The 115,343-nt window shown below is 61.7% G+C and carries 86 protein-coding genes, 1 tRNA gene and 4 pseudogenes (2 of these 91 only partly in view); 33 read left to right on the top strand and 58 right to left on the bottom strand.

The window, feature by feature from the left end; all coding sequences use genetic code 11:
- The 3 genes in view from tssM to tssK are tightly spaced (at most 25 nt apart) and all read right to left on the bottom strand, a layout consistent with a single transcriptional unit that may run on beyond the window.
- Positions 1 to 2,947 carry the 5' portion of a type VI secretion system membrane subunit TssM gene (gene tssM, locus ACRANW_RS04675; protein ID WP_479433373.1) on the bottom strand. The gene continues 551 nt to the left of window position 1, outside the view, so 2,947 of the gene's 3,498 nt are visible here — the first part of the coding sequence; its start codon is at positions 2,945 to 2,947; its stop codon lies beyond the left edge, outside the window.
- Positions 2,948 to 2,972: 25 nt separating this feature from the next.
- Positions 2,973 to 4,442: a type IVB secretion system protein IcmH/DotU gene (gene icmH / locus ACRANW_RS04670; protein WP_479433372.1), complete on the bottom strand. Its 1,470-nt coding sequence runs from the start codon at positions 4,440 to 4,442 to the stop codon at positions 2,973 to 2,975.
- Positions 4,439 to 5,776: a type VI secretion system baseplate subunit TssK gene (gene tssK / locus ACRANW_RS04665; protein WP_479433371.1), complete on the bottom strand. Its 1,338-nt coding sequence runs from the start codon at positions 5,774 to 5,776 to the stop codon at positions 4,439 to 4,441. Before tssK ends, icmH begins: the two co-directional genes overlap by 4 nt.
- Before the next feature lie 135 nt (positions 5,777 to 5,911).
- Between tssK and ACRANW_RS04660 the strand changes: the two genes are divergently transcribed.
- Positions 5,912 to 7,300, top strand: a complete 1,389-nt coding sequence (locus ACRANW_RS04660) for a peptidoglycan DD-metalloendopeptidase family protein (protein WP_479433370.1) — start codon at positions 5,912 to 5,914, stop codon at positions 7,298 to 7,300.
- Here the strand turns inward: ACRANW_RS04660 and ACRANW_RS04655 are convergent.
- From ACRANW_RS04655 to ACRANW_RS04635, 5 genes are read right to left on the bottom strand one after another with little or no spacing between them, the layout of a single operon-like run.
- Entirely contained in the window at positions 7,297 to 7,788 is a 492-nt protein-coding gene (locus ACRANW_RS04655; protein ID WP_479433369.1) for a DUF4123 domain-containing protein, read from the bottom strand. The two genes, ACRANW_RS04660 and ACRANW_RS04655, sit on opposite strands and share 4 nt — an antisense overlap.
- Positions 7,781 to 8,233 carry a PAAR domain-containing protein gene (locus tag ACRANW_RS04650; protein WP_479433368.1) on the bottom strand — a complete coding sequence of 151 codons (453 nt, stop codon included), beginning with the start codon at positions 8,231 to 8,233 and terminating at the stop codon, positions 7,781 to 7,783. The genes ACRANW_RS04655 and ACRANW_RS04650 overlap by 8 nt, the downstream gene beginning before the upstream one ends.
- 5 nt (positions 8,234 to 8,238) lie before the next feature.
- Positions 8,239 to 11,379 (bottom strand): CHAT domain-containing protein, encoded by a 3,141-nt coding sequence (locus tag ACRANW_RS04645; RefSeq protein WP_479433367.1) that lies wholly within the window; start codon positions 11,377 to 11,379, stop codon positions 8,239 to 8,241.
- A 12-nt stretch (positions 11,380 to 11,391) separates the two neighbouring features.
- Positions 11,392 to 20,025: a two-partner secretion domain-containing protein gene (locus tag ACRANW_RS04640; RefSeq protein WP_479433366.1), complete on the bottom strand. Its 8,634-nt coding sequence runs from the start codon at positions 20,023 to 20,025 to the stop codon at positions 11,392 to 11,394.
- 27 nt (positions 20,026 to 20,052) lie between these two features.
- Positions 20,053 to 21,780, bottom strand: coding sequence for a ShlB/FhaC/HecB family hemolysin secretion/activation protein (locus ACRANW_RS04635; RefSeq protein ID WP_479433365.1), 1,728 nt, complete (start codon positions 21,778 to 21,780; stop codon positions 20,053 to 20,055).
- Positions 21,781 to 21,996: 216 nt separating this feature from the next.
- On the opposite strand from ACRANW_RS04635, the pseudogene ACRANW_RS04630 reads away from it, so the two are divergent.
- Positions 21,997 to 22,137: pseudogene (locus ACRANW_RS04630) on the top strand (toxin-antitoxin system HicB family antitoxin); the annotation flags it as partial.
- Between the two features lie 204 nt (positions 22,138 to 22,341).
- Here the strand turns inward: ACRANW_RS04630 and ACRANW_RS04625 are convergent.
- The 5 genes from ACRANW_RS04625 to ACRANW_RS04605 form a co-directional block, all read right to left on the bottom strand.
- Positions 22,342 to 22,818 carry an EF-hand domain-containing protein gene (locus tag ACRANW_RS04625; protein ID WP_479433364.1) on the bottom strand — a complete coding sequence of 159 codons (477 nt, stop codon included), beginning with the start codon at positions 22,816 to 22,818 and terminating at the stop codon, positions 22,342 to 22,344.
- Positions 22,819 to 23,044: 226 nt separating this feature from the next.
- Complete coding sequence (locus ACRANW_RS04620) at positions 23,045 to 23,611, bottom strand: VOC family protein (protein WP_479433363.1); 567 nt, start codon at positions 23,609 to 23,611, stop codon at positions 23,045 to 23,047.
- Positions 23,608 to 24,729, bottom strand: coding sequence for a 4-hydroxyphenylpyruvate dioxygenase (gene hppD / locus ACRANW_RS04615; protein WP_479433362.1), 1,122 nt, complete (start codon positions 24,727 to 24,729; stop codon positions 23,608 to 23,610). Before hppD ends, ACRANW_RS04620 begins: the two co-directional genes overlap by 4 nt.
- 103 nt (positions 24,730 to 24,832) lie before the next feature.
- Entirely contained in the window at positions 24,833 to 26,380 is a 1,548-nt protein-coding gene (locus ACRANW_RS04610; protein ID WP_479433361.1) for an acetyl-CoA acetyltransferase, read from the bottom strand.
- On the bottom strand, positions 26,370 to 27,638 hold the full coding sequence (locus ACRANW_RS04605; RefSeq protein WP_479433866.1) for an acetyl-CoA C-acetyltransferase: 1,269 nt from the start codon (positions 27,636 to 27,638) through the stop codon (positions 26,370 to 26,372). Before ACRANW_RS04605 ends, ACRANW_RS04610 begins: the two co-directional genes overlap by 11 nt.
- Before the next feature lie 118 nt (positions 27,639 to 27,756).
- Here ACRANW_RS04605 and ACRANW_RS04600 point away from each other — a divergent pair, with 118 nt between their 5' ends.
- Entirely contained in the window at positions 27,757 to 28,530 is a 774-nt protein-coding gene (locus tag ACRANW_RS04600) for a crotonase/enoyl-CoA hydratase family protein (protein WP_479433360.1), read from the top strand.
- Between the two features lie 153 nt (positions 28,531 to 28,683).
- Positions 28,684 to 29,847 (top strand): acyl-CoA dehydrogenase family protein, encoded by a 1,164-nt coding sequence (locus ACRANW_RS04595; protein WP_479433359.1) that lies wholly within the window; start codon positions 28,684 to 28,686, stop codon positions 29,845 to 29,847.
- Between the two features lie 104 nt (positions 29,848 to 29,951).
- On the opposite strand, the gene ACRANW_RS04590 is transcribed toward ACRANW_RS04595, so the two are convergent.
- Positions 29,952 to 32,468 carry a TonB-dependent receptor gene (locus tag ACRANW_RS04590; RefSeq protein WP_479433358.1) on the bottom strand — a complete coding sequence of 839 codons (2,517 nt, stop codon included), beginning with the start codon at positions 32,466 to 32,468 and terminating at the stop codon, positions 29,952 to 29,954.
- A gap of 257 nt (positions 32,469 to 32,725) precedes the next feature.
- Positions 32,726 to 34,771 carry a TonB-dependent receptor gene (locus ACRANW_RS04585; RefSeq protein ID WP_479433357.1) on the bottom strand — a complete coding sequence of 682 codons (2,046 nt, stop codon included), beginning with the start codon at positions 34,769 to 34,771 and terminating at the stop codon, positions 32,726 to 32,728.
- Positions 34,772 to 34,941: 170 nt separating this feature from the next.
- Between ACRANW_RS04585 and ACRANW_RS04580 the strand changes: the two genes are divergently transcribed.
- From ACRANW_RS04580 to ACRANW_RS04565, 4 genes are read left to right on the top strand one after another with little or no spacing between them, the layout of a single operon-like run.
- Entirely contained in the window at positions 34,942 to 36,450 is a 1,509-nt protein-coding gene (locus tag ACRANW_RS04580) for a flavin-containing monooxygenase (protein ID WP_479433356.1), read from the top strand.
- 60 nt (positions 36,451 to 36,510) lie between these two features.
- Positions 36,511 to 37,272 carry a competence/damage-inducible protein A gene (locus ACRANW_RS04575; protein ID WP_479433355.1) on the top strand — a complete coding sequence of 254 codons (762 nt, stop codon included), beginning with the start codon at positions 36,511 to 36,513 and terminating at the stop codon, positions 37,270 to 37,272.
- Positions 37,273 to 37,329: 57 nt separating this feature from the next.
- Positions 37,330 to 38,310 (top strand): polysaccharide deacetylase family protein, encoded by a 981-nt coding sequence (locus tag ACRANW_RS04570; protein WP_479433354.1) that lies wholly within the window; start codon positions 37,330 to 37,332, stop codon positions 38,308 to 38,310.
- Positions 38,311 to 38,329: 19 nt separating this feature from the next.
- Positions 38,330 to 39,217 carry a GNAT family N-acetyltransferase gene (locus tag ACRANW_RS04565; RefSeq protein WP_479433353.1) on the top strand — a complete coding sequence of 296 codons (888 nt, stop codon included), beginning with the start codon at positions 38,330 to 38,332 and terminating at the stop codon, positions 39,215 to 39,217.
- On the opposite strand, the gene ACRANW_RS04560 is transcribed toward ACRANW_RS04565, so the two are convergent.
- From ACRANW_RS04560 to ACRANW_RS04525, 8 genes are all read right to left on the bottom strand, one after another.
- Positions 39,176 to 39,511, bottom strand: coding sequence for a hypothetical protein (locus tag ACRANW_RS04560; protein WP_479433352.1), 336 nt, complete (start codon positions 39,509 to 39,511; stop codon positions 39,176 to 39,178). The two genes, ACRANW_RS04565 and ACRANW_RS04560, sit on opposite strands and share 42 nt — an antisense overlap.
- A 211-nt stretch (positions 39,512 to 39,722) precedes the next feature.
- Positions 39,723 to 40,415, bottom strand: a complete 693-nt coding sequence (gene rplA / locus ACRANW_RS04555) for a 50S ribosomal protein L1 (protein ID WP_479433351.1) — start codon at positions 40,413 to 40,415, stop codon at positions 39,723 to 39,725.
- A gap of 4 nt (positions 40,416 to 40,419) precedes the next feature.
- On the bottom strand, positions 40,420 to 40,851 hold the full coding sequence (gene rplK, locus ACRANW_RS04550) for a 50S ribosomal protein L11 (protein ID WP_479433350.1): 432 nt from the start codon (positions 40,849 to 40,851) through the stop codon (positions 40,420 to 40,422).
- 496 nt (positions 40,852 to 41,347) lie between these two features.
- Positions 41,348 to 41,869, bottom strand: a complete 522-nt coding sequence (locus tag ACRANW_RS04545; protein ID WP_479433349.1) for a hypothetical protein — start codon at positions 41,867 to 41,869, stop codon at positions 41,348 to 41,350.
- Between the two features lie 387 nt (positions 41,870 to 42,256).
- Positions 42,257 to 42,457 carry a hypothetical protein gene (locus tag ACRANW_RS04540; protein WP_479433348.1) on the bottom strand — a complete coding sequence of 67 codons (201 nt, stop codon included), beginning with the start codon at positions 42,455 to 42,457 and terminating at the stop codon, positions 42,257 to 42,259.
- Between the two features lie 137 nt (positions 42,458 to 42,594).
- Positions 42,595 to 43,131 carry a transcription termination/antitermination protein NusG gene (nusG, locus tag ACRANW_RS04535; protein ID WP_479433347.1) on the bottom strand — a complete coding sequence of 179 codons (537 nt, stop codon included), beginning with the start codon at positions 43,129 to 43,131 and terminating at the stop codon, positions 42,595 to 42,597.
- Positions 43,132 to 43,189: 58 nt separating this feature from the next.
- On the bottom strand, positions 43,190 to 43,432 hold the full coding sequence (secE, locus tag ACRANW_RS04530) for a preprotein translocase subunit SecE (RefSeq protein ID WP_479433346.1): 243 nt from the start codon (positions 43,430 to 43,432) through the stop codon (positions 43,190 to 43,192).
- Positions 43,433 to 43,690: 258 nt separating this feature from the next.
- A tRNA-Trp gene (locus tag ACRANW_RS04525) sits at positions 43,691 to 43,766 on the bottom strand.
- Here ACRANW_RS04525 and aat point away from each other — a divergent pair.
- Positions 43,740 to 44,435: pseudogene (gene aat, locus ACRANW_RS04520) on the top strand (leucyl/phenylalanyl-tRNA--protein transferase); the annotation flags it as partial. The gene ACRANW_RS04525 and the pseudogene aat sit on opposite strands and share 27 nt — an antisense overlap.
- Before the next feature lie 65 nt (positions 44,436 to 44,500).
- Here the strand turns inward: aat and ACRANW_RS04515 are convergent.
- The 4 genes from ACRANW_RS04515 to ACRANW_RS04500 all read right to left on the bottom strand — a co-directional run bounded on the left by ACRANW_RS04515 (position 44,501) and on the right by ACRANW_RS04500 (position 46,810).
- A complete protein-coding gene (locus ACRANW_RS04515; protein WP_479433345.1) occupies positions 44,501 to 45,109 on the bottom strand; it encodes a DUF2155 domain-containing protein in 609 nt (202 codons plus the stop codon).
- A gap of 8 nt (positions 45,110 to 45,117) precedes the next feature.
- A complete protein-coding gene (locus tag ACRANW_RS04510) occupies positions 45,118 to 45,549 on the bottom strand; it encodes an NADH:ubiquinone oxidoreductase subunit NDUFA12 (protein ID WP_479433344.1) in 432 nt (143 codons plus the stop codon).
- An 83-nt stretch (positions 45,550 to 45,632) separates the two neighbouring features.
- Positions 45,633 to 46,139: a DUF192 domain-containing protein gene (locus tag ACRANW_RS04505; RefSeq protein ID WP_479433343.1), complete on the bottom strand. Its 507-nt coding sequence runs from the start codon at positions 46,137 to 46,139 to the stop codon at positions 45,633 to 45,635.
- A complete protein-coding gene (locus ACRANW_RS04500) occupies positions 46,133 to 46,810 on the bottom strand; it encodes a regulatory protein RecX (protein ID WP_479433342.1) in 678 nt (225 codons plus the stop codon). Before ACRANW_RS04500 ends, ACRANW_RS04505 begins: the two co-directional genes overlap by 7 nt.
- A gap of 144 nt (positions 46,811 to 46,954) precedes the next feature.
- Here ACRANW_RS04500 and ACRANW_RS04495 point away from each other — a divergent pair, with 144 nt between their 5' ends.
- Positions 46,955 to 48,688, top strand: coding sequence for a fatty acyl-AMP ligase (locus ACRANW_RS04495; RefSeq protein ID WP_479433341.1), 1,734 nt, complete (start codon positions 46,955 to 46,957; stop codon positions 48,686 to 48,688).
- Between the two features lie 14 nt (positions 48,689 to 48,702).
- Here the strand turns inward: ACRANW_RS04495 and ACRANW_RS04490 are convergent, their stop codons facing one another.
- Positions 48,703 to 50,280 carry a TIGR00341 family protein gene (locus ACRANW_RS04490; protein ID WP_479433340.1) on the bottom strand — a complete coding sequence of 526 codons (1,578 nt, stop codon included), beginning with the start codon at positions 50,278 to 50,280 and terminating at the stop codon, positions 48,703 to 48,705.
- Positions 50,281 to 50,517: 237 nt separating this feature from the next.
- Here ACRANW_RS04490 and ACRANW_RS04485 point away from each other — a divergent pair, with 237 nt between their 5' ends.
- The 3 genes from ACRANW_RS04485 to ACRANW_RS04475 are packed head-to-tail and all read left to right on the top strand — an operon-like array spanning position 50,518 to position 52,859.
- Complete coding sequence (locus tag ACRANW_RS04485) at positions 50,518 to 51,729, top strand: toxic anion resistance protein (protein ID WP_479433339.1); 1,212 nt, start codon at positions 50,518 to 50,520, stop codon at positions 51,727 to 51,729.
- Positions 51,726 to 52,556 (top strand): hypothetical protein, encoded by an 831-nt coding sequence (locus ACRANW_RS04480; protein WP_479433338.1) that lies wholly within the window; start codon positions 51,726 to 51,728, stop codon positions 52,554 to 52,556. The genes ACRANW_RS04485 and ACRANW_RS04480 overlap by 4 nt, the downstream gene beginning before the upstream one ends.
- Positions 52,557 to 52,559: 3 nt before the next feature.
- Positions 52,560 to 52,859, top strand: a complete 300-nt coding sequence (locus ACRANW_RS04475) for a polyhydroxyalkanoic acid system family protein (RefSeq protein ID WP_479433337.1) — start codon at positions 52,560 to 52,562, stop codon at positions 52,857 to 52,859.
- Positions 52,860 to 52,880: 21 nt separating this feature from the next.
- On the opposite strand, the gene ACRANW_RS04470 is transcribed toward ACRANW_RS04475, so the two are convergent.
- Positions 52,881 to 53,609 (bottom strand): energy transducer TonB, encoded by a 729-nt coding sequence (locus ACRANW_RS04470; RefSeq protein ID WP_479433336.1) that lies wholly within the window; start codon positions 53,607 to 53,609, stop codon positions 52,881 to 52,883.
- Positions 53,610 to 53,803: 194 nt separating this feature from the next.
- Between ACRANW_RS04470 and ACRANW_RS04465 the strand changes: the two genes are divergently transcribed.
- Positions 53,804 to 56,905: a hybrid sensor histidine kinase/response regulator gene (locus tag ACRANW_RS04465; protein ID WP_479433335.1), complete on the top strand. Its 3,102-nt coding sequence runs from the start codon at positions 53,804 to 53,806 to the stop codon at positions 56,903 to 56,905.
- A 78-nt stretch (positions 56,906 to 56,983) separates the two neighbouring features.
- On the opposite strand, the gene ACRANW_RS04460 is transcribed toward ACRANW_RS04465, so the two are convergent.
- The 3 genes from ACRANW_RS04460 to ACRANW_RS04450 all read right to left on the bottom strand — a co-directional run bounded on the left by ACRANW_RS04460 (position 56,984) and on the right by ACRANW_RS04450 (position 63,017).
- Positions 56,984 to 60,277: a TonB-dependent receptor gene (locus tag ACRANW_RS04460; RefSeq protein ID WP_479433334.1), complete on the bottom strand. Its 3,294-nt coding sequence runs from the start codon at positions 60,275 to 60,277 to the stop codon at positions 56,984 to 56,986.
- A 260-nt stretch (positions 60,278 to 60,537) separates the two neighbouring features.
- Complete coding sequence (locus tag ACRANW_RS04455) at positions 60,538 to 61,467, bottom strand: isopenicillin N synthase family dioxygenase (RefSeq protein WP_479433333.1); 930 nt, start codon at positions 61,465 to 61,467, stop codon at positions 60,538 to 60,540.
- 68 nt (positions 61,468 to 61,535) lie between these two features.
- On the bottom strand, positions 61,536 to 63,017 hold the full coding sequence (locus ACRANW_RS04450; protein WP_479433332.1) for a NupC/NupG family nucleoside CNT transporter: 1,482 nt from the start codon (positions 63,015 to 63,017) through the stop codon (positions 61,536 to 61,538).
- Between the two features lie 214 nt (positions 63,018 to 63,231).
- On the opposite strand from ACRANW_RS04450, the gene ACRANW_RS04445 reads away from it, so the two are divergent.
- Positions 63,232 to 63,906 carry a queuosine precursor transporter gene (locus tag ACRANW_RS04445; RefSeq protein WP_479433331.1) on the top strand — a complete coding sequence of 225 codons (675 nt, stop codon included), beginning with the start codon at positions 63,232 to 63,234 and terminating at the stop codon, positions 63,904 to 63,906.
- A 219-nt stretch (positions 63,907 to 64,125) separates the two neighbouring features.
- Here the strand turns inward: ACRANW_RS04445 and ACRANW_RS04440 are convergent, their stop codons facing one another.
- On the bottom strand, positions 64,126 to 64,428 hold the full coding sequence (locus ACRANW_RS04440; RefSeq protein WP_479433330.1) for a hypothetical protein: 303 nt from the start codon (positions 64,426 to 64,428) through the stop codon (positions 64,126 to 64,128).
- Between ACRANW_RS04440 and ACRANW_RS04435 the strand changes: the two are divergent.
- A pseudogene (locus ACRANW_RS04435) lies at positions 64,427 to 64,912 on the top strand (transposase). The gene ACRANW_RS04440 and the pseudogene ACRANW_RS04435 sit on opposite strands and share 2 nt — an antisense overlap.
- A 79-nt stretch (positions 64,913 to 64,991) precedes the next feature.
- Here ACRANW_RS04435 and ACRANW_RS04430 read toward each other — a convergent pair.
- Positions 64,992 to 66,197, bottom strand: coding sequence for an O-antigen ligase family protein (locus ACRANW_RS04430; protein ID WP_479433329.1), 1,206 nt, complete (start codon positions 66,195 to 66,197; stop codon positions 64,992 to 64,994).
- A gap of 382 nt (positions 66,198 to 66,579) precedes the next feature.
- Between ACRANW_RS04430 and ACRANW_RS04425 the strand changes: the two genes are divergently transcribed.
- Both ACRANW_RS04425 and ACRANW_RS04420 read left to right on the top strand, forming a co-directional pair.
- Positions 66,580 to 66,846 carry a spike base protein, RCAP_Rcc01079 family gene (locus ACRANW_RS04425; RefSeq protein ID WP_479433328.1) on the top strand — a complete coding sequence of 89 codons (267 nt, stop codon included), beginning with the start codon at positions 66,580 to 66,582 and terminating at the stop codon, positions 66,844 to 66,846.
- Complete coding sequence (locus tag ACRANW_RS04420; protein ID WP_479433327.1) at positions 66,846 to 69,350, top strand: hypothetical protein; 2,505 nt, start codon at positions 66,846 to 66,848, stop codon at positions 69,348 to 69,350. Before ACRANW_RS04425 ends, ACRANW_RS04420 begins: the two co-directional genes overlap by 1 nt.
- A 93-nt stretch (positions 69,351 to 69,443) precedes the next feature.
- Here ACRANW_RS04420 and ACRANW_RS04415 read toward each other — a convergent pair whose 3' ends face one another.
- Positions 69,444 to 70,898: an oligosaccharide flippase family protein gene (locus tag ACRANW_RS04415; RefSeq protein ID WP_479433326.1), complete on the bottom strand. Its 1,455-nt coding sequence runs from the start codon at positions 70,896 to 70,898 to the stop codon at positions 69,444 to 69,446.
- Between the two features lie 306 nt (positions 70,899 to 71,204).
- Here ACRANW_RS04415 and ACRANW_RS04410 point away from each other — a divergent pair, with 306 nt between their 5' ends.
- Both ACRANW_RS04410 and ACRANW_RS04405 read left to right on the top strand, forming a co-directional pair.
- Positions 71,205 to 72,002, top strand: coding sequence for a class I SAM-dependent methyltransferase (locus ACRANW_RS04410; protein WP_479433325.1), 798 nt, complete (start codon positions 71,205 to 71,207; stop codon positions 72,000 to 72,002).
- Positions 72,003 to 72,180: 178 nt separating this feature from the next.
- Entirely contained in the window at positions 72,181 to 73,392 is a 1,212-nt protein-coding gene (locus ACRANW_RS04405; RefSeq protein ID WP_479433324.1) for a rhamnosyltransferase WsaF family glycosyltransferase, read from the top strand.
- 18 nt (positions 73,393 to 73,410) lie between these two features.
- Here the strand turns inward: ACRANW_RS04405 and ACRANW_RS04400 are convergent, their stop codons facing one another.
- From ACRANW_RS04400 to ACRANW_RS04390, 3 genes and pseudogenes are all read right to left on the bottom strand, one after another.
- The gene (locus ACRANW_RS04400; RefSeq protein ID WP_479433323.1) at positions 73,411 to 74,640 is read right to left on the bottom strand and encodes a Coenzyme F420 hydrogenase/dehydrogenase, beta subunit C-terminal domain; all 1,230 of its coding nucleotides are present in this window, start codon (positions 74,638 to 74,640) and stop codon (positions 73,411 to 73,413) included.
- Complete coding sequence (locus tag ACRANW_RS04395) at positions 74,633 to 75,865, bottom strand: polysaccharide pyruvyl transferase family protein (RefSeq protein WP_479433322.1); 1,233 nt, start codon at positions 75,863 to 75,865, stop codon at positions 74,633 to 74,635. The genes ACRANW_RS04400 and ACRANW_RS04395 overlap by 8 nt, the downstream gene beginning before the upstream one ends.
- A 49-nt stretch (positions 75,866 to 75,914) precedes the next feature.
- Positions 75,915 to 76,178: pseudogene (locus ACRANW_RS04390) on the bottom strand (DapH/DapD/GlmU-related protein); the annotation flags it as partial.
- A gap of 308 nt (positions 76,179 to 76,486) precedes the next feature.
- Between ACRANW_RS04390 and ACRANW_RS04385 the strand changes: the two are divergent.
- On the top strand, positions 76,487 to 77,242 hold the full coding sequence (locus ACRANW_RS04385; RefSeq protein ID WP_479433321.1) for an SGNH/GDSL hydrolase family protein: 756 nt from the start codon (positions 76,487 to 76,489) through the stop codon (positions 77,240 to 77,242).
- A 3-nt stretch (positions 77,243 to 77,245) separates the two neighbouring features.
- Here the strand turns inward: ACRANW_RS04385 and rfbB are convergent, their stop codons facing one another.
- Genes rfbB through rfbA form a run of 4 tightly spaced genes read right to left on the bottom strand, consistent with a single transcriptional unit; the run spans position 77,246 to position 80,583 of the window.
- Entirely contained in the window at positions 77,246 to 78,298 is a 1,053-nt protein-coding gene (gene rfbB / locus ACRANW_RS04380) for a dTDP-glucose 4,6-dehydratase (protein WP_479433320.1), read from the bottom strand.
- Entirely contained in the window at positions 78,291 to 79,148 is an 858-nt protein-coding gene (rfbD, locus tag ACRANW_RS04375; protein ID WP_479433319.1) for a dTDP-4-dehydrorhamnose reductase, read from the bottom strand. Before rfbD ends, rfbB begins: the two co-directional genes overlap by 8 nt.
- Positions 79,145 to 79,690 (bottom strand): dTDP-4-dehydrorhamnose 3,5-epimerase, encoded by a 546-nt coding sequence (gene rfbC / locus ACRANW_RS04370; protein ID WP_479433318.1) that lies wholly within the window; start codon positions 79,688 to 79,690, stop codon positions 79,145 to 79,147. The genes rfbD and rfbC overlap by 4 nt, the downstream gene beginning before the upstream one ends.
- The gene (gene rfbA / locus ACRANW_RS04365; protein ID WP_479433317.1) at positions 79,687 to 80,583 is read right to left on the bottom strand and encodes a glucose-1-phosphate thymidylyltransferase RfbA; all 897 of its coding nucleotides are present in this window, start codon (positions 80,581 to 80,583) and stop codon (positions 79,687 to 79,689) included. The genes rfbC and rfbA overlap by 4 nt, the downstream gene beginning before the upstream one ends.
- A gap of 221 nt (positions 80,584 to 80,804) precedes the next feature.
- Between rfbA and ACRANW_RS04360 the strand changes: the two genes are divergently transcribed.
- From ACRANW_RS04360 to ACRANW_RS04305, 12 genes are all read left to right on the top strand, one after another.
- Positions 80,805 to 81,950 carry a nucleotidyltransferase family protein gene (locus ACRANW_RS04360; protein WP_479433316.1) on the top strand — a complete coding sequence of 382 codons (1,146 nt, stop codon included), beginning with the start codon at positions 80,805 to 80,807 and terminating at the stop codon, positions 81,948 to 81,950.
- A gap of 1 nt (position 81,951) precedes the next feature.
- Positions 81,952 to 83,622, top strand: a complete 1,671-nt coding sequence (locus tag ACRANW_RS04355) for an ABC transporter ATP-binding protein (RefSeq protein WP_479433315.1) — start codon at positions 81,952 to 81,954, stop codon at positions 83,620 to 83,622.
- Complete coding sequence (locus tag ACRANW_RS04350; protein WP_479433314.1) at positions 83,619 to 85,520, top strand: asparagine synthase-related protein; 1,902 nt, start codon at positions 83,619 to 83,621, stop codon at positions 85,518 to 85,520. The genes ACRANW_RS04355 and ACRANW_RS04350 overlap by 4 nt, the downstream gene beginning before the upstream one ends.
- Position 85,521: 1 nt before the next feature.
- Positions 85,522 to 85,674 (top strand): lasso RiPP family leader peptide-containing protein, encoded by a 153-nt coding sequence (locus ACRANW_RS04345; RefSeq protein ID WP_479433313.1) that lies wholly within the window; start codon positions 85,522 to 85,524, stop codon positions 85,672 to 85,674.
- A 139-nt stretch (positions 85,675 to 85,813) separates the two neighbouring features.
- Positions 85,814 to 86,680: a hypothetical protein gene (locus ACRANW_RS04340; protein ID WP_479433312.1), complete on the top strand. Its 867-nt coding sequence runs from the start codon at positions 85,814 to 85,816 to the stop codon at positions 86,678 to 86,680.
- Positions 86,677 to 87,840: a 50S ribosomal protein L11 methyltransferase gene (locus ACRANW_RS04335; protein WP_479433311.1), complete on the top strand. Its 1,164-nt coding sequence runs from the start codon at positions 86,677 to 86,679 to the stop codon at positions 87,838 to 87,840. Before ACRANW_RS04340 ends, ACRANW_RS04335 begins: the two co-directional genes overlap by 4 nt.
- A gap of 71 nt (positions 87,841 to 87,911) precedes the next feature.
- Positions 87,912 to 88,196 (top strand): PqqD family protein, encoded by a 285-nt coding sequence (locus ACRANW_RS04330; RefSeq protein ID WP_479433310.1) that lies wholly within the window; start codon positions 87,912 to 87,914, stop codon positions 88,194 to 88,196.
- Positions 88,197 to 88,226: 30 nt separating this feature from the next.
- Positions 88,227 to 89,287 (top strand): IS630 family transposase gene (locus ACRANW_RS04325; RefSeq protein WP_479431320.1). Its coding sequence is split into 2 segments (ribosomal slippage): positions 88,227 to 88,719 and positions 88,719 to 89,287, totalling 1,062 coding nucleotides; the frame shifts between segments, so codons are not numbered across the junction.
- 138 nt (positions 89,288 to 89,425) lie between these two features.
- Positions 89,426 to 89,812 carry a lasso peptide biosynthesis B2 protein gene (locus tag ACRANW_RS04320; RefSeq protein WP_479433309.1) on the top strand — a complete coding sequence of 129 codons (387 nt, stop codon included), beginning with the start codon at positions 89,426 to 89,428 and terminating at the stop codon, positions 89,810 to 89,812.
- A 137-nt stretch (positions 89,813 to 89,949) separates the two neighbouring features.
- A complete protein-coding gene (locus ACRANW_RS04315; RefSeq protein ID WP_479433308.1) occupies positions 89,950 to 90,246 on the top strand; it encodes a hypothetical protein in 297 nt (98 codons plus the stop codon).
- Positions 90,247 to 90,428: 182 nt separating this feature from the next.
- Complete coding sequence (locus tag ACRANW_RS04310; protein ID WP_479433307.1) at positions 90,429 to 91,718, top strand: O-antigen ligase family protein; 1,290 nt, start codon at positions 90,429 to 90,431, stop codon at positions 91,716 to 91,718.
- Complete coding sequence (locus tag ACRANW_RS04305; protein ID WP_479433306.1) at positions 91,715 to 92,449, top strand: hypothetical protein; 735 nt, start codon at positions 91,715 to 91,717, stop codon at positions 92,447 to 92,449. Before ACRANW_RS04310 ends, ACRANW_RS04305 begins: the two co-directional genes overlap by 4 nt.
- Positions 92,450 to 93,328: 879 nt before the next feature.
- On the opposite strand, the gene ACRANW_RS04300 is transcribed toward ACRANW_RS04305, so the two are convergent.
- The 16 genes from ACRANW_RS04300 to ACRANW_RS04225 form a co-directional block, all read right to left on the bottom strand.
- Positions 93,329 to 94,531, bottom strand: coding sequence for a polysaccharide biosynthesis/export family protein (locus ACRANW_RS04300; protein WP_479433305.1), 1,203 nt, complete (start codon positions 94,529 to 94,531; stop codon positions 93,329 to 93,331).
- On the bottom strand, positions 94,528 to 95,901 hold the full coding sequence (locus ACRANW_RS04295) for a glycosyltransferase family 4 protein (RefSeq protein WP_479433304.1): 1,374 nt from the start codon (positions 95,899 to 95,901) through the stop codon (positions 94,528 to 94,530). Before ACRANW_RS04295 ends, ACRANW_RS04300 begins: the two co-directional genes overlap by 4 nt.
- Before the next feature lie 42 nt (positions 95,902 to 95,943).
- Entirely contained in the window at positions 95,944 to 96,660 is a 717-nt protein-coding gene (locus ACRANW_RS04290; RefSeq protein ID WP_479433303.1) for a Stf0 family sulfotransferase, read from the bottom strand.
- Between the two features lie 140 nt (positions 96,661 to 96,800).
- On the bottom strand, positions 96,801 to 98,033 hold the full coding sequence (locus tag ACRANW_RS04285; RefSeq protein WP_479433302.1) for an FkbM family methyltransferase: 1,233 nt from the start codon (positions 98,031 to 98,033) through the stop codon (positions 96,801 to 96,803).
- Between the two features lie 23 nt (positions 98,034 to 98,056).
- Positions 98,057 to 98,443: a hypothetical protein gene (locus tag ACRANW_RS04280; protein WP_479433301.1), complete on the bottom strand. Its 387-nt coding sequence runs from the start codon at positions 98,441 to 98,443 to the stop codon at positions 98,057 to 98,059.
- Complete coding sequence (locus tag ACRANW_RS04275; RefSeq protein ID WP_479433300.1) at positions 98,440 to 100,701, bottom strand: glycosyltransferase; 2,262 nt, start codon at positions 100,699 to 100,701, stop codon at positions 98,440 to 98,442. Before ACRANW_RS04275 ends, ACRANW_RS04280 begins: the two co-directional genes overlap by 4 nt.
- Positions 100,698 to 101,345: a hypothetical protein gene (locus ACRANW_RS04270; protein WP_479433299.1), complete on the bottom strand. Its 648-nt coding sequence runs from the start codon at positions 101,343 to 101,345 to the stop codon at positions 100,698 to 100,700. Before ACRANW_RS04270 ends, ACRANW_RS04275 begins: the two co-directional genes overlap by 4 nt.
- Positions 101,342 to 102,136, bottom strand: coding sequence for an FkbM family methyltransferase (locus ACRANW_RS04265; RefSeq protein ID WP_479433298.1), 795 nt, complete (start codon positions 102,134 to 102,136; stop codon positions 101,342 to 101,344). The genes ACRANW_RS04270 and ACRANW_RS04265 overlap by 4 nt, the downstream gene beginning before the upstream one ends.
- 30 nt (positions 102,137 to 102,166) lie before the next feature.
- Positions 102,167 to 102,667 carry a hypothetical protein gene (locus tag ACRANW_RS04260; RefSeq protein ID WP_479433297.1) on the bottom strand — a complete coding sequence of 167 codons (501 nt, stop codon included), beginning with the start codon at positions 102,665 to 102,667 and terminating at the stop codon, positions 102,167 to 102,169.
- Positions 102,668 to 103,166: 499 nt separating this feature from the next.
- Positions 103,167 to 106,097, bottom strand: a complete 2,931-nt coding sequence (locus tag ACRANW_RS04255) for a CHAT domain-containing tetratricopeptide repeat protein (protein WP_479433296.1) — start codon at positions 106,095 to 106,097, stop codon at positions 103,167 to 103,169.
- Between the two features lie 36 nt (positions 106,098 to 106,133).
- A complete protein-coding gene (locus ACRANW_RS04250) occupies positions 106,134 to 106,739 on the bottom strand; it encodes a hypothetical protein (protein ID WP_479433295.1) in 606 nt (201 codons plus the stop codon).
- Entirely contained in the window at positions 106,736 to 108,088 is a 1,353-nt protein-coding gene (locus ACRANW_RS04245; RefSeq protein ID WP_479433294.1) for a sensor histidine kinase, read from the bottom strand. Before ACRANW_RS04245 ends, ACRANW_RS04250 begins: the two co-directional genes overlap by 4 nt.
- Complete coding sequence (locus ACRANW_RS04240; protein ID WP_479433293.1) at positions 108,085 to 108,765, bottom strand: response regulator transcription factor; 681 nt, start codon at positions 108,763 to 108,765, stop codon at positions 108,085 to 108,087. The genes ACRANW_RS04245 and ACRANW_RS04240 overlap by 4 nt, the downstream gene beginning before the upstream one ends.
- Before the next feature lie 121 nt (positions 108,766 to 108,886).
- Positions 108,887 to 109,768 carry an SH3 domain-containing protein gene (locus ACRANW_RS04235; protein WP_479433292.1) on the bottom strand — a complete coding sequence of 294 codons (882 nt, stop codon included), beginning with the start codon at positions 109,766 to 109,768 and terminating at the stop codon, positions 108,887 to 108,889.
- 104 nt (positions 109,769 to 109,872) lie between these two features.
- Positions 109,873 to 115,080, bottom strand: a complete 5,208-nt coding sequence (locus ACRANW_RS04230) for a hypothetical protein (RefSeq protein ID WP_479433291.1) — start codon at positions 115,078 to 115,080, stop codon at positions 109,873 to 109,875.
- A 23-nt stretch (positions 115,081 to 115,103) separates the two neighbouring features.
- Positions 115,104 to 115,343, bottom strand: the end of a protein-coding gene (locus ACRANW_RS04225) for a tetratricopeptide repeat protein (protein ID WP_479433290.1). The gene runs 1,092 nt beyond the window's last position; 240 of the gene's 1,332 nt are visible here — the last part of the coding sequence; its start codon lies beyond the right edge, outside the window — the gene reads right to left on this strand; its stop codon occupies positions 115,104 to 115,106.

Genomic DNA, 115,343 nt, shown 5'->3' with positions numbered 1-115,343 from the left:
TCTGAACGAACAGCGGTACCAGCCCGCCAGGTCCAAAAGCGGTGCGCAGTTCAGTCACCCCGGCATCGGTGGCCGCCCCCTTTTCGAAGGGAAACTTGCCGGTCACCGCCGTCTCGCAGGCGGGCAGCACTTGCTGGCTATAGGCGAGCGTGGTTTCGCCCTGCAGCACGCCGACCTGCGCCGAGCCGCCTCCGCTGACGACGTCGCCTGCAAACTTCTGGATCATCTCCGGCGCCTGCGTGGCAACGGTGTCCAGCTCGCCCTTGATCTGCGCCAGCCGATCCGCGCTGCTGGAGACAGAGCCGGGCGCGTTGGAGGCGCGCACCTGCGAGAAGGTCTGGCGCACAGCATCGATGAAAGCGGAAACACCGCCGGGGGCTTCGGGCGTGCCGGTCCAGGCGTTCAGATCGGCAAAGGCCATGCTGATTTCTGCATCAGCAGACATCGCCCCGCCCCCGCCTGTCCCGATGATCTTGCTGGCCGTGTTCACCAACCGGTTCTGCTTAGCCCGCTGGCCCGCAAGATCGGCGGCGCGGTCCAATGTGCTCGCCTGCGAGAAATCCGTGTTGGCACGCACTTCCAGCAACACCGTGCGCAAGGGCGACGGATCTTTCGTCAGCGCGCGAAAGGCCTGCGGATCGTTGAAGTAGTCCGCTGCCTCCAGTGCATCGATCACGCCCTTCCAATAGGCGATATACTCCTGCGCATAAATGGTCGAAATGCCCTGCCGCAGCGAGCCCATTTCGCTTTGTATACTGACAGTGTTCTTGCCGAGCACCCATTGTTCGCGCTTGAGATCGGCCTGCACGGTTTCCCGCGCAACAGCATAGGCCTTTTCAAAGCCTTCGCGCTTGAACAGATAGGGCACGCGCAGCGCCAACACCTTTTCGGGATTAGCGAAGGCCGCGGTGTCGCCAGCCTGGATTACTTCGGCCATCACCCAATCTTTCGATGGGTCGGACGCCTTTTCGCGCATGATCGCAAAGGCGCGCTGCGAAAGAGACATACTGGATACCGCCTGCCGCGCCGAAGCGACCAACTGTGCGTCCAGCGGTGCCCGCCCGCCCGCCCATGCAGCGGCCAGGTTGGGGTCGGTCGTCAGCGCATCAAGATGCAGCATCAGCCGCTCGCGCACCTGTGCCATTTCTGTGCCGGGATAGAGCTCGTTGGTCCAATCCTTCGCCACCTGCCGGCGAACCGCGTCAGCATTGATTACGCCTTCGGGCGCGCCGCTGCCGAGCATCAGATAAACCTTGAGCGGTTCATACAATGCCAGCGGATCGGCCAGTTCGCCGCGCATCTTGTCTTCCAGCCGCAGCATGATGCGCGGCAACAGAATACGCCGCAAACCCATCCGGTAGGCTTCGGCGTTGCGCTGGGCGAGGCCGCTTTGGAACAGGCCGAACCGCATCAGTAGCGAAGGCCCGCCTGCGGCCTGAGCCCGGTATCCTTCGGGCATGTCGCGCAAGGCGTCCAGCAACGGCAGCACCTGTTCAAGCGTGGCATCGCTGCTGCCCACCCGCACCAGATCGACCCGGCTGGCGTCGATCTCCTGCTCCAATGCAGCAGCGGCGATCACAGAATCGCTCTGAAAGGAACGGTTGCCGATGAAGCTGACCGTCCACAACACCACAGCCAGCACCACGGCGGCGGCAAGGCCGATGCTGGCCGCCATGATCTGCGACTTGCGCTTGCGGACCAGCGCGGCATCGGAAACGGGGAGCCCCGCCTCCTTGAACACCACGTCCTGCAACAGGCGATTGAGGAAAAACGCCTTTCCGTCACGCGGCGCGCCGCTGGCCGCCGCTGCGCTGTCGCCGTAGGTCTTGCTTACGCCTTGCAGGATGCGGTCAATCGCGCTGCCATCTTGCGTGCCGGAGGTGAGATAGAACCCGCGGAGCTTTCCACTGGGGCGATCCTCGTTGAGAAAAGCACCTTCGATCAGCCGGAACAGCGCCGGGCGCAGCGCATGAAGCTGCCCCGGAAAGCCGAGGATCAGGCCCCGGCGGCGAATATCCTTTTCTTCCTCCAGCCGCTTGGGCTGGCGGGCGGCGACATCATTGGTCACATCGTCGAAAGCGCCGGTCACGTCTTCGGCTGTCAAACGCTGACCATGCCAGTCGAAGGTGTGGCCGATGACAGCTCGGCGCCCGTCCACGTCGAGATCACCGAAATATTCGCTCATCCCGGCCAGAAGATCAGCTTTAGTGATCAGCAGGTAAACCGGCAGTTCGACCTGCAAGGCCTCACGGATTTCGCGCAGGCGGCGGCGGATGATCCCAGCGTGGTTGTCGATCACGCGCACATCGCCGGTTTGCAGATCGTCTGCCGGGACCGCGACCAAAATGCCATTGACAGGCTCAAACGGGCGATGCTTGCGCAGCAGTTCAAGCAGGCGTTTCCACGCGGCATTGTCGACCGCGCTGTCTGAATCCTGCGTGGTGTATCGCCCGGCGGTGTCGACCAGCACGGCTTCCTCGGCGAACAGGAAATCGAGATTGCGCGTGCCACCGCTGCCCGCCAGCGTCTGATCGGCGAGCGGGAAACGCAGACCAGAATTAAGCAGTGCGGTGGTCTTGCCTGCGCCCGGCGGGCCAATGATCACGTACCACGGCTGCGCGTTGAGATAGCCGCGCTTGTTCCCGCTGGCTTCGCGCAGCTGCGTGAGCGCGGCAGCCATGCGGCCCTGCACTGCGCCCGCTTCCTCTGCGCTGGCATCAGGGCCGGCAAGCTCTGCTGCCAGCGCCGCTTCGGCCTTCTTGGCGGCACGGCGGCGCAGCGCGAACCACGTGACCCACAACGCCAAGAGCACGCCGGCGATGGTCAGACGAACCCACAAGGGCTTCATCGCATCCACAAACAGCGGCAGGCCCAGACACAGCAGCAGCGCAAGCAGGACGATGGTGCCGATCGAGATCGTCCACCAGTTCGTCAGGAACTTCTTCATCAGTCTTCGCCCCCGCGTGTGCTGTTTACTGGCCGATTTCGAGCACGAACTCGACCCGCCGGTTCTGCGCCTTGCCTTCCGCTGTCGCATTCGAGGCGAGCGGAACAGTGTCCCCCAGCCCTTCCACACTGATCCGGCCCGCATCGGTCAGTTGTGCGCGCACGATTCCCGCCACGGTTTCGGCCCTGGCCTTGGACAAGGCGAGGTTGTCAGCGAATTCGATCGTCGGGCTGATCCGGTCGGAATCGGCGTGCCCTTCGATCGTCACCGAGCCCTTTTCCAGCTGGATCGCCTTGCCGATTTTTTCAAAGATCGCAGAGCGGCCTGGCACCAGATCGGCAGCGGCCGGTTCGAACAATGTCCCCACAGTGGTGCGCACACGGTTGCCCTGCACCACCACCAGCCCTTGCGCGATCTCTTCGGCGAGGAAGGTACGCAGCCGTTCTTCAGTCCCGGTGGGTGGTAGCTGGAGCACCTGCGCATCGCGCGCCAGCGCCACCGGTTCCCCCGGAAACAGCGTCGCCACGCGGTCATGCGCGTCCTGCCCGGTCAGCATCAGCGTGAGGATGAACATGAGGTAAATCAGGAAGCACAGCCCCGCCGCCGCCGCTGCTGCCAGACCGATGATGCTCCAGAAATTGTGCGGCTTGCGCGGTGCGGCCTCACCGCGCCAGTGGGTCACGATCTCGCTTTGCGACAGGCTGCGCACGTGTTCCAGCGCGCCGATCAGGCTGGCCATCACCTGGCCCTTTTTGCTGTGGCCATCGGGCATGGCGCGGGTGCGCCCTTCGAACCCGGCGGCCAGACAGGCGTGGAACAGCTCGATCAGATCGCGGTTGCGCGCCGGATCGCGCAGCACTTCATTGACGAAATCCCAGAAGCGGTCGCCCGCGATATTCTCGCGGAAGAAGGTGACTACCATATTGCGCTGCGCCCATTGCGCCCCGCCGCCGCCCACGCCCGGCAGGTTCTGGGCGATATCATCAATCGTGGCGCACAAGGCATATTTGGCACGCTGCTTCACGCCATCGGGATAGGCGGGTTGGATCGCGGCATCGAAGGCGCTGATCGCATCCTTGGCGCGGGCATGAAATTCGCCCATCGAAATCTGCCAGCGTCCCGATTGCAGCGCGGCCGCCATGGCCAGAACCGGCGCGGCGTGGGCCATGATGATGTTGCGATCATGGCGCGGCTGCGGCGGCTGCGGCACGGAATCGCTGAAATTCTGCTGCGCCAGCACCGGCCCGCCGGGCGCTGCCGCGCCGCCTGCCGGCGCGGTCGCGGCAAAGGGATCACCCCCTAGTGGGCTGAAGCCGCCCCCTCCTGCACCTGCGGGCGGGGCTGCGGGCGCGCTCTGGTTCCAGTCGTCCATCCCGCCGGTAAACCCGCCCGCGGCTGGCGGCGGCGTGCCCAGATTTGCAGGATTGCCATCGCCCCCGCCGCGCTTCAGCGGCGAAGGCCTGAACACGGTCTTGTTGCGATCGTCGCTGGTCATTTTTTCTGCTTAACCGCCCACAGCTCGAGTTTGAGTTCGGGCCAGTCGTCGGAAACAAACAGGCCCAGCGCTGCTGCGTCGTAAACCTCCGGCCAGTCCGGAGATCCGCGATCGAGTTCGAAATAGACAAAGCCCGGCAGCACATGCAGCTGGCTTGGCGGAGTGGTGGTGTGCCGCAGCGCAATGCCCGGTAGCGCCGATGCCACGAGCGTTGGCATCTTGGTATTGGGGCCAATCTTGCACACAGCCGGGAAACGCTTGCGGATATCCTCCATCGCCTTGGTCTTGTCCGACACGGCGAGGTAGATGTAGCTTTGGCGCAGCAGCGTGCGGTTTTTAATGACATGCATGAACTGCCCCGGCCCGCGCGCCACCAGCGCCAGCGGCTCCACCGAGCGTTCGATCACGCCCGACAGCAGCAATTGCAGCAAATCAATCAGCGGATCGAAGCAACCTTGCAGGTTTTCATGATCATACAGCGGCAATTCAGGCGGGCGGCGTTCCTTGCGGGTCAAGGTCGACACCTCGCCCGCCATCGCGCGCAGGTTTTCGAACACGCGTTCGGGATGCATCGCAGGCATGTGCGCCAGATGGCCGAGGATCGCGACCCAGCGATTGAGCGCCTGCAACAGCAGAAACGCCTTGTAAGTATCCTGCCCCCCTTCGGTCGTTTCCGCCGCCCGCAAAGCCAGTTCTGCGATCATCTGGTCCGCCCGTCCGATCAGGTCGGACAGGCTGGCCCGCAGACGACAGGCCTTAAGATCGAGGGTCGGCGCGATGTAGCGATCATCAAAGACCAGCTTCTTACCCGCAACCTCACGGATGCGCGCAAGGCCCAGCAGCAGGCGGCCCTCGGTCTCGTCAGGCGTGATGCCGTATCGCAGGTTGGCGCTGGCCAGTTCAATATCTTCGCTGGTGCGCTCGGTGGCGAAATTGTCGCCGATGGTTTGTTCCGCCACCAGAAAGCGGGCATCAAGCGATCCGCTTTCCTTGTCCATGAACTCCACCGCGCCGGAAATCCGTGGCGGCAGCGTCAGATAGATCACCGCGTCGCGGGTCTGCGGGCTGATCGCGATCGGCATGGGCGCGGGCATATCGGCGGGAATGGCAAATGGCGTCCCGTCCGGCATAATCCCGCGCGCCTTGCGGATCGCAAACTGGCCCAGCTCTGCCAGCGCGTGATCGATTTCCAGTTCGACCACACCCCACGAAAACGGCAGCGCCCAATCATGACGTGCAGAAACAAAGCTTTCGACAAAGCGATCCTGTGCCTGAAAGTGTTGCGGACGCAGGAACATGCCCTCACGCCATGCAACACGATTTCTATCGCTCATGCCTTGCCCCCCCAATTGACAACAGTTAAGCATAGGTTGCAGGGCAGATAAAGCATAGCGTTGTATTGCGCTGGCGATTTCGTGACTTTTACTGGGGCGGGTCCTACGATTGCCCTGTTTTTGGACACAGCGGTGATGGAACCAGAATCCACCAGTTTCAATCCGCGCACCTGGGTTGGTCCGACTGTGCCAGCCGATTCCCCGCCCGAACACGCGATGCCCGGCACTCTCGCTCCGGCAAAGCGGCCGCAACCGGGCCTTTGGATCGGTGGCGGCGTGGCAGCCATCGCGGTCACCGCCGGGCTTGGCCTGCTGGTGCCGTGGAGCGCGTTTTTCGGCAAGCCCGCCGCTGAAGCCCGGCCAGTGGCGACTACGACCGCAGCGGCCGCTCCGATTGCCGCGCCGCGCTACGACACCCGAATTTTCCCGGCTGCCGACATGAACGAGCTCGGCCTTGGCCTCGAAGAAATGGGCATTGAAACAGGCGACGCCTTTTTTGCCGCCGAAGAAGTCATCGCCGCGCTGGGCACAGTCGAAATGATGACGATTACACTGGAGCTTGACCGCAAGGGGACAAAGCCCGCGATCCATACCATCGCCGCAGAGCTTGAAAACGGCGCTGCTATCCGGCTGGTGCGTAATGGCAAAGGCGGCTTCAAACGGGAAAGCGTGGTCGAAACCGCGCAGGTGCAAGTCCGGCAGATCGAGGGCACAATCGCGCACAACGTCTTCTATCTCTCCGCGGTCGAAGCGGGGATACCCAACAGCCTCGTTAGTGACTTCACCAAGGCCTTCGCCTTCGATGTTGACTGGGCGCAGATCAGGCCGGGCGATCGCTTCAGCGCGACATGGGAGGAAACCGTCACCCGTGCAGGCCGCGAGGTCGAGCCGCCGCGCCTGATCGCCGTAGAATTCACTACCGAAGGCGTCACTCGCAGCTTTTACGCTTTCACCCCGCCCGAGGAGACCGAACCGCGCTGGTTTGACGAACGCGGACAGGGCAACGCCCGTTCGCTGATGCGCACGCCAATTGATGGCGCACGCATCACCTCGCGCTTCGGGGTGCGCGAGCATCCGATCTATAACACCAAGAAAAAGCACAACGGCGTTGATTTCGCGGCCCCCATCGGCACGCCGATCTACGCAGCGGGCAAAGGCACGGTTATTTTTCAGGCGATGGCGGGCGGGGCCGGCAACTTCATCAAGATCGATCATGGGGACGGTCTGGAAACGCGCTATATGCACCTCAACGCCTTTGCCGAAGGGCAAGGCGTGGGCGCTGCCGTGATGCAGGGACAGGTGATCGGCTATGTCGGCACCACCGGCGGATCGACCGGACCGCACCTCCATTTCGAAATCCGAACCGAAGGCGATTATGTCGACCCGCTGAGCTTCGAAAACACCGTAACCGAAGCCTTGGGCGGCGAAGCCTTGCGCATGTATCTGGCGCAGCGCAAGGCGATCACTGCAGAAATCGCGCAGAAGAACCGTCCGAAAAAGACTACGCCTAACGCGGTACGTTAAGCGGGAATTACAGGGGTGGAAACTGGCGCGGCCTGCGATACCCTCAACCCGCCATCCCACCAATACCGGCGACGACCATCCGGGCCGAGATCGATGATGACCATTTCGATCCCCGTAAAAAAGGGACCGATTTCCTCTGCGGTCGCGCTTTGCGCGAAGGTCGCAAAGACGCGCGGGTCCCAGAACCGAAACAGCACCACATCGCCCAAGGGAAGGCGCGCGGTGGTAAATTTGCGCAAATGCCGACGCAACGCCCGCAGACTGAGCGCAGATTGGCAGGCCATCCCCCAGAACCGCCCTGACTCATGCCGTCGCCACAATTCGGGCAAGTGTTCGCCGGGTGCCATGCGCACCAGATGCGGCAGCGCCGCGAGCGTTTCTTCGGGATAATCGGATTCGTAAAGGCACACGTGCTGGCTCGCCGTGCAAATCACCGGGTACAGCCGCGGATCGGCGGCACCATCGACGACGGCGAACCAGTCAGCCACCGCGTGCCGTGCGCATGGCTTCGCAGATGCGGCAGAACGGTTTTGCGGCTTTGTGCGCGCCGATCATGGCTTCCGCCTGAAGGCTTGGCGCCGCCAGCGGCACAGGCACAGCCATGCCCGTTCCGCCGCCACCACCACCGCCCCCGCTATTGGCTGCATCGCCAATCAGCACGGTCGGCGCGCCGCTGACGATAACGCCGCCGTGTGCGGTATTGTCACCGATCCGCGCAGCGGGAAGATTGCCGACCAGCACCGTGGCAGAACCCTTCACGATGACATCGGGCGGCCCGGCGCACACGCATTGGTCCGATACCCGCGCCTTAGGCATCATGCAGGTCAAGACGTTGAGCTGCCCCTTCACCACCGGCCCACCCACATGTGGCACCGGCCCGGGATTGACCATCGGGCAGGTATGCATGTCGGTGATGCGGGCGGCAGGCGGCACAGCGCTTACCGCGCTGCTACTGTCATCTTGGCGCCGCCAAGAATGGTGTTGGCAGTATCCCCCACCACGAAGAAACTCCCCCAGAAGAAAGGATGCGAGGTTTCGGGGATGTCAATCAGCGTGGTCTGCGCTGTATTCAGCGATTGCGAAATCGTCTTGTCGCGTCCGGCGGCGTAGAATTCCGCCATGAGCAGCGTGGTCGCATCATTGTTGGCCGCTTCCCAATAGGTCGCCATGACCGATCGGCTGCCGGCGGCAAAGAAGGCGCGCACCAGCCCATCGAGCGTGCTTCCCGGCCGGGCCTCACCTGCGCGGATCTGTGTGTTTTCACCCGTCCGCGACGCAGTGTCGCACGCCGACAATACCACCAGGTTGGCATCAAGCTTCAGGCTGGCAATCTCGTCGAAGCTGAGCAGTAGATCCGAAGCGCTTGTCCCACCGAACGAGGTCAGCAGTGCGGCCGGTGCACCATCGCAATCGAACTGCCCTTCCGTCAGCCCGTGGGTGGCAAAGTGCAGCACCTTGTAATCGGCAAAGCCGTTAGTCGTTGCGCCCCTGCGGACGACCTCGGTGTCAGAAAACTGCGCACCGCTAATCAAAGTCGGCTGCCCGTTCAGGCCCAGAGCTTGAGCTGCGATGAAAATCTCGTCAGCCGCAATCGGCGAGAATAGATTGCTGTAAGCGGCCACGGCCGTCGCATCGATGAGGCACGGACCGATCCGGAACTTGCCACCGGTCCCGATCGGCTGCTGCCCGATGCTTTGCGGCGCGGCAAAGCCGATCAGCGCCTGCTTGGCCCGCGACGGCGCAAATTCTCGTGAAGCGATGAAGCTGCGCGGCGACATCGCCACCGATGTCGGCATCTGCTTGGCGAGGAATGCGACCTCGCTATAGTCATGCCGCGCTCTGGCTTTGGTCTTGCCCCTGGCCGCCGGCGCCGGCCGGTCAATGACCAGCAGGCCGGCCGGCATCCCGGCAAGCACGGCCCCGCCATCGAACACCAATTCCGTGCGGGCACGCAGGTTTCCGTCGATATCGGCGAACAAAGCCTGATAGAGCGCGGTCGAGGTTCCAACCGAGAAGTCCGGCAACACCCGGTCATCGCCCACTTCGGCTGAACGCCGCACTGCATTGGCAAGGCCGATGATGTCATTGGCCGCAAGCTTGGGGCGGACCGGATAGGCATTGTCGCGGTCCACCATGATGCCGAAGACCCGATCATTCATCACGGTCAGGCGGACATAGCCCTCGCCAGGCTTCAGCTTGGCCTGAAGCGCGGCCAGATCAGCCGGGCGGTCAGACACCTGTGCAAGGCGGGAGTTGGCCGCCAGATCGGCTTCCACTTCAGAGAAGGCCGCCTGGACACGTGCGCGTTCTGCCTCCAGCGCGTCTACCGGCTGGCCCAGATTACGGCCATCGACAATCCTGGCAGCCAGCGCGTTCAGCTGGCGGCGCAGGTCAAGCCGTTCACGTTGCTGGATGGCAATTGCCGGATCGTCGCCGACAACCTCCTGCAATTGGCTGAGCTGCCGCGCGGCGCTGCTTTCGCCTGCGACCTGCAAGGCATCGAAATACCGGCGTGCGGCCACCTTGTCCCCGTCGGCCATACGCCCAGCCAGCCGATCGAGATAGGGATGCAGCAGGCCGGTCGAAAAACCGGAGCTGGCTTCACGGGCGGACAGCATGGCATCGAGCGCAGCGACATAGGCCGCGTCAATTTCAGCCGCCGGGCGGCGCGCACGGTCAATGATCGAGGCCCGCTCCAGTCGCAACTCCGCCACCGCCGGATCGTCAGGCGCGAACGCGCCGCTGCCCGTGGTGGCGGTCAACTTGGCGATAGCATCGTCGAAGGACGCGACAGCCCCGGCATAATCGCCGCTTTCGGCCTGAATGCGGCCACGCTGGCGCACCAGTCGGGCGTTCAACCAGAACAACCCGTCCTGATTGATCCGCTGCCCTTCAAGCGAGCGGGTGAGCCGTTCCAGCTCGTTCTGACCCAGATCAATCGCCCGCAGCGCCGCCTGACGATTGCCGAGCGACAATTCCGCGACGCTCAAGGCCCAGTTGCCCTGCACGCCGATCACGGTTTCACGCGCGAGTTCGAGATTGGGAAGGGCAATCGCCGAACGAATGTCGCCGCCGTTGTTGACCACCGTGTTGAGCTGCACCAGCGTGGCGGGATCATTCAGGCCCAGAACCTGTGCATTGGTCCGGCTGGCGAGCGGGGCAAGGATTGTGCGCGCCGCGGCAAAGTCACGCTGATTGAGCGCGTGCAGGCCGCGGTAGGTTGCAAGCTTGGGCTGCAAGGCGCGCTGATCTGCAATGCCGAATGTGCGAATGACGGCTTCGGCTTCGGCCAAATTGGTATCGGCGCTGCGGAAGAACCGGATGTTGGAATCCGCAAGCCCTGCTTCAAGCAGCAACTGCGCGCGCACGGCGGGCGCTGTCGCTTCAGGCAGGCGGTTGAGTTCGTTGCGCAAGAAGCGCGAGGCATCGGCGCTTAAACCGCGAAAGTTCAGCTCCGTCGCACGGGCGAGCAGCGTATCGGCGGTTTCGCGCGGGCCATCGCCTTGTGGCACCATGGCCAGATTGGCAGGTAGAGGGCCGAGGCTGGCCAGATCGACCGGCGTTCGGGCCGAGGACACTGCGCCATCGCCCGGCTGACCGGTCAGCAGCAAGGCCGCCTGATAGCCCGCGCCCACCGCGTTACTTGCTGCGGAAATCTGCACCGCGCTGCTACTGATATCAGCATCGATCACAATCGTGGCAAAACCGAGCGCTGGGTCGAAACAGCGCCGCGCGCTGGCGCGGTCAAATCCAGCCAAAGTGATATCGCTCGCCTCACCGCATTGCAGATCGCCGCTGGCCTCGGCGCGCGCCGCTGTCGAAGAGAAAACACGCACGCGCGCCAGCGCATCGGTCACCGCGCCGGTGCAATTGACCGAATAGACGTCCTGATTCTTCACAAAATCGCGCAAGGCCGGATCGGTCCAGTTTGGCGCGGCAGTGCAGCGTTCACCGCTGGCATTATCGCCCAGCGCCAAAATCCCCGCTGGCCCTGAAGCCGGCACCGTGGCGCAGGCCGGCAGAACAAGGGTCAGCGCGGCGCCGCCGAGGATATTCAGGGTCAGCCGTAGTCCCGACATTTACAAAGCTCCCTAGTTGCTGACGCAGACGCCATTGGCGTCCCGCTGCTCGCAGTCCTCATTGGTCCCTGATGCGCGCGCCGCATCGGAGAACAGGCTTTCATTGTTAGTGCCCACCAGCGGATCGAAAGGCACCAGCAGCCGGTCTTCCGCGACCAGCAGCGAAACCACTTCGCGCGGCACACTCAAGACGACATTGCCCACGATGGTTGTTACACAGTCCGCACCGCTCCCAATGACGCAGCCATTGATGCGCGAAGCATCGAGCAGAATGCTGTCGTTGAAGCCGATGACCGATCCCCCCGCGATCGAAGCCGCAGGGCCTTCGAACCCGTTGATCGTGCCAAACAGAGCGAAGGCATTGGTGCCCGCGCTGCTAGGGGATGGCGAGGCCGTGGGATTGAGCGTCAACGCCGGAGCCGCGCTATTGCCGCCGGACAGCACGACCCCCTGGAAGGCGTTGCCGGAGGCGCGTGCTGCCGTGTTCTGGAACAACGCCGACCCGCCATAAGTGACCGTGACATTGCCCGCTGTCAGATAGACCGGGTTGGTAATCGGCCCCAACGGATTGTAAAGCTGCTCCTGCGGCGCCGCGATAAACTGCCGCACCAGTTCGGCAATCGACAAAGGCTCGACCCGGTCAATCAGGCTCTGTTCGCCGAACACGATCGCGGAACCGCGCAGTTCGAGCGTGTTGGTGCCTAAATTGATGGCGGCCGCGTTGACATCGGCGGTGATACGCGAGGCGAGGCCAGTGCCATCTGCCGCACCGCCCAGCCGTACGGAACGCGTGCCCGCCGTGGCCGTGAGATTGCCGCTGATCGTCATCCGCCCCGTGGTGGCAACGGCCACCGCTGTGCGGCCCGCATCCGCGCCGAACGTCACGCCCGCGATGCCGACGGAACCGGTTCCGGCGTCAATCAGCAGGCTATTGGCGCGGATCAGCGCCAGTTCGGCGTCGGTCAAGCGGACATCGCCGGTGGCGCTGCCTAGACCGACGCTGCGGTTGTTAAATGATTTCAAGATCACGTTACCCGGGTCGACCGGCCCTGCGGCAAAGGCGATATCGCCCGCTTCGATGTCGATCGTGCCGGTGCCTGCGCGCAACGCCTGGGTGGTCGCCGTGCCGCTGGCATCAACCGTGATATTGGCCGCTTGCGCCGCGCCGTCGAAAGTCACGGTGGCCGTGCGCACCATGGTGCCAACGGTCAGATTGCCGCCCGCCGTGATCGCGTTGGTGCGCACCGCGCCGCTGGTGTCGATGGCGATGGCCTGGGTTGCATTGAGCGCACCCAGCGTCACCGCGCCGCCCGCCGTGCTGTCCACATCGATCGCGCCGCCGGCACCGCCTGCGCGGGTCGCCGCGATGGTTGTCGCGGTAATCGCACCGCTAGTGCGCAGGGCCACGTCGCCGCCCGTCGCGGCGATGGCGCCGGAGGTGAGTGTGCGGGCATTGGCCGCGATCCCGCCGCCGCGGGCGGTCATGGTGCTGGCCGCAATCGCACCTTGGGTATCCAGTGTGATGCCCAGATCGGCAAGCAACGCGCTCAGGTTCAGGGTGCCTGCAGCATCGCCCGTTCCGGTGCTGTCGATATCAATGCTGCCGCCAGCGCCGCCCATACGGAGCGCCGTGATCGTGCCCGTGGTGATATTGCCGGTCGAGAGCAACCGCACGTTGCCACCGCTCGCTGCGAGCATGCCCGCCGCGATCGAACGCGCGTCAATATCGATACCGCCGGCGGTCGCGGTCAGGTTTGGCCCCCCAAACGCCCCCGTCACGTCCAGCGTGATGCTGCGCGCCGAGGCATTGCCGGTGAGAGTCATCGCTGCCGGCTTGCGCAGCGCGCCGACCACCAGATCGCCCGTCGCCGCAATCGCGGCGGCGGTGATGGTGCCGGTGGTATCGAGCGTGATGTCCGCGCCCGAGGTCAACGCCCCGAGATTGAACGCGCCGCCCGCCGTGCTGTCGACATCGATCGCGCCGGTGGTGTTGATCGCGGCGGTGGTGACGTTGCCGGTCGTCAGCAAGGTCGCACCGCCGCCCGTCGCTGCCAAGGCGGCGGCAGTGATCGTTGCCGCATCAACATCAATTCCGCCCCCGGTCGCGCTCAGGTTCTGGCCGACAAAGGCCCCCGTTACGTCAACCGTGATGCTGCGCGCCGAGGCATTGCCAGCGAAGGTCACCGCCGCCGGTTCGCGCACACCGCCAACTGCCAGAGCGCCGCCCGCGGCAAGCGCGGCAACAGTAATGCCGCCCGTGGTGTCGAGCGTTATGCCCTGACCTGCGTTCAGTGTTCCCAGAGCCACCGCACCACCGCGGGTGCTGTCGACATCGATCAGCCCGCTCGCCGTGATCGCTGTGGAGTCGATCCGTCCGTCGGCTTCGATCACGACATTGCCGCCGGTCGACGTCAGGTCCAGCGTGTTGATGGCACCGCCCGAAAGCAGACGAATGCTCTGCGCACTGGCAGCGCCGGTCAGGGTGACAAGGCTGGGCGCATTGGCTGCACCCACCACCAGCGCCCCGCCTGCGGTGATCGCGCCTGCAGTGGCGGTGCCGCGCGTGTCGAGCGCAATGCCCGCACCCGCGCTCAAAGTCCCGAGATCCAGCGCACCCCCACCGGTGCTGTCAATGTCGATTGCGCCCGTAGCCACGATCTGAACGACGTCGACAATTTCCGTCGCTTGCAGGATCGCATCGCCGCCATTGGCCGACAGGATCGCTGCTTCAATCGACAGCGCCCCGATATCGATCACCCCGGCGGTCGAGGTCAGATTGCCCGCTTCCAGCGCGCCGGTGGTATCGATCGTGATGCTGCGTGCCGTGACCGCGTCCTGGAAGGTTACCGCGCCCGGCATCCGGGTTGCCCCCACCACCAGATCGCCCGCTGCGCCGATCGCAGCGGTCGTCAGACTGCCGGTCGTATCGAGCGTGATCCCTGCCGCGCCGACCAGCTCGCCCAGATTCAAGGCGCCGCCACTGGCGCTGTCGATGTCGATCGCACCGGCTGAACGGATCAGCGTGGTGGTGACACCACCACGCGCCAACAGAGTCACTCCGCCGCCGGTCGTCTGCAGCACGGCCGCGTCGATTACGCCCGCGTCGATAGTGATCGCCCCACCGGTCGCGGTGAGGTTGACCGCATCGAAGACGCCGCCTGAATCCACTGTAATGCCTTGCGCGCGGGCATTGCCGGTGAAGGTCACCGCATTAGAAAGGCGTGTGCCACCAACCACCAGCGCGTCATCCGCCGTGATGCCCGCTGCAAGGATGCTGCCCGTGGTGTCGAGCGCGATCCCACCGCCAGCGTCTAGCGTGCCGAGCGCAAGCGCTCCACCAGCGGTGCTGTCCACGTCAATCGCACCAGTGGTGGTAATCGAAGCAGTCGTCACGAAATCACGCGACAGCAACGTGGCACCGCCGCCATTGGCAAGAAGATTGACGGCCGTGATCGTATCCGCGCCGAGATCGATGACCCCGCCGGTCGATTCAAGCCCGAGGGCGGTGAGCGCGCCTGCGGTATCGAGCGTGATGCTCTGCGCGGCGACATCGCCGGTGAAGCTCACGGCGCCCGGCGTCGTGAGCTGGCCCACCTGCAAGGCGCCGCCAGCCGTGACTTCGCCCGCCGTAATGACGCCCGCCGTGTCGAGCGTGATGCCCAGGCCTGCGTTGACAACGCCCAGATCGAGCGTGCCGCCAGCGCTGCTTTCCACCGCAATAGCCGCGTCGCTGTTGATCACGGCGGTGGTCACATCGCCCGCAGTCAGAAGGTCAACGCCATCGGTGGCTGAAATGGTCGCCGCACTGACCGATCCGGCATTGACGCCGACGATTCCGTTGGTCGCGGTCAGATCGAGCGCGGTCAGCGCGCCGGTGGTGGCAAGCAGCATTTCAGCTGCACGAACATCGCCCGTGAAGGTCACGGCGTTTGGCTCAAGCGCGGCGCCCACTGTCAGCGTGCCGCCTGCGGTGATGGCTGCGGTCGTAAGGCTGCCGGTGGTATCCAGCGCAATGGCCCCGCCCGCGTTCAGCGTACCCAGATCAAGCGCGCCGCCGCCGGTGCTTTGCGCCGCAATGGCGTCGCCCGCCGAGATCGCGGAGGTGGTAAGGGCGCCGGTTGCCGTAAGCCCGACATCACCATTGACCGCTGTAACGGTCGAGGCAGACAGATTTGCCGCGCCGAGCGTAACGTTGTCCTGCGCCGTGACATTGCCGGTGGCAAGTACTCCACCGATCGACACATCGACATTACTACCGATCAGCGTCTCGGCGGCGAAGGTGAGTGCGGAGGCTCCCGGAGCGCCGGTGAAGGCAGGACGGCTGGCATCACTGCCCATTCCGGTGGTAAGGATTGCGCCTGTGTTGACGGTGCCAGGGGCGCTGATGATCACATCGTCGCCCGCCGTGATCGCGCCTGCAACAATATCTGCCGCGCCGATCACCAGCACGTCGTCGCCTGCCGTCAGCGCGCCAACAGCGATTGCCTGACCGCTCTGAAGTCCGATGCTTCCTGCGGTCGCGTTGCCAGCCAGCGACGTTGCCGCCGATCCGGCCGTGATCGTATCGGTCGCGGTGATCAGAAGATTGCCGTCATTGGTGCGCAGGTTGCCTGCCAGCACACCGTTTCCGGCGCCGCTGGCTGAGAGCGTCAGGCCAGCCCCGGCGTTGCGGACCGAGACATTGCCGACCGAGAGATCTCCGCCGGTCGTGCCCAAGGCCAATGACTGGTTGGAGGCAACATCGCCGGTGGTGATGGCACTGGCACCGCGCAAGGTAATCAGATCAGCATCGAGATCGCCTGTGGTAACCGTGCCGCCCACATCGGCATCAATTGCGTTCGTAGCGATGATGTTCTGGGCCTGCAGCGCCCCAAGCGCATCAATGGTGACATCGGCCGCCGACACGTTGCCGGTGAAGGTGACCGCACCCGGAACAGCCGTACTGCCCACCACCAACGCTGCACCGGAAGTGACTGCACCCGTGGTGATGCTGCCCACCGTGTCGGCTGTGATCCCAAGGCCTGCGTTCAGCGCACCAAGATTCAGATCCCCGCCGCTCGCGCTGTCCGCATCGATCGCGCCGCTCGCATTGATGGAGCTTGTGGTGATGCCATCGAACGCAAGCAGGGAGACGTTGCCGCCACTCGCTGAAACGACGCCTGCGTTGATCGACAAGGCATCAACATCAACCCCGCCAGATGTTGCTGCAAGTCCGCCCGCCAGAACGCGCAGGTCGCCTGCGGTATCAATCGCGACGCTGCCTGCATTAACGCCCACGAAGAAGGTTGCCGCACTCGGCTCCGCAACCCCGCCGACGGTCAGAGTACCGCCAGCGGTGACGGCGCCCCTGACCGAAAGGTCGCCAATCGTATCGAGCGTGATGCCCTGATCCGCTGTCAGCGCATCGATCGTCAGCGCACCGCCGACAATGCTGGCGATATCGATTGCGCCGCCTAACCCTGCTGCCGCGTTGCCAGTCACATTGGCGGTGGCGATCGCGCCCACGGCACGCAAAAGAACATCGCCGCCGGTCGCCTCCACTGCATTTGCAGTGATCGTGCCAGCCGACACATCCACCGAGCCCGCAATCGCGCCCAGATTACCGGTGCTGACCTCCCCAGCGGCGTCGATCAGGATACTTGCAGCGCTGACATTGCCGCCGCTGAAGCCGACAACAACGCCCGACTGACCGACAGACAGGGCATCACCCGCAGTGATTGCACCAAAATTGACTGTGCCGAGGGTTGATAGAGTGATCGCACCGCTCGATTCCAGCACGCCGAAATCGAGCGTCTGCCCGCCTGAACTGCCCACATCGATGGCGCCGCCCGTGCCATTCATCACCAGCGACGTGATCGACAGCGCGCTGACCGTGCCCAACGCTGCCAGATCGACGTTGCCGCCGTTCGCCGCGACATTGCCCAGCGCAAGGCCGCTGGCCGTGCTTTCCACATCGATGCTGCCGCCAGCGCCGCCTGCACGCGTCGCGGTGATCGAATTGGTCAGGATCGTGCCTGAAGCGAGCAGCCGCGCATCGCCGCCGGTTGCCGATAGATTGCCGCCGGGGTTGGCCGTGATCGAGGCTGCTTCGATGTTGATACCGCCATTGGTCGCAGTCAGATCGAAGACGGTGAAGGCTCCGCCCGTATCGGCGGTGACGCTCGCAGCCGAAACATTGCCGCTGAAGTTCACTGTTGCAGGCGCCAGCGTGCCGCCAACAACCAGCGCCCCGCCCGCAGTGGTCGCCCCGGCTGCAATAGTGCCTGTCGTGTCGAGCGTGATCGCACCGCCGGCAGTGAGGCTGCCAAGGTCAAGCGCGCCACCCGCCGTGCTGTCCACATCGATCAGATCGCTGCTGTCGATCGACGCCGTCGTGATCGTGCCGGTCGCCCTCAAGGTCGCTCCGCCGCCCACCGTGGACAGGGCAGCGGCGGTGATTGAGGCCGCATCAATATTGATAGCGCCTGCAGTGGTGCTAAGGTTCTGACCGCCAAAGGCTCCGGTGACATCAACCGTGATGCTGCGCGCCGATGCGTTCCCGGTGAACGTGACTGCCGCCGGTTCGCGCACCGCGCCGACGACCAGATCGCCCGCCGCGGTTAGGGCCGCAGCGGTGATGATGCCCGTGGTATCGAGCGTGATGCCGGCGCCGGCATTCAGCACGCCGAGATTGATAGTACCACCGCCAGTGCTGTCGACATCGATTGCACCACCGAGCCCTGCCGCGGTATTGGCAGTAATGTTGCCGGTGGTGACACCGAGCGCAGCCGTGAGAACGACATCGCCGCCGGTGGCCTGCAAAGCGCCTGTGTTGATGACGTTGGCACCAATGCCGATCCCGCCTCCGGTCACGTTCAGGTCCTGCGCGGCGAAAGACCCGGTCGTATCAACAGTGATGGTACCGGTCGCAACATCGCCGGTGAAGCTAATCATGTTGGGCACGGCAATGCCGCCGACTGTCAGAATACCGGGAGCGCTAATCGAACCGGTCGTAAGGCTGCCGGTGGTGTCGAGCGCAACGTTGAAGTCACCATCGAGCGCGCCGAGATTGAGATTCCCACCCGATTGACTGCGCACGATGATGGCCCCAGCGCCGATCAGATTGCCCGTCGCCGCGCTGATCGATGTCGTAGTGATGCTGCCTATCGCATTAAGCGCTGCATTCCCTGCTTGCGAAGACACCGCGCCTGCAGTGATTGAGGCAGAGTCAATGTCCACGCCGCCTGCGGTCGCGGTCAGGCCCTGTGCTGCGAAGGCTGCGGAAGTGTCGACGGTGATGCTCGCTGCGCTGGCATTGCCGGTAAGGTTCACCGAACTCGGATCGGACGTCCCGCCAACTGTCAGCGCGCCGCCTGCTGTAATCGCGCCAGTGGTGAGGCTGCCGGTCGTGTCGAGCGCAATGCCCGCACCAGATGTCAGTGCACCGAGGTTCAGCACGCCGCCCGCCGTGCTATCGACGTCAATCGCGCCGGTCGCGTTGATCGATGCGGTTTGCACGCCATTGCCGGCCAGCAAGATCGCCCCGCCGCCTGTCGCCGAAAGCGCTATTGCGCTGATCGCGTTTGCATCGATGTTGATACCGCCAGCGGTCGCAGTCAGATCATTGAGCGTCGCTGTACCGCCGGCACTTAGGCCGATGCTGCTGCCAGTGATCGGCGCGGCTGCGGTGAAATTGCCATCGGTGTCGAAATCAACCGCACCTGCACTGGTAATTGCGCCGCCGAAATCTACTGTCACCGTGCCGCCGCCGGTCTGTTCGGCGAACAGGCGCACGCCGTTATTGGTCGCCTCCACGGCATTGGCCGTGACTGTCGCGTTGACCTGCAGGACCGCATCGATCACGCCATTGGCGGTGACCATCGCAAAATCGATCCCGGCGCCTTCCACCGCACCGGCAACGGTCTGGCCCTGCGCCACGGTGGTTCCGGCGTTGACGACATAGGTCAGCGGGCTGTTCGGTGTGAAAGATACATCGACATCGGCGGCAGTAACGAAGCTGACCCGGCCCGAATTGGCATCGAAGCTGGCATCGAGATTGAGCCGTTCCGACACGAATGCCAGCGATCCGTTGGTTACGAAGGTGACATTGGGCGAAGTCGTTCTAAGCGGATTGCCGAGGCTGCTACCGAAGTTCAACGTGCCCGTACCGTTCAGCGCAGGGTCTGCATTGTCGTAGAAATCGAACAGTTCCTGATCGTCGACATCCAGCGTCGACGCGAAGAAGCTGGCGCTGTTCACACTGGCACCATTGCCGAACAGGATGCCGTTCTGGTTGATCAGCCACAGATTGACGTTGGGCGCGTTGATGGTGCCACTGATGTCGGACGGGCTGGCGCCGATCACGCGGTTGACCAGCGTTGCCGTGGGATCGACGGTGCCATTGATAACACTGACCGTGGTGCCGGTGGTCACGTTGAAGCGGTTCCAGTTGGCCACTACCACGCGCGACAGCACTGTCATGTCGGTCTGCGTCGGGGTGGTATCGACAACCACCAGGCGCCCGCCATTGCCACCGCTATCGACCGCGTCGACAAGATCGCCCGATCTTACCAATTGGGCTTGGGCCACCCCCGGCACAGCAAAGGCTGCGGCCATGGCGGTGGAGAGCAACATGCTCGAGCGGAACGTCCGGTTCGCAATTGCCATCTCGAATTCTCCTGTCGCCTGAGGGGCTTAACGGAACAGTGCCGGGAAGCGGGTGGTGAGCGTGAACAGCACGCGCTCAGGCGGTTTTTCCGCATCGAACGCCAGCGCCTTATCGAGCGGCTTGGCGTAGGCGATCTCCAGATTGAGGCCCTGCCTCATAGAATAGCGCAAGCCCCCGCCGACCGATTCCAGCGTCCGTTCGGGCGAAGGGGTGTTGGGATCGAGGTTTTCCAGCTTCACGATGTCGTAAAAGCCGAAGGCCTGGAACCGGTGCTGGAGGTTATCGAACAGCGTGACCCCAGCCTCTCCGGAGAAGCCGATCGCCCGGTCGCCGCTATTGGCGCCCGGATCGTAACCCCGCCCGATGCTGAGGTTGCCGATCGAATATTCGTCAAAGTTCAACAGCGGATCATCGGTCCACTGGCCTTCGACGCGGGTGCGCAGATCAAAGGTCTGGTTGAGATACCACGTGGCATCCATCCCGCCGCGCACGACCAGCGCTTTGGCATCGCCAAACGGACGCGATGCCGATACGCCATCGGTCTGTGCGAAGTCGAACGGCCCGCCAAATTCGGTCGCACCGAAGATGCCAATACCTTGTCGCACCTCGGCAAAGCCAGCGTAAGTCAGCCATGTCGACCGGTCGAGCCGGGTTTTGCGCCCCTGCGTGTCAGCGCGCAGATACAGCGTGCGCAGCGCGTCTTTGCTGAGATCGACCACACCGACCGAATTGTCCTGATCGACATAATCGAATCCGAACGAGATGTTTGAGGGATTCAGCGGTGTCCGCACCAGCGGGTAGGTGAGCGCCAGATTGGCCAGCAAGGTATTGGTTTCAAGATCAAGCGCCTGGATCGCCGGGCGCGCCCAAGCATAGGTCACCTGACCGCCCAGTCGCAGACCGCTGGAGCCCAGACCAAATTCGTGGCCGCCTTGCACAATCACCTGCTCTTCGAAATCGAAGGTGGTCTGCCCGCCGACGAAGGTGACATCGGACAACCCGGTGAGACCATTGATATCGACCCGCGCAAACGCGGTTTCGCGCCCGATGCTGCGGGCGTTGTAATTGCGCACATTGAAGAAGGCAGCGTAGCGTTCGAAATCGACTGACAGGTTGCCGATCACCACGCCGGGCGCCTCGCCCGAAGGCGCCAGCGCCAATCGCACACTCAGGCCGGGAATATCATTGGCGTTGAGCAAGATGCGTTCGGCATCGCGTTCATTCAGCGGATCCAGCGCCCGCAGCGGTTCAAGCACATTGGCAAGCGCGTTGCGATAGGGTCCGGCATCGCCGTTGACGCGGATTTCTGCTATGCGCGCCGAGACGACGTCGAGACGCAGTGTATTGGCCAGTTCCTGCTGCGGCACCTGCACGCTGGCAATCCAGCCATCCTCACGCAGTGCCTGATTGGCGGCGTCGCGCACATCGCATACCACGCTGATGGATTGCAGGCCCTGCGGCGCGGAAACCCGCGCGAGCGACCGCGCCAACTGATCGTTCAGCACGCCGCCGGCGGCGTTGCCGAACACCAGCGTGTCAATCGTGACCTTGAGTTCGCTGCCTTCAAACGGGCAAGGCGCTTTCATTCCGCCATCGCGATCAAAGCGCACCCCTTGCGCTTGTTCGTCCCGTTCGGTTTCCGGAAGCCGCAAATCGTTAGCTGATTGCCCGTTCGATTGCGCCAGCGCGGGCGCCGCCGTAGCGATCGCGCACAGCGAGACAAACGCACCCATGTGGGCTGTAGCAAACTTCATTCAGCTTCCCCCCGGAACTGCTAATGGATTGCCTAGCCGGTTTCGCGGACCGGCCAGTCGTATGCCAACGCGATATTAAGCCCTCTTGGCCAAGTCAATTGATAAGGTAAAAATAAACTGCTGGACTCGATAGTACTTCTCTGAGGGTGGCGATCTATACTTGAACAGTCCACAGACAGAAGCCTTGGTCCAGCCGAGGACGTTCCCCTACGTCACCTGGATGCGATCCAGTGCGCGGCTGACACTGACCTGCGCAGCGTCAATGCCGAGATCGAAGTTCACCTGCGCGAAGCACTGGCGCGGCGTGGGGTGAAGGTAGCGCGCAGCGAATCGCCGCGCCGCGGGCGACCCATGCGTTCAGACAACCGACAGTTGGATAGCGACTTACCGCGCACTCGGCCTCGCTTGGGTCCCACATTGCACCGCAATCCCAGCGCAAATGCCCGCGCATGCATCTCCGTCTTGGCGGCAAAAAGCTTACGTAACGTTCGCTGCGTTGGCGCACAAAGCCCGGCAGGCCAGTCCATAAAAGGCTCGCCTGCCGGGTGATGTCAGCGCCTGTCAGCCCTTTGCGGTGTTGCCCGCAGCCTTGCGTTCTTCAGGGGTGACGATGCCGTCACCATTGGCATCAAGACGATCAAACCGCGCCACAGCACGCGCCGCAAACTCCTCGCTGGAGATCAGCCCGTCGCCGTTGGCATCCATCCGCGCCAGCCAGCCGCCCTTGCCCTTGGCCCGCTCACCGCGCGCTTCGGTGCCGCTGGCGGCGCGCTTGGCCCAGCGTTCTTTCATCGCCGCACCGCGCTCTTCCATCTTGGCCTGTCGCTTGGCCTTGTCTTCTTCGCTCATCGAAGCCATCCGCTCGGCCCGTGCAGCCTTCATGGCTTCACGGTGAGCGGTCATTTCAGCGGCATCGATCGTGCCATCGCCATTGGTATCCAGCTTGGCGAAACGCTGATCGACCTTGGCCATCATCTCGGCACGGGCCATCGGCTCGCTGCGGTCATAACCGCCGCGCTTGCCATCAGGAGCGGCCATGGCGGGTAAAGCCAAGGCCATTGCAAACGCGCCAGTTGTCAGGATCGGAAGGGGTCGCATAATTCATTCCTTTCATTGCCAGTGGCAATCAGGGCGCCATCAATGTTTGGCCTCAGCCGATTGAATAGTGCCCACGGGCCTGCGGGGTCAGAACCGTCCGGGTTCATCAATACGGATAGTTTACTGAACGAAAGGTGAGCGGGCGTCGCCCTTCAGGAAAGGAAAGTCATGCCTTGGATGCATGCTCCGCACGGGCGAGTTCATGCAGCCAATCGGCGTGGCGGGGTGCTTTCTTGGTCTGCGACCATTCCTCCAGCATCACCGGGGCGACACGGGCGAGTTCGGCATATTGTTCGTCGGTGCCGATATCGGCTGCCAGTTCGACGCGGTGGCCGTTGGGATCGAAGAAGTAGATCGACTTGAAAATCCCGTGATGCGTCGGGCCTAGCACCTCGATGCCTTGCGCCTCAATATGCGCCTTGGCGCTCAGCAGCGCCTCTTCCGAAGGCACTTTCAACGCTAGATGCTGCACCCATTGCGGGGTGTTGGCATCGCGGCCCATTTCAGGCTGGTTCGGCAATTCGAAGAAAGCGAGGATGTTGCCGTTCCCCGCATCAAGGAAGATGTGCATGTAGGGGTCATACTCGCCGGTGGACGGCACATGATCCTCGGCAAAAGCGGTGGTGTAGGTCATGCCCAGCACGCGAGCATACCACTCCACCGTTTCGGCAGCGTCCTTGCAGCGATAGGCGGCGTGGTGGATGCCCCCCAGCTTTACCGGGTGGCCGGTCATTGTGCCGGTTCCTGCACCGCAAGCACGCCGCGCTCGATCTGGTCCCGCTCCATGCTTTCGAACAGCGCCTTGAAGTTGCCTTCGCCAAAGCCGTCATCGCCCTTGCGCTGGATGAATTCAAAGAACACCGGGCCAACCTGCGCCTGCGCAAAGATCTGGAGCAGCAGGCGTGGGTGTCCGCCTTCTGTTGTGCCATCCAGCAGGATGCCGCGCATCTGCAGCGCGTCCACATCCTCGCCGTGGCCCGGCAGGCGACCATCCAGCATCGCATAATAGGTCGCCGGCGGCGCGGTCATGAAGGGTACGCCCAGGCCCTTGAGTCGGTCCCGGCAAGCCACCAGATCGTCGCAGATCAGCGCGATATGCTGGATGCCCTCGCCGTTGAACGCCTTGAGAAACTCGTCAATCTGACCCTTGCCGCCTTCGCCTTCCTCGTTGAGCGGAATACGGATCTTGCCATCGGGCGCGGTCAGCGCCTTCGAGGTGAGGCCGGTATATTCGCCCTTGATGTCGAAAAAGCGGATTTCACGGAAGTTGAACAGGGTCTCGTAGTAGTCGGCCCAATACGTCATCCGGCCGGTATAGACGTTGTGGGTGAGGTGATCGATGGTGTGGAAGCCTGCGCCGACGGGATGCTTGTCAACGCCGGGCAGGTATTCGAAATCGATGTCATAGATGGTGAGATCGTTGCCCCCATTAGCTCCGGCGCCTTCGTAACGATCGACCAGATAGAGAATCGCGCCGCCGATGCCGCGGATTGCGGGGATGCGCAATTCCATCGCGCCGGGTTCGTTGACGACGGGTTCTGCACCTTTCGCGATAAGATGCGCATAGGCTTTGGCTGCATCACGCACCCGAAACGCCATGCCGCAGGCCGATGCACCATGTTCGCGCGCGAAATACCAGGCGGCGCTGCGCGGTTCATAATTGGCGATCAGGTTGATACCGCCCTGCCGCCACAGATCGACGTCCTTCGACCGGTGGTGCGCAACGTGGGTGAACCCCATCGCTTGGAACACAGGCTCCAACACGCCCTTTTCAGGCGCGCAGAACTCAACAAATTCGAATCCATCGAGCCCGACGGGGTTTTCGAACAGGTCTTTTGTGGGTGCGTTCACGGCGGGGATCCCCTCTCACAGGTATTTAGTTTCAATTGAAACCAATTACCCGATCAGGACGATTCGCGCAAGGTCAGGCACGGTCAGGCGCAGTTAGCCACCGTCAGGCGCAGCGCCCTACTATCCGCCCACGCTCGTCCTGCGCCAGGGTAAGCCGCTTGCCAAAGGGCTCACCGCTTTCGAACGCGGCCGCCGTGGCCGGGTCGGTGAGGTCGGCATTGCCCACCACCCGCTCGCCCGCGTCGCTTCGGCCGAGGAATATCGCCAGGTCACCCTTGGGGCTGCGGTTGATGGTGTAGGTTTCCACGACCACCGCGGCGACTGGCCCCGTGGCGAGCGGAACCGCGTCGGTGGCCTTGGGCAGGACAGTGAAACGGTCGTTCGCGCTCCAGTCGGCTGGCACCGTCGAATAGATGCCGGTGGCATATTTGCTCATCCACCCGCCATTCGCGCCCACCAGCGCGAAGCTGCCGCGATCGCCGCGCACGCGCTGCACCGCTTCGGCGATGGCGTGGGCAGAGTAGTTGTTCCCGGCCCCGCCGAAGAACGGCAATCCGCCGGTCAACGTCAGCCCGCGCGGGTCGTCCGCCGAAAGCCCGAAGTGATCGCACTGGTTGAACACAGGGATCGCGAAACAGGAGTAGAAGTCGAGATAGGCCATGTCTGCCATACCCTTCCCCGCCCGTGCCAGCGCGGTTTCGACGCTGGCGATGGAGGCAGGGTTGGCCGACAGATCGGGCCGCTGCGACAGCTTCAGCTCGGTTGCGGCGGTGACGGCGTGGATATGCACCCACTTGTCCTCGGGCACCTCCAGAGCGCGGGCCAGGCGAGCGGACGCGATGATGATCGCCGCTGCCTGATTTACCTGATCGCGGGCGACCGTCATGCGTGGATAAGGTTCCGCCACGATCCGGTTGCGCATCGTGATGGTGGCGAGTTCCTCTGCCGTGCGCTCCACCGGAGCCGCCGAATGCGGGTTCGCCGCCGCGACCCTGGTGAAGGGCGCAAACAGGTTTCCGATAGCGAGCCGGTAGGCGTCCAGCCCCATGCCCAGCCGGTGCCGCCGTGCATTTTCGGCCAGCGCATAAAGCGGGATCGCTCCGGTCGCGCCGTGCATCATCAGCGTGGGTTCCAGCAGTTCCTCAACCCCGAAACCCTGATCCTCGAAGGTGCCGCCAATCGATTCCGACCAATCGGGCGCCTCGCCCTTGGCTGACAGCGCCAGCACCGTCGAGATCGCTTCTGCTCCGACAATCACCGCGCACTGGCTGTCGCCCGCCGTGATGGCGGAAGCAAACTCGCCCACCAATTGCTGATTGGTCTGTCCGCCAGTCGTGGTCAGGATCGCCCGTGCCGGGTTCGCGCCGACGCGGCTCGCAATCGCGCGCGGCACATTGTCCGGCGCACCAAACGGCGGCTTGCGATCCGAGCGCGACATTTCAAAGGCGCGGATCGCGGCGAGGGTGTCGATAGCGCCCGCTACATCTCCGCCCGCGCCCGTGTCAGTCATCGCTGCTGCCAGCGCCCGCCCGGCAAGGTCCATATAAGAGAGGGCGGCGTAGCCCGGCTCGCCCACCCTCTCCGAATATTGGCCCACCCCGATGATGACCGGGGTGTTATCAGGGACGTAAGCCCCCGGTTCAGTCGGCAAAACCATCCACCCGCTCGACGATGATCGCCGGCGCCATGCCGCCCGCCGCGCACATTGTCACCAGGCCGTAACGCCCACCACGCCGCTCCAGCTCGTCCACAACCGTTCCGATCAGCATCGCACCGGTCGCACCGATCGGGTGGCCCATCGCGATCGAGCCGCCATTGACGTTGACCTTGTCCCAATCCAGCTCCAGATCCCGCACGAATTTGGCGGCGACCACGGCGAAGGCCTCGTTGATTTCGAACAGGTCGATATCGTCGGTGGTCAAGCCCGCCTTGGCAAGCACCTTACGGGCCGCAGGCACCGGCGCGTTGAGCATCAACGTGGGATCATCGCCCATGTTGGCGGTGGCAACGATGCGGGCACGCGGCTTCAGCCCATGCGTTTCGGCATAGGCTCTGCTGGTGATCAGCACCGCCGCCGCGCCATCCACGACGCCGGATGAATTGCCCGCATGGTGGAAATGCTGGATCTCCAGATCGGGATATTTCTGGTTGATCAGCTTGCGAAAGGTCGTGCCCTTTTCGTCCAGCGGCACATCGGCAATTTTGGGAAACGCCGGTTCCAGCTTGGCGAGATCTTCCCGCGTGGTCTGTGGCCGCGCATATTCATCATGGTCGAGCAACACCGTGCCATCGTCACCCACCACCGGCACAACCGATTTGGCGAAATGCCCTGCTGCCATCGCGGCGGCGGCGCGCTGTTGCGAACGGTAGCCAACCTCGTCCAGCTCTTCGCGGGTGAAGCCTTCCATTGATGCAATCGCATCGCCGCAGATGCCCTGATGTGACTGCGGATACACCGCTTGCAGCCGCGCGTTGTAGCTCCCCATCATCGGTGGCTTCAGCCCGGCGCGCATCTTTTCCTGCGCCATCGCCGACGTGAGGCTCATCATCTCGGTCCCGCCGGCGACCACGCAGTCTTCCATACCGCTCATCACCTGCGCCGATGCCAGCGCGACGCTGGTAATGCCGCCGCCGCAGAAGCGATCAAGCGTGGTGCCGGACGACGTGATGTCGAAGCCTGCGTCCAGCGCCGCCATCCGGCCAAGGTCACCCGCCTGCATCCCGTCCTGCGTCGACACCGACCAGATCACATCATCGACCGTGCCGGTGTCGAGATTATTGCGGTCCTTGATCGCCTTCAGCACCGTCGCGGCCAGATGCTGGGGATGTTCGGCGGCCAGTGCGCCCTTGCCCTGTTTGCCAATCCCGCGCGGGGTGCGCACTGCGTCGATGATGTATGCCTCGGCCATAATGATCCTCTCGTCCGTCATTTTGAAATTGCGGTTGACGCATCCGTAAACCCACTGCACCACTCACACAAGAATTGCGTTTCAAAATGCAATCACTTTTTGAAGAGGGAGAGAACCTGTGAGCGAGACCACCGCACCCGATGTGCTGACCGAAGTCGAAGATGGCATCTTGATCGTCACCATCAACCGCCCGGAAGCCAAGAACGCGATGACCAAGGCCGCGGCCGAGGGGATCGCCGCAGCGATGGAGCGGCTCGACAGCGACGACGATCTTCGCGTCGGGATCATTACCGGCGCGGGCGGGACATTTTGTTCGGGCATGGACCTCAAAGGCTTCCTGCGCGGCGAATCGCCCAGCGTCGAAGGCAAGGGCTTTGGCGGCGTGGTGCAATCGCCGCCGGCCAAGCCGTTGATTGCGGCGGTCGAAGGCTATGCACTGGCAGGCGGGCTCGAACTGATGATCGCGTGCGACCTCGTCGTGGCCCATAAGGACGCCAAGTTCGGCATTCCCGAAGTGAAGCGCGGCCTTGTCGCGGCGGCGGGCGGCGTGATGATGCTGCCCGATCAGATCCCCGAACGTATCGCGCTGGAACTGGCGCTCACCGGCGAATTCATCGGCGCAGAGCGCGCCTATAGCCTCGGCCTCATCAACGACGTCACTGAAGGTTCGGCGCTGGATGGTGCCAAGGCGCTGGCGGCGAAGATCGCGGCCAATGGCCCGCTGGCGGTCAAGGTGTCCAAGCAGGTGATGAAGCAATCGCGCGGCTGGGCGATGGAAGATCGCTACGCCAAGCAGGGCGCGCTGATCGGCCCGGTGTTCGTCAGCTATGATGCCCGCGAAGGCGCGGCCGCTTTTGCCGAAAAGCGCAAGCCCAACTGGACGGGCAAATAGGGCCGGTTCGCGGCGATGCCTGATCCGGTCCAGATCACGCTAGACCACGGTTAGGCCCCTGTTTGGCTTTGCCTGAGCGGTGTTCCACGTGAAACATCCGAAGGGAAAATCAGCATCGTCGAAAATGATTCTGGGAACACAAGGAGAGAGAAAATGCCTGTCATCGATGTGCCGCAACCGGCCTTCATGGAAGAAGAAGAAATCGCCATCTTTGCCGATGCGGTCGGCAAGTTTTATGCGAAAGCCGCCCCGCAAAAGCGCGTCGAGAAATGGCGTGAAGACGGCATGGTCGAACGCGAGTTCTGGCGCGAGGCGGGCGCTGCCGGCCTTCTGGGCGTGTCGGTCCCTGCCGAATATGGCGGCCATGGCGGCGATTTCCGGCATGACATGGTGGTGATCGACCAGCAGGGCAAGCACGGCGTCGACGGCTTCGGCGCCTCGCTCCACAACACCATTATCCTGCCCTATCTGGTGCGCCACGGGACCGAAGAGCAAAAACAGAAATACCTGCCGCGCCTCGTCGCCGGCGACCTGGTCAGCGCGATTGCGATGAGCGAGCCGGATGCCGGATCTGACTTGCAGAGCATCAAGACCACCGCGCTGAAAGACGGCAACGGGTATCGGCTCAATGGCTCAAAGACCTGGATTTCCAACGGTCAATTGGCTGATTTTATTATCGTTGTTGCCAAGACTGATCCAGCCGAAGGGGCCAAGGGCATCTCGCTGCTGCTGCTGGAAACCGACGGCGCCGAAGGCTTCGCGCGCGGCAAAAAGCTCGACAAGATCGGGCTTGATGCACAGGACACCTCCGAGCTGTTCTTCGACAATGTGTTCATTCCGGCGGACAATCTGCTCGGCGGGGTCGAAGGGCGCGGGTTCTATCAACTGATGGGGGAACTGCCGCAGGAACGCCTGGTCATTGCGATGAACGCCATCAGCGGCATCGAAAAGGCGCTCGATGTGACGGTCGATTACGTCAAGAACCGCAAGGCGTTCGGCAAGACGATCTGGGATTTCCAGAACACCCAGTTCGTGCTGGCCGACCTCAAGGCGCGCGGCACCGCCGCGCGCGTGTTCGTGAACGATTGCATCGCCAAGCTGCTCGAAGGCAAGCTTGACGTCGCCACCGCCAGCATGGCGAAATACTGGGTCACCGAACTGCAATCGGAAGTGGTCGACAAGTGCCTGCAATTCCACGGCGGAGCAGGCTACATCAATGATTATGCCATCGCCCGGTTATACCGCGACACGCGTATCGCGCGGATTTACGGCGGATCGAACGAGATCATGAAAATGCTGATCGCGCGTTCTATGTGATGTGGTGAGCACCCCTGTTTTTGCGGGGGGCGCCGACATCATAAAAAAAGGGGCGGCTCGAACCATCGAGCCGCCCCTTTTGTTTGGGCCCAAGCCCTTGCAGCTTAGAACTTGGCGCGCAGCGTCACACCATACTGGCGCGGCGGCAGGGTAAAGGCCGAGCGCGAGTTGGCCGCGCCGCTCCCGCGCAGCGTGGTGTTGAAAGTCACCCCGCGCACCACTTCATCGGTCAGGTTGTTGACCCAGCCTTCGACTGCGAAGTTCTGTTCCGGCCCGAAGCGAAGCCCTGCCCGCAGGTTGACGAAGGCCTTGCCGTCCTGAATGTCGGCAATGATCGGCGGTGCTGCGTCAATGGCCTGCTGCAAGCCGCCATTGGCTGCGATTTCGGCAGCGCCCGGCAGGATGATGGCCTGTGTCGAGGTGCGCTGATCGCTTTCCACCCGCACCTGCCCGGCGAGGAACAATTCCACGTTGTCACTGAGCGGCTTTTCCCAGGTTGCGCCCGCCAATGCGATCACGTTTGGCGCGTTGGTCAATTCGTAACCGCACAGCGAAAGCACCTGCACCGAAGTCTGCGTCCCGGCGCAATCATCCGGATAGCTAGCTTTGAGGAAGGTGGCACCAAGATTGAACGTCAGCTCGTTGTTGGGCCGGATCACACTTTCAATCTCGATCCCCTTCGTTTCTGCCAGCGGCACATTGAAGGTTGCAAAGGCCGTGCCGGTGAATTCGAGCACCTGGAAATTGCTGAACTCTTCGTAGAACGCCGCGACATTGACCGTCACCGCGCCATCGGCTGTGCGGGCCTTCACGCCCACTTCATAAGCATCAACCTCTTCCGACAAGAAGGTCGGGTCCGCGCCGGCGACCGCAGCCGTGGTATCGAGGTTGATCCCGCCTGCCTTGTAGCCGTGCGTGAAGCTGGCGTAGCTGTTCACGAAAGGGCTGAACGCGTAGGCGAGCTTGACGGTGTAGATCAGTTCTTCATCGTCAAAGTCAGACTGGAAGGTCCGCACCAGAGGCAAGACGGCGGCCTGTGGCAAGTCTGCAGGCGCGGTAAAGCCAAAGCAGCCCAACCCGATGAACGAGGGCACAAGCGCGCCCGGAATGGCGCCTGCCCCAATCGCGCCAAGCGTAGCAGGGCAAATCTGATTGTTGGTTGCGAGCTGTTCAAACCCACCCGACTTTTCTTCCCAGGAATAGCGCGCGCCCAAGGTCAGTTCGAGCCCTTCGGCGATTTCCAGTGAGTTGTGCGTAAAGATCGCGTAGCTCTTGGCATCTTGCTGGAAGCGGTTGGTGGTTCGCGTGCCAGCCGGGTCAAGGCCGGTGAACACCGTCAACGGGTTAGGGCCAAGTGCGCCGTTGGTGGGCACGAACAGCAACGCGCCTACGTTTTCACCATAATCAGCGCCGAGCGAGAAGGTCTGCACTTGATCAATAGTCTCATCCGAGAAGAACCCACCAACCATGTAATTGAGCTTGCCGCCCATGCCTTCGCCCTGGAGCCGCAATTCAGCCGTCCAGTTTTCAATCTCGAGGTTCAAAGCATCGACGTTGAAGATGTCCAGACCTGAAAAATCGGTGTCGTACTTCTCGAAGCTTTCATATTTCCGATACGAGCCAATGAAGATGAGATCGGCATTGTCGGAAAGCGGGAATTCCAGTTCACCGGTGATGCCGTAGTTGTCGATATCCGCTGTCGGCACTTCGTTGGCAGAGACGGTGCGGTTATCCATGGCCCGCTCGAACGCGCCCTGATCGTCCCGTGTGGTCGAGACCGAAGGCTGACCATTGCCGCCATTCGCGCCAAGGCCGACCGCCGCATAGGCCCCGCCGGTCACAAGCGGCGATTGATACAGCTCGATCGCGCCGCAGCAGCTTGATGTGCTCTTAGAGTAATCCGCAATGATGCGGCCGCGCAGGCCGCTTTCGGTGTCCCAGCCAATCTGGCCGCGCACCAGCCACTGATCGACGTCATTCGTCTCGCCCAGTTTGGTGCCGTTGCGGTCGACAACATCGAGGAAACCGTCACGCTCGCGATAGGCGCCGGTCAGTCGAACTGCGACGGTATCCTGGACGATCGGCACGTTGATCGCGCCCTGCAGGCTCTTTTCGTCGAAATTGCCGTATTCCGCGTTCACAAAGCCGCTGAATTCGGTGACGTCAGGCCGCTTGTTCGTGACGTTAAGGGCGCCGGCAGACGTGTTACGGCCGAACAAGGTACCTTGCGGGCCACGCAGCACTTCGACACGTTCCACATCGACAAATTCGCTAAGCGCCACACCGGGGCGGGCCTGGTAGGCGCCGTCGATGAAGATTCCGACAGCGCTTTCAAAGCCGATATTGTTCGACGTGGTGCCGATCCCGCGAACCCGCAGCACCACCGAACCCGAAGCAAGCTGCGCCTGACTGGCCGTGAAGCTTGGGGCGAGCGCCGAAATCTGCTGGATGTTCACCACACGCTGCGCTTCCAGCTGCTGCGGGGAAATCGCGGTCACGGCCAGAGGAATGTCCTGCACATCCTGGGCGCGCCGAGTGGCCGTCACGATGATGACGTTGTCGTCCCGGACTGTCGGCTGGGTGTCGGCTTCACTGTCCTGCGCAAAGGCAGGGGTGGTCAAAGCGCTGCAGGCCAAAAGGCCGCAGGCGAAGTGTGCAAACTTGCGCGTCATGACTATCCTCTCTCCACATCACCATCCGGTCTTGATGCCGGTATTGGGTTTGTGCAGCAGAACCTATCAGCGTCGCGGGCCCTAACAAGAGACGCATTTAACTTATGCTAGACAGTAGCAAAAATACCACACACTGTGTTGCGACGCAGCATGACTTCACAATGACGGCCATCTTCGCAAGAATATTTCACTATATTCTCTTTGGCTCAGAAGCCGTAGCGTAAACCCAGCCATAGCGTGCGCGGAATTCCGAGGTCGATCGACCCACCCTGATTTCGGGTGATGACCTCCGCGTCTGTCAGGTTCTCGGCGCGTGCCACCAGCGACACCCCTCTGCCGAGCGGCGCGGCGATAAAGGCATCGATTGTGGTCGCCGGCGCGAGACGATCCGCTTCGCGGTCATCCTCAAACTGCGCCGAAACATGGCGCAGCGTGCCGGCCACGCGCCAACCGGCGGCAGGTTCCCAGCCGATCGTCAAGGTTGCCGCAAAGTCCGGCGTTTGTGCCGGACGGTTGCCGTCCAGATCCGGCGAAGCGCCCTCGCCTCGCACTCGTGCATCGGTCCAGGCCAGTCCCCCGTCGATGCTAACGGCACCGAACTTGGCGGCCATATTGGCCTCAATCCCACGCGCTTCGATCGCCGGAAGATTTTCGCGGCGACGCAGGTTGGGGGCCTGCGTCACATTGGCGATGGCGTTTTCGACCTGGTTGTCGAAGGCCGTAACCGACAGCACCAGCGCGTTGACCGGCTGCCAGTCAAACCCGATCTCGAAGCCCTCCAGCCGCTCGTTTTCCAGCGCGGCATTGGCTTCGGTCACGACCGGAAATACCACAAAGGGGCGGTAAAGCTCATTCAGCGTGGGCAGGCGCAGCCCGGTATAGGCCGCCGCACGCAGATCAAGGCGCCGGGTGGCATTGAATGACGCGCCCGCGCGCCAGTTCACGGCCCAGTCGCTGCGGTCGGGAGCGACCAGCGTGCTGACCGGCACGCCATTCGCGCTTACTGCGCGGTAAAAGCCGCCAGTGATGGTGCTGCGGTCGGCACGCAAGCCGCCGTTGATAAGCAGCGGGCCGATCTGCCAATCATCTTCGATGAAGATGCCAAGGTTGCTGGTCGCCCCGCCCGCCCGGCGGCGTTCGGTGACCGCGCCGGTGCCGGTGTTCAGCGCCTCCTCCTGCAATTCCCCATCAGCGCGGCGATAATCAACACCGATGCGGATATCGTGCGCTTCAAGCAGCGGCGGGCGCAGTTCGAACTTGCCGCCGGTCCCAGTCGATGGCGTGCGGCGCTGATCGAGGGTCGGGGTGAAACGGGTCGAGGAGATGACGATATTGGAGAAGTCGCGCGTCTGGATATAGGCCAGCGCATCGAAGGCCCAGTCCCCCCGGCCAACGAAACGGATCGAGGCTTCCTCGCCCTCGCTGGTCGAATCTGCCCCTTCGAAACGCAGCGTACGGGCATCGCGGAACGCCGCGATACGAGCCTGAACCTCGATTGTCTCGGTCAGGGGGGCCGCGGCGCGCAAGGCGGCATTCCAGCTATCGAAGGCGGCGCGTGCGGTGGCGGGCACGCGCTGGTCCTCGGGCGTGGTGAAGAACCCCTGGCCGCGATCCCAGCGCCCGCTCGCCGTGGCAAACCCGCGCCCGAGGCTTTGAGTCAACACGCCTGAAAGCTCGGTCTCGCCGCGGTTATTGATCGCGGCGCTGCCGAGCACTGGCCCGGTCGTGTCCGGCCCCGCGCTTTCAAGCTCGATCGTCCCTGCCAGCGCGCCCGCCCCGAATGGCCCCGACCCGCCGCCGCGCGTCACCCGAACTTCGCCCAGAGACTCAGGCGCAATGGCCGAGAGCGGAATGTAGCCGAAGAAGGGATCGGCCAGCGGTACCCCATCAAGCAGCACCAGCGCGCGGCTGGTCGCATTGCCGCCTAGCGCGCGCAGAGTCACACCTTGCGCGCTCGGATTGGACGAACGGCTGTCGGACCGGCGGAACTGCTGGAAGCCTGCCACGCCGCGCAGCACGTCTTCGATACGGCCTGAAGGGCTGGAGACAATCGCATCGCGTTCGATGGTGGTGGTGGCGTAGATCCCGGTCGACAATGCGGCATCGAGCCCACGGCCTGTAACGATGATCTCCTGCGTTGGCTCCGGTGCAGAAGGAGCCTCCGCGTCAGGCTGGCCCTCATCCTGAGCGGCGAGAGGCGCAGCAGCGGGGAGGAGCAGGGCGCAGGCGAGCAAGCGGGCACGAAAGGTCATGGCCGCGCCCCTAACCGCTTGCGCGGTGCGCGTCACCCCTCGCCCCGCTGGCACGCCCCACTGGCACGCCCTGCTGTCCCTGAACTCAGTTGCAGATTGCCATTCAAGACTCGCTTTTGCGCAAGCGCTGTGGTTACATCTACATGAAATAGGGAGAGAGAGGCTCGGTTATGCTCGCAACACCGCCAGATTTCGACGTGCTGATCGTCGGTGCCGGGATTTCCGGGATCGGCATGGCTGCGCATATGGGGATGAAGGCCCCGCACCATTCCTATTGCATCGTTGAACGGCGCGACAACCTTGGCGGGACGTGGGATCTGTTCCGCTACCCCGGCATCCGTTCAGACAGTGACATGCACACGCTGGGTTTCGATTTCGAACCGTGGCGGCATGAGAAAAGCATCGCCGATGCCCCCGCGATCCTCGATTATCTCGACCAGATCGTCGATGAACGCGGCATCCGCCAGCACATCCGCTTTGGCCACAAGGTCATCAGCGCCGATTTTCGCCATGACGAAGCGCGCTGGCACGTCGAGATGGAGAAAGCCGATGGCACGCGCACACGGATGACTGCGAATTTCGTCTATCTGGGCTCAGGCTATTACGATTACGACGAAGCCTATGATCCCGGCTTTGATTTTGGCGCGTTTGAAGGCAGGGTGCTCCACCCGCAGTTCTGGCCTGACGATCTTGACTACAAGGACAAGAATGTCGTGGTCATCGGATCGGGCGCGACAGCCGTGACGATTGTTCCTGCCATGGCGCGCGAAGCGGCCCATGTGACCATGCTTCAGCGCACACCCACATGGATGTTTTCGCGTCCAGCCAAGGATGCGTTTGCGAACGCTCTGCGCAAGTTCCTGCCCGAAAAGCTCGCCTACCGGCTGACGCGGTTCAAGAACATCAAGATGCAGGACTTCTCGTTCAAACTGGCGCGCGACAATCCGCAGAAGGTGAAGGACGCGCTCTACAAGAAGATCGAAGAAGCGCTTGGCCCGGATTACGACAAGGCCAGTTTTACGCCGCCCTACAATCCCTGGGAACAGCGGCTGTGCCTGGTGCCGGATCAGGATCTTTTCACGGCCATGAAGGCAGGCCGCGCCAGCGTCGTCACCGGCCACATCGCCAAGTTCGAGAAAGGCGGCGTGATGCTGGCCGATGGGCAGTCCATACCTGCCGATATCGTCGTGACGGCAACGGGGCTGAAAATGGCGGTCGCTGGCAAGATCGCGATTTCGGTCGATGGAGAGCCGGTCGCCTTCAATGAACGGTTCTATTACAAGGGCTGCATGTTCTCGAACCTGCCCAATCTTGCGGTGGTGTTCGGATACTTGAACGCCAGCTGGACTTTGCGCGCCGACATCAACTCCGATTACGTGTGCCGTGTGCTCGAACAGATGCGCAAGACCGGCAGCACCATCGTCACGCCGGTGCTGACACCCGAAGGCGAGGCCGCGATCACCGAGGATGACGTATTCGATTTCTCGTCCGGCTATATCCAGCGCGGCAAGCATATCATGCCGCGCAACTCGGTCAGCTATCCGTGGCGGTTAAACCAGGAATATGTCGTTGATCGCAAGCGGATGAAGGATGATCCGCTGAATGATGGGATCCTGACGTTTGCGCGGGCACGCGCAAACACGAACGCACCGGGCGAACAGCTCGAAGCCGCAGAATAAGGCCCTCAGGCGGGCGGTAATCTCTTCCGATTGCGCCCGCCTTCGCCTAACCTTTATCCTATGACCTCTCACGAAAAGATCTGGACCGCCGGGCTCATTGTCATCGGCGACGAAATCCTCTCCGGCCGCACGCAGGACAAGAACATCGCGCAGGTCGCCACGTGGTTGCAGGTGCAGGGCATACGTCTGGCCGAAGTGCGGGTGGTGCCCGATGTCGAAGCGCGCATCGTCGAAGCCGTCAACGCGCTTGCCGCCGCCTATGATTACCTGTTCACCACAGGCGGCATCGGGCCGACGCACGACGACATCACTGTCGATGCAATCGCAGCCGCGCTGGGCGTGCCGGTGGTGATCCACCCTGAAGCGCGCGCGCTGCTGGAACGCTATTACGAATCGCGTGGAGGCTTGAACGAAGGGCGCTTGCGGATGGCGCGGGTGCCCGAAGGATCGGAGCTGATCCCCAACCGGATGTCGGGCGCGCCCGGTATCCGGCGCGGCAATCTGTTCCTGATGGCGGGCGTGCCGCATATCACCGCAGGGATGCTCGACGCGCTCACCGGCCAGCTTGAAGGCGGCGCGCCGCTTCTGACCGAGACGCTCGGCTGCTGGGTCGCGGAAAGCGAAGTCGCCGAACTGCTACGCCTGACCGAAGCTGCGCACCCGACCTGCCAGATCGGCTCCTACCCTTTCTTCCGTGAAGGCCGGGTTGGCGCCAATTTCGTGGTGCGATCGGTCAGCGGGGATGATCTCAAACGCTGCTGTGACAGCCTGACCGAAAACCTTAGCGCCAATGGTCAAATCGTGATCGCGGGCGGTATCTGAGACTTTAAGGGCATGATCACGGGGTCTTAACCCTTTGGCAGTATAGCTGCTTGCGCCATGACGCACGTGTTCATCACGATCGACACCGAGTATTCCTCGGGTCTTTACACTGGGCCGGGGGCGGCCGACCGGGCCGATAACTTCGCCCGTTCGATCGCTTGCCTTACGCCTCAGGGGTCAGCAGGCGTCTCGCACAAAATCGACTTGCTGAACCAATATGGGCAAAAAGCGGTGTTCTTTGTGGACCCGATGCCGGCGCTCATCTGGGGCGTTGCAGCGATTGAGGACATCGTCGGCCCCATTATTGCCGCCGGGCAGGATGTGCAGTTGCATTGCCATACCGAATGGTTGGCATTGGCAGGATCTGCCAATCCGCTTGCGTCCAAGGCCACAGGGAAAAATATCGCTGATTTTTCGTTTGAGGATCAGTGCGCGATCCTCGAATTTGCGCGGACCACACTGATGGCAGCAGGCGCGCCGGAGCCCGTTGCCTTTCGCGCTGGCAATTACGGCGCCAATGACGACACGCTGCGCGCGCTGGCAACGATGGGTATTGCCTACGATTCCAGCCACTGCCCTGCGCTTGTCGGGCGAAGCGCGTGCCGCATCGGGCTGGATCACGAGGCTCGCGACCCGGTGGGCCACATGGGCGTGCTTGAGGTTCCCGTTGGCGCAATCGGCACGATTGGCGGCGGACTGCGTCATGCGCAGATCACCGCCCTCACACTCAGCGAGATGCTCGGCGCAATCCGCCATGCGCGCGATGGCGGGCGCGGCAGTTTTACGCTGGTGAGCCATTCCTTCGAACTCATCAATCGCCGCACAATGACAGTAAACCACATCGTACGCAGGCGCTTTGCTGGTCTGGTCCGGAAACTTGCGACAATGCGCGGTGTTACGACCGGCTGCTACATCAAGACGCCGCCTGCCGTGCGTCTGACCGGAACGGGCTTGGAGCCGCTGCCCGCAACCGCGATGCGCACAGGTATGCGTATGGCCGAACAATTGGCTTCCAACGCGCTGTACGGCGCGATCTAGAGCCAGGATGGCGAGCGCCGTGATCGACTTCACCCTCGGCTCGCGCCGCCTGCTGCGCGTACCACGGGCGCTCGCCACGTGGAGTTTCGGCCTGGAAGATGTGTTGGCCGGCGCGCTGCCCCCGGCCCCGCCAAGTGGACGTGACGGGGTGCGCATCCTTTCGGCTCCAACCAGACGAGTGGCCGAATTGGCCGCGCACTACCCGGGCTTCATCGCGGGTGGGCGGCAGGATTACAGCCGTCACTATATCGACATGAGCCTCAGCTTTGACGGGTACATGGCGCAATTTTCGGGCAAGACCCGCTCGACCTTGCGGCGCAAGGCACGAAAGTTGGCAGACGGGGCTGGCGGATACACGGTTACCGAACATCGCACGCCAGCCGAGGTCGAGGACTTCCTTGCGGTAGCGCTGCCGCTGTCGGCGCGTACCTATCAGGCGCGATTGCTGGATGCCGGCCTTCCCGAAGACGCCGCCGCACGCCGCACGATGCTGGAAGCTGCCGAGGCTGACCGGATGCGTGCCTTCCTGCTCCACGCCGGCGGCCATCCGGTGGCTTACCTTTCGCTGCCGGTCAGGGGGCAAACACTGGTCTATGCCCACCTCGGTTATGATCCTGATTGGGCGCGACTCTCGGTCGGCACGGTGCTGCAGATGGACGCATTGGAACGGCTGTTTGCGCAAAGGCGCTACCGCTGGTTCGACTTCACTGAAGGAGATGGCGCGCACAAGGCGATGTTCGGTACGCACGCGGCGGCGTGTACAAGCCTGGTGCTGCTGGAACCGACGCTCGCCAATCGTACCTTGCTGGCCGCGCGTGCCGGGTTTGATGCGGGCGTCACCAGCGCAAGGGGGCTGGCGCAGCGATCAGGGGCGCTGGGCCGGATCCGCACGCTGCTGCGCGCCTGACGCGCCAAGCGTTCGCGCTGCGGCACTGCGGCGGTTGGTTTCCCGCTCACGGATCTGCGCAACCAGTGCAGTCCGGCGTGTCGGCGTGCCGCTGAGTGAGCCGTAACGAACGGCGAGATACAGCCACATGGCGACAGTGACACCCAGCAATCCGCCTGCGGCGAGGCCCAGCCGCAAATCGTAACCCGTCAGCATTGCGAGAGCCGCAAGCGCAACCCCGGCCACAAGCCACTTGGGCGATAGCCACCCGGCTAAGCGTTCGGAAGGAACGGGCATTGCGAAAGCCTTTTTCATGAAATGCGGAGGGCGATGGATGACCGGCGCCGCATTACTGTGAAAGATGGGCGGACGTGGCGAAAACACAAGTGGGCCGAATGACTTATCCCGGGCAAGCAAAAGGGCCGGAAGCGAAACGCTCCCGGCCCTTTCAGAGATTCCGTGCTAGCGCCCCGAGACCCCAAAAGGATCGCAAGGCCAGCTGCCACTGCACCTACTGGCGCAATGATTACGCCCCTTCGACTTCCGAAAGGTCAACCTTGAGGCCCGGGCCCATGCTCGAGGTCATGGTGACCTTGCGCACATACTTGCCCTTGGCGCCCGAAGGCTTGGACTTGACGACCGCTTCGGTCAGCGCCTTGAAGTTTGCCTTCAACGCGTCATCCGAAAAGCTCAGCTTGCCGATGCCCGAATGGATGATGCCCTGCTTTTCCACACGGTATTCCACCTGGCCGCCCTTGGCATCCTTCACCGCCTGCGCGACGTTGGGGGTCACGGTGCCCAGCTTTGGGTTCGGCATCAGACCCTTGGGGCCGAGTGTCTTACCGAGGCGACCGACCACGGCCATCATGTCAGGCGATGCGATCACGCGGTCGTAATCGAGGTTCCCGGCCAGCATGTCTTCCATCAGGTCTTCAGCGCCAACCTTGTCAGCGCCAGCCGCCAACGCCTTTTCAGCGTTGTCACCGCGCGCGAACACGGCAACCTTGACGTCCTTGCCGGTGCCCGAAGGCAGCGACACCATGCCGCGCACCATCTGATCGGCGTGACGCGGATCGACGCCGAGGTTCATGGCCACTTCGACGGTTTCGTCGAACTTGGTCTTGAACTGACGCAGCACGGTGAGCGCTTCGTCCATGGTGTAGAGCTTTTCGCGGTCGAGTTCGGCCAGCGCCTTGGCCTTCTTGGTGATCTTGGTCATGTGCTTAGCCCTCCACCACTTCAAGGCCCATCGAGCGGGCGCTACCTGCGATGATCTTCATCGCCTGATCAATGTCGTTTGCGTTAAGATCGGCCATCTTGGCTTCCGCGATTTCCTTGATCTGCGACTGCTTGATGGTTCCAGCCGAAATCTTGCTGGGCTCCTTGGAACCCGACTTCAGGCCAGCCGCCTTCTTGAGGAAGTAGGACGCGGGCGGGGTCTTGGTGATGAAAGTGAACGAGCGATCGCCATAAACCGTGATCACGGTCGGGATCGGCATGCCCTTTTCCATTTCCTGCGTCGAGGCGTTGAACGCCTTGCAGAATTCCATGATGTTCACGCCGCGCTGACCCAGCGCAGGGCCGATCGGCGGAGATGGGGTGGCAGAGCCCGCGGGCACCTGCAATTTGATGTAGCCTTCAATCTTCTTGGCCATGGGGCCGTACTCCTGTCGCACTGTTGCCCGGCTGTTTCCAGCCAAGGCTCATGTTGAGCGGTCAAACGCCTCTGCTTCGTGCCTGTGCAGAGGCTCCCGCACGGAATCGCACGGCTCGTAAGCCAGCGAGGTGGTGCACATAGCGGTTTTGCGCCGCATTGCAACCCTGCGCGGCCCGCCGCACCCCTGTTTCAACGCCCCCCGTGTTCAGGCACGCGGCTGTTGGAGACACATGAGACACTGTCCAGAAGCAGAAAAACTCTTGCCCGATCAAGCGGCTCCATCGGCACGGATGATGCGCGGCAAAACGGGCGATTGCGACAGGCCACGCGCCGCGCTCTGGCCGCTGCGCCTCGCGTAGGAAAGCCCGGTTTCGATCAGGCAATGTCCGCGCAAGGCATGGCAACGGGCCACCCATCAGCAGCCATCCGCCTTTGGCACTTAAAGATAAACCGGCCAGCCTTTGTGCATCGTCGCTGACTGGCCGGTTTACTCATCACATCGTGACGCTGCGCTCACGAGAAGAGTTGTGGCCGCCATTACGGTAGAGAACTTCCCGGACACTTTCCTGATCCGTGCCTGTATCTTCTATCGTCACGATGACGCCGCCGTGCTTGATCCGGTCATTGTAATAGCCTGCATCTTCCTCGGATACGCCGTGTTTGGTCAAAGTTTCGTTCAGCGTGCCGCCGATCGCGCCGACCACCGCTCCAATTCCGACTGCCTCAGGAATAACACCAGCTGCGATCACGCCCGCCGCTGCAAGTGGACCTACGCCGGGAATAGCAAGCGCTGCCACGCCAAGTCCGGCTCCCAGCGCGCCGCCACCAAGGATGCCGCGAAGAACGTTTGTATGGTCTTCGTCGGTCACGTCCCCGTCTCCCGACCGCGCCGTGGTTGTGCCTTTGTGATGGGCAATGACCGACATATCGGTGTCGGCAAGGCCAAGTGTCCGAAGATCGTTGACGGCCCGTTCTGCTTCTGCATGATTATCAAATATCGCTGAAACCTTAGTCATTTTATGTCTCCGTCCGGGTCATGGCCCTGGTACAAATCAACCTGACTTGCGCCTTACGTATTCGCGACCCTTGTGGTGACACGCACTGACATGGATGACCGGCGAAGTTGCCTGACTGATATTTCACTCCCTCTGCCTCTTTTGGCGAGTTGCACACCCAATAGCGGCGCACATCGGCGACGCGATCTGCCCTCACTACCGAAGGCATGCCGGGCCTGGTCCATGCCCTCCAAAATCAGCACCACCACTCCGCCGCGGTACGTTTGCAAAAGGAATGCGTGAGGTTTGCAGGTAGGCGAACGTGCTCTTTGCCCCCGTTCAAGTCGCATGGAGCCCCGAGGCGAACTCTTAAAAAAAGACACACGATCCCGCTGACGCAGCACAGACTTATGGCATGCGACTGATGGCGCCATCTTGCAAAGCACACGGGGGCCTGAGTCCCTTGGTCCGGCTGGTGAGGTGGAACGCGCCGCACAATGCGCATTTGTAGGCGCGCAAAGTCACAGTTGCGCGCAGGGCCACTGCGTCTGCCTCCTCGCGGGTGGCATAGCGGCGCTTGCGCTGGCAGATGCCGGGGCGGGTTTTCATAAGCCGCCTTCACAGCCTCGATATGCGCGCTGAAACGGCCTCGTCAGAGGCCGCAAGCGCGACCGCGCGCGCGCAGGTGCCCGCGCAAAGTGCGGAACAGCGCCGAGGACGCAGCCCCAGAAGGGGCTGCGCAACCATTACTTCGCCAGTTCGACGTGCTCGAAATCGAGCTCCACCGGCGTGGCGCGGCCGAAGATGGACACGCTGACCTTGACCTTCGACTTGTCGAAATCGAGCTCTTCCACGATCCCGTTGAAGCTGGCGAACGGCCCGTCCAGCACCTTGACCGAATCGCCGATTTCGTAATCGACGGTGATCTCGCGCTTGGGCGCAGCCTGCGCATCGGCCACCCCGCCGAAATAGCGCGAGGCTTCGCGTTCGGAGATTGGCTGCGGCTTGTTCATGGAGCCAAGGAAGCCTGTCACCTTCGGCGTGTTCTTCACGAGGTGATAGACATCATCGGTCAGGTTGAGCTTCGCCAGCACGTAGCCGGGCATGAACTTGCGTTCGACCTGGACCTTCTTGCCACGCTTCACTTCAGTGATGGTCTCGGTTGGCACCTGCACCTCTTCCACGCCTTCCGACAGGCCGAGACGTTCGGCTTCGGAAATGATCGCGTCGCGCACCTTGTTCTCGAAACCGGAGTAAGCGTGGATGATGTACCAGCGAGCCATGAAGAGTCCTTGGAAAATGAATGATCTGACGGGCAGAAAAAGGGGAGCGCCGCGCGCCTTATTGCAGCAGGCCGATCAGCCCGCGCACCACGGCGCCAAAGGCGCTGTCGATGGCCAGGAAGAACAGCGAAAGGATGATCATGAAGATGAACACGAAAATCGCCGTACGCACGGTTTCATCACGTGTCGGCCAGACGATCTTGTTCGTCTCGGCCTTCACCTGATTGAAGAACTCGGCGGGCGAGGTCTTGCGCTTCTTTTCTTCAACCTTGCCGAGTTCGGCGTTCTTCTGATCAGCCATGATAGCTGCGTCCCTTCGCGTAATACCTGCACGTCCTATCCGATGTGGTTTTCAGGTAGGGGGCCGCGCCGCCCGGGACAAGGTCGCCGGAGGGGCTGGATGATCCACCGATGTCGGATAAGACGCCACGGCTCTTACGCCCGCGCCAGCCCAAATGCAACAATGCATAGGCGCAGATGTGATGGGCGCTGAAGACCCCGGCACGAAGCGAATGGAACGGTGGACCGACGGAGCGAAACAGCTACCGCGTCGCAAGAATGGCAGGGGTGTGCGGACTCGAACCGCAGGCCCTCGGTTTTGGAGACCGATGCTCTACCAACTGAGCTACACCCCTGCAGCGCGTCGGAGGCGTGCCTTTATCGAAGGCGGGGGGGATAGGCAATCCTCTTTGCGGTCTGTATTGTGCAGCGCACCTATGCACGCGCCTCAACGCCCTCCCATCCCCGTCGAGACCCTCCTGCTGGCCTATCGCAGCGGGATCTTTCCGATGGCGGACAAGCGCGAAGATACCGAAGTGTTCTGGGTTGAGCCGCGCGACCGGGCGATCATCCCGCTGGGCGGTCTGCGCATCTCCAAGAGCCTGCGCAAGACCTTGCGGGCTGATCGGTTCGCCGTGACGGTCGATCGTGCCTTTGAACAGGTGATTCGCGCCTGTGCGCAGCCGCGTGCCGATCATCCCGAAACCTGGATCAGCGATCGAATCGTGCAATCCTATGTCGGCCTGCACCGCGCAGGCCACGCCCACTCGGTCGAATGCTGGCTGCCAGGAGACGATGGCGCGCCGCGGCTGGTGGGCGGGCTTTATGGGGTTTCCTTCGACCGGGTGTTCTGCGGGGAAAGCATGTTCAGCCGGGAAACCGATGCCAGCAAGGTCGCGCTGACCTGGCTGGTGGCGCTGATGCGGCGCGCCGGTTTTATGCTGCTCGATTGTCAGTTCATGACTGAACATCTGCGCAGCATGGGGGCGACCGAATTGGCGCAGGCCGATTACCGCCGGCTGGTGGAACGCGCGCATGGCCTGCCGCGTGACAGCCTTGGCACTGCCTGGCGCCAGTTTGAATCGGGAACCTATGCGCCGGGCGCAGGATCGGCCGCGCCGGCCGGTTCAGGCACCGCCGTCGGCGTTGCCGCAGGTCGCGCTGCAGGCTTGTCCGGAGCAGCAGGCGCCGCCGCTGCCGAGCCTTCTTCGCCCGGAAAGCGCATTGTGCAGTCCTTGACCCAGACATCGTAAATCGGATGCTCGACCACGTTGAGGCTGGGTGATTCGACGAACATCCAGCCTGAGAAAACGCGCCTGTGCTGCGCGTCGCCCCGGCCTTGAATATCAACCTGCACAAAGGCACCGGTTTGCTGTGGCATCTCCCACGGCGCCGTGCGCTCGCACGCGGAAACGCGGACGATCACCGGCCCGATCTCGCGGCTTTCCCCCGGTTTGAGTTCAATCTCTTCAGCCACATTGTTGCGCTTGTTGAGCAGCCCCAGCACCGCAACCCGCTCGTCCATGGGGGTCGCGCCGTAATCATTGACCGGCGGAGCGTTGGCGGCCGTCGTGGCGGTGGCCACAGGAGTCGCGTCCGTAATCGGAACTTCGACGGCTTCGCCGCGGGGCGCGGAAGCATCGCACGCGGCAAGCAGCAACGCGCCCACCATCAAAAAAGCCGGGATGAAAGGCCGCACTGCGCGCCTCAGCTGTCTTCGCTGCCGGGCGTCCAGGCTTCGTAATCGCCCACCGCGCGGGCGCGCTGGCCACCGCGCTCCAAGGCACCTTGCGGACGGTAGGCCTGCACGGTGCCCGTGGCGTTGGGCACGTAGTCCGTCTCCCAGATCCGCGGCGGCGGCAGATGACTTTCGGGCACTTCGTCATAGGTTCCGTGGAGCCAGCCGTGCCATTCGCTAGGCACGCGGCTCGCATCATTGGCGCCGTTATACATGACCCAGCGCTTTTCGCGGCTGGTGTATGATCCGGTGTTGAGCGCGGCAGCCTTGGGCTTGGCCCGGTAATAGGCGTTGCCGGCACCGTCTGTGCCGACATGTTCGCCGCCCGCACGGCGGGCCCAGAGCTGCGTGCCAAGTGTGGCACCGTCCCACCATGTGAAGATTTTTGCGAGGATACCCATGATCTGCGCGCCTAGCGGAATTGGCACAGAGCGCCAAGGGGGCAGAATCTGCGCCCGCGTTTCTGCCCCAGCGGACGCCTCAACTACCAGCTGACCTTGTCCCCCGGCACAATCCCCAACTCGGCAGCTCGGCCTGCGCGCAGCTCCAGCACGGCGCTGGCAGGCCCTTTCGATGACACCGAATCGAGCGAATAAGGCACAGTGTTCGCCGCGATATTGGCAATCCGCCCGTCCGGGCCAACAAAGATGATGTCGAGCGACAGCGGCGTATTCTTCATCCAGAAGCTGCGCACCTCTGGCACCGGCGAGGGAAAGATCATGCCCTCGTTATCGCCAAGCTGTGTGCGGAACATCAGGCCCCTGGCCTGCGCTTCGGGGCTGGCAGCGAGTTCGACTTTGAACGGGATGCGCTTGGCTCCGCTTTCGACCACCAGATCGATCACGTCGAGGCCCGAGACCGGATGGCGCGCAGCCGTGTTCGCTTGCGCCACGGCAGGAACCTGCGCCCGCGCGGTTGCGCCCTCACCCGGCGAACAGGCGGCCAGGGGCCCCAGCATCAGCGCCGCGCTTGCCAGCATATGCCTTACCATTGGTCCTCGATCCCTTCCTCGTCGCCGGAGGCTTCAAACGCTTCGTCGACCCATTCGTCCACATCCTCCGGCCGCTGCGCCGCGAGGATGAACCGTGCATGGTCGTACTGGTGGCCTGCGCGCAGCATTGCTGCAACGGCTTTTTCGCGCGCTTTGCGCGTCGCGATCGGATCACCAGCGTTTAAACCCTCCCCGCCATAAGGGCCGAGCCTGCGTTTCCGCGCCATCAAGGCCGCGGCTTGCCGGCTTGCCGCTTCGCCGGGCGAATGGGCCTGGCGCAGACCTTCGGCCACGCCTGCATGGCGCAGGGTCTCCTCGACCCGCCTTGCTCCATAGCCACGTGCGCCAAGATCGCGCGCGCGCGCCCGGGCATAGGCATCATCATCGACATAGCCGAGCTCCACCAGCCGGGCGACCAGCGCGGGAAGATCAATCTGCACGGTGCGCCCGTCGGCGTCTTGCGCCAACCCGCGTTCGCGGATCTTGCGAACCAAGTAAGCTTCGAGCCGCGCCCCTGTCGTAGCAAAACGGGCGGCATAATGCAGCGCCAGATCACGCAAACTGGCCTCACCCAGCGGGGGTTTCACCCGCTTCGCACCCCGGCGCTTGCGCTCCGAATCCTCCCCGATCTCACGACCGGACGATGACGAATTCGCTTTACGTGAAACCATTTCGCCTTATTCGTGCCACTTTCCTTACCATATGCAAACTATTGGACGCCGCCGGGTTATGCCTGGCGACACGGGGTTATGCCAGAGCGCGAACGGGACCAACACCATCAATCGCGCCGCAACTTACGGGTATCGCTGAAAATTATGACCGACGCCGCTTTGAAGCCGACGCCGAATGATTGTGACCTGCCACGAATCCGTGCGCAGTTTGCGACCTTCAATGACGCTATCGACTATGCTGCGCAGAGCCTGAAAGGCCTTAACTTCCACGATATGCGTGGGGAACTCGCGCGGGTCTATCCCTTTTCGCAGCTGCGCGATGATGCGCAGGTCATGGCACGGCGCCTGATCGCGGCCGGCATCGGCCGGGAAGATCGCGTCGCCTTGATCGCAGAAACCGGCGCCGATTTCGCCGCCCTGTTTTGCGCCTGCGTTTATGCCGGGGCCTGGCCGGTGCCACTACCGCTGCCGACCACCTTTGGCGGCAAGGACAATTTTATCGACCAATTGGCGGTGCAGCTGCAAAGCGCGGACCCCAAGCTGCTACTGTTTCCCGAGGAAATCGCCGATATGGCCAGCGCAGCCGCCGCGCGGCAGGGGTGCGAAGCACAAAGCTGGCAGGATTTCGGCCAGCGCCCCGCGCCTGAATGCGATCTTCCCGCCGCCAGCCCGGATGATATCTGTTATCTGCAATATTCCTCCGGCTCGACACGCTTTCCCACCGGGGTCGCCGTCACCCACAAAGCGCTGCTGCACAATCTGTACGGCCATTCCACCACGATGGAGCTGGGCGAAAATGATCGCTGCGTCAGCTGGCTGCCGTGGTATCATGACATGGGCTTGGTTGGCTGCTTGCTGTCGTTGATCGCCAATCAGGTGTCGGGCGATTATCTGAAGCCCGATGCCTTTGCGCGCCGCCCGCTCGCATGGCTTGACATGATCAGCCGCAATCCGGGCAATACCCTCTCTTATTCGCCCACCTTCGGTTACGACATCTGTGCACGCCGCATTTCCAGCCAGAGCAGCGTTGCAGACCGGTTTGACCTGTCGCGCTGGCGGATCGCGGGCAATGGCGCGGATATGATCCGGCCCGATGTGATGCAGAACTTCGTCAACGCCTTTGCGCCCGCCGGGTTCAAGGCGGCGTCCTTTACCCCATCCTATGGCCTGGCCGAGGCCGTGCTGGCGGTGACGGTGATGCCGCCGGGCGAAGGGATCCGCGTGGAACTGGTCGAGGAGGAGCGCCTGTCAGGCGCCCCGCGCGATCTGTCACGCCCCGCGCGCTATCGCGCCATCGTGAATTGCGGCAAGGCCCTTCCCGACATGGAAGTGGCGATCAAGGGCGAGGATGGCGCGCACAAGGCCGACCATCAGATCGGCAAGGTATGGTGCCGCGGGCCGAGCGTCATGCACTCCTATTTCCGCAACGCGGATGCCACTGCCGATAGCTTGGTCGACGGCTGGCTCGACACAGGCGACATGGGCTACACCGCCAAAGGCTATCTATTCATCGTTGGCCGGGCGAAGGACATGATCATCATCAACGGCAAAAACCACTGGCCGCAGGATATTGAATGGGCGGTGGAACAGCTGCCTGGCTTCAACCACGGCGATATTGCGGCCTTTGCGATCGAAAAGGAAAATGGCGAAGAAGCGCCCGCCGTGCTGGTGCATTGCAAGGTCAGTGATCCGGAAGAACGCGTGCGGCTGCGCGATCAAATCGCCGACAAGGTGCGATCCGTCACCGGCATGAGCTGCATCGTCGAACTGGTGCCGCCGCGCACGCTGCCGCGCACGTCCTCGGGCAAGCTCAGCCGCGCCAAGGCCAAGACGCTGTATCTGGCGGGTGAGATCGTGCCGATCGATCTGGCGGCCTGAACGACTGGCCTAAGCTACTGGCGTTCCGCCGCCCATTCCGGGCGCAGCAGACCCGGCGCGCTGCGTACCCCAACGCTAAGCCCCTGACCACGCAGCGCTTCTGCCGCGACGGCGGCCTGGGCTGCAGGGCCGACCAGCACGACGCTGCGATCAAGCCGCTTCGCCGCCCATTCTGTCACACTGAGCGCCGCTTCTCCGGCATCGGTTATCTGATCCCCTTCGAAGGGGATTGCCGATGGCAGAGCCGCGGTTGGCGGAATGAGTTCAACCGTCCAATCCGGTTCGCCCACCGCAATCCGCGCTTCAAGCGCACGGTAAGTGGCCAGACTGGCGCCGTCCAATCGCTTGGCCCGCACCAGCGCGCGGCGGCGGCTGGTATCGAGCAGCACTTCACTGGTCGGCACGCCCGCTGCCAGCGCCAATCGCACGGCCAGGGATTCCGCCCGCGCCGATGACTCCCGCTCATCGCGCGCCCGCGCCGACGACAGCTGCGCCCGTTCCGCCGCTGATTCATTGGTGCCGACTTCGTATTGAACCAGATCGAGTTTGATCGGCTCGCCCAAGCGCTCGGTCAAACTGCGTTCAATCGCGCTCTCGATGCCGGGTTGCAGGCGGGGCGTCAGGACCACGGCATGAATGATGACGGGTGATGCATCGAATTCCATTTCGAGGGTATCCACCTGCGTGCGTCCCTCGAATTGCTCGCTAATTTCGCTGCGGACGATACGCTGTGAATTGGTTTCCCACGCGATCCGGTTCAGGGAAAAGCCCAAGGGCACAGCCAGCGCACCAAACACCACCAACAAAGCAATATTCTGAAACATGGTGTTGCGGGCGCTGAGCGAATTGCGAAAGCCATAGAGTTTAGCCATCCCGAAGGCGGTCAGCGCGATGGTGATGAAGTTGGTGACGAACAACAGCAGCGCGCCCGAAAACACCGTCCAGTTCCACGTTGCAAAGCCAAAGCCCACCACCGCCAGTGGTGGCATCAAGGCGGTGGCAATCGCCACGCCGACAATCGCGCCTTCGCGCCCGCGGATCATGGCATAAGCGCCTGCCAGTGCGGAAAACAGCGCCACAAACAGGTCAAACAGATTGGGCCGGGTGCGCCCGGCAATTTCCTCTGTGATGGTCTGGATCGGCGAAAGGAAGACCAGCAACGCGCATAGCAGGACCGCCAGGACGCTTCCGATCGCCAGAGTCAGCACGGAACGCTTGAGCCAATCCCAATCGCCAATGGCCAGCGCAAATCCGAGCCCCATGATCGGCCCCATCAGCGGCGACAAAAGCATCGCCCCGATCACCACCGCAGGCGATGATAGCAGCAGGCCCAGGATTGCGATCCCGCCGCTCATCGCCGTCATAAACAGGTAATGTTCCGACATTTTGCCATCATCGCGTCGGCGCTCAATCACTTCAGACTGATCGACTTGCCCGATGACATGAACAGTCCACCATTCGCGAACATTGCCGAATATCGTGCCCAAGGTGGCGGCAGCCGGTATGGGCGTGGGCGCAGGCGTCCTTTCAATGCCCGCTTCGGCCGCAATGGCGGCCTCGGGCGATGCGCTCGGTCCAGCGGTTTCGTTCATCAGTAAGCCCTTGGCCAAGTGTCGAGCCTTGGGCGATAGCGTGCCGCAGGCCCAATTGCCAAGCCATCACGAACGCGCCGTGACCGTCGAGGGCGATGGACGCGGGCCGCCAATCTGGCTTACCATGGGACACTGGTATGCAAGGGCGCGCTTGAAAGGCGTGTTTTAGATCACTAATACAGTAGGCAGTGTCGCCGTCCGAGGGCGCGGCTGGTTTGAGGGAGCACGAGACAAGGCATGAGCACCGAAACGCAAACGGCGACCGCAACCCCGTTCTCGCTTACACCGCCCGATCCGGTGCCGCAGGTCATGCCCGAACAGGCAGCAGGTCTGGTGCCTGTCACCACGGAACAAAAGTCAAAGCTCGACACCAAGGTCGACGCCTTCGTCAATGATCTGGTGACGATTGATGCCAATTCGCCCGCCTTCGGTGAAAAGGTCGACCAGATCACCCGCATGGGGCAGGAACAGGTGCGCGCGGCCGCCGCAATGTCGAACCGCTTCCTCGATCGCCCGGTGCGCTCGATGGATGGCGATGGCAGCGTCGGCAAGGATCTGGCCGAACTGCGCCGCACGGTCGAGGATCTCGATCCGGGTCGTCAGGGCAAATTGTCGGGCCCGCGCAAGATTCTCGGGATCATTCCGTTCGGCAACAAGATCAAGAATTACTTCGACAGCTACACGTCCGCGCAAGGGCACATCGCTTCGATCCTCACCAGGCTGGAAAGCGGCAAGAAGGAGCTGCATCTCGATAATGCCGCGATCGATACCGAACGGCAGAAGCTGTGGGCCGCGATGGGCGAATTGGAACAGATGATCCATATCGCCAAGACGCTGGATGCGCGGCTGGAAGCCAAGGCGCTGGAACTCGACAGCTCGGACCCCGCCAAGGCCAAGGCGCTGCGGGAAAGCGCGCTGTTCTATGTCCGCCAGCGCACGCAGGACTTGCTGACGCAGATGGCGGTGAGCGTGCAGGGCTACCTCGCGCTCGATCTGGTCAAGAAAAACAATGTCGAACTGGTCAAGGGCGTTGATCGCGCTTCGACCACCACCGTGGGCGCGCTGCGCACCGCGGTGACGGTGGCGCAGGCGATGACCAACCAGCGCCTGGTGCTGGGCCAGATCACCGCGCTCAACAAGACCACCAGCGACATCATTGATTCGACCAGCACGCTGCTGCGCGAACAGACCGCACAGATTCACGAACAGGCCGCCTCCGCCACGATCCCGCTGGAAACGCTGCAGCGCGCTTTTCAGAACATCTATGACACGATGGACGAGGTCGACAGTTTCAAGATCCGCGCGCTGGATTCGATGAAGCAGACTGTGACGACGCTGTCCGCCGAGGTCGAAAAGTCCAAGGGCTACATCGCGCGCGCCGAAGGACAGGCGCAGGCGCAGGCCAAGGTTGCCTCGCAAACACCGTCGCTGCTCGCACTGGATAAATGATGCCTGACAGCACCCGCGATTCCGACCGCATAATGCGCGAGGCGAAAACCAGCCTCGTCGTACAGCGCGATGGCGGGACGCACCGCCCTGCGCCGCGCGGCCAGAGCATCGGCAAGGGTTCGGCCGAAGTAAAGATGAAGAGCCTTCTCAAGCGGGTTCGCAACATCGCCATTGCCGTCGTCACGATCTGGCTGGGTGCGGGGATTGCCGGAGCTTTCGTCAACGGGATTGGCTTTTGGGGTGTGATGGCCGTGGTCATTGCCACGGCCGTGGCTATCGCGGTGTTTTCAAGCTTCCCCAAAGTAAAGGTGCCAAAGCGCGCCGAGTTGAAGCTTGGCAACCCCCAGCAGATGGTCGCGCGCACCGAATTGTGGCTGGAAGCGCAGCGCCCCGCCCTGCCGCCGCCGGCGCAGGCCATTGTCGACCAGTTAGGCGTGCAGCTCGATGCGCTGGGCCTGCAGCTCAAAGGCCTGGGCGACAACGAGCCAGCGATGGCCGAAGTGCGCGAGCTCGTGGGCGAGTATATCCCCGAAACGATCGATAATTACCGCAAGATCCCCGCCCATCTGCGCAGCGAACAGCACGCGGGCAAGACCGCCGATGACCGCCTGACGGAAAGCCTGACCAAGCTGTCGGGCGAGGTTGACCGCGTCACCCGGCGGCTGGCCGAAGGCGCACTCGATGATCTCGCAATCAAGAGCCGCTATCTCGAATACCGCTATGGCGGGGCAGCGGCGCTGGAAGATCTTACCGGCGGCACCGGGATGCCGGATACCGGCGTGCCGCTGCCCGATTTCTCCACTGTCCCCACAAAGCAGGAACGCTAAGCCATGCGTGTGACCCTTCCCCACGACCTCACCAAGGACGAGGTGCGTCGCCGGATGCGCGCTCATGCGGACGAAATCGCAGATTTCTTCCCCGCAGGCCTCGCCAGTGTGACAACCGGATGGCCGGATGAAGACCACATGACCATCACTGCGGCGGTTCTGGGTACGAACATTCCGGGCGGCGTCGAAATTCGCGACAATGATGTCGTGATTGAGATGGACCTGCCGCTGCTGTTGGGTGTGATGAGAGGCCCGTTGGAAGCAGCGGTCAAGAAAGAAGGCGGGCGGCTGCTCGCGCCCTGACCGCGCACATCCGCTTCCGCATCAGAACCACTGTTGGCGCCAGTAGAACGGCGCAGGTACAGGATTGCCGTTCGGATCGACCGCCGGCCGGAAACCAAGGCGGGATTCGACCAGCTGGCACGTGATCCGATCGGCCTCGGGGTCGGGACTCGGGCGAAAGACCACGCAATCACGCGCGCGCCCATCGGTGCCGACCGTGACCTTCACAATGACCTGCGTACCGCGCCGCGCCGCACGCCCGCCTTCAGGGACCGGATAGTCGCGGGCGTTATCGATACCGCCGCTGATGTGGATCGGCCTGGACACGGCCACGCCGCCCTGCCCCACGCCGCGATTTCCGCTGCCTGTGCCCTGCCCGCTTCCAGCCGCCCCGGTCCCATCGCCGGTGGCAGATGCACCCGATTCGCTGGCTATTCCCGTGGACGCGGCACGGGGGAGCGGCCTGTCCTGCTTCAACGGCACCCGCGGGGGAGGGCTTGTAACGGGCTGTGCCACAGCGACTCGCCCGGGATCGCCTTGCGCGCCTTCATCGGGTTCGGACTGATTTTCCGGCGGCGGAGGGGGAGCGGGAGGCTGCGCTATGGTGACAGTAAAGGCCGCCATCACCTCGCGCTCCACCGAGGCCGTTAGTGCCGGCGCAAGCGCCAAGGCGAGCCCGTAAAGCGCAGCCAGATGGAACAGCACGATCCCAGTGATCAGCGGCCATTTGAACTTCCGCGGTCGCGTTTGGAAGCTGCGGTTGATCGACATGGGCTCAGGCCTGCTGTTACTTTGGGTCCATTGCGGATGCGGTTGTCTCCGCAGGTCGCGTTGGCCTCTTATACCAGCCATGTAGCTATTGGCGATGGACCGCACTGATCGACCGCGCATTGGATCATGACCCGCACGGAGGCAACCGGCCACCGGACGCAGATACCGACTTCGCCTGTGAAAGCGCGGTCCCTTTGGGCGCGCCTGACGTTTCACGTCCTCTGACCGGCGCAGGCGCGGATGGCACGGACGGGCGTCTTGGCGCTGCCAACCGCCTTGCCACTGCTCCAGCTGACAGCGCTGGCAAGCCTCCCGACCGGACGTTACCGCTGCGCTGGCTCGGCCTGGACCGGATCGCCGCCGGACAGGTCGACGGAAAAAGCCTGCTTGTCGCACTGTGTGGCGGCGCGATTTATTTTGCGGTCGCGCTTCTCAGCCTTGGGTTGGCGAATGCTGGAGAAAGCGTCAGTCAGATTTGGCTGGCGAACGCCTGCGCGGCCGCTTTTCTGCTCCGGATCAGACTGCGCAGCGAACTGCCTGTCCTGTTTGCTTGCTTTGCCGGCAGCCTTGCCAGCAACATCGTGCAGCAGATGCCCGGATCCATCGCAGTGCTTTTCTCGCTGGCCAACGTCGCAGAAATCGCCGCCGTGCTGGTGATCGCGCGCGGCGCGGCGCAGGTGCAGCCGGACATCACCCGGCTTGCGGATCTGGCGCGTTTCGTCTGGGCGGGCGGTCTTGTCGGCCCGCTCATCTCGGCCGTCATTGTCGCCCCGGCAATGGGAGACACTCTTGAACAGGGGCGCGCCGGGGCCGTCACCTGGTTTCTGACCGATAGCATGGCGATGGTGCTGGTCGTGCCGACCATCCTGCTGCTGGCAGACCGGATGCGCAGCCCCTCCGCGCAGACTTTGGCCCGGCCCCTTGAAAAGGCAGCCCTGCTGAGCGGCGGGATGGCCTGCGCGTTCCTGGTGTTCAACCAAACGCATTATCCGCTGATGTTCCTGATCCAGCCGATCACCTTGCTGCATGCCTTCCGGCTCGGCAGTCTTGGAACGGCGCTCAATGTCGGCGGCGTAGCGGTGGTCGCCGCTGTGATGACTTGGGCTGGCATCGGGCCGATCGCAGGGACGAGCGGCGCAGGGATCGCCCAGCTCCATCTTTTGCAAGCTTTCATCGCCGCCAATTTTCTCACCGGACTTCCCGTAGCCGCGATGCTCGCCGGTCGGGATCGCATGATGACGCGTCTCGAAATCGGGAAGCGCGAGGTTGATCTGCTGGCCGATAACATCAGCGATGCGATCCTGCGCTTCGACCTCGCCGGAGTGTGCACCTATGCCTCACCATCGGTGCGCGATGTCATGGCGGTGTCCCCCGACATCATGCTGGGCCAGCACATTACGACGCGGCTCCATCCCGATGCGCATGACCGGGCGCTGGAAGCGCTGCATCGGCTGCTGAGCGGCGCCAGCGAGCACGAACGGGTAACCTATCGCCGCTTTGCCGACCATGTTGATGGCTCGCCCGTCTTTCTCGAGGCCGATTGCGCACTCGTCCGCAACCCCGAAACCAGCGTGCCCGAAGGCGTGGTGGTGGCCGCGCGCGACGTGACCGAACGGGTCGAACTTGAGCTGCTGTTGACCCGCGCCCGCCGCCATGCCGAAAATGCCGCGCGCGCCAAATCGGACTTTCTCGCCAATATGAGCCACGAGATCCGCACCCCGATGAACGGCGTGTTGGGCTTTGCCGAATTGATGCTGCAGGGTGATCTGACCGATGATCAGCGCCGCTTTGCCGAATTGATCGTCCAATCGGGCCGTTCGATGATGATGCTGCTGAACGACGTGCTTGATCTTTCCAAGATCGAAAGCGGGCAGTTCACGATCGACCGTGCACCGGTCGACCTTCATGCCAGCCTTGCCGAATGTGCCGCGCTGCATCGCCCCGCGGCCGAGCGCAAGGGCTTGCAACTGGAACTGGCCTGTGCGGAGGTTGGACCTGATGGCCGCAAGGACGAGCCCCTATCGTCATGGCTTATGACAGACGGGCTGCGGCTGCGGCAGATCCTGCTCAATCTCATCGGCAATGCGGTCAAATTCACGGAAGTTGGCAGCGTTCGCGTAAGTTACCGCGTCAGCAACCAGGATGTTCGGATCACCATTGCCGACAGCGGGATCGGAATTAGCCCACGCCAGCTCGAAACGATCTTCAACGCCTTCACTCAAGGTGACGCGGAAACGGCGCGGCGGTTCGGCGGAACAGGACTCGGCCTGTCGATCAGCCGCCAACTCGCCGCACTTCTTGGCGGACATATCGAGGTGGAAAGCACGCCGGGCGAGGGATCGCGCTTTACCCTGGTGCTTCCTGCGGTGCTCGCCGCGCCGATACAGGATCCGCCAGTGCAAGATACGCCAGTGCAAGATACGCCAGTGCCTGATGCCATGCTATCGGGCGCGCCGATACGATCCGCGCCATTGCCTGCATCTCTGGCACCCTCACGGATCCTGCTGGTTGAGGATCACGACATCAACCGGCTGTTGGTGACCGAGATGCTCGAACGCTGCGGTCAGGCAGTCGAAGTGGCGCATGACGGGGCAGAAGGGATCGCGATGGTGATCGATTCGATCATGCGCGGCCGTCCCTATGATCTGGTGCTGATGGATATCCAGATGCCCGAATGTGATGGCCTTGTCGCCACGCAGGCGATCCGGGCCGAGGGGATCGGACCGGGGCTGCTGCCGGTGATCGCGCTCACAGCCAATGCCTTTCCCGAAGATATCGCCGCCGCACGCGCCGCAGGGATGCAGGCGCATCTGGCCAAGCCGGTGGTTTTCGCCGAACTTGCCCGCGCCTTGCAGCGCTGGCTGCCGACCCGCATTGTCGAGGAGGCACATCCTGCAGCATCGCCATCTGATCCGGGCGCCCCATCCGTTGCACACGCCGCCGCCAGAGCCTCGGCGCTCGCCCGATCGCCGCAGCTTGTGGCCCGTTGGCAGGAACGGCGGCGTGAGGCTGTCAACGCGGTGCAGGCGGCCTTGGATGGTGGCTGGCTGGCCGGCGATGACCGCAGATCTCAGGATCAACGCGGCAATCTTGCGCACCTGCTGCACAAGCTGGCCGGCACAGCGGCGATGTTTGCAGAACCTGCACTGGGAGAGGCCGCCGCACAGCTTGAGCGCGCCATCAAGGTCAGCGCGCCCGGCGAAACCCTGATTGCAGGGGCCCGTGAGCTGTTGGAGCTTGCCGATGAATACGCGTCTGCTGCGGCAGCTCTGCGGCCAGACAACGTGCCGCGCTGAGGCTCTGAGTGCATCGTAACGCAAAAGGGCGACCCATTGCTGGGCCGCCCTTTCGTATTTCAATGCTTCGTTGTGCGATCAGAAGCGAACGCGAACCCCGAAGCGCACACCCCACAGCGAGCCGTTGATGTTGGTCGCTTCGATCGGAGCGCGGAAGCTGGCATAACGATACTGCCCGCAAGTGTTGTCACCCACAGCGACGCACGAAACGTTCACCGCCGCTGCCGTATAGGGGAAGCCAACCTGACGGACTGTGCCCCAATCCTTGTCGATCATGTTCAGCACGTTCTCGACATCGGCCAGAAGCTCGATCTTTCCACCGAGGGGCAGCGGCACTTCCTGACGCACGGACAAGTCCAGCTTGTGCACCCAAGGGGTCTTGCCGATGTTCTTTGGCGCAATCTGGCCCTGATATTCATTCAGTTCCGAGTTCTGCACAAGGTTCTGGACTGCTGCAAAGGTTGCAGCCGAATCATAGGATACCAACGGATCGGCTGTCTGACTGCTGACATTCGGCACGTAGAGCAAACCGCGACTTGCGCGACCGTTCACACCAAACACCGCCGAACGACCATTCGTGATGTCGTTGAAGGTGTAGCTGTAACGCTGGCCCGAACGGACGTTGTAGAACAGTTCGACGCGGGTGTTGTTGTCACCAAACAGTTCACCGTCGAAACCGGTTCCGAGGCGGAACTGGTGATCGCGCTGATAGTTCGAGATGCCCTGCGCCGCGAAGTTCGGGTCGGTGAAGGCCGTGTTGGTATAGTTCGAAAACGCCACCGACGACGTGCCCGGGTTCTGATCGTCAACCTGCTGATAGGTATACGCACCGTTCAGGAAGAAGCCTGCATCCCAGACCTTGTTGAACCGGCCCACAAGGTTCCAGCTTTCGCCAAATCCGGTGTTCGTCAGCAGCATGTCAGTGTTTTCACCGGCAGTACCCGGCAGAACGCCGTAACGGGGACGACCATCAGGCAGCGTACCCGTCTGCACCGAGCGCAGGTCGGTCCATTCGAGGGCATCGTTAATGCGCGAATAGATCACGTCGGCACCGATGTTCCAGCCATCACCAAGGAAGCCGAGATCAGCTTCGTAATCGAACGATCCCGAAAGGCGCCACTGCGAAGGCGGCTTGAAGTTCGGATCGAGCGCGTTGGTCGGAGATCCGGCAAATCCGGCCTGACGCACGGCATCAAGCAGTGACTGCGGCACGCCCGTTCCGCCGGTGACGTTGTTGAGCGTTGCCGCACCCAGTGTCTGCACTTGGGGGGTCGTCAAACCAAGAACGCTCTGCTCTGGAATGGTGAACGAGCCATTGGCATTACGACGGATTGTGACGTTCTGCAGCGTTGGGCCGGGGTTCGAGAAGTTGTTCGAAATCCAAACCAGCGGGTTTCCGCCCCCGAACAGGCCAGCCGAACCACGGATCTGCAGGCGGTCGGCGGGCTGCCAGTTTACGCCGAAACGCGGCTGGAACAGATCACGCCCGTTAAGCGTCGAGGTGTTGGCAAAGCCGAAACGCTCAAGGAAGAACTCGTTAAAGAACGGGCGGTCCGGCGAGTCGAACAGGTCGTACCGCATGCCAGCAACCACGGTCAGGTTGTCGGTCACGTCGATCGTGTCCATAATCCCGAAGGTCCAGCTGTTGTTCTGGAATTCGGCCGTGACCGTGTCGATGCCACCGCGAAGCGGGACGGCAAGCACCAGTTCGTTGGCGCGCTGAGCCTGATAGTCGGCGACGTTGTCGAACAGCCATTGGCCCGAAACGCGCTGAGCAAACAGGTTGCGCACATCCTGACGACGACGTTCTGCGATCAGCTTCACACTGTTGTTGTTGAGGCTAAGCGTAGCCTGAAACTCGACGGCCAGCGATTGGCTGTCCAATTCATTGGCCTGGCGGCTCACGTCCGGACCAAACTGGACGCGCTGTTGGAATGGCGAGCAGACCTGCGGTGCCGAGCCATTTGCCGGTTGACCTGTGGCCGGAGCGAGCGGGTTGGTCGGATCGAGGCAGACCAGGAACTGACCGAACTCGCGATTGCCGCCAATCGGAACCTGCAGACGCAGATAATCGGCATAGGAAACGCGCAACTGGGTCGAGAAGCTGTCCGACCACTGGTTGTTCGACTGGACAACCCCGAAGTGGTTGACCGCGCCCTGCGTGTAGTTGTTCGACAGCAGGTTGAAGGTCGGGTTGTTGGCATTGATCGCGCCCACGCCAGTCTGGCCTGCCAGCAGCGAGCTTTCGTTCCAGATGTAAGTGGCGCTCAAGCGGTGACCGTCAGCCACGTTCCAGTCGAGCTTTGTGACCAACTTATCGTCTTTTTCGACAATCGAATCGGCAACGCCAAGCGTGTCGAAATTGTAGGTGTTGCGGGCCGTATCGTTGATAAGGGTCAGTTCGGCGTCGGTGATGCCCAGCTGCGAGGGATCGACATCGGCTGGGACGGTGTCACGCGTCCGTTCGTAGGTGACCGCGAAGAACAGCTTGTCCTTGATGATCGGTCCGGTGACCTGTGCCGTGTAAATCCGCGATTCGAATTCACCAACGCGGGTCAATTCGCGGGCACGGTCGCCACGCAGATTGTCGTCCTGATAGTACGCGCCGCCCAAGAAGGTGAAGCGGTTGCCGCCCGACTTGAGCTGCGTGTTGATCGCGCCGCCCTGAAAGAAGCCCTGCTGAATGTCGACAGGAGCAACTTCAACCGAGAATTCGCCGATCGCGTCAAGCGGCACGGGGCCACGAGCCGACACAAGGCCGCCCGATTCCAGACCGAAGGGGTCGCCAAAGGCCACGCCGTCCACGGTGAAACGGTTGAAGCGGTTGTTCTGTCCGGCAATGCTGATCGCGCCGTTGTTGGTGGCGTCGAGCGTCACCAGCGGGTCACGCGCTGCAAGGTTGCGAATGTCGCGGTTGATGTTCGCTACGCCAGCAATGTCGCGCGCATTCAACACGGTGGCAGCACCGGTGCCCAGCGTGATTGCCGAACGGGTGCGTGCGCCGGTGACGACGATCGCCTGGCCGGCTTCAGCCATCTGTACGCTGATACGCTGCGCCTGGCCTGCCGAAAGGAAGCCGATTTCCTGCACGGCAGGCTCGTAACCGTCAGAATTCACTTCGACGGTGAAAGGACCACCCAAGCGCAGGCCCGCGGCGTTGAAGCCACCGGCAGCGTCAGTCGTCTGCGTCGCCGTCGTGCCCGACGGTACGTGGGTGATCGTCACCGTCGCGCCGACAACCGGATTGCCGTTCTGGTCGAGAACATCACCGCGAATCGACGAGGTGGTTTCCTGCGCAAACGCCGGTGTGGCGATGGTGGTGGTCGCGGCAAGGCTTACGATGCTCGCTGCGAGGAGATACTTAAGCTTCATGGATAGAGGCCCCTGGTCACGTTGGAGAGAAGTCGAATACGGTATCGAGGCCTGCCCTAGGCCCGAACGCTTGCGGCAAAGCGACTATTCTGTGACGGTTTGATGAAATGCCCCGTCCCTGCGCGGCGATTCATTAGGGCGCGTTTTTTCCAACGCCAGAAAAATGACGGTTTTACGGGAGTTCCGCGAGGCGGTGTTGCATCGCAGCAACGCCCGCACGGAATTTCCCACGGTGTATCAATGAGCCGAAAAACCGCCCGTCAGGCGAGATTGATCTCGCGCAGGCGCTGCATCAGGTAATCATGCGCGGTGATCGGTGCGGGCGGCGGAGTCGCGGCATCGGCATCCATGCATTCGGGCAAGGGCTCGATCACGAAATCCGGCCGGAAATGCAGGAAGAACGGCATCGAGAAGCGCGCCCGACGTGCGGCGTCCCCGCGCGGGTTCACCACGCGGTGGGTGGTCGAGCGCAGCCGCCCGTTGGTCTGGCGTTGCAGCATATCACCCACATTGATCACCAGCGCGCCCTCGGCCGACGGGATCGGCAGCCACTCACCTGAACGGGTCAGCAGTTCCAGCCCGGCTTCTTCGGCCCCCAGCAGCAGCGTGATGGTGTTGATGTCCTCGTGACCGGCAGCGCGAATCGCACCTTCAGGCGCGCCTTCGCCCAGCGGCGGATAATGCAGCAGCCGCATCACCGAATTGCCGTGCTCGACGCTGGCGGCAAAGAAATCGCGCGGGCGGCCCAGGTGGAGCGCGATCGCTTCAAGCACGCGTCCGCCGGCGGTTTCGAACGCGGCGAACAGCGCGCTCATGGTCGTGCGGAAGCCTTCGACTTCGGCGGGCCACACGTTAGGCGCCATGAATTGTTCCAGCGGGTGCCCGGCGGGCAGATCGCGCCCGACGTGCCAGAATTCCTTCAGGTCGAAAACCTGCGCGTCCTTGGCCTTTTCCGTGCCGAACGGCGTGTACCCACGCGCACCGCCGCCACCTTCGATCTTGTAGGCACGCTTGACCGCGTCGGGCAGCGCAAAGAAGGCCTTGGAGACCGCCTCGGCCTCGTCAATCAGGGCTTGCGGGATGCCGTGATCGCGGACCACGGCAAAGCCATTTTCGCCGAAGCTGCGGCCCAATTCATCGGCAATGGTTTCAAGCGGCTGGGCCAGCGAGACAGAAGCAATAGTGGTCATGCCCGCGCCCTTACACCGCACCCCGCGCGCCTGCCAAGTCTTTCACGCGCGGGCGTTTCGGGCGGCGCTCAAACCGGAAGGAACAGGCTCGCCAGGGCGGCGCTCATCAGGTTGGCGAGGCTGCCCGCGGCCAGCGCCCGCAGCCCCAGCCGTGCAATCACCGGACGCTGATTGGGCGCAAGCCCGCCGGTCACCGCCATCTGGATCGCGATCGAGGAGAAATTGGCAAAGCCGCACAACGCAAAGGTGACAATCGCCCGGCTGCGCGCAGAAAGCTCATCCCCTTGCATGGCCCCCAGATCAATGAAGGCGACAAATTCGTTGAGCACGATCTTGGTGCCGAACAGCCCGCCGGCGATCTGCGCCTGATCCCACTCGGATATGCCGATCAGGAACATCACAGGTGCAAACAGGTAGCCGAGCAGTTTCTGGAAGCTGACGGCCTGAAACCAGGCTGCGGTTTCGGGACTGAACGGCGCGCCCATGCCGTCAGCGAGGTTCACGATGCCTCCGCCGATGCCCGCCAGCATCCCGTTTGCCAGCGCCACCAGCGCGACAAATACCATCACCATTGCGCCCACAGCCACCGCCAGCTTCACGCCCGTCTGGGTGCCTTGCGCAGCCGCCTCGATGATATTGGAAGGGCGCTGCCCTTCCTCGAAGGTTTCCGCCGTGCTGACCTCGTCGGTCTTGAGGCCGCCTTCAAGGATCGCGGCCGGGCCGGTTGCACTGATGCGCGACTGGGGCAGTTCCACCTCTTGCCCGTTTTCGTCATACATCACGACGCGGGTGGCCTCAGCCAGGCCGTTGCCCCGCCCACGCGCGCGCGCCACTGCTGCAGCGGCGACGCCGTTGCTCTGGGCGGCAGTGATCGGCGCATCGTCCGGCATCATGATCTTGGCCATCAAAATCCCGCCCGGCGCCGACATGAACGCGGCGGCCAGCAGGAAAGGCACGGCCTCTGCGCCAATGAAGCTGGCGTAGGCTGCCAGAATGGTGCCGGCAACGCCCGCCATGCCCACCGTCATCAACGTGAACAGTCCCGAAGGACTAAGCGCGGCGAGATAGGGCCGCACCACCAGCGGGCTTTCCGACTGGCCGACGAAGATGTTGGCCGCCGCGCCCAAGGCCTCAACCTTGCTGATGCCCGTAATCCAGCCGATCGCGCCGCCAACCCAGCGCACCAGCCGCTGCATGATGCCCAGATGGTAGAGGATCGAAACGATTGCCGCGAAGAACACAATGACGGGTAGCGCAGCGATGACGAAGGTGTTGGCGAAGGGATTGGTCTCCATCGGTCCGAACACGGATGCGATCCCGACCTTGGAAAAATCCAGCAGCGCAATCACGCCTTGCGACAGCCCGCCAATTACTGCCACGCCTGCGTCGGTGCGCAGCACGATCAATGCTGTAATCGCCTGAAGCGCAAAGGCCGATCCCACCACGCGCAGGTTGATCCTGCGCCGCGCGGTCGACAGCGCAAAGGCAATCCCAAGAATGGCGAGCACGCCTGCAAGGCTTAGCAGGACGGACGTGATACTCTCGTTCACGGCAGCAAATTGCCCTTCTTCATGTCGGAAGCGTTAAACCCCTGGGCGCGCAAAAATACCCGCCTTGCGCGCAGCGTACTACCGGCGTGGCAGTTTGCGCGAAGCGTTGCAAGCCGAGATGCGTAGCTGCCTGCGGCTAATGGGCAGCAAGCCATCGGTGACAGCCGTGTCCACGCCGCTTTTCTTTTGCAGCGACGCTGGGTAGCTACCGGTGATGCACCAGACCGAACCTGCCGCTGCGCCCGCGTCATTTCCGATGTCGTTGTTTGTCTTCTGCCTGCTTTACGGCGGCATGACGGTGCTCGCCGGATTTCTCGCGGTCAAACAGGTGCAGCTGTGGCCAACGCAACTGGGCGTCGAGGCGGGCATTTTCGCGTTTCTGGTGTTGGTGGTGTTATCCAGTTCGGTGGCCCAGATCCACGGCGCCCATATTGCCAAGCGTCTGGTGTTCTGGGGCTTTTTGCCTCTGGCTGTATCGATCGCGCTGATTTTTGTGGTCTTGTCGTTGCCCGCCGATCCCAACATGTGGCCCGAAGGCTTGGACGCGTTTCAACTGATCCACGCGACAACGCCGCGGATCATGGCGGCCGGGCCCGCGGCCTATTTTGTGTCGCTGCTGCTGAATGTCTGGATTTTTGACCGACTGAAGGGGAGCGGTGAGGCGACCACCTTGGGGCTGATGGCACGCGGCGCGGTCGCCTCGGCTTTGAGCCAATCGGTCGATTCCGTGATCTTCATCACCTTGGCGTTCTATGGCGAGCGCGATATCGGCAATCTGGTGATCGGGCAGGTCACCGCCAAGGTGGCGCTGAGCTTCGTGCTCGTCCCTTTCCTGATCACCGGTGGCGTGAAGGCGGGTCGTTGGCTGGATCGGCCGAAAGCCGCGTAACTTACGAGGTCGGCTGGATTGGAACCGCCCATAGGGCCGCAAGGGCGACCGCCTGCCCGCAGCGGATCCGTAGCAAAGCGAAGGATGCATAGCGAGGATACAGCCGCGGAGGCGGCTGAACGCTAGCAATCCCATATTCCTTCATACGCCGTGTCTAGCTTAAGACTCCTGAATTTTTTCCCCTTGAAAAATAAGGACTTAGGATTTTTCGTTCGGAGCTTAGCAAAGCTCACCAGCTGCAATGAACTGCATTCGCTTCCACCCAAAGGCTTCCCGTTCAACCTCAAATACCCGAGGATCATCATTCACTGAGCTCATTGCCACGCCCCAGCGAAGAGCTAACTCCGATCGCGACACTAAACGTCGAGCAAGATCCAGCACATTTTTGAGTGGCGCGTAGTAGCCCTTGCCGGATTTCTTGAAACCTAGGCCGTGTTGACAAAAGGGATTCCCAAATCCGCTTTGTTCTGATTGTGCTTTGCACAGCTTCGCTTCCAAGACTGCTTTTTGAGGAGCAGTCATGGGTCGCGGAGACTTGTCGGATGCGGAATGGGAACTGATCGGGCCGCTGCTGCCGCCTGAGCGGGGACGCTGGGCGCGTCCCGCCGGGGATAATCGGCGCCTTCTCAATGGTATGCTCCACGTGCTGCGGGTCGGCTGCCCTTGGCGCGACATGCACGAGCGCTACCGCAAGTGGAACTCGGTCTATGTCCGGTTTCGGCGCTGAGCCGAACAAGGCGTCTGGGATGCGCTGCTGGCGGACAAGGGATACGACGGTGATCGCTTCCGGGAGACCTTGCTGGTCCGGGGCATCCTGCCGATCATCCCGCCCCGTTCGAACCGCAAGGTGCCCGAGCATCCCGACTATCGCCGCTACCGGGACCGCAACCGCGTCGAGCGCATGTTCGGAAAGCTCAAGCAGCAGCGCCGGATCGCCACCCGCTACGACAAGACCGCCCTATCGTTCGCAAGCTTCCTCAACATTGCCGCCATTCCCCTATGTTAAATCTTTTACCAACACGGCCTAGGTCGGTGTGCTCACCGCCGGTTTTGTCGTGCTCGCCCGAATACACGCCGAGTACCGGTTACCTTACAACGGAACGGCCAGCCGGTGTTCGATATGGCTCAGGCGTTGTGGTTCCGAGACTGACAGCAATCCCAATCAACATGAAGAACCAAGCGAGGACTGACATCCATAGGGACACAGAGTTCAGCCCAAGCGCGAAAACGGCCACTGAAATCGCGACGCCGCGCAGCAAGCGCGCATCAACTGTGGGCATCCGCGAGGATCGTGTGGCAACCAGGACGATACTCATCAGCGTCGCGCCCAACAAGCAGACCGTTTCCAAGATGCCAAACCGCAAAGCCGTGATTAGCCAGAAATGGTCAAAAGAACCAGAAAACATCCAGTCTGGACGATCCCAATCGGAATATCCGATGCCGAACCAAGGGTTTCGGGCCACGTTCTGGGAACCGTACTCCCAGATCAGAATGCGATTGTAGGCCGAACCTGTGTTCAGAGATGCATAACGAACCAATAGGTTGTAGGCCCCCGAGTTCGTAGTGAGTTCAACGGCGGCATACAGAATTCCGGAAAAAAGCAAAAAGACGCGCCAGTTCAAATTGCCAATCCGCACACTCAGCCAATCATAAGCCGTCAGTAATCCCCCCACGACGATCGCAAGCATTGCAGCTGAGCTCATCGTAAGCATTCCGCCAATTGCACCAAGGATGCCAAAAATCTTCGGCCAGCCGCGAAGCCCCGCCATAAGGTAAATCGGCAGCAAACTTCCCATAAATATCCCCGCCAGGATTGGGTGAGGGAACGGCCCCCAGCCCCGCATGAAGCCCATCCGGACATCAAGCCGTTGCGGGTAAGGCAACCCGGTAAGCAATCCGGCCAAGCGCTGCAGGATCAGGGTATGCGTAACGGCTTCGACCACAATGATCGCACCAGTAAACGCAATGCCGGGCGAAATCAGGACCAGCAAACGCCTCAGATCGTCCGGAGTCCGAATGGTGGACCGGGCGAGGAAATAGGACAGTCCGATGTCAACGGTATGCGAGCCGCCCATGATAGCCGCGGTGAGGAGCGAGCCGCTGGTCATGTAGGATGCCAGCCAAATCCAGGCCATCCCTAAGGAAATGAACAAATCAGGCCAGGCAAAGCGCGTGGTTCGCTGCAACGCGCCGGACATTAGGTACAGCGACGCGCCCAGCAGAAAGATACGGAATGGCGAAAGGTATATGCCGCCCACCGTCGGATTGAATTGCTGGGGCAGCAAAAGCATGTACACGAACGCCGCGGCCAAAAATACAGGGGCCAACCCGCGCGGCTTAGCTCGCGGGAATGGCACCCGCTGGACGGGCATAGGAACGGCGCGATACGTCGCGTCTAAGCGGTTCATCAATACCCTCGGCTACATGGTTTTCTGCGGAAGTATTCCAGCGTTGAAGCCTGACGCCCTATAACCGGTGCTGGACAATCTACCAGAGGACCCATCCGGCCTCAGGAATAGCACTCATCCCGAGTGGTTTCCACTAACAGATTTTCCTCCCCGTGCCGCTGGGTCACGATTGGACGGTCAATTGCGCAGCATAGCAGAAACGACTTTCCTACTCTTTGCCAATTTGGTTTCTCATAGGTCGAATCCACAACAAAGAGGTTACAAAATGGCTGATGAATTCGAAGGCTCGGTGCAATCGCCGCTAACCCCTGCAGAAAATGCTTTTGCCGTCACGCCCAGTGATACCGTGCCGCTGCCCAGTGTCCCAAAGTATCTTTATGTCGGCGGCAGTGGGCGGGTGACCCTTCGATCGACCGATGGCATCACCGATGTGGTGTTCGAAAATGTCCCTGCCGGCGGCTACATCTATGTCCGCGCCAGCCATGTCCGTGCCACTGGCACAACCGCAACCGCAATTGTGGCCTGCGCCTGATGCTCGGTCGAATGATCGTAGGCGGACAATCACTGTTCGGAAGTAGCGCTCCGCAAAAAAGCGCGGACTATCTCGTTACAAGCGACGCGGAATGGGACTCCGTATTTGCCAACAGCGCGGCCACGCTTGCGGACAAAGTTGTGGAGATTGTTGGCGCCAACTTCACACTGCGCACCATCAGCAACCGCGATATGTGGGCGGCCGGTGGTCGACTCACGATCCGCAGCCGCGATGCTGCCTCCAAAATCCCGTCGCTGGAACTGGCGGGAACAGTGCGCGGAATCGACTTTTCTGGGGTCAACTTCCAGATGACGGGCTGGCCGTTTGCACATAGCTCCTGCGTCTATTTCGGCACGGGCACCTTTGGCCGGTTGCGATTCCTCAATGGCACCACCTTTCGCCACGGTTATGGCCCTAACTCGATCGATGTCGATACCGCTGCAGACCTGCCGGAATACGAGCGCATCGACAATGTTCGCACGGCAACTACGACCAGCGCGACACAGGCGCTGGTATGGAAAGATCCGAATTTCAACGGCCCGAATGGCATGATTGAATTCTTCAACCGCGGCGCCAACAGTGTGCGCGTGGCCATCGGCGGATCAGGTGTTGTCGCCACCGGGTCGAGTCAACTTGTGGCCGCGGGTGCCCGCACCAGATTTAACTCACTTAATCCACAGACCGCGACTCATTTTGCTGTGCTGGCAACGTCCGGCACCAGCGAGGTCAACGCGCGCGCTGAAATCGGCCTCACCTATTATCTGGCGCGCGCTTTCTTTGCGAGCGGCGGGGCGGTCATGGAGGACATCGAGATTCGCAACTGCCTGTTCCGCGATCTGCGTGACGGGGTGAAAGGTTTGAGTCCGAACTCACTCGTCGTGATGGATTGTGACTTTGACCGCATTTATCAGGATGTTTATTCCTGCGCCACCACTCCGGGCGAAGGCGCCATCTACTATCTTCGGAATCTGGAATGCGTTCCGTTTGTGCGCTCCGGAATCGCCGAAAATTTGCCGGGCGACGCGGGCGATCCGCATGGCGACCATTTCCAAGTTTTCAGCAACGGTGTGGGCACCGTCGGCCCGATATACTACGCAGGCAACCGACCTCGACTCAGAGCGCTACGCGAAGGCTGTGGCGGGCAAGGCATCTTCATCACGGACAATGATTTCACCCCGGCCTACTCCGGCGTTTTCATTGTTTCGACCATCCAGCCTGGGGGTGCGACTCGAAGCGTGAACGTGGGTGATGATTTCCCGGCCCGCAATGTGCTGGTTTACGGGGCGACCGTATTCGACCCGCGAAACCTTGCGAACAAGTCGCCTTCTGTGATTCAAGAAACTGACCAGCCCAACACAGTTTACGTTGGCAGTGCTATCGCGTGGAACTTCCCACCGGCAGCACTGAGTCAAGTTGCTGTCGATCGGTCCTTAAATCTCCGCACTCTTGAGTCACCTTCTGCGGTGTTCCCGAATATCGCGGGTCTTACCGCTGCCACCAATCGTGCACAGATCGAAACCGCGTTTACAACTGCGGCTGAAGGAACCGGGATCGGTGCGGTGGCAACGGTCGATTGCATCGACTGGACGACTTCAGACCCCGCAGCAGTGATTCTCTGGGAAAACATTCCGAGCGGAGTCCATTGGCCGTCCTTGATAGACCAGGAAATCAGCAGCGTGATCACCCTGCCGCTGCGCAAAGTCCTGAATCGCCGCCCGGCGCAAACCGTCAGCGTGGCTGCTGGAACCGAATGGCGCAGTGTCGATACGGATGGCGTGAATCAGGTGCAGGCATGGACGTCGAGTCCGGGGACGATCGCGCCGGATCAGTTTATCCAGATTCGATTCACCAGCGCCGAAGCCGAAGCGACAACGACAGCGTCGGTGACAATTAATGGATTCGAGCAGACCCTCACCGCCAAATCGGCAGTGGCACCGCCTGACCAGTTCCTCGTTATGCCTGCCACGCTTGCGCACTTCGGCGATCCGGCCGCGTTGCCAGCGGGAACGACTCGTCTGAGCTGGCGCGGCAAGTTCTTCTTCCCCTCGGGCACGATCAGCAACGGGCAGGCGCCGTTCTCGCAGGTGAGCAGCGGGTGTGATTTGATCACACGATTCGCCGGTTTCAGCATGATTATCGAAGATGGGACTCAAATACCTAAGCTGAACATTCTTGGCCCTGTGCTGAGCGGAAAGCTTATAGCGAACGCGTGGCTCGACATTGTATTTGACGTGGATCAGGTTGCCCAGACAGCAACCGTCAGCTGCAACGGACTCACCGAAGTCTACCCATTCGACTCGCCGAGTAATGGCGTATTCAATACGGCGCGACGACTGGGATTTGTGGCTACGCAGGCCGGCGCGTTCAGACTTGCTGCAAATGTGCGGATCGCGGATCTTTCGCTTGAGCGCAACGGAGTGCTCTACAAGGCCATCCCGAACAATGCGGCAGCCGCGAACGCCGACCCGTGGAAGCTGGGCGCCGGAGTCTTCACGAATGTTTGAGCGTCTGATCAGCAGAAAAAACTGTTCGCAATTGCCGCGCACAGTATCGATTGAAGGCAATAACGGGCTTCTATTTGGCTGAAACCGGTCGTTCTACGGGGTTCCTCGCAACAAGCCGAGACGACTCAGCAGCATTTGTTTGGGCTGCACCGGCATCTGAAACCAGGACAACACAAGAAGCGTGCTGCAGAGCAGGGTCGACATAGCCAAAGCAGGGATCCAGTCGATCATCCAGGGGGAAACCAGCAAAGCGACCAGAATGACCAGCGCCGGTCCGATCAGACGGCCCAGCAGGTCACGGTCAATAAACTCCGCCTTCCAGAACAGCACGGCGCAGTCCAGCGTGGTGCGCAACGTGAAGGCTAGCGCAATTCCGTAAAGCCCAAACGCAAATCCAAAGCCGAACAGCATTGCCAGATAGACTGGCAGCTCGGCCAAGTGCATGATGCCAGTGAAGCGCGAATTGCCGCTGGCTTGTATTAGTGTAAATGGTACGTATGCTAAGGAATTGGTCCAGAAACCAATAATAATAATCTGGCCGATTAGGATTGATCTGACATCAAGTTGATCGCCCAACCATAGCGCAAGCAATGGCCCGGCAAGACAGATCAGCCCCACGACGATAAAAGCGTATATCTGGCCAATCAGCACAACTGAGACTTTACCCAGCGCAAGAGATTGATCGCGGCTTTGGGATGCGAGGCGAGGGAAAAGTACCTGAGCCACCGAGCCCGGCAGCATGGCGGTGCGCGATGCAATCTGGAACGGCACGGAATAGGCTACGACTGCCGCCGCTCCGACGGCCGCTCCGATCACCAGACGATCTGAAACGACCATCAAGGGGCTGACAACCGCTGTGACCATGATCCAAGAGCCATAGTTAAAGAGTCCACGCAATTGCGCCCGTGTTGCAATCAATGCGTTTCCATGAAGGAAGGTTCGCCACATGCTGACAGCAATGATCATGAGCGCTGCGAAGCGGCCGATCAAGGATGCGCCGAGAAGCCAACTGAAATCGGTCGAAAAGAACGCGGCGACGACGAGTGGCAGAACCTGGGATAAGAGATTTCCGATGACCGTCGCGAACGAGACGGTGCCGAACCGCTCCAGTGCGACAACCGCACCGGAAGTCACGCCAGTAAAAATTATGACCGGCACGCACAGCGCGAAAAGCCACGATGCCTCAAGCACCTCCATCTTGAGCGCCGCATCCGCTTCAAAATAAGACCCGAAGAATGTTCTGGCTGCTACAAATACTAGCAGTGCACCCACAGCCGCAATACCCGCGCCTCCGACAAGCGCAGACCAGACGATGCCGGCACGTTCTGCCGGCGTCGCCCCTTTGTTGGATGACAGACGCTGCGTAATCGCACGCCCGAGACCGAAGTCGACGTGCCCGAAATATCCGAGTAGCACGAAGCCGATCAGAAGGGCACCATACCGTTCTGGCCCGATGAGTGAGATGTAAAACGGGACCGTCATTATGCTGGTCGCGACACCAATGAGAGTTGGCATCAGATTGAGCAAAGAGTTTCTGAAAAGTTTCAATTTTTTAGCCTTGGGGACAAATAATAATCGTCCGGAGTGATGTCGCGATGGGCTTTGGAAAAGCGTGTTTGGGAGGCCAGAATACGCAGGGCTAAATCAGATTTTTCGGCTACAGGGAAGTAGAACGTTGTGATAGCTCCGACCGACTGGTCACAAAAGAACACGTCGAATTTGGTGCCGAGCTCGCCGCATTTTTTGCACAGATTGGCAAACGAGCATTGCTTTTTTCGATTTCGGAAGCCTAGCCCGCTGGGACCTCGGTAAATACAAACAAAGCACCAAAATTTTTATATTCGTTGGAGTTCGATGATGGAAGCTACCAAGAGAAACAAAGATTCTGCGGTTGCGCTCATTAAGCAGCTAAAAAGAAAATATATTGGTTACGGTGGTTCTATCTCTGAATTTGAGCATAAGGGAACTAGCCCCATGGTCGGACAAGATCACGGCCTGTTCGAGAACCTTTTTTGGAGTCAAGCAGAGCGTCCAATCATCAAGTGGCATCATTACTTTTCTATTTACGACCGCTATTTTAGCTCTTGGCGAGGAAGGCCGGTCAGGTTCCTTGAGATCGGTGTGGCTAAAGGTGGCTCACTCGATATTTGGCGTAAGTTTTTCGGCGAAGAAGCCACCATTTTCGGAATCGACATCAATCCCTCTTGCGCCGAATTCAACGGGAAATCCGGCCAAGTGAGGATCGGATCGCAGGCCGATCAGGATTTTCTGCGTTCCGTCGTAGCCGAGATGGGAGGCGTCGACCTGATCCTTGATGACGGGAGCCACAATTCTCACCATATTCGCACAACTTTCAAGACCTTGTTCCCTATAATGGCCGAGGGGGGCACTTACATGATCGAAGATCTTCATGCGGCCTACTGGTCGGATTTTGCGGGAGGTTATCGCAAAAGTTCGAGCTTCATCGAAGATATCAAGGTGATGATAGACGACATGCATCATTGGTATCATTTTCACGGCGTGAAGATCGGTGAAGTAGAAAATCTTGTTGCTGGTATGCATCTTTATGATTCGGTGGCCGTGTTTGACCGGGGTGAGGTGCGCAAGCCCGCCTATTCATGGTCTAGCAGCAAGGCAGTGTCAGGCGCATGAAAGCTTCAACCAATCGGCAGTCCGAAAGAAACATGAAGTTAAAGTTAGCGATTGCTGCTCAGGATCAAAATGCGTGCAGACAATCAAAGCCGTTAAACAGGCTGTGCCGCGCCGGGGGTAGTGTCTAATGGCGATGAGCGCATTTCTCAGGCAAGCCACCCCACGCCCCGTCAAGAACATGGTCCGCCAGTTCCGGCAGGCCATTACGCCGCCTGAAACCGATGAGCGCGTGTTGTTCGATTATCAGGTCGAGGCCGAACACAATGCCACGCCTCGCATCACGCTTGCGATTCAGTTTCTGACCAGAGGAGCGGATTTCGGCGGGGCGGCGACAGGTATTGATATCTTTTCGCGCCTCGCTCTGGCGCTGAGGGAGAATGCTTCTGCGGATTTTCGGATCATTATTACGGATGCGGGGCCGGATTCCGATCCCGGAATCCTCTCCAAATGGGGGGCCAAGGCGGGCCTCACCATTCATCCCGATCAGGTTGAGATGGTCAGCGGCACGCAGAACCCTATCAAGGTCCGGCCGAACGAGGTATTCATTACCCAGATCTGGTGGAATATGCGCAACTTCGCCCGGGTCAGGGATATCCAGTCAGAACTGTTTGGAGTTACGCCGCGCCCGCTCATCAGGCTGGCGCAGGATTACGAGCCTGGATGGTGGGCGTTTTCTTCGGCACATATGCTGGCACGCAGCGCTTACGACGATTCCGGACCGCTCTGGGGCATCGTCAACAGCGGCAATCTTGCCAACTATATCGACTTCATGGGCCACAATTTCGATCAGCGCTACGTCTTTGAACCCGTTATCGTTGAAGCGCTTCGACCCTATCTCGATCAGGTAAGCACAAGCCAGCGGCAGAAACGGATTTTGGTTTATGGCCGGCCCGGCGTGGCGCGCAACTGCTTTGGCGCGCTTGTGCGAGGCCTGAAGAGGTGGGCGCTTGATTACCCCCAATTCAAGGACTGGGAAGTGCTGTCAGCAGGCGAGCCGCACGATCCGATAGCACTCGGCGATGGGCGCAATCTGACATCGATCGGCAAGCTGTCGCTAGACAGTTACGCCCAGACGTTGCTTGGCAGTTCAATCGGTGTGAGCTTGATGGCGTCCCCGCACCCCAGCTATCCGCCGCTTGAGATGGCACACTTCGGTCTGCAGACGATTACCAACACCTATACATGCAAGGATCTGTCGGACTTCCACCCCAACATTGTGTCCCTTCCGTCAATTGCCGATGATGCTCTGGCACGGGCGATTGCGCAGGCGTGCGAGCGCTGGCCGAGCGCGGCATCAGCGGTAACGAACCAGACCTATGTCCGGACCGATACCTATCCGTTTCTCCCAGCACTTTCAGCGGATCTGGCCGTGGCTCTAACGGCTGCGTGACGCGATCACCGCGACCGTTTAGTCCAACTGTTTCTTACCTAAAAGGCGCCGAAGGGTGCCACCGAAGCTCTTGATAGTGCCCTTTAGGCCCAAGGCGCGGGCATTGCGGGCCAGCGCGAGACCGATGAAGCGTGGGCGGCGCTTACCTGTAAGCGCCATTGCTGCGAGGCGCGGCAATACCAATCCTTTGCGCCGCGCCTGGAAGGGTTGCATCTGGCCGAGCGCCTTGAGCGTCAGGGGCTCAGTGGCGATCGCACCGCTTTCTATCGCAAGGCCAAGAATAGCCTCGCCGCGTTGCGTCCGCGTCAGGATGATGCTGCGCCCCTCCCGCTCATCGAACAAAGGATTGCCATCATCGTCACAATACCAGCCGTCAGCGCAGATGATGTCGGCAAATTCACCGATACCGTCGGGGCAGATCTTGCAGCGGAACTGAAGGTGGCGGTTGAGAATGCGACCCCAACTGGTGTCGTAATCCATGCTGAAGGCAGTGCCATCCTCCAGCCGGGCGGTGGCAAAACCCGGCCAGCCATCACCGCGATACCGGAACGCGGTGACCTTGCTTTCGTCTTTCACCCCCATGTCCTTGAGCAATGCTGACGTCCCCCGATAGCTGGGAACGCCTGCACACATAAAGGCGATCATCACGGGCACCTTGTCATTCACTCGCGGATCGTAGCGCGCCAGCTGGCGCAGTCCCGCCACATCACAGGGCTTGCCGACAAACGCAAAACGGCCCGGCGCATCGAGCCGTGCGCCAATGTCCTGAAGCGGCGATGACGGCGCATAGCGCGACCCGGCAGCATGGAACACGTCGTCCCGTCCGGTACTGATGGCCAGCGCATTGCGCACAGGCGAGTCAGGTGACACCGCAGTCTGCACAACATAATCAACCGTTTTGCTCGCCAGCAGATGGATGAGCAAGGCTGACAGCCCGCCACCCGATGACGCGTTCCGGCGCAGATCGGCGTCAGTGCTCCACCCCAGACGTGCCGCGACCAAAGGGCCCCAGATTGGGTGATATTCCCCCTCAGGACTTTCCTGCTGGTGGCGGATATTCGCGCCAGGGCACGTTGCGTCGATTAGCGCGGCGAGCTCGCGATCTACTGGACCCACTACCTCAGGCCGACGATAACCTGCCGCAGATTCGCGCATCACAATCGGCGGCTGTTCGCCTTTTGGCAGGCCAGCACACATGCCGCAGCCGGAGCACAGCCCGTTGCGGGTAATGGTCGCAATATCATACATGACGATTGGGGAGCTCCGACATCATTTCATCGAGCGCGCTGACATAGTTCGCCAGGCGCTTTTGTGCCTCGGTATTGGCGGCAATCGCCTGCGCGCGCAGCCCAGGCAAGTCGGACAGCGCCGCATCGAACCGGGCCAGCACCGCTGCGTTATCCTCGGCCGTCAGATCGGCGTTCCAGTGGTATCCCAATGAATCGAACAGTCCGCTGAACTTGCGGCTGTAGCCGAGCGGCACGACAGCTGTGCCGGATGATATGGCGGCAATCGTCGCATGCATCCGGCTTCCGGCGAACAGATCCAGCCCTGCGATATAACTTTTGGCCTGCGATGGCCCGGAAAAGCGCGGCGGCAGAATTGCATCGGGAAACCGCTGTTGGAGTTCCTCGGCGAGCGCGTAGTCATCTTCGTAAGGCGTCGCAGCGGCGAGCACGTGGGGCACCAGATGCAGCTCGGCACGCGGTTCACGAGCGATGCGTTCGAGCAGCGCGTCAATCAGCGCAGGGTAATCCACTGTCAGCTTGATCCGGTCGCCGGTCGCAAGATCACGGCGGTAAAGCAGCGCCGAGACATTGAGGCCGACCTTGATCGGCCCCTTGGCCAGATCGCGCCCGTCCTTATCTGGCGCAGGCGTGAACGGTAGGGCAAAAGCCACATCTGTGGTCAGTTCCGACCGGTGAGCCATCCCGAGATCGCCGAGCACCTTGAACGAGGCCTCGTCCCGCGCAAACACCCGGGCCGCGATATTCATCACGCCGACGGCAGCGTGACGCGCACGGCCCGTGTGGAACGGGCCAATGGTCTGCGGGCTGAGGATCAGGGGGCCCCTGCTTCGCTGGGCTGCCACCTTGGATCCGATGATCAGCCAGAACCGATGCGCCGCGTAGATATCTGAAAAGCTGTCCCCGCCGCCGATATCGAACACGATATCGCAAGCCGCCAACGTGCGATGCAGGCTGGAAAGCGGATTGATCAAAGCCTTGTAGCCGATGTTTTCGAAATGGTTTTCAAACGCGATTTCATGGCCATAGTCGAAAGCCCCGCGCACCCCCATGAGGTGAAATACGGGCCGCCGACCAGTTTTAATCGCAGCGGCCGCAATCAGGTTGGCATTGGCCACACTGAGCGCGCCTACGCCGAGGTTTTCCGATCGGCACGAATGCCACAGCAGGCCCACATGCAGTGGGGGCGCTTCAGGCCGACTATCCAGGTAGGCAGAGGCAGACATTGACGGATCCTTTGCCCCTTTTAGGGCTTGAGAGAGGGGTGGAGGGCCTTTAGCGCGCCATGCGGTCAGGCAGATCTGCTGTCGTAGGATCGGTTTGGCGAATGCGCCTTTCAGTTTCATCAGCGTCGACAAAGCGTCCATAGGCGCCGACTTCGATATCGCTGCGGATGATCTTGGCCGGGTTGCCGGCTACGATCGAGCGCGGCGGCACGTCCTTGGTTACGACGCTACCGGCGCCGATCACACAATTATCTCCGATGGTGATGCCGGGCAGAATGATGCTTTCCCCACCGACAAAGCAATTCCGGCCGATGCGGGTGTGCATATACATCCCGCGCGTACGATCATGGGACAGGATACGGGCATTGAACGCAACATAGGAGTATGCACCGAGGTGGACGCCTTTGGGGAAGGTCATGTCCGGTTTGGCGCTCAGAGACATTTCGACTGTGGGATGAATGTCCATTTTCATCACGCTTCTGAAAAAACGCAGTCGCGTCCCGGTCAGGAGCTTTCTAAAGGCACTCAGTCGGGCAAGGCTCACTGCTTTTCTCCTACTATTGCATTGCGCGACCGCCGGCCGGCTTGACCCAATTAGCCCATGGGCGCAATCCCCAAGGCGTGCCTCATCAGACCAGTCCCCTAACCCGCGCAAAAGCGATTGCGCTGGCCGCTGCGGCGCTGACCATCGGGCTGAGCGCCATGCTGTGGCATGAGCTCCCGCAGTGGCGGTTGGGCGGGTCACGGAGCAGTGCACCATCATCGGTCGCTCATGATCTGGGGAAACCCACCTGCCCGGGTGATGGGGCTGTCATTGCCATCATCGGTGATAGTCATGTGGCGGGCAGCCGGATCGGTAGCAGCGGCAGACCGTTCGGTACGGTGCTCGAAAAGCAGCTTGGGCGCAGTATCAAGGTTGCAAATTACGGCGTCGGCGGCGCGACGGCGATCAGCGGCGAAGAACGCTGGCGCGGACATAATTTGCCCGAGGCCAGCATCGTGATTCTCGCCTTTGGCACCAATGATTCCGCACCGCGCGGCTGGCTGCGCGACAGGGTGCCTATAGCTTTGGCAGATTTCAAAGCATCGCTCGCGCGGCAGATCGCGGACTGGAAGGCGGATGAGCGGGATGTCATGCTGCTGGCTCCGCCGCCTGGTGGCAGCGCAGCGATTGCTGCGCGGATCATGCCATACCGGAAGGCAACGCAAGAGGTGGGACGCACGCGCGGCGTAACGGTTTTCGACCCTGCTGATGCCTTTGCATCGTGTCCGGATGCCCAGCCTGTCCTCGCCAGTGACGCGCTGCACATGAACGCTGATGGGCACCAGTGCCTCGGGACATGGCTCTCGCATAAGTTGTGTCCCCCGCCTGGTTGAAGGTCAGCGTGCAATCAGCGGCCGCCACCAGCCTTCATTGTCGAGATACCAGCGTAGTGTCTGGTGCAGGCCTTCCTCGAATCCGTGGTGCGGCGCGTAAGCTAATTCGGCGCGGGCCTTGGTCTCGTCTATGGCGTAGCGGCGGTCATGGCCGGCCCGGTCGGTAACGAAGGTCTTGAGGCTTGCCGTGGGTTCGCCCCTCGCGGCAGGCGCATCGGGGTAGCGCGCGGCCAATCCACCAACCTCGGCAAAGGCGCGGTCAACCTCGCGACAGATCGCAGCGATCACTTCAATATTCGGCAATTCGGCCCCGCCGCCAATATTGTAAGTCTCGCCCGGACGGCCATTGGCGAGGCAGGCCTCGATCCCGCGGCAGTGATCTTCGACATGCAGCCAGTCACGCACGTTCATCCCATCACCGTAGATCGGCAAGTTGCGGCCATGCAGCGCGTTCAGCAGAAACAGCGGGATCAGCTTTTCGGGATATTGATAAGGCCCGTAATTGTTTGAGCAATTGCTCGTCGTGACCTCAAGCCCGAAGGTATGGTGATAGGCGCGCACAAGGTGATCGGAGGCCGCCTTGGATGCCGAATATGGCGAATTGGGCGCGTAGGGCGTAACTTCTGAAAAGGCAGGATCCTGCGGCCCGAGCGATCCAAACACCTCGTCAGTCGAGATATGGTGAAAGCGATGCGGCATCCCGCTGCCCCCCAGCCACACCGCGCGTGCGGCCTTCAGCAAGCTGTTGGTTCCCAGAATATTGGTGTCGATGAAGGCGTCCGGCCCGGTGATCGACCTGTCGACGTGGCTTTCGGCAGCAAAGTGCACCAGCGTATCAATGGCGTGGTCGCGCAGCAACTGTTCGACCAGTGCAGTATCACGGATGTCGCCCACGATGAGTTCGACATTGGGCGCGCTTTCGATCGTTGCGCGATTGCCGGCATACGTCAGTGCATCAAGTACCATCACCCGGTCTTCAGGGTGATGCGCGTTCCAATAATGCACGAAGTTACCGCCGATAAATCCAGCGCCGCCGGTCACAAGCAGATTAGCCACGCGTTGCTTCCTCTTTAAGCATCAAGCGCAGGTTTTCGCGCCAGTGAACCGACGTATCGCCAAGAAATGCGCGGGTTGCCCTGCAATCAAGCAGCGAGAACGCCGGGCGCCGCGCGGGCGTGGGATATTCGGCAGTGGTGATGGGGCGGATCGTGGGGATGCGTGCAAGGAGACCCACAGCATGGGCTTCCTCGGCGATGGCGACCGCGAATTCATGCCAACTGGCGACACCATCGTCACTGTGATGAAAAGTTCCGCTGGCTCCTTTTTCCACCAGCGCCCAGATAGTGCGGGCAAGCCCGGAAGCCCATGTCGGCGCTCCGATTTGGTCCACGACAACACCCAGCTGGTCGCGCTCGTTCATCAGCCGGATCATCGTCCGCACAAAGTTTGCGCCGCCCGCTTCGTAAACCCAGGCCGTGCGCACGAGCAGGTCTTGATCACGCAGATGATCCTCGCCCTCGGCCTTGGTTCGGCCATAGGCAGAGACCGGATTGCGCGCGTCTGACGGGACATAGGCAGCGCTAGCTTCCCCGTCGAACACGAAATCTGTCGAAACGTGCACCACTTTGCCACCGGATGAGGCCATCGCGTCCACTATTGTAGCGACCGCGTCGGCATTGATCGCGCGGGCGAGGTCTTCCTCGCTCTCGGCCCGGTCAACAGCGGTGTACGCCGCCGCATTGATGATCACATCCGGAGCTTCGACAATCAACCGCGCGGTCAGCATCGAGGCGTCGGTGAGATCACAATCATCGACATCAATCGCGCTGATCTCGGCCCAATCGGGCACAAGCCGCTGTAATGCTCCGCCCAACTGGCCGTTTGCCCCAGTGATCAGCACCCTCATGCGAACACCGGCACATCAGCCAGGGCCAGCCCGGATGCGTCCTTCTCAGAAATGATCGGATCTTGCCCTGTGAAGGGCCATTCGATTCCGACTGCTGGGTCATCCCAAGCAAGGGAAAACTCGCTTTGCGGCGCATACGGCGCGGTGCATTTGTAAAGAAAATCAGTGTTGTCCGCGAGCGTGAGAAAGCCGTGGGCAAACCCTTCGGGAACCCAGAACATGCGCTTGTTTTCGGCAGTCAGTTCCACGCCCACCCATTTTCCAAAAGTCGGCGAAGAGCCACGCAAATCGACCGCGATATCAAACACCGCACCGCTTGTGACGCGTACCAGCTTTCCCTGCTGGCCAGGATTCTGGAAATGCATGCCTCGCAGAACACCCTTTTGCGAGCGGCTGTGATTGTCCTGAACGAAGGTCAGGTCCAGCCCCGCCCCAGCAAAACAATCAGCATTCCACGTCTCCATAAAGAACCCTCGCGCGTCGCCGAAGACGCGCGGCTCGATGATCAACACACCGGGAAGTGCAGTTTCAATGATATTCACGGCATTACCGGCTGATCGAGTAGCTTGAGAAGATATTCGCCATAACCCGACTTGCGCAGCGGTTCGGCAATTTCACGCAAGCGGTCGGCTGTGATAAAGCCTTGACGCAAAGCGATTTCCTCAGGGCAGCAGATTTTCAGACCCTGCCGCTCCTCAGTGATGCGGACATAAGTTGCCGCATCCAGCAATGACGCGTGTGTCCCAGTGTCGAGCCAAGCAAAGCCGCGCCCCATAATCTCAACCGACATGGCGCCTTCATCCAGATAGAGGCGGTTCAAATCTGTAATCTCAAGCTCGCCACGCGGCGAAGGCTTTAAGTCACGGGCACGATCAACCACCGTCTCGTCGTAAAAATATAGTCCCGTTACGGCATAGTCCGATTTGGGTGCCTGGGGCTTTTCTTCAATCGACACAGCTGTGCCGGTGCCATCGAATTCCACCACACCAAAGGCTTGCGGATCACTGACGCGGTAAGCGAAAACCGTGGCCCCGGTGCTGCGCGCATTAGCGCTCCGGAGCAGATCGGGAAGACCATGACCGTAGAAGATGTTGTCACCCAGGATAAGCGCGCTTGGAGCCCCGTTCACAAAGTCAGCGGCGATCTGAAATGCTTGCGCCAGCCCCTCCGGTTTAGGCTGAACCGCATAGGTCAAGGACACTCCAAAATCAGATCCATCACCGAGCACGCGCCGGAATTGCGCTGCGTCATCGGGCGTGGTGATAATGAGAATTTCACGTATCCCCGCCAGCATCAGCGTACTAAGCGGATAGTAGATCATCGGCTTGTCAAAAATCGGCATGAGCTGTTTGGAAACGCCCCGCGTGAGCGGATATAATCTCGTACCCGAGCCCCCGGCAAGAATGATACCACGTCTCGTCGGTTTGCTTGTCATGCCGGTTATTTATCTGCCCGATTTTGAGAACAATGCACCCTATTTGCCGCATTGCAGCATGGCACCATTAGGTCAATCGCTAAATCGCTTGCATGGGTTGCAGTGCCCATACATTGCCGTATCATTAAAGCTCCGCTGGCAGCTCAGCGACGTGCAAGCACCATGCGGCGCCTTGCGTTGAACAAACGAAGTGAGCAAGCAATGCGCCAGATTGCGCAACAATGAAAAGTTCGGCAATCGACGACTACCTTGCGGATCTGGCTGTCAGAATTCTGCGAGCCGACCCAATTCCGCCCTGGCCAGCGGTATTGATGGACAATTTGGCTGATGCGTCGCAACGCGTCGGATTTCATGGCATCGCTCTCCTGATTGCCCAAACGCCAAGAGCGCTTGAAACGTGGCCCAAAGCCCTTGCGCGGGCTGTACGCGAACAAGCGGGCGTCCAGATGTTTTGGGAAAGCAGCCACCGTGCCGCCGTCGCGCCATTGGTCGAGGCTCTTGCTGCGGCCGGAATCAATGCGATTATCACGAAAGGCACTGCGCTTGCCTATTCGGCGTATCGCGAACCCGCTCTGCGGCGGCGCGGCGATACCGACATCCTTTTGCCCGGCGCTTCGCCCAAACTGGTCCGCAAGGTGCTGCGCGCCTGCAACTTCCAACTCTCAGGCGATGTCAAAGCCTTACAGGAAAGCTGGCGTTTCAGCTCAAATGTCGGTTTCGAGCATTGCGTGGATATCCACTGGCGGATCAATGGAAGCTCCGCCGTCTCGCAAATTTTGGAGCAAGGTCTGCGATTTGATGAGACAATCGCACTAACGCGCTTCTCACCGCAAGCACGCGCAGTTGGCCCGATCGACAACTTGATCTTGACCGCTGTCAACCGCAGCGCGCACGGCCAGTTCGGTTATGCCGTCGGACCGGCCCGCCTATTCGAAAGTGATCGGCTAATCTGGGCGATCGACGCGCACTTGCTGACCAGCGCATTCACGGCAGCGGACTGGAAAGCCCTTGCTGTCCGTGTCGCGCAAACAGGGACGGCCGCCGAAGTGCACAGCTGCCTATCATTTTCGGAGCGTGTATTTGGTTTTGACGTTCCGCAAAATATTAAGGCGTCTATGGCGCAGGCGCCCACTGATCAGGGCATTGCAGCCTATTTCGGCACAGGATCACATGTCTCGCGATTGCGGCGCGACTTGGCGGCCTGCCACAGTTTCAGCGAACGGGCCCGAGTGCTGCGATACGTGATGCTGCCGAGCGATGAGTTTATGCAAACTCGCTTTCCGGTAGTCCACGAATGGCCAAAACCGGCGCTGCATCTGCGCCGCTGGATGGAAGGTGCGGGCAAGCTTTTGGGCGGGCGCCACTGACATGCAGTTGGCATCGCTTGGGCATTGGGCAAAACGCTTCCGCCGTGATTTGGCCGTCATTGCCGGCCTTTCGCTCGCAAGCTCTATAGCGACGCTGGCCGTGCCATGGCTGCTGGCGCAATTAGCGGGCGGCATCGTCGGCGATATGCCAATTGACCCTCGCCAAACCCTTGTTCTGCTAGCCTTGGCGCTGCTGGGTTTGACTGCCACCACAGTGCTGGTGACCATTGTGTCCGAACGGGCTTCGGGCAATATTCTGGCGCGGCTGCGCGCAGAAACACATGACCGTGTGCTCGCCATGCCCATGGCTTTTCACGATCTCAGCCGAAGCGGCGACCTGCTCAGTCTGATGAGTCACGAGGTTGAAAATCTTAGCACCTTTCTGACGTCAACGCTGGCACAGGTGCCATCAATGCTGGTGACGGCGATAGGTGCCTTCATCATCCTGCTGTTCATTGATCCGGTTCTGACCTTCACATTCCCAGTCCTGATCCCGCCGTTCTTTCTTGGCATGAAGTGGCTTGGCCGCCGGCTTCGCGTACTCGGCCGTCAGGTGCGGCAGGCCGAGGTGGATATTGTCTGGATGGCGGAAAGCGACATCGACATGCTTCCGGCCATCAAGGCGTTTGCGGTCGAGGACGAACAGCGCGCGCGTTACCTGACAGCTATTGAACGTGCGCGGTTGCTTAAGCTGAAGCAGGCCCGGATCACGGCATTTGTCGGGCCAATGGTGGCATTGGTTGCGGCATTTGCGGCAATTGCAGTTTTGATGACTGGCAGCAGCGCCGTCGAGACTGGAGAGCGCAGCCCCAGCGAGTTGTTCGCCTTCCTCCTCTACGCAGCATTGCTGACGCGTCCGGTCGGAAGCCTTGCCAGCACCTATGGCAGCTTTCAAATTGCCAAGGGCACACTGGCGCGACTGGAAGCCTTGTTCGCGATGAAGCCCGAACCTGGCTATGCGGTGATGCGCCAGATTGATCGGGCTGCGGGCGCGATTGCGCTTGAGGGCGTCGGGTTTGCCTATCCTGGCCGCCCCCCTGTGCTAAAGGATGCCGATCTTGCCATCGCGGTCGGCGAAACCATTGCGCTGACGGGGGACAACGGGATCGGGAAGTCGACGCTGGTGAACCTGATCCTCGGCTTCTATCAGCCCACTGCCGGTCGCATCACGCTCGACGGCGTGGACATCGCCGATCTGCAGGTGCAGGAATTGCGCCGTCAGTTCGGATATGTTCCGCAGCGCCCCTTGCTGGTTTACGGCACGATCGCGGAAAACATCGCGTTCGGCGTGCCAAACCCGGATACAACGGCGATTGCCGAGGCAGCCCGCTTGGCGCAGGCCTCGGACTTCATTGATCGTCTTCCCCGCGGACTTGAAACGGAAATCGGCGACGATGGCGTGCGCTTGTCAGGGGGGCAGCGTCAGCGGCTCGCTCTCGCCCGGGCGCTCTACCGTGATCCGCCGATCTACATCTTTGACGAGGCCACCAGCATGTTCGACCTCGACGGAGAGACCGCATTTATCGAATCCTGTACCCGGCTTCTTTCTGATCGCACCGTGATCATCATTACTCATCGTCCGGCCAGCCTCGCGCTGGCGGACAGGATCATCAAGCTGACGCCCGGCGGCTTCACCATCGAGCCAGCGCCCGGACAGGCTGTCAGGGCATGAGCGGCATCTGCGGTGTGACCCGGTTGGACGGGCGCATGGCCGCCTCCGAAGAACTTGACGCTGTTCTGGCGCGCCTTGCCCGACGCGGGCCGGAAGGCCGCGCAACGTGGTGCGAGGGACCGGCTGCGTTTGGTCATGCGGCGCTTGCCGCCACGCCAGAGGCACTGATCGAAGCTCTTCCCCTTCGCCATCCACAAAGCGGCTGCGTCATCACCGGCGATATCCGCATCGACAATCGCGGCGAGTTGCTGACGGCGCTGCGACTGGATGAAGCCGAGCGGGTGATTGGTGACGGCGAACTGGTGCTTCGGGCTTACCTGGCTTGGGGCACAGCCTGTCTTGACCGGTTGTTGGGGGATTTTGCCTTCGCCATCTGGGACGCACCACGCCAGCGTCTGCTGTGCGCCCGCGATCAGGTCGGCATGCGTCAGCTAATCTATCACCATTCGCCTGCGCATCTGTTTGCTTTTGCCACTGATGCCAGCGCATTGGTGGCCCATAAAGGCGTGCCCAGCCAGATCAACGAAGGCCGGATTGGCGACTTTCTCGAAGATCTTGAGGCTTATGATCTGACGTCTACCTTCTTTCTCGATCTTTATCGGCTGCCTCCAGCCCATGCGCTGATTGTGGAAAACGGGGCCCTGCGGATATGGCGATATTGGAGCCCAACACCACCATCGCCGCTGCGGCTGAAAGACGACCGCGCCTATGCCGAGGCATTTCTGGACGTCTTTACCGAAGCCGTGCGCTCGCGGCTGCGGGCTCCGCCCGGCAAGCTCGGGTCAATGCTGTCCGGCGGCATGGATTCCGGGTCGGTTTCAGCTATTGCCGCATGGCTGTTACACGCTGCGGGGGCGCCTGCCCTTCCGACATTTTCTGCCACCACGGCCGTGCCTGGCTGTGTGGAAACCCGTGCGATCCGTGCGGCCCAAACTCTGACACACCTCGCCCCGACCGACATCGCGATCGAGGATTTCGAAAACTACGCCGACGAATTGTTGCATTTGGCGCGGTATAGTGACGAACCATTCGATAGCCCGATGGCGTTGCTGCGAGCGATCTATCTTGCCGGCCACAAGGCGGGGATCACCGTCATGCTCGATGGCGCGGCCGGTGACACGACGCTGATGGCGGATGACATGGTGGCTTGGCGCTTGCGACGGGGAGACGCGTTGGGCGCATGGCGGGAAGCGGCAGGCGCGCGGCGCTTTTGGGGTCCGGATATGTCGGCTAGCAAAGCCTTGGTGCAAGCGGCGAAAAAAGTCCTCGTGCCCGAATGGTTGCGTTCAAAAAGGCGGGAAAAGTTCGCGGCGAGCCAGCAGCAGCGCATGGAACAAACCAGCATGATTGCGCCCGAATTTGCTCGTCGCGTTGACATGGCCAGGCGCCGCGAGACACATGGTCGCCACGTATTCCGGAACTTTAACGGTCTGCACGATGATCGCTCTACACTTGTGCTGCACCCTTACGTGGTGCTGGCTAGGGAGCGCTATGATCGGGTTGCCGCCGCATTGGGCATTGAAGTGCGCGACCCTTTCCTTGACCGGCGGCTGATTGATTTCGTGCTTTCACTTCCCCCCGATCAGATTGAGCATGACGGTTGGCCAAAGATCATCTTGCGCCGGGCAATGTCCGGAGTACTGCCCGACACCGTGTGCTGGCGAACCGGTAAGGAACATAGCGGTTGGCGGTTTGAGGAGGCTGTGACAGCGCGATGGCTCGCCGGGGACCCACGCGGCTGGCACGAACGGTTGACGCCTTTTGTCAGTTTTGAGAAGCTAACATGGATAATGGGCCAGCGTCAGGACGAGTTAGCGGTTGCAACACGAACCACCTTGGGGTACTTGTTTTGGTGGATGTCCCATAGTCCGGGACCAAGTGATTGTTCGGAGAAGTAACATGGCGAATCGCATCACCTCATCGGAAAGCAAGGCGCAATACTCGAAGCCGAAGCTGGCGATCTATGGCGAATTTGCCAATTTGACCGCTGGTGGGACAGGCTCGCTTATTGAAGCCTCCGGGATGTCGGGAATGAGGCAGGTTCGTCCCTGACGTTACTTTCGCGATTGGCATCAAGGGTGTTCGATCGCTAGTTATGAATAGATACATCTCGAATAGGGGCCCGTTCACTTCGGGCCCCCTTTCATCATGGCGTTTCGAAAGTCTTGGAGTTCAGATACCCCAAGGGGTTTTGATCCCGAAGTTTCCTGAAATTTCCGGCGATGATGAAACGCCTGCTCCAACAGTCGAGCGGAATGGGCAAAAAGTCACAATTCATTTTCATGATGTAGCCCGGTTCGAAATCGATTTTTCATCGAGGACCATCACCGGGTTTGGCTTCGAGCCTGATACTGATGACTTTGTTATACAGCACATTCTTGACGATCATCTTGCTCCCCGCATTTTAGCCGAGCAAGGATCGCTGGTTCTTCACGCCAGTGGCGTGCGTGTTGGCGATTCGGCAGCGGTCTTTTTGGGCGAGACAGGTGCAGGCAAGTCCACCCTCGCCGCCAGCCTGCATCAGGCAGGGCACCAGCTACTTGGCGATGACGCGGTGATGGTTGCCGCCTCGGCAGGCGGCTTCACAGCGCAGCCTGTTTATCCGAGCCTGCGACTTTTCCCCGAAGCTATCAGCAAGGTGCTGGATGAAGTGACGACAACGTCACCCATGGCCTATCATTCCGATAAGGTGCACGTCAGCCTTGCATCGTTGCCCGAACGGGCCGGTGATCCGCTGTCGCTGGCAGCTATGTTCTTTTTGTCAGGCGATGGTTTCAGCGGCGATAGGATGACCGATCCCGAAGTCATGCCGCTAGACCGAACTCGGGCGTGCATCAAGCTGGTGGAGCAAAGCTTCACGATGGACCCGCATGATCAAGCCTGCGCATCGCGCCGATTGGCTGCACTGTCCAAGCTCGCGTTGGCTGTCCCGGCGTTCACGTTGTCTTATCCACGCGATTTCGCCCGGCTTGATGATGTGCATCGACTGATCGAAACGACGATGCAAAGCATCGCAGCAGCGCCGCATTTAATTCACGGGGAAGTTAGCAAAAAATGATCCGGGCTACTGGCTACGATGTTGCGTCGTACGGCGAAATGATCGACTGCGAACCGCGGATGGGGGTTTACGTCGAAGCCTTGCGACGCGCCATTACCCCTGGCTGTACTGTGATCGACCTCGGCGCAGGTTTTGGTGTTTTTGCGCTGCTCGCCTGCAAGTTTGGTGCGGGTCATGTTATCGCTATCGAACCTGATCCATGTATCGAACTCTTGATGCCGCTGGCCCGAGCCAATGGCTGCGCTGACCGGATCACCGTGGTGCAGGACCTGTCCATCAAGTACGCGCCAGAGCAGAAGGCTGATGTGGTCGTATCGGATTGCCGCGGCACGGTCCCGCTGTTTGAACATCACATTGCCACGGTCAAAGACGCCCGCGATCGGCTGCTCGCACCAGGCGGTACATTGTTGCCCATGCGCGACACATTACGCGTCGCCTTGGTCCATTCACCAGAAACCAGTCGCGTCCAACATTATCCTTGGCGGTCCAACGATTACGGGCTGGATCTGAGCGCGGCGCAGACCTTTGTCGCAAATTCACAGAGCAAAGCCGCTCTGGATGCTGATGCATTGATGAGCGAACCGCGCGATCTCGCGATCATCGACTACCGCACGATCACCAACCCAACGCTTGATGCCACAGCCGAGCTTTCGGCAACTTGTGCCAAAATTGCGCATGGTTTGCTGGTGTGGTTCGACGCCGAGATCGCCGACGGTCTGACATATTCAAATGCCCCAGGCCAGCCGCCGCTTGTCTATGGTCAGATGTTTCTGCCCTTTGCCGACCCGATGCAACTCGCAGTTGGTGACAAGGTTAGCGTGCGTATCCGCGGCAATCTGGTTGAAAATCAGTATGTCTGGTCCTGGGATGGCCTGATCATCGATGGCCATTCCGGCGATACGCGCGGCGCTTTTCGGCAATCGACGTTCCTTGGCCGGGTCGTTTCGAAAAAACTTGCCGATACTGGGTCAAACTTGGCAATCCCGCAGCGTTCCCAGCGCATGGCGCTTGATGCTGCCTGTCTTGATATGATTGATGGCGGTACGAACCACGACGAAATTGCCAAGGCGGTGATGGCGCAGTATCCCAGCCTACTTCCTGATTATAGCCGCGCACTAAATCATGTTGTCGCACTGCTCTTGCGTTACAAAGAGGATTGAGTGCAGCGCGGTCAGGCGTATCGACGGCGGACCCTACTTCGCTTCCACACTAGAAATCTTGGAGTTTGCGCGTGACTGATATTCTCAACGTCCATTGGCAGATCAGCGATCAAGCGGTCGCCAACAGCGTCGGCGATGAAATGGTAGTGTTGCATCTCGCCAATGGCACTTATTTCGGGCTCGATCCAGTCGGGGCGCTGGTGTGGGGGACGGCTGAAAAAGGGGACGTGCCAGCGCTGGCTTGCGATCTAATACTGGAACGATACGATATTGATCGGGCGACAGCAGAAGATGATCTAATACCAAATCCCGATGAGGCTGACTCATGGGGGATTTCCAAGGCGCTGATTTTCTGATTCACCGGAGCAAGCACGAGGAGGCTTGCGATGGCGACGGCGATTGGTGTTCGATCAGATTTCACTTCGCGGGATTTGAGCCGATTTTCCCGACGATGTGACGATCCGGATCAGGTACGGCGGTTGTTGGCGTTGGGCTTGATCCTGGACGGCAGCAGCCGGAGCGAAGCGGCCAAAGCGGCTGGCGTGACGCTGCAGGTCGTGCGGGATTGGGTGATCCGCTTCAATGCTGATGGCCCGGACGGGCTGATGTCACGCAAGGCCCCCGGCAAAGTCTCGATTCTGAGCGATGAGCAGCGCCGCGCTCTTGCGCAGCAAGTTGAAGCAGGCCCGATTCCTGCGGCGCACGGGGTTGTCCGCTGGCGTCTCATCGATCTGGCGCAGTGGGTGTGGGATGAGTTTGGCCTGTCGATTACCAAACAGACGCTGAGCCGTGAGATGCGCGCGCTGGGCTTCCGCAAGCTCTCGGCCCGCCCTCGTCATCGTGGCCAGAAAGCGGATGACATTGCCGATTTTAAAAAAACTTCGCAGGCCAGTTGGCAAAAATCCGACTATCCTTGCCGCACGGCACCGCGATAGAACTGTGGTGGCAAGATGAGGCGCGCATAGGCCAACAGACCAAGCTCACCCGCCGCTGGGCCAAGCGCGGAACCCGGCCCTGTGCGCCCAAAGACCAGCGCCGGGCCTCAGCCTGGATCTTCGGGGCCATCTGTCCCGCCGAGGGCAAGGGTGCTGGCATCGTCATGCCCCGTTGCAACAGCGAGGCCATGAGCATGCACCTCGAAGAGATCGCCTTCCACGTCGCGCCGGGGGCGCATGCCGTCTTGATCCTCGATCAGGCCGGATGGCATGGCTCGGCGGAACTGGTCGTGCCCGCCAACATCACTCTCATGCCGCTGCCGCCCAGGTGCCCGGAGCTCAACCCCGTCGAAAACGTCTGGCAGTTCATGCGCGACAACTGGCTCTCCAACCGCATCTTCTCATCCTACGACGACATCGTCGACCATTGCTGCTTCGCTTGGAACAAGCTCGTCGATCAGCCCTGGCGCATCATGTCCATCGGCATGCGCCAATGGGCGCATGGGTTCTGATCAATGGGACTTGGTATAAGGCAATTTCTTGGCGAACTCGAACAGGGCGATCTGGTCTCGCCGGCCTGATTCGATGATGGCGAGATGAAACATGGCTATCCTCTCAGCTCGCTTTTATTCTACGCTTTGCGCGCCACGATGGCGCTCGCATCTGCGCGCATCGCACTCAACCGGATCACTCCGCACGAAGTGATTGCTCGTAATCTGCAGGTCGCCCGGAAGATCAAGAGCCGGTCACCGAACCAGGATCCGGGCCGGATCGCTGAGCAGTGCGACAGGGTCGCATTTTTTATCAATCGGATGGCCGCGCGCGTTCCGTGGCGGTCCGATTGTCTGGTTCAGGCAATTGCTGGGCAAGGATGGCTAACGGCTAGCGGGATCGTGAGCGAAATCGTGGTCGGCACCGCAAAACACATTGACGGCAAATTTGAAGCCCATGCGTGGCTCTCGGTGGGTGGGATGGTCGTGCTGGGCGGCGATATCGTCCAGTTTTCGCCTTTGCTGACGTCACAAGAGCGCCTGTGAACGGGCGCACTGCTACGGGACGTTGCCACCCTGAGATGGTGGAAGTTGGTTCCTTTACGTCTTTGCACTATCCAACAGTTGCAAAGGTTGCTGCATTGCAGTAGGTACACCTAAGATTTATTGAAAAGGGCTTTTATATGATCAAGACCGTGACACGCATGATGGCCGCCGCCGCTGCGCTAGGCCTCGTGGCAGCGCCGATCGTGGCCCAAGCAAACACGCGCGCCGGCGACTCGAGCGCGGCGTACAGCACCTCTAATGCGCTTCCGGGTCTTGGTCGTTCAGAGTCAGGCGAAGGCCAGAGCGAAGAAGGCGATGGCGGCGCGTTCCTGCTCGGCATCGGCGCGCTTGCTGCGATCACGGTTGGCGTGCTTATCGCCACTGATGTGATCGGCGGCGATGACGACGATTGCGCTTCACCTGGCGCCTGCTGATAAGTTTTCTGCAGGCTGGCCAAGTGCCTGATTGCTGGACAATAATCTAACGCCCGGTACCCAGTACCGGGCGTTTCTTTTGATAGGTGCTGGGCGTCCACCGTCAGGCGACCCGACCCGCGAGAAACCCTTTGGATAAACCCGCGGCAGACCGCTCCGTATTCTGGCTCGTTGGCGCCCTCTTGTTGGTCGCTTTCGCGGCTGGCGGCGGCGGCATTGGCTTTCCCAGGGCCAATCTGGCGGTGCAGCTCTTCGCCCTGGCGGTGCTGGCAATCCGACCAGAGGATGTCCTGCGGTTCTGGCGCGAAGGCCCGCTGGCGCTGCGCGTTCTGGTAGCGGCATCAATCGCCTTGCCGCTTGTCCAGATCATTCCCCTGCCCGAATCGGTCTGGAGTGCCCTTCCGAGCCGCGATCTGGTAATTCGCTCGCTTGCACAGATTGGCGAAAGCGGATGGATGCCGCTGAGCCTTGATCCGCTACGAACGCTGCTGGCTTTCACAGCGCTGATCACGCCGCTGGCGGTACTGTTTTGTGGGTGGACGCTGCTGCGCGATCGCCTGATCGATCTTGGCTGGCTGGTGGTGGCCTTGGGGCTGGTCACGGTGTTGCTGGGCCTAGTCCAAATGGGAGCGGCAAATGACTCAGGCACGCTGTACGGTGCCAGGCGCCCGGGTGAGTTATTGCTGGGCACTTTTGCCAACCGCAACTCGACCGGTCTGTTTCTGACATTTGCGCTGGGTCTCGCCGCGTTGTTGCCCGCGCCGCGCCCCCACCCGGTGGTGCTTCCGGCGCGATTGGGGGTATGCGCACTGCTGCTGATTGCGATTGCGTTGACCCAGTCACGCACGGCGCTTGTGTTGGCGGTGTTGCCGGTGATGGTCGGCACCGCTCGGGCGCTTGGAAGCATGATGCATGGACGCCAGAGATCTTCAGCCATGCGGACGGTGATGATCGGGCTGGGTTCGCTCGCGTTGGTCGGCGTCGGAGCTGGCGCACTCGTCGTCGCCTCACCGGGCAGGATCAGCAGCACGCTTGAACGCTTCGAAGCCAAGGACGATCCGCGCCGTTTCATCTGGGATGACGCTGTATTCAGTGCGGGTCGGTATTGGCCCGTCGGAGCCGGAATGGGCACGTTTGATGAAATCTATCAGGTCGACGAATCACTCGAAAACCTGACCCAGCGCCGCGCCGGCCGGGCGCATAATGATTTTATCGAACTGACCATCGAAGCCGGCGCGCCGGGGCTGGCGTTGGCAGCGCTGTGGCTCGTCCTGATCGGCTGGCTCAGCTGGCGCGCACGCCGCTCCACCCACCGTTGGGCTGGATGGGCCGGGGCTGTCTTCCTGTTGGCTATCGCCTTGCAATCGATCACCGATTATCCGTTGCGCAATCAGACGATACTGGCGTTTGCCAGCCTGGCCCTGCTGTTGCTCACCCGCATCGCAGTTGACAAGCCGAGTCCGCGAACATGATCGGCCGGATCATCTGGTTCGCTGCGCTCGCTGTCATCGCATTGCTGACCACCGGTTTGCAGCTGGACCTGCGGTCACGTTCGGCGCCTGAAATGGCACCATTGGTGCCGCAACCGCTGCGCAATTACGCTCAGGTACGGATCACGCAGAGCGCACTTGCGGGAAAAGATGCACAGGCAGCTCTGGTTGAAGCGAAGCGATTGGTGCGCCGGCGCCCACTACCGGCGGAATATCTTGCACTGCTGGCAGCGGCCGAACTTAAGGCCGGTAATCCACAGGCGGCAGCACAAACGATCCAGATCGCCGGCCAGCGCGGATGGCGCGAGCCCGCAACCCAGGAAACTGTACTGCGCCTCGCGCTTGGGGCGGGGGACAAAGCCGAAGCCGCGCGCCGCTATGCTGCGCTGTTTCTGCGCAGCCAGACGCCTGACGCCCTGCTTGAGGAACTCGGCCCCGCGGTGCTGGCTGAGACAGGTGGTCTTGGTCAGCAGACAATGGCGGCGATCGTTGTCGGCGGTGAGCGGTGGCACTCGCAGTTCCTGCGACGCGGGTCGCAGATCATGCCCTCTGAAGCGTTTATCGCAATTGTTGCGACCGCCACTAAAAACGGCGCCGGGTTTGACTGCAGGGCAATAACTCAGGCAAATCGCGTGCTGAGGCAACGCGACGCCGTTGCGGCGGCGCAATTGCGGGTGATCGCAGAACCGGGATGCCCCGATCTGCCTATGTAGTTGTCTTAGCGTGGAGAGAGATTCGCTCACGAACCGAAGCGGATATCGATTAACGCAGTCATTCTCGCGTTCTGTTCGCCCGATTGCTTAGCGCAGATTACCTGCGGCATTCGGCGCTTTGCCCGCAAATCGCGCTGCAGAATGAAATCCATACTGGGATTGTCAGTCAACCCTAGTTCTGACGAAAGCTTGGAAGAGAGCCATTCCTGCCTTACTTCGGACGACGAAATTGTGGCTGCATCGTGAGGCGTAGGGTATCGGCTGTGGCGTATTTAACCGGCTAGCGCGCATCGCGATTCTTCTGAGGGATTTTGGTGGACTTTTCCTTCCAGCGCTCCGGGATCTTGCCTCACCTAATCGCCGCCTTCGCGTCTTCAGAGTTGCGCTGCTGGACGGTCGGCATCAAGGTATCACTTATGATTTTACCGAACGTCACCAAATACCTGCGTGCGAAACAGCCATATCGTGGCCGAGGTAGCTACATTATCATTGAGACCTAACCCAAGGGACCGTTGGAACGAACGATGACTGGCCGCCCTCACTGCGAGCGATCGGTCGACGCGCTGCCACCAGTAAGCCGCAGAACACCTCAAGATCCACTAACCCTGCTAAGCGCTCCAGCGGACCGCCCACCTCTCTCTGCCCCGACTAATCAGAGAATCCAAACTGTCCCGCCATCGCAGTCTCGGCTCCTTGTAGGTGCCAGTGAGCCAGATTAGCGCCTCAAAGGCGGCGGTTTTCGAAGCCTCCAGGTCGCTACAAATTGCTATGACTTGCCTATCGACCAAGAAGGGCGAATAACCATCGCCATTGGCGGCACGTCTCGGTTTGATCAATCTCCAACCGATCGTCGTGACAATTCGGCGCGCGCATGGCGTCTCAATTGACGGATTGCTGATTTGGCGCAATGACGTTGCCGATGGCGACCGCCGAGAAGGCGAGGCTTGTGACGGTACCGAGAAATTCCCGCAGTTCCGCACCGGGAGCGGTGGACACATACACCACATCGGAGTCGCGGATCATGAAGTCCTGCGCCACAAAGAACCCCCGCGCATCGGCCAGATCAAGGCGATAGACCACCGGCACCCGTCCGTCAGCCGTTGCGGGAACTTGACCCCGCGCTTCCGCTGTCAAAGCTGCCGGTTCTTCCAGCCGAAAAATGAAGACGCCGCGAATATTCGCCTTGTCGTCACGCAAGCCCCCAACGCGGGCCAAAGCTTGCGCAAGGGATATACCCCGCCCTTCAAACGGGATCTCCGCGCTGCGGGCGACGGCACCCAATGCAATAAAGCTATACGGTTGGTGCAGCACCGTCACGACATCCTCAGGCGACATGCGGATGTTCTGCGATGGATCGGCGATGATCGCATCGAGCGACATCGACACAGATTGCCCTGCGCGGCTGACCTGCACCGTGGTCTGATGCACCGGCTGACGTGAGCCTCCGGCAGCCGCGATGATATCGAGCAACCGCTCACCCCGCGGGCCGAGGGGTACATGGCGGCTGGTGGAGACATCACCGAGCACGGTGACGCTGCGCGAAACATTCTGCGTCAACCGTACGCTGACTTGCGGATCATTGGCGCGACCTGCCAGCCGGGCAACGATGGCCCGCTCGACATCTTCGGGCGTGTAGCCCATTACCTTGATGGCCCCGGCAAATGGCACCGAAATTATGCCCGATACGGCCACCACTTGTTGCACCACCGCACGGTTCTGAGCGCCAGGGTCAAGTCCGGGGATCACCGCGCCATTACCAAACAGCACAGCGGGCGGAGCCTCCCATAACGCAATGTCGAGTGTGTCGCCCGCCCCGATCAGCCCTGCGCCCACGCCGCTGTCTCCGAATTCCCTCGCCAGGCTGCGCGCCTGTTCAGCCGCGGCGATGCGGTTCCGGGTCTGCGGGTCGAGATCGACCAGCGCCACCTGTGCGCCATTGTAATCTTGCCCGGCAATCTTGCGCACCTGTCCCGAGGACGGTCCGGCCGACCCCAGCGATGTGCAGCCGGTGAGCACGCCTGCAAAGACCGCCGCGACCAGAAAGCTCCGCTGGCGGTCGCGCAAGAACCAACGCCCTGTCATGCTGCATAAGCCTTCGTGTCTGGCACCGCTGGCATTTGCCCCGCCGCCGATGCAGCGGGAGCAAAGACGCAGGTGTCGCTGCCCATCCGCGCGTAAAAGGCGGTGAGCCGAGCGCGGTAGGCCTCTATGCTGAACCGCGCCGCCTGCTTGCGGCCGGCCTGCGACAATGCGGCGACCGCCCCAGCGTCGCCTTCAAGCGACAGGATCGCCCGCGATAGCCCGCGCACGTCGAACGGATCAACCAGCAGCGCGGCCTCCCCAGCCACTTCGGGAAGCGAAGAGGTGTTGCTGGTAATCACCGGCGTCCCCAGAGCCATTGCCTCCAGCACGGGAAGACCGAAACCTTCGTATAGCGACGGAAACACTACGGCCCGCGCCCCGGCAATCACCGTGGCGAGCGTCTGGCGCGGCAGATAGCCAAGCCACCGGATGCGCTTGGTCTTGTCCAGTGCAGCCAGCTGTTTGATCAGCGCAACATCCCGGTCGCTGCCCCATCCCGGTGCGCCGACAATGACCAACGGGTGCTTTGTCCCGCTTGTCAGATGCGCCTCGAGCAGGCGAGCCACGTTCTTCTTGGGCTCGATGGCGCCAAAGAACAGGTAATAGCCACGCATCGGCGCGCTGAGCAGTCCTTCCACCTCGCGCGCGACCTGCTGTTCTGACACACCTGTCAAAAGGCCTGCAATATCGGTGGCTTGATAGAGATTGGTAACGCGTGCGCTTTCCACGCCCAAAATCCGGATGATATCGGCACGCGAATGTTCAGACACGGTCAGGATGTGATCCGCTTGACGGGCAATAGTTTGGCACAGGGCAAGATAGGTCTTCTTGCGATCGGCCGTGGTGTAGGGCAGCCGCAGCGGCACGAGATCATGCAGCGTGTAGATGTTCGCGGCGCCCTGTGTCTTCAGCGGCAGCGGATAAGTCCAGTGCGCAATATCCGTCGCCCCGACCCGCACCCGCGTCATCCGTCCGGTCACCTGGAACGCGCCGTGCGCAAGGCTGTAAAGACGCGGCGCATTCCAATAGCGCGCACCTCCTAGAGTGCCCCCGTCCCCGCCGCCCAACGCAGGCGGCAGGATCACTTCGCCCGACAGCGCGACTTCGCCGGCGCGGCGCGCGCTGAAGATGCCTTGGGCGGCACACAAAGCCTGACGCGCCCGCCCCGGCGCCTTGCCCTGCGCGGCCATCGCCTCATCCCCCTCGGCAAGTGCGATCTCGGCGAGTAACGGTTGGCGCGCGTGCCCCGCTTGGGTTCCGAACAAGAGGCCCGTTTCATGCCCGAGTGCGTCTGCGGCAGCGGCCAAGATGCGGCCATAGGTCGCAACCCCGGTGCCGTGCGGGCGGGCGATATTATAGGCGTCGATCATGATGCGCGTCATCGCGGCCTCGCCGCTGGAATCTTGCAACGATCACCCATAGCGGTGGCAATCATCCATGAACCGATGATAGATATCCTCGGTCAGGGTGTCTCTTTGCTGCTTGAGCCGAACCTGCGTGACGATTTGCGCGCCGACCGGGCGGCCGGCGAAGGCCAGCATGGCCGCGATCTGCGCAGGCAGATCATCCTTCAGATCTTCATATTCGACGACAAAGGGCGCAATCCCGGTCTGAGCGAAGAAGTCACCCCAGCACACATCATGCAGCAGCATCTCGCGATAGCACTCACGGATTTCGTCAAAATCATAGGCGATCGCAGGTTCGGCGCTGCCGTCAAACACATGCCAGCGTCCCGATTGCCGGGCGCGCCAGAAACTGATCGCCTGGCGCACCTTGTCACGGCGTTTGACCCAGATCCATCGGGCATCGGGGAAACTCTTTGCCAGAACGGCGCTCTGACCCCGTTCTAGCCGAAGACAGCGGGCAAGATTGGTTTTGTGGGGCCACATGATCTTTGCAGCGAAAACGCCATTTTCATTGATCCGAGCGATCTCACCGACCGCTTTGGCGAACGCCTTGTCTGGCGCTGCGGACATCTTCCAGATCATATTGAATTTTTCTAGGCTGAGACCGACAATGCCGTTCTGGCGCAACAGTTCAGCGACATACGTGCTGCCTGATCGGAACGTGCTGGCAAGCAGGATAGACCGCTCGACACCCGCATCGGCGAAGATGCTACGGAACTGCATCGCCCGGGAATACGTGCGCGAAGTATTCGGCCTTTTCGTTGAGCGAACATCAATCGGAATTGACGAAGCGTTTTGGGGATGCCCGTGCAATTCACGGTCTGGATCCGAGACGGGCTGCATATCGGGCTGGGCAGTTTCGGTCATGAGACGCGCTCTCGACTACGGACTAATGACGATCGTGCAGACAAGGGAGAGGCGGGAGGCAGGCACAGCACATCCCATTCTTCGGTGATCTGCCCAGACCATTGGCGAATGCCGTCCTCCAATTGGGCGCTTTCGTCAAAATGCTCAAAAACATAGCCAAACTCACCAAGCAGATGGTAAATTTCGGTGTAATCATACCCTTTGAGCTTCATCCAATGCGGAGAAACTTCCAAAAATAATTGGGGTCTGTATTTGGCTACTGTCTCCAATGAGCCTTGAAGTACAAAAAGCTCGAAGGATTGAACATCAATCTTCATGAAGTCCAATCGATCGATTAATATTTTGCCTGAATCGATTAGGCTATCCAGCGTCCAGACCGGTACGCTTTCACCGCTGGCCGTCTCCTCGGGCGACGCAACAGAAAGCGCGCCAAAGTTATTGACCTCATCATAGGAGATCGGAGCCATCCGAATCTCGCCGTTCTCGCGGCCCAAACAACCCTGCATCAACGTGGTGTTGCGACAACCGTTCACTGCCAAATTAGCCGATGCAAACCGAAAAATCTCAAGCTGCGGTTCGAAGCCAAAGACCTTTCCCGTGTCACCAACGATGCTTGAAAAGAATACCGTATGGTGACCAATATTTGCCCCGATATCGAGGACAACATCACCGGGTGCAATCAATGTTGCAAAAAGATCCAGATCCTTTGGAGCCCACGATCCAGTATTTGTGATCGCCTTACCAATAACAGTGTCTTTATGCGGAACAATCAAGCTACCGACTCTGCCATGGCGAAAGTCAGCCGTGTCTGACAAGGGAAAAGCGAGTCCCTGCCAAGGCTGCCGCTCATGAAATTCAACGCCGCGAAGCCAGATCTGGTCGCCCTTCGATGCCGCGTCACGCGTCTCCGACGAAAATATCGCAATCGAGGTCTGCTCCCCTCGGCGCCCGTCGAACTCCAGCCAATGCTCATTTGGATCGGAATCATAGAGGCTGACGTGCCTTTGTTTACCATTTTCCAGCACCACAACCGTACCGCTCCACGCGTGTTTGTGAAAATGTAATCGCCCTGCACCGTTACAATTGATGACAATTGCCCCCGATCGGCTTTCGATTAAGTCAGCTTGTGCATCGGATGCTTGAAGACTGTAATTCTGGAGCCGAACGGTCCCGCAAGGGATATAATTCTCCCGCGCGAGCATCCGAAGCATTGAAACTGAAAAGTACATCGTGGACACCTGCGGTCTAGCGTTCACTGCGTCGCAATGAAATCATTGGGTTGGGGGCTGGACGAGATGCGCACGCGCAATCGGATCGCCTCATCTATCGCCCATCGATCCGCTTCCGAATTGGCGGCGAGCGCGCACAAGAGCGCGTCCCTGACCGCCTCACGCGTTCGCTGCGACCCACTGGCTGGGCTTTCAGGCGGCACGGAGCGGGGCCGGATCACCGCCTTGACCGCGTCCGTCAAAGCCGAGCGGGCAGCAGGCCAGTGCGCCAACCCTCCGCGTGCTATCAGCAGCCACGGCAGCACCTCGCGCTCGTCATGCAATTGCTCTGCCACGGTGCCCACCTCGCGCTCGGGCAAAGGCGCCTCGGCCAGCATGGCCACGGTGACGAGCCAGGGCGGATCAATCATGCTAGCGCCCTTTCTTCGGTAACGGCGCCAGCCGGGACGATGCTGCGGTAGAAATCGGCCACCGCACGTGCCATGGCCGTTTCGGAATAGCGGGCCGCGAAGGCGGCGTGGCTTGTGCGCGCCAGTTCTCCAAGGCCTGCTCGATCGGCGGCTAGCTGGCCAAGCCGCTCAACCGCGCCCGCGACAAACGCCTCATCATCGGCAAACAAAAAGCCCGACACGCCCTCTTCCACCATTTCGGCTAACCCGCCTTGCGCCATCGCCAGTACGGGAGTGGCGGCCGACATGGCTTCGATGGCGACCAGTCCGAAGGATTCGAAGCGGCTGGGCATCAGCACCACATCCGCATCGAAATAGAGCCGCTCCAATGCCGCGCGATCCACCTCGCCGTGGAAGCGTACCGCCGGATTGCGGGCCGGGTCCACACCGTAATCGGCCTTGAACTGCGCCAGCTGCGCGGTGTTTGGTGCGGCGCCAACAAATTCGAACACAAGCGCGGGATCGCCGCGCATCTGGCCCGCCACGCGCATGGCGAGATCATGGCCTTTGCGCGGCTCGAACCGTCCGGCAAACAGAACCCGCAAAGGCGCGTCGATGGGCTGGCGGGCAAGCTTGCTTTCCAGGGTCTCGCCCAAAAGCGCCAGAATATCGGGCGTACCATGCGGTACGACGCGTGCACGCGCGCCAAGATCAACCGCGTACTCCCCTTCGATCTGGTCAATCACCGCGCGGCTGTTTGCCAGGATATGCGGCGCACGCTGCAAGGCGGCGCGTTCTGCGGCGATCATCGGATCAATGAAGCGGCGACCGTAGATAATCCGGGCATTCCATTCCGGCTTGAACGGCCGCGCCAGCTGGTAGCTGGTGTGCAAGCTCAGCACGGTGAGAAGATCGGGATCCTCAAGCACCGGCAAGGCTTCCAGATCCCAGATCGGAAATGATACCACGCCGAGCCCGCCCGTCTTGAGAAACGCAATTTCGCGCATCACGCCCGCCATCCAGTCGGCCACGCCTGCCGCTGGCACTTGATAGCGGGCGGCAATATCGTCTGCCCCTTCAGGATCGGCGGTGATCGCATGGATCCAGATTCCATCGACAAACCGGCGGCTTGGCACATCATGCGCTCGCGTGATGATATGCACCGCCAATCCTTCATCACGTAGCCCCTGGGCCAGGAGCATTGTCCACCGGGCGATCCCGGCCTCGTTACCGGGCGGCAGGCCTTGGGAAACCAGCGCAACGCGCAAGGGGCGCTGATGCGCAGCGGCGAGGAAGGGCGGAGGCGCGTGGTCGGATGGCAGGTCGCCGCTGCTTCGCTGCGTCAGCAGAGCGCGGCTCGCCGCCTCAATCCCGGCAGCCGTTCCGGTCTCGACATCTCCGTCGAGCGCACGGCGATGCCCCGAAGATATCTCGTCGTGCTCCTCGAGCCAGGCGTTGGCCGTGAGCAACTCCTCACGATAGCCATGCAGCGCCTGCGCGACCTTGGCGTATCCCTCGGCCCGACCGTGGTGGTTGATGAAATAGGTCTTGCTCACCACCGAAGGATAAAGCGTCTTAGCCGTGCGCGTGCTGGACCGGATATGGCTGGCAGCGAACTGGTGAAAAATAAGCGCGGCTGGTTCGTACACCACGCCCCAGCCAGCATCGACCAACCGCAGGCACACGTCGGTTTCGTCGAGCAGATAGGCGAAGGTGTGGTCAAACCCGCCAATCTGCCGCAGCGCTCCCATCCGGAAGCTCGAATTGGTGCCGAGCAGACTGGGGTAAAGCGGCGTTCCGGGCCAATTGAGAACCCGTTCATCAAAGCTGTCGGGCGGAAAATGGGCATTGCCGAAGCGGTCGCACACGGTCTTGCGCACCTGCCAGCGCACACCGGTATTATCGACGGTAAAGCCGCCAACCCCGCCAATGGCCGGATCGCTGAAATGCCGCGCCAGGTAGCGAAGCCAGCGGGGATGCGGGACGGCATCGTCATCGAGGAAAGCGACAATCTCTCCGGCCGCTCCGGCAATCCCGACATTGCGCGAAACCGAGAGGTTGGGAATATCACATCGCAGATGCTTGATCCGGCCTTGCCAGCGCACCAGCACGTCTTCCGAATGGTCCGTGGACGGTCCGTTCACCACCACCAATTCGAAGTGCGGATAATCAAGCTGCATCACCCCGGTGATTGCATCGTCAAGCAGGCTTGCCCGATTGAGCGTGTTGATGACGACAGAAATTGGCGGCGAGAGCGCATCGGACAGAAAGGCGGTCAAAGTTCGGCCTCCTCGACCAGTTCCAGCCAGTCGCGATTTGCCCGCTCGAACCGCGGATCGCGGACCATCGCGGCCACCAGCGCATCCAGACTGCCGCAGAGTCGCAAAACATCGCAAAGATCATCGTCATCCATCGTGCGCACCCCCCACAGCAAACGGGCAAAGGCAATCACATCAGGGCGCCCCGGCACTTGCTGGGATTGCGGCCCCGGCTCGGGAAAGCGGATGGGGAAGCGGTGTTCTGCGATGCCTTGCCGCCCCAACACAAAGCGCAGATGCTCCACCACATCATGCGGCGGTGCCCCCAGCGCGCAGGCGGTGCGATAGGCCATTTCGGCCACGATCAGCCGGTCCTGCTCCTTGGCCATATGGCCAAGCTGGGTCCAATAGCTTGCTTCATAGGGATACAGCGCAAGCGCGGCGGTATAGGCGCTTTCCGCCAAAGCCCAGTCCGTGGCATCACGCGCCTGATCGCCGCGGGCGATGTGAGCGACAAAAGCGGGATCGGCGAGCGCCGCGGCCTGGGCATTGGCCAGCAAAGCGGCGCGGCTGGCTGTATCCAGCAGCGCGTGCGGCGCTGGAGCGAGCGCCATGCGAGCCGGACGCCGCCGCGGGATCGTCCAAACATCCCGGCTCGTTTTCATAAGGCATCTCCACTTGTCGCTTCGGCGATGGCAGGCACACGGTCCGGCACAACTTCCGGCAGTAACGCCAGATCAACGCACACCAGCCAGTCCTCTCCCCATTGCTGGCTTTCTGCCATCGTGCGAGTAAGGGGCTTTACGGTGGCGTCGAAGTCCAGGAAGGTCAGTGCGTCGGTGCCGAGCGCGGCGGCCACATCATCAAAGGCATAGCCGCGCGCAAAATTGACCTCGCACACTACCCGTGGTCGAAACCGCTCAAGCACGGGGCGCAGGTGCGCCAGCACATCAAGCTCGGCCCCTTCGACATCGATCTTGATGAAATCAACCCGCTGAAAATCATCAGGATTGATCTGGCCGATCGGGACTTCGCTGATCTCACCATGGCGAGCGAGATGCTCCCGGTCTTCAGCCGGGGCGATGAAACGGCCGTTCTTGGGCTCACCGCGTGGCACGAAAAACAGCCGCTCGGACCCGTCATTCAAAGCCGTCAGAGCGACCTTGCGCGCATCGGTTCTTGGGCCAAAGCCATTGACGGCAATGCTGGCGGCAAGACGGCGAAAAACCTCCGGATTGGGTTCGATTGCGACAACCCGGCCACCTGCACCCACCAGCTCGCCGGCCAGCAGCGTGTAATAGCCAAGATTGGCGCCGACATCGATCACGGTATCGCCGGGACGGATCATTTCAGCGAAATGACGGGTCAGCCAGTACTCCCAGTAGCCTTCGAAAATCATGTGGGGCGAAAAGCCGATGTCGTCGCCCATCACGAACATCTTGAGCCCGCCCAGCACCTGACACAGAATCGTGCCTTGCGTCCATCATCAATCCCGATGCTCTCGGACGCCGATCAGAAGCATCGTTGCGACACCCCATGCGACCAGGCCGAGCACAAACGTCGCCATGATACCGCGCAGCCGCCGGGGAAAGGCGGGATCGTCCGGCAGGCTCGGCTGGGAAATCCGTTCGACATAGGCCTGCTTGCGGCGCGCTTCGGCCTGGGCTTCCTGATAGGCCGACAGAGCAATCGCAAGCTGCTTTTCAGCGTAGTCCGATGCCAGCCGCAATTCCTGGTACCGCGCCGATGCCGAGGACAGCGACCCTGCACCGCCCGCCAACTGCCCGGTCTGATCGGCAATGGCGCCTTCCAGATTGCGGATCTGCGTTCGCACATAAGGGATCTGGGAAGCTTTTGGGGTGTAGGCTAGACCTTCGACACACGTGCACCGATGGACTGCTGGAATGGAACTGCCGATGAGGTGGGCAACGCGCATTCTCTTGGCATCCACTTCGCCATCAATGGCGAGAAACGTCAGGGCGCGCATATTCGCAACCTAGTCTACATTCTATGACAGCAGACCGGCCGGCCCAGCCATAGCGAAGGCCTTGTGATGGCCGAAGGCTGAAACGCGGTGCTCGCCGCTTTCGAATGTGACATGCTGCTCATCAGCGCCGGGCCAACCGACGTGTCGCTGGAGTGATTGTGACCAGCCGGCAGGCCAATAGTTACGAGTTGGGCACTTCGAAGGCGTACGTATTTCTACGCTTTGCCGATGCTATGGAGATCGGACCGGGTACTGCTTGCTGGCAACCTGGCGCATCAGACCCCACCCTTTGCAGGTCAAAGGCTGCGCTCTATCCTGCGCGATTTGGCGACCTTCACCTGAAAGCTGGCTGCGGTGACCAAGAGGAAGGCTGGCGCAAGTCTGACCGATACCAACCAGCCCGAACATACACCCCATCCGCGCGCCACGGTCGACATGGCGGTTGATGGGCCGCTGTTACAACCGCGCCATCCATCGCCGCCTGCCCCCCTCCACCGGCCTAGTCGATCAGCACGAAGGGCGCCCAGATTTCGGGGCGGTCCGCGCCGGGCAGGCCGCTGTCACGCCGCAGACGGCGGATCGCGTGGTGCAGCGCCTGCGCCTTGTCACCGTGCTTGCGGTAATGGCGCAGCATCTCGACCGCGACATAGGCCGCCACATCGTCGCGCACCTGCCAGTGGGTTGCCAGCACGCTGCCCCCCCCGGCAAAGCGGAAGGCGCTGACCAGCCCCGCAAAGGCAGGCACCCCGCCGTCAAACCCGGCGGCACTGTCACAAGCGGTCAGGATCACCCAATCCGCGACCAGATCCAGCCGCGCGATCTCGCTCGCGGTCAGCACCCCGTCGCCTTCGCCCTGCTGCGGGCGCGACAGGATCAATGCAGGCTCTGCAATCCCTTCCAGCTCCCCGCCGACCAGGCCGTGGGTGGCAAACAGCAACACCTCGGCGCGGGCAACGCCCGGATCAGCGAGATTGGCTTCGCTGGCCGCATCGCCCAGAAAGACCCGCGCTGAGCCACTGGCGAATTCGCGCGCGATGGTCCGCGCCTCATTGGCGGAACCGGGCAGCGGGGGAAGCAGCGCCAGCCGTGCGGCATCCACGCCGCCGCGCTCGAAATAGGCGGCGGGGCTGAATGTCGCAGACCCGGCAGCCTCACCCGCTGCGCCTGTCACGAACGGAGCAGGCGCAGCAAAGGCAACCAAGCCACCCACACGCGGGCGGTCGGCACGATCCGCCCAGCTCAGCGCGGCGATGTTCGCCAAGGCAAAACGATCCGCCAACCATTCAGGCGCCTTGCCCTGCCCGCCCGCGTCTAGCAGCAGCGACCCGAACGGGAGCGAGGCGAGGGGACCGCCTGCCAGAATCCGCAGGGTCCCCATCCCGCCCAGGGCAGCGCGGCTCTCTGCCGGGAGCAGGTTTGCGGCCAACCGGGCCGAGGCGGCCGGATCGAACGCCATACTCGCCGCTCCGTCACGCACTGCAGAGGCGAGCGCGATCAGGTCCGCGCGCGGAAGTCCGAGCCTGCGGGCGATTGCCTGATCGCCGGTTACCAGCAGGCTGTAAGCGCCATCATAGGCCGGGGCGAGCGCCAGCAGTGCTTCCCCCTTGCCAAGCTGCGCCCGGATCGCGGTGATACTGGCAGCGGCGGGATCGAGCATCTGTCCGGCAACAGCATCGCGCGCGGTCAGCGCAGCCAGCGCCGCTACGCGTGCCGCATCGGCCTGCGCCAGTGCTTCACGCGCTGCATCGGATGCGGTGCCATCGGCCAGTGCGCGCAGAAACACCCGGTCAGCCGCGTCCACGGCCGCATCGGCCTGCTGGAGTGCGCGCAGTTCGCCTGCGATCTTGGGGTCATCCGCCGCCAGCCGTTCGGCCCGAAAGGCCGTCGCCTGCGCCAGGCCCGATCCGGTCGCCAGCGCCATCGCCTGCGCCATCAGATCGGGCGCAGCGCAATCGACTGCGATTTCCATCACCAGATCAAGCGCTGCGCGCTGTTCGGTCTCGAATGTCGCGGTTTGCACCCGCGCCCGGTCACGCCCCAGAAAGGCGAGCATCGTGCGCGCTTCGTCCAGCGCGCTCTCCGGCTGCCCTGCCACCACGCTTTGCGCCCGGATGTCGATCAGCCGCGCATGGCGCAGTGCAAAGGCGCCGGACTTTTCGGTTTCCAGCAGGCGGGCATAATCGCGCGCGGCGATGCGTACGGCTTCCTCGCCTTCGCCACTGCGGATCAGCGCACGCACCAGATCCGGCCCGATCCGCTTGGCAATGTCGGTATCGACCGATTTGGCCGCCATGCGCGCATCAATTGCGCGCAACTGCGCCAGCGCCTCGTCTTGGCGGCCCAGCGCGAAGGTGCCTTGCGCCGCGTAGGCCAGCGAGCCGAGGCCGAAGGGGCTGCCTTCACCCTGATGTTTGGCAAAAATCGGTGCGGCTTCCGCAAATAGCGGCACAGCGTCGGCATAGCGTTCGCGCTGGTGGTAGATCGTCGCCAACAGGTGGATGCCATAGCCGAAGAACAGACTTTCGGGCCCTTCGTGTTCACGCTTCAATTCGAGGCTGCGGGCCAGATAGCCAGTGGCCTCGATCGGGCGGCCGCTACGAGACAGCACGATGGCGAGCATTTCCAGTGCGCGGGCATAGCTGGGGTGCGCCGGATTGACATGGGCCACCGCCCTTTCGACGGCGATCCGCGCATAGCGTTCGGCCTCGTCCATCTGTCCTGCCCGGCGCAGCGTGCCGGCATAGCGATAGTACGAAGCGATAGTATCCGGGTCGTTGGGGCCGAGAAACCCCTCACGGGTGTCCAGGCTGGCACGTTGGTATCGCAGCGCATCGTCGGTCCGGCTGAGTTGCAACAGCACCTGCGACAGCGAGAATTCGAGGTTTGACCGTGCGACCACCGCGCCGCGATCAATCTCGTCTGGCGCCAGGGCAACGAAACTTTCCATGTAGGCCGCATACCCGGTTTCCAGCGAGGCGATCGCCGCATCGGCCTCACCCGCCTGCGTCAGCAAAGTGCCAAGCAAAGCCACACCCTCGGCGCGAACGACCAGCGTATCGGGATCGCGATCGGGCAGCGCGGCCAGCCCGCGCTCGACTGCTTCACGGGCCTCAGCATTGCGGCCGAGAATATAAAGCTGCGAGGCGATGCGAATATCTACGCGGGCCACTTCGGGATGATCGGGCGCGATCAGGCGCGCGGCCACGGCCACCTTCTCCCATGCTTCGATGATGCGCTGCGCGCCTTGGGCATCGGGCGTGGTTTGTTGGAACACGGCTTCGGCCTGCTCTCGAAGCGTCGCAACCTGCGATTCGGATGATGTTTGCGCAGCCAAGGCCACCGTAGGCGCGCTGCCCAATGCCAGCGCCATTGCGTAGACGCTGCTCGTGATGGCGCCGTTGAAGCGGCGTTTCCCCCAGTTCCCTGTCATATGCTCTCCCCCCCATGATGAGAGCATAAAGCGGAGTTAGTCGAATACGATGTAAAATTCCGACATTGCGGGGCCCGGATTGACGATGTCGATACTGTGCCGTTGGGTGTAGAGCGGCACCCACAGGCACGTGACCGGATCATCGCTGGTCTTGCACACCTGCCGATCAGACTGGTCACGCACCACCAGCTGCGGCGCCGGCCCACGCGAAACCTTGAGCACGATCTGCGCCGATCGGCCGCCAAGGAAAGTCTGGTGAAGCTGCGTTGTCGCCCCCGGATTGAGCGCGGCGGACCGATAGGCCGGGCCAAGCGCGCGCCCGCGCATCGGACCGGCATCGGCGGGCAATCGGGCCATCCAGCGCCGCAATGCTTCCTCGTCCTGCTCGGTCTGCGGCTTGGGCCCAAGCTGTTCGAGTCGCTGAGCCGCCAGCGCCAGAGCGGTAGCATCCTGCGCCCGTTCGGCCCGGTCGGCCATCAGCAACGCATCGGCCAGTCGCTCCGCCCGGCCTGTGTGAGTAGCCGTCGGAACGGGCGCAACTGATGCCTGCGCCGAATCGCCAGCCCCCGGCGCAGCACAGGCCGCCGCAACCGTACAAAGTCCCACCATCACCCCTGCGCGAAACCCAGACGCCGCGATCATGCTGCGGCCGCGATGCGAAACACCGCGCCTCCAGGTCCGCTCCCGGCAGGCGCTTCCAGCGTCAGCGCGAGGCCATGCCGCTCGGCAATGGCGTGCGCCAGTGCCAAGCCCAGACCGCTGCCCGAAGTTTCCTCGCCGCGCCCCCGACCGCGATAGAACCGTTCGAAGATGCGCGCCCGGTCGCGCGGATCGATCCCCGGCCCGTCATCGGCCACCACCAGCACCGGCCCCGGCTCCAGCGAGATTGCAATCTGGCCGCCGCGGGGCACGTATTTAAGAGCGTTGTCGAGCATGTTCGTCATCAGCCTTCCCAATTGTCGCTCGTCGCCATTGATGGTCACATCGGGCGCGATCGTCCAGCGCAGTTCCAGCCCGGCTTCTTCGGCACTGCCGGCGTAGAGTTCGCAGATGCCCGTCACCAGCGCGCTGAGATTTACCGGCGCAAGCCCGCTGCGATCGCCGCGATGGGCTTTGCTCGCGGCAATATCGAGCAGCGATTCCAGCGTTTGCACAATCCGCCTAATTTCGCCGCGCGCTTCGGCCAGCCGTTCGGCAATGGCGGTGTCAGGCTTTTGCGCGAGCGCTTTCACCAACCGGTTATCAAGGTGCGACAGCGGCGTGCGGATTTCGTGGGCGAGCTGTTCCGAAGTATCCTTATAGGCCGCCAGCAGATCATTCACCCGCGCCAGCGCCGCGCCGCTATGCGCGGTCAGCTCGTCGATTTCGTCCCCGTCGATCCGTCCGGCGGCGGCGAGGCCAGCGCCATCCTGCGGTTCGCGAAAGGCCACGTTGATCCGCCCGATCCGGCGTTGCAGGCCAAGCGCGGCGAAGCGCCCGAGCAGCGCCACAAGGCCGATGAACACCGCTCCGCCGCCTGCAAAGGCCATAGCGATGCCTGACAGCACGGGCGTTTCGATATCGATGCTGCGGGCGACCACCAGCCGCAGGTCCGGGCCAAGCTGGACCGCGCGGGCAAAACCTTTGGAATTGGTGCCAATCGCGATGATCCCGCTTTCCGACACCGTAGGATCCAGCGCAGGCCAGGTCGCCAGATCGCCCGCGATCACCCGCCCGCTGTCATCGGCCAGCAGGTAATGCGGCGCCCCGCCTTCCATCGGGGTCAGTGCGATACGATCAGCAATGCGTGCCTCAAGCTCGGCCCTTCCGCCGGTCGCGTAGATGTCGGCTAGGCCGGCAAGATCGACATCGACCTCGGCTTGCGCGGCATGTTGCAAGGTTGTGCTCACCGTTTGATGGGTGAGCCACCACAGGCCCGCCAGCAGCACCAGCGAAAGCACGATCGCCCCCGCTACCAGGCGCGAGAAAATGGAACGGCGCGCTTCGATCACGGTGTTCCGTCGAGGAGGCGATAACCCGATCCCAAAATCGTTTCGAGCGCGGGCCGGTCAAAGCCATCCTCAAGCTTGCGGCGCAACCGCCCGATATTCACATCAACCACGTTGGTCTGCGGATCGAAGTCCATCTTCCACACATGCCGCAGCAACATTTCGCGGGTCACGACCTCGCCTGCGTTCTCCATGAAATAGCGGAACAGCTCAAACTCCTTCGGGCTGAGCGCAAGGTGGCGATTGCTGCGGAACGCGGTGCGCGCTTTCACGTGACATTCAAAGGCGCCGTAGAGGATCACAGCTGAATGTTCGCGCCCGGTGGCGCGGCGATGCAGCGCCCGCAGGCGGGCCACCAGCTCTTCAGGCTCGAACGGCTTGGCAAGGTAATCATCAGCCCCGCCGTCCAGCCCGTCGGCCCGATCACTGCTGCGACCCAGCGCCGAAAGGATCAGGATGGGCGTACCAATGCCGCCTTCACGCAGGCGGCGGGTGATGGTCAACCCATCGATATCGCCGAGCATTCGGTCAAGGATGATGACATCGAACGGCTCCAGCCCTGCCCGCAGCAAGGCAGCACTGCCGTTGTCTTCCCACACCAGCACATCGCCACTGGCGCTGAGAATTTCTCCCACCGCTGCGGCCGAGCGCGGATCATCCTCGACATAAAGGATCCTCATGAACGCCGCTTCCGACCTGACGAAACCTGGCCAATCAACCCGGTGCCTCCCCTTGAATAAAGTGCTGCCACCGCTCGCCCACGGACGCAAGCGGTGGCAGTAGGTGGGACAGGCTGTCAGCTCAGTTAATGCTTTCGACCGACACCCAGCCCAACGTACCGAAATTGTCCCGCGCTTCGATGAACAATCCTTCGCGCTTGCCGGTCGGGGTCAGCGTGGTGCCCACCCGCAGGTTGCGCAGCACCTTGGCGCTTGCTGACGGCATTTCGAGCATCGCCGTGGCCGCCGCGACGGTTGCCATGTCACTGCTGGCGCTGCCGCCATAGGTCGGAGCGGCAGCGATGGTGGCTTTCTGCGCGACCAGCTGATTGAAAGCGATCACAAACGCCTCGACCAGCATCTTGCCGTCCTTGCTCGAGCCGTAGCCCGCCGCAGCAGCACCGGCATTCCACGCGCCTGCACCGCCAAAGCTCAATGTGCTTTTCTTGACCATACCTTGTCCGGTGGCGATCGTCTGCCCGCTGGATGGGCTAAGCAACTTGATCCCGGCGGCAAGGCGTTTTTTCTTTCCGCCCAAACCGCCGAACATGCCGAGCACAGCGCCAGCGCCGGGAACGCTGCTGAGCAGCGAGCCTGCCGCGCCCGAACTCACCAACCCCTGCATTGCCGCAGACTTGGCGACCTCGATCGATTGGTCGACTTCCTCGCTGTCGCCCGCAACCACGTTCAGCAGGAAATCCGCCGCTTCGCCGCTGGCCGGGCTGTGCGGCGTAAAGCAGCCGGATTCGAGCGCCAGCGAATTGATCAATTCGCGAGGACTACCGAGCCCGAACTCGGACCACCCCTGGGTATCCCCTTCAACCACCGCGATCGCGCCAAGGCTTTCGGTACAGGTGGCCAGTTTGACCGCATCTTGGCCATCGTTGGCCTGCACCGGCGCTGCAATCAGCGCCCCCGAGGCCAGAAACGTTACCGCGAGCGGGCGAAAATTCGTCTTCGTCATTGTCAATCTCCCCATTGCCATCAATGGTGCAATGATGCCGCTGGTGGCCTTGCGCAGCCACACACATGCACTGTCATCGGCATGACAAGTGCTGTTAAGTTGCGTCAGCGGCCCTCCATCGCGCGGCGATCAAACGTGATCATGCCGCCCATCAGATGTTCGGCCAGTCGGATGGTTTCCTGCCGCGCCAACCCATAGCCGTGCCCCGTGCCCTCGCCCGAAGCCAATCCCGGCGGGAGCAGCGCAAGGTCCGGCCCGCCCATCGTCACCGGGCCGGCATGCGATGAGGCACTGCCTGTTCCGCCCCAACGGTTCATGTCGATTCCCGCAATCGCGCCGCCGCTGGGAGCGATCGCAACGACCCCGCCGCCCGCGCTGCGGGCATAGGGGTTGGTCGAAGGCTGTGTGGCAGGGGCCGTTGCGCGGAATGCTGCTGTGCCGATGACAGCGATGTCTGTGGCAAAGCGAATGTCGTACTGGACGCCAAGTTCGGTGCCGCCGGCCCCGGCCAGAAAGCCCGTCCATTCGACGGAACACGCCCCGGCACAGGGACCGCCGGTCACGCTGCCATTGGCCGAGCGGCCCGTGAAACCGCCATTGACCAGTGACAATTCGCTAGTGGCAAGGTTCGCAATGCCGCCCGTGGTCTGCGCCAGATAGCTGTTCGAATTGTAATCGAAGCCAAGCGATATGCCGACCTTGGGGCTTGTGCCAAACTGCACTGCGGCCGAGCCCGCCGTGAGCACGCCCGGCGCCACACTGCCATCGACGGCCGTAGGCCTTGTGCCCCCGACGAGCGTGTAATCCACTCGCCCGCTGGCCGGGAGGTCGGTGGAGGGCGTGCCGATTATGATATGATATCCGCCGTTGGCGCTTACACCGAAGGGTGGGGGCGGGCCAAACCGGCTGGGGACGACCGCGCCATTGCTCCAGCGCGACCAGCGCACCGCGCCCGATGTGGTGCGACCAATATCGGTATTGCTCGCTGCGGCAATGTTTGTCGCCACAGGCGCGATTCTATCGAACCAACCGTTGTTGCCGCCAATTTCGATCACCTGGCCATCGGCATTGGTCTTGTAGCCAAAGCTGCCGGGCGTGATCTGCACGGTGTCGAGTGAATTGGTGCGGCCCGGATTGGCCGTTCTGTAATCGAGCGACAAGAGATTGCCTTGGCTGACGAACACGTCCGTGGTGACGGTTGCGCTTAACCGATTGCCGGTCACCGCACTGACGGGCGGGCCGGTGAGCGTGCCATTGCCAAAGATCGCCGCGCCACTGATATTCTTGGGATTGCTCAAGCCCGTCGCGTTATACGTCAGGCCCAGCTGATTGAGATCAGCGCCGGCAAAATATCCTGCAAACTGGATCGTGCAACTGGCGTTACAGCTGTTGTCGCTGGTGGCGATGCCATCGCCAAGAATACTGAAATTGACATTGCGTCCCTGCGTTACGCGGAACTCTGATGTGCTTTGCTCGGCATTGGCCATGCCGCCCTGCGTCGCGAAAGCGTAGACGAAATCACCACCAGCTTTTGGCAAGGTGATGCTGCCTTCCATCGCCACGCGATTGGTTGTGCCAAACAGCACCGCCATATCGGCCTGGAACTGTCCCGGAGCAAGCGATCCGTCGGCAATCGTCGGCGCGGTGGCCGCAATCAGATCGTAATCGATGCGGCCAGTTGTCGGGATGGCGAAGCCGCTCGTGGTGGGCCCGGCAAACAGATAATGCAGGCCCTGCGTGACAGACAAGGTCGTGTTTTCAGATTGATTTGCCGAAACATAAATGCCGTTGGTCCAGCGACCGATGGCAAATCGGGCATTGGTCGACACGTCAACGGCATTGGCTGTGCCGATGCTGCGCGGGCGGAAGCTTTCGAGGATCGCAGTGATCGCGCCATCGCTGTTAAAAACCACCCCGTCGGCGCTGAAACCGTTCAGACCGATTGTCGGTGCGCGCAGGTTGTAGTTGATACCGGTGGTGGCCGTGAACGGCGATTGATTGGCAAGGATCAATGGCGTGCCCGTCGGCGCTGGGGGGCTGACGACAGGGGGCGTGATAACAGGCGGCACAGTTCCAAGACCCGCCAGCGCATCACCCGATTTTCCGAAAACCGCGATCCCCTGGATCGCATTGGCCGTCGCCTGATCGAAGATATTGTAGGTAAAGCCCACTGCCTCGCCGCCGTCACCGAAGGCACCGCCGAACACCTGCGCCTGGCAGAAACCGTTGCAAGCCGTAGGCGTAAGCGCGGTCAGCGGCATGTTCTGATTTTCGAACGTACCATCTGCCCGCAGGGCAATGCCGCCCCGCGCCGGATCGGCGGCCCCCCCTTCGGTCGCAACGCGGTACCCTTCGGTGCCGCTCAACACATCGAAATCAAGACCGATGAGGGGCACTGATCGAAATGCGACCGCCAGATTGCCGGTAAAATAAGCCGTTGAGCCAAGGGCGCCTGACCGGTTGCTGGGCGCTGTCCCGCCGACCAACTGATAATTGATCGTGCCTGTGCCCGGCAGATTGGTAGCCGGTGTCCCGATCAGCACGTTCTGGCTGACATTCGGTCGATTGCCCACCTCACCGACAAGATAGCGGCTCCAAGCGACAGCGTCGCCAATCCGCCCAAATTCGCGCAAAGTGCTCGAATCAGGGTCAAAATTGAAGGTCTGGTTGCCCGCTACGCTATTCAACGTGACGCTGGCAATCCGGCCCTCTTCATCCACGTCGACATCGGCCGCAGTGTTAATGAACAAAGCGTCTGTGCTGAACACCCAGGCGTTCACGCCCGCTAGCTGGGTCGAAGTACCGCCCGGATTGCCGCCGGTGTTCCCGCCCCCGGCATTGCCCGGCAGGCCCGCGAACTGATCGGGATTGCCGCCGCCCGCGATGTAGATGAAGTAGTCAACGAAGAACGGGTCAAGCTCCGCGATAGCGCCAAGCCCACCCTGAATTGCGCTCAGCGCGGCTAGATAGGCCTCGACGGTGGCCTGATCGAGCACCGTGTAACCGCTCGGGAGTCCTCCCCCGGCAAGGAAAGCGAAATAGGCGTTCAATGCCGCGACGTAATCGCCATAGATCGGCAAGCCTGTGAACCCGTCCGGCGTGCCGCCCGCCGAAAGGAAGGCGAAATAGCGCGTCAGCAGGTCGGCATTGGCGCCCAGCAACGTCGCAAGCTGGCCCGATCCCGTCACCGCGTCAATGAAGCCTCGCAACTTCGCCAGATCTTGCGCCGTGTAATCAGACGGCAAGCCTCCCCCTTGCAGGAACAGCGCATAGGCGTTGAGCGCATCGGCAAAAGCGGGGAAATCGGGTGGGACGGGCAGCCCGGCGAACAGATCGGGGTTGGCGCCGCTCGCCAGATATACCGCATATTCGCGATAGAAGGCCGCTTGGTCGCCAAGGAAGCGCGATGTTGCGCCTGCCGCTTCCAGCGCAGCGATGTAGCTGCGGATCTGGTCGGGCGTCAGCAGGGTATAACCCGATGGCACGCCGCCTGCGTTCAGGAAGTCGAAAAACGCCCTCAGGTCGACAGCGAAGCCCGCAAACACGTTGGCAGGCAGTCCGGCAAAGCCATCAAAGCTGCCGCCCCCGGCCACGAAGTTCGCATAGGCGGAAAAGAACGCAGCCCGGTCCCCGAGGAAGCGATCAAGCGCGCCGGCCGCCTGCAATTCCACCAACCACGCCTGTAGCACGGCGATGTCGGTCCCGCTGAATTGCGATGGCCGCCCGCCGTTGGAAAGGAAGGCGAAATAGGCATCGAGCTGCGCGGTATAACCAGCAAATACATTGGCAGGTAGGCCCGCAAAACCATCGACCTGGCCGCCTGCGCGCAAAAACGCGAGGTAGTCAGCATAAAAGCCCGCCTGATCGCCCAGCACGATCTGGAGCAAGCCAGCGTTGGCCAGCGTTTCGAGATAGGCCCGCAAGGTGGCCTGATCGATCGTGGTGTACGCGCTCGGGCGGCGGCCGGTGGCGAGGAAGGCAAAGTAATCACCCAGAGCGGTCTCGTACTGCGCCGCGAAGGCCAACCCGCCATTGGCGAGGAAGGCTTCGGCCAGCGCGCGATCAGCTGCGCCCAATTGCACCACCAGCCCGCTATCGCGGAGGAAAGCAATCGTCTGCGAAAGCGCCGCCTGGCTTGCTCCGGTGAATGCCACGGGATCGCCTCCACCTTGCACAAAGGCGAAATAGGCGGTGGTCAGATCGGTAAAGGACAGCGAAAAGGCATCGCGGTTACCGCCGCTGGCGAGAAAAGCGAGATACGCACCGGCTAACGCCCGGTCACGCGCTGCCAGATCGGCGAGCGCGCCAGTGCGGCGAATGTAGGCGAGATAGGCGTCGATGTCGTCCGGACCGGCCGAAGCAAAACCGCTCGGCAATCCGCCTGCACGGATGAGATCGAGGTAGCTGGCGACAAAGCCGCTATAGGCGCCCACGAAATCGTTGCCCGAGCCGCCGCCGGCCAGAAACCGCAGATAGGCGCGGATGATATCGGCCTGCGCTTGCGGAAAGGGCGTCCCGCCGTAGCTGTTTTCGATCTGCGCGGCGGCGCCGACCAGCAGCGCAAGATCACCGCTGGGAAAGGTATCGACCGCAGGATTACCGACGACAGCCTCAATGCGCCGGGCCGCAGCGATGATGTCGCTCGACGCACCTGCCGTGGCAAGCTGATCGCCGAACCCTGTGGGGATGCCGTTGAGCGCAGCCGCAACAGGGCCAGCGGCGCCACCTATCGGCACCACGCGGCCCGGTTGTGCAGGGCCGCCGGCAACCAGTGCGGCAGGCTGGACGATCGCTTCATTGGCAATCACGCGGCGCGGCCCATCCTGCCCACGCGCACGCCACATTTCGCCTGTGGCAAAGCGCTCCAGCGTGCCGACACGGCCGATCTGCAAAGCGCCGGTCAGCACATGACCGCTCGCCTCACCCGTCTTGCGCACCGTGAAATTGCCTGCGGCTCCCAAGCCTGTCACGCGGCCTTCAAGCCCTTCGGGCATCCGCACCAGCACTTCGCCGGTCGAGCCCGATGTGACGGTGATTGTGCCTTGGTACAGGTCGATCGAGCCATCCTCGTTAAGCCGATATTCCGCCGCATCGACGATGGAAACCGTGCCTCCGCCGGTCAGCGCCACCTGGGTCAAGCCGGCGCGTTGATCGATCCGCTGGCCGGTCGCAGGCTGCGCATCGCTGGTGGTGAACAGCAGCTGGTTGGCGGCCAGTGGCGCGCTCAGCGCAAGGCCGGAGGCGCCGACCAGCAGCAGGCGGGCGGAACGGGCGAAGGATTTCGCGAGCGAAATGGTCAGGATAGCAGTCATGTGGTGGCCTCCCCGGATACCGATCAAAATTCGAAGCGCACGCCGATCGAGGCGGTCCAGCGCTCGAAATCGAACAACGCGATATTGCTCCAGTTGCGCGAATAGGTGGCAGTGGGCTGGAGAAAGAGACGATCCGTGATCGCGACCTTCAATCCTGCCGACAGGTCGAGCCGTTCGTCTGCGCGCTTGATTAGGAACAGCGGGTCGGGCGCATCGTAACGGCGCAGATCAAAGCCGATCCCGCCAACCACCGCGAGCGTCCG

Source organism: Erythrobacter sp. 'gip.4 top 5' (genome assembly GCF_056495765.1).
The sequence above is the reverse complement of the archived record's forward strand: the minus strand, read 5'-3'. Positions and strand labels throughout refer to the sequence as shown.

Bases quoted from the DNA above. Each gene is read 5' to 3' on its own strand.
- icmH (WP_479433372.1), bottom strand. From the start codon at position 4,442: ATGACCAGCGACGATCGCAACAAGACCGTGTTCAGGCCTTCGCCGCTG.
- tssK (WP_479433371.1), bottom strand. From the start codon at position 5,776: ATGAGCGATAGAAATCGTGTTGCATGGCGTGAGGGCATGTTCCTGCGT.
- ACRANW_RS04660 (WP_479433370.1), top strand. From the start codon at position 5,912: ATGGAACCAGAATCCACCAGTTTCAATCCGCGCACCTGGGTTGGTCCG.
- ACRANW_RS04645 (WP_479433367.1), bottom strand. From the start codon at position 11,379: ATGTCGGGACTACGGCTGACCCTGAATATCCTCGGCGGCGCCGCGCTG.
- ACRANW_RS04640 (WP_479433366.1), bottom strand. From the start codon at position 20,025: ATGGCAATTGCGAACCGGACGTTCCGCTCGAGCATGTTGCTCTCCACC.
- ACRANW_RS04635 (WP_479433365.1), bottom strand. From the start codon at position 21,780: ATGAAGTTTGCTACAGCCCACATGGGTGCGTTTGTCTCGCTGTGCGCG.
- ACRANW_RS04625 (WP_479433364.1), bottom strand. From the start codon at position 22,818: ATGGCCGCTCCTGATGGCAAGCGCGGCGGTTATGACCGCAGCGAGCCG.
- ACRANW_RS04620 (WP_479433363.1), bottom strand. From the start codon at position 23,611: ATGACCGGCCACCCGGTAAAGCTGGGGGGCATCCACCACGCCGCCTAT.
- ACRANW_RS04605 (WP_479433866.1), bottom strand. From the start codon at position 27,638: ATGGCCGAGGCATACATCATCGACGCAGTGCGCACCCCGCGCGGGATT.
- ACRANW_RS04595 (WP_479433359.1), top strand. From the start codon at position 28,684: ATGCCTGTCATCGATGTGCCGCAACCGGCCTTCATGGAAGAAGAAGAA.
- ACRANW_RS04585 (WP_479433357.1), bottom strand. From the start codon at position 34,771: ATGACCTTTCGTGCCCGCTTGCTCGCCTGCGCCCTGCTCCTCCCCGCT.
- ACRANW_RS04580 (WP_479433356.1), top strand. From the start codon at position 34,942: ATGCTCGCAACACCGCCAGATTTCGACGTGCTGATCGTCGGTGCCGGG.
- ACRANW_RS04575 (WP_479433355.1), top strand. From the start codon at position 36,511: ATGACCTCTCACGAAAAGATCTGGACCGCCGGGCTCATTGTCATCGGC.
- ACRANW_RS04570 (WP_479433354.1), top strand. From the start codon at position 37,330: ATGACGCACGTGTTCATCACGATCGACACCGAGTATTCCTCGGGTCTT.
- ACRANW_RS04560 (WP_479433352.1), bottom strand. From the start codon at position 39,511: ATGAAAAAGGCTTTCGCAATGCCCGTTCCTTCCGAACGCTTAGCCGGG.
- rplA (WP_479433351.1), bottom strand. From the start codon at position 40,415: ATGACCAAGATCACCAAGAAGGCCAAGGCGCTGGCCGAACTCGACCGC.
- rplK (WP_479433350.1), bottom strand. From the start codon at position 40,851: ATGGCCAAGAAGATTGAAGGCTACATCAAATTGCAGGTGCCCGCGGGC.
- ACRANW_RS04545 (WP_479433349.1), bottom strand. From the start codon at position 41,869: ATGACTAAGGTTTCAGCGATATTTGATAATCATGCAGAAGCAGAACGG.
- ACRANW_RS04540 (WP_479433348.1), bottom strand. From the start codon at position 42,457: ATGAAAACCCGCCCCGGCATCTGCCAGCGCAAGCGCCGCTATGCCACC.
- nusG (WP_479433347.1), bottom strand. From the start codon at position 43,131: ATGGCTCGCTGGTACATCATCCACGCTTACTCCGGTTTCGAGAACAAG.
- secE (WP_479433346.1), bottom strand. From the start codon at position 43,432: ATGGCTGATCAGAAGAACGCCGAACTCGGCAAGGTTGAAGAAAAGAAG.
- ACRANW_RS04510 (WP_479433344.1), bottom strand. From the start codon at position 45,549: ATGGGTATCCTCGCAAAAATCTTCACATGGTGGGACGGTGCCACACTT.
- ACRANW_RS04505 (WP_479433343.1), bottom strand. From the start codon at position 46,139: ATGGTAAGGCATATGCTGGCAAGCGCGGCGCTGATGCTGGGGCCCCTG.
- ACRANW_RS04500 (WP_479433342.1), bottom strand. From the start codon at position 46,810: ATGGTTTCACGTAAAGCGAATTCGTCATCGTCCGGTCGTGAGATCGGG.
- ACRANW_RS04495 (WP_479433341.1), top strand. From the start codon at position 46,955: ATGACCGACGCCGCTTTGAAGCCGACGCCGAATGATTGTGACCTGCCA.
- ACRANW_RS04490 (WP_479433340.1), bottom strand. From the start codon at position 50,280: ATGAACGAAACCGCTGGACCGAGCGCATCGCCCGAGGCCGCCATTGCG.
- ACRANW_RS04485 (WP_479433339.1), top strand. From the start codon at position 50,518: ATGAGCACCGAAACGCAAACGGCGACCGCAACCCCGTTCTCGCTTACA.
- ACRANW_RS04480 (WP_479433338.1), top strand. From the start codon at position 51,726: ATGATGCCTGACAGCACCCGCGATTCCGACCGCATAATGCGCGAGGCG.
- ACRANW_RS04475 (WP_479433337.1), top strand. From the start codon at position 52,560: ATGCGTGTGACCCTTCCCCACGACCTCACCAAGGACGAGGTGCGTCGC.
- ACRANW_RS04470 (WP_479433336.1), bottom strand. From the start codon at position 53,609: ATGTCGATCAACCGCAGCTTCCAAACGCGACCGCGGAAGTTCAAATGG.
- ACRANW_RS04460 (WP_479433334.1), bottom strand. From the start codon at position 60,277: ATGAAGCTTAAGTATCTCCTCGCAGCGAGCATCGTAAGCCTTGCCGCG.
- ACRANW_RS04455 (WP_479433333.1), bottom strand. From the start codon at position 61,467: ATGACCACTATTGCTTCTGTCTCGCTGGCCCAGCCGCTTGAAACCATT.
- ACRANW_RS04445 (WP_479433331.1), top strand. From the start codon at position 63,232: ATGCACCAGACCGAACCTGCCGCTGCGCCCGCGTCATTTCCGATGTCG.
- ACRANW_RS04440 (WP_479433330.1), bottom strand. From the start codon at position 64,428: ATGACTGCTCCTCAAAAAGCAGTCTTGGAAGCGAAGCTGTGCAAAGCA.
- ACRANW_RS04430 (WP_479433329.1), bottom strand. From the start codon at position 66,197: ATGCTTTTGCTGCCCCAGCAATTCAATCCGACGGTGGGCGGCATATAC.
- ACRANW_RS04425 (WP_479433328.1), top strand. From the start codon at position 66,580: ATGGCTGATGAATTCGAAGGCTCGGTGCAATCGCCGCTAACCCCTGCA.
- ACRANW_RS04420 (WP_479433327.1), top strand. From the start codon at position 66,846: ATGCTCGGTCGAATGATCGTAGGCGGACAATCACTGTTCGGAAGTAGC.
- ACRANW_RS04410 (WP_479433325.1), top strand. From the start codon at position 71,205: ATGATGGAAGCTACCAAGAGAAACAAAGATTCTGCGGTTGCGCTCATT.
- ACRANW_RS04405 (WP_479433324.1), top strand. From the start codon at position 72,181: ATGGTCCGCCAGTTCCGGCAGGCCATTACGCCGCCTGAAACCGATGAG.
- ACRANW_RS04400 (WP_479433323.1), bottom strand. From the start codon at position 74,640: ATGTATGATATTGCGACCATTACCCGCAACGGGCTGTGCTCCGGCTGC.
- ACRANW_RS04395 (WP_479433322.1), bottom strand. From the start codon at position 75,865: ATGTCTGCCTCTGCCTACCTGGATAGTCGGCCTGAAGCGCCCCCACTG.
- rfbD (WP_479433319.1), bottom strand. From the start codon at position 79,148: ATGAGGGTGCTGATCACTGGGGCAAACGGCCAGTTGGGCGGAGCATTA.
- rfbA (WP_479433317.1), bottom strand. From the start codon at position 80,583: ATGACAAGCAAACCGACGAGACGTGGTATCATTCTTGCCGGGGGCTCG.
- ACRANW_RS04360 (WP_479433316.1), top strand. From the start codon at position 80,805: ATGAAAAGTTCGGCAATCGACGACTACCTTGCGGATCTGGCTGTCAGA.
- ACRANW_RS04355 (WP_479433315.1), top strand. From the start codon at position 81,952: ATGCAGTTGGCATCGCTTGGGCATTGGGCAAAACGCTTCCGCCGTGAT.
- ACRANW_RS04350 (WP_479433314.1), top strand. From the start codon at position 83,619: ATGAGCGGCATCTGCGGTGTGACCCGGTTGGACGGGCGCATGGCCGCC.
- ACRANW_RS04345 (WP_479433313.1), top strand. From the start codon at position 85,522: ATGGCGAATCGCATCACCTCATCGGAAAGCAAGGCGCAATACTCGAAG.
- ACRANW_RS04335 (WP_479433311.1), top strand. From the start codon at position 86,677: ATGATCCGGGCTACTGGCTACGATGTTGCGTCGTACGGCGAAATGATC.
- ACRANW_RS04320 (WP_479433309.1), top strand. From the start codon at position 89,426: ATGGCGCTCGCATCTGCGCGCATCGCACTCAACCGGATCACTCCGCAC.
- ACRANW_RS04315 (WP_479433308.1), top strand. From the start codon at position 89,950: ATGATCAAGACCGTGACACGCATGATGGCCGCCGCCGCTGCGCTAGGC.
- ACRANW_RS04305 (WP_479433306.1), top strand. From the start codon at position 91,715: ATGATCGGCCGGATCATCTGGTTCGCTGCGCTCGCTGTCATCGCATTG.
- ACRANW_RS04300 (WP_479433305.1), bottom strand. From the start codon at position 94,531: ATGACAGGGCGTTGGTTCTTGCGCGACCGCCAGCGGAGCTTTCTGGTC.
- ACRANW_RS04295 (WP_479433304.1), bottom strand. From the start codon at position 95,901: ATGATCGACGCCTATAATATCGCCCGCCCGCACGGCACCGGGGTTGCG.
- ACRANW_RS04290 (WP_479433303.1), bottom strand. From the start codon at position 96,660: ATGCAGTTCCGTAGCATCTTCGCCGATGCGGGTGTCGAGCGGTCTATC.
- ACRANW_RS04285 (WP_479433302.1), bottom strand. From the start codon at position 98,033: ATGTACTTTTCAGTTTCAATGCTTCGGATGCTCGCGCGGGAGAATTAT.
- ACRANW_RS04280 (WP_479433301.1), bottom strand. From the start codon at position 98,443: ATGATTGATCCGCCCTGGCTCGTCACCGTGGCCATGCTGGCCGAGGCG.
- ACRANW_RS04270 (WP_479433299.1), bottom strand. From the start codon at position 101,345: ATGAAAACGAGCCGGGATGTTTGGACGATCCCGCGGCGGCGTCCGGCT.
- ACRANW_RS04260 (WP_479433297.1), bottom strand. From the start codon at position 102,667: ATGCGCGCCCTGACGTTTCTCGCCATTGATGGCGAAGTGGATGCCAAG.
- ACRANW_RS04255 (WP_479433296.1), bottom strand. From the start codon at position 106,097: ATGACAGGGAACTGGGGGAAACGCCGCTTCAACGGCGCCATCACGAGC.
- ACRANW_RS04250 (WP_479433295.1), bottom strand. From the start codon at position 106,739: ATGATCGCGGCGTCTGGGTTTCGCGCAGGGGTGATGGTGGGACTTTGT.
- ACRANW_RS04240 (WP_479433293.1), bottom strand. From the start codon at position 108,765: ATGAGGATCCTTTATGTCGAGGATGATCCGCGCTCGGCCGCAGCGGTG.
- ACRANW_RS04235 (WP_479433292.1), bottom strand. From the start codon at position 109,768: ATGACGAAGACGAATTTTCGCCCGCTCGCGGTAACGTTTCTGGCCTCG.
- ACRANW_RS04230 (WP_479433291.1), bottom strand. From the start codon at position 115,080: ATGACTGCTATCCTGACCATTTCGCTCGCGAAATCCTTCGCCCGTTCC.